Annotated in this window: 105 protein-coding genes, 4 tRNA genes and 5 pseudogenes; 84 read left to right on the top strand and 30 right to left on the bottom strand. The window is 47.0% G+C overall.

Features of this window, described 5'->3' with window-relative positions; translation table 11 throughout:
• Positions 1-45: 45 nt before the first annotated feature.
• Positions 46-561, bottom strand: a complete 516-nt coding sequence (infC, locus tag QMK20_RS08115; RefSeq protein ID WP_283655315.1) for a translation initiation factor IF-3 — start codon at positions 559-561, stop codon at positions 46-48.
• A gap of 227 nt (positions 562-788) precedes the next feature.
• On the opposite strand from infC, the pseudogene QMK20_RS08120 reads away from it, so the two are divergent.
• The 5 genes and pseudogenes from QMK20_RS08120 (at position 789) to QMK20_RS08140 (ending at position 6463) form a co-directional block, all read left to right on the top strand.
• A pseudogene (locus QMK20_RS08120) lies at positions 789-1785 on the top strand (ABC transporter substrate-binding protein).
• The gene (locus QMK20_RS08125; RefSeq protein ID WP_283655316.1) at positions 1782-3830 is read left to right on the top strand and encodes an iron ABC transporter permease; all 2049 of its coding nucleotides are present in this window, start codon (positions 1782-1784) and stop codon (positions 3828-3830) included. The pseudogene QMK20_RS08120 and the gene QMK20_RS08125 overlap by 4 nt, the downstream one beginning before the upstream one ends.
• 155 nt (positions 3831-3985) lie before the next feature.
• A complete protein-coding gene (locus QMK20_RS08130) occupies positions 3986-4297 on the top strand; it encodes an ArsR/SmtB family transcription factor (protein ID WP_283655317.1) in 312 nt (103 codons plus the stop codon).
• Positions 4298-4682: 385 nt separating this feature from the next.
• Positions 4683-5213 (top strand): NAD(P)H-dependent oxidoreductase, encoded by a 531-nt coding sequence (locus tag QMK20_RS08135; RefSeq protein WP_283655318.1) that lies wholly within the window; start codon positions 4683-4685, stop codon positions 5211-5213.
• 268 nt (positions 5214-5481) lie between these two features.
• A pseudogene (locus QMK20_RS08140) lies at positions 5482-6463 on the top strand (MFS transporter).
• A 275-nt stretch (positions 6464-6738) separates the two neighbouring features.
• Here QMK20_RS08140 and QMK20_RS08145 read toward each other — a convergent pair.
• Entirely contained in the window at positions 6739-6972 is a 234-nt protein-coding gene (locus tag QMK20_RS08145) for a helix-turn-helix domain-containing protein (RefSeq protein WP_283655319.1), read from the bottom strand.
• Positions 6973-7163: 191 nt separating this feature from the next.
• Here QMK20_RS08145 and QMK20_RS08150 point away from each other — a divergent pair, with 191 nt between their 5' ends.
• From QMK20_RS08150 to QMK20_RS08175, 6 genes are all read left to right on the top strand, one after another.
• Complete coding sequence (locus QMK20_RS08150; RefSeq protein WP_283655320.1) at positions 7164-7643, top strand: hypothetical protein; 480 nt, start codon at positions 7164-7166, stop codon at positions 7641-7643.
• A 258-nt stretch (positions 7644-7901) separates the two neighbouring features.
• Positions 7902-8015 carry a putative holin-like toxin gene (locus QMK20_RS08155; RefSeq protein WP_235332350.1) on the top strand — a complete coding sequence of 38 codons (114 nt, stop codon included), beginning with the start codon at positions 7902-7904 and terminating at the stop codon, positions 8013-8015.
• A gap of 61 nt (positions 8016-8076) precedes the next feature.
• On the top strand, positions 8077-8601 hold the full coding sequence (locus tag QMK20_RS08160; protein ID WP_283655321.1) for a hypothetical protein: 525 nt from the start codon (positions 8077-8079) through the stop codon (positions 8599-8601).
• 24 nt (positions 8602-8625) lie between these two features.
• Complete coding sequence (locus QMK20_RS08165; RefSeq protein WP_283655322.1) at positions 8626-10092, top strand: sensor histidine kinase; 1467 nt, start codon at positions 8626-8628, stop codon at positions 10090-10092.
• A 199-nt stretch (positions 10093-10291) separates the two neighbouring features.
• On the top strand, positions 10292-11398 hold the full coding sequence (locus QMK20_RS08170; RefSeq protein WP_283655323.1) for a TolB family protein: 1107 nt from the start codon (positions 10292-10294) through the stop codon (positions 11396-11398).
• Positions 11399-11435: 37 nt separating this feature from the next.
• Positions 11436-12110 carry a VOC family protein gene (locus tag QMK20_RS08175; protein WP_283655324.1) on the top strand — a complete coding sequence of 225 codons (675 nt, stop codon included), beginning with the start codon at positions 11436-11438 and terminating at the stop codon, positions 12108-12110.
• A gap of 81 nt (positions 12111-12191) precedes the next feature.
• On the opposite strand, the gene QMK20_RS08180 is transcribed toward QMK20_RS08175, so the two are convergent.
• Entirely contained in the window at positions 12192-12596 is a 405-nt protein-coding gene (locus QMK20_RS08180) for an Rrf2 family transcriptional regulator (protein ID WP_283655325.1), read from the bottom strand.
• 200 nt (positions 12597-12796) lie between these two features.
• Between QMK20_RS08180 and QMK20_RS08185 the strand changes: the two genes are divergently transcribed.
• On the top strand, positions 12797-13099 hold the full coding sequence (locus tag QMK20_RS08185; RefSeq protein WP_283656230.1) for a YunC family protein: 303 nt from the start codon (positions 12797-12799) through the stop codon (positions 13097-13099).
• 140 nt (positions 13100-13239) lie between these two features.
• Here QMK20_RS08185 and mtnA read toward each other — a convergent pair whose 3' ends face one another.
• Positions 13240-14349, bottom strand: coding sequence for an S-methyl-5-thioribose-1-phosphate isomerase (gene mtnA / locus QMK20_RS08190; protein ID WP_283655326.1), 1110 nt, complete (start codon positions 14347-14349; stop codon positions 13240-13242).
• Positions 14350-14354: 5 nt separating this feature from the next.
• Positions 14355-15578, bottom strand: coding sequence for an S-methyl-5-thioribose kinase (mtnK, locus tag QMK20_RS08195; protein ID WP_283655327.1), 1224 nt, complete (start codon positions 15576-15578; stop codon positions 14355-14357).
• A gap of 311 nt (positions 15579-15889) precedes the next feature.
• Here mtnK and QMK20_RS08200 point away from each other — a divergent pair, with 311 nt between their 5' ends.
• The 6 genes and pseudogenes from QMK20_RS08200 (at position 15890) to sufB (ending at position 22154) form a co-directional block, all read left to right on the top strand.
• Positions 15890-16360: a Dps family protein gene (locus tag QMK20_RS08200; protein ID WP_283655328.1), complete on the top strand. Its 471-nt coding sequence runs from the start codon at positions 15890-15892 to the stop codon at positions 16358-16360.
• A gap of 622 nt (positions 16361-16982) precedes the next feature.
• Positions 16983-17765 (top strand): Fe-S cluster assembly ATPase SufC, encoded by a 783-nt coding sequence (gene sufC / locus QMK20_RS08205; RefSeq protein WP_014280665.1) that lies wholly within the window; start codon positions 16983-16985, stop codon positions 17763-17765.
• Positions 17766-17788: 23 nt separating this feature from the next.
• A pseudogene (gene sufD, locus QMK20_RS08210) lies at positions 17789-19094 on the top strand (Fe-S cluster assembly protein SufD).
• Positions 19091-20314: a cysteine desulfurase gene (locus QMK20_RS08215; RefSeq protein ID WP_283655329.1), complete on the top strand. Its 1224-nt coding sequence runs from the start codon at positions 19091-19093 to the stop codon at positions 20312-20314. Before sufD ends, QMK20_RS08215 begins: the two are co-directional and overlap by 4 nt.
• Entirely contained in the window at positions 20304-20726 is a 423-nt protein-coding gene (gene sufU / locus QMK20_RS08220) for a Fe-S cluster assembly sulfur transfer protein SufU (RefSeq protein ID WP_283655330.1), read from the top strand. The genes QMK20_RS08215 and sufU overlap by 11 nt, the downstream gene beginning before the upstream one ends.
• 30 nt (positions 20727-20756) lie before the next feature.
• Positions 20757-22154 (top strand): Fe-S cluster assembly protein SufB, encoded by a 1398-nt coding sequence (sufB, locus tag QMK20_RS08225; RefSeq protein WP_283655331.1) that lies wholly within the window; start codon positions 20757-20759, stop codon positions 22152-22154.
• A gap of 169 nt (positions 22155-22323) precedes the next feature.
• Here sufB and QMK20_RS08230 read toward each other — a convergent pair whose 3' ends face one another.
• On the bottom strand, positions 22324-23388 hold the full coding sequence (locus QMK20_RS08230) for an HD-GYP domain-containing protein (protein ID WP_283655332.1): 1065 nt from the start codon (positions 23386-23388) through the stop codon (positions 22324-22326).
• A 317-nt stretch (positions 23389-23705) separates the two neighbouring features.
• On the opposite strand from QMK20_RS08230, the gene QMK20_RS08235 reads away from it, so the two are divergent.
• The 7 genes from QMK20_RS08235 to QMK20_RS08265 all read left to right on the top strand — a co-directional run bounded on the left by QMK20_RS08235 (position 23706) and on the right by QMK20_RS08265 (position 30409).
• Positions 23706-25160, top strand: a complete 1455-nt coding sequence (locus QMK20_RS08235; RefSeq protein WP_283655333.1) for a bifunctional metallophosphatase/5'-nucleotidase — start codon at positions 23706-23708, stop codon at positions 25158-25160.
• Positions 25114-26274: an HD-GYP domain-containing protein gene (locus tag QMK20_RS08240; RefSeq protein WP_283655334.1), complete on the top strand. Its 1161-nt coding sequence runs from the start codon at positions 25114-25116 to the stop codon at positions 26272-26274. The genes QMK20_RS08235 and QMK20_RS08240 overlap by 47 nt, the downstream gene beginning before the upstream one ends.
• 96 nt (positions 26275-26370) lie before the next feature.
• On the top strand, positions 26371-27501 hold the full coding sequence (gene yfkAB / locus QMK20_RS08245) for a radical SAM/CxCxxxxC motif protein YfkAB (RefSeq protein ID WP_283655335.1): 1131 nt from the start codon (positions 26371-26373) through the stop codon (positions 27499-27501).
• A gap of 98 nt (positions 27502-27599) precedes the next feature.
• Positions 27600-28955, top strand: a complete 1356-nt coding sequence (locus QMK20_RS08250) for a hemolysin family protein (protein WP_283656231.1) — start codon at positions 27600-27602, stop codon at positions 28953-28955.
• 190 nt (positions 28956-29145) lie between these two features.
• Positions 29146-29370 (top strand): spore coat associated protein CotJA, encoded by a 225-nt coding sequence (locus QMK20_RS08255; protein WP_283655336.1) that lies wholly within the window; start codon positions 29146-29148, stop codon positions 29368-29370.
• Position 29371: 1 nt separating this feature from the next.
• Positions 29372-29806 (top strand): spore coat protein CotJB, encoded by a 435-nt coding sequence (locus QMK20_RS08260; RefSeq protein WP_283655337.1) that lies wholly within the window; start codon positions 29372-29374, stop codon positions 29804-29806.
• 33 nt (positions 29807-29839) lie between these two features.
• On the top strand, positions 29840-30409 hold the full coding sequence (locus QMK20_RS08265; RefSeq protein WP_283655338.1) for a manganese catalase family protein: 570 nt from the start codon (positions 29840-29842) through the stop codon (positions 30407-30409).
• Positions 30410-30632: 223 nt separating this feature from the next.
• On the opposite strand, the gene QMK20_RS08270 is transcribed toward QMK20_RS08265, so the two are convergent.
• The 4 genes and pseudogenes from QMK20_RS08270 to QMK20_RS08280 form a co-directional block, all read right to left on the bottom strand.
• Positions 30633-31709 (bottom strand): BclA C-terminal domain-containing protein, encoded by a 1077-nt coding sequence (locus tag QMK20_RS08270; protein WP_283655339.1) that lies wholly within the window; start codon positions 31707-31709, stop codon positions 30633-30635.
• 47 nt (positions 31710-31756) lie between these two features.
• Positions 31757-32734, bottom strand: a complete 978-nt coding sequence (locus QMK20_RS08275; protein WP_283655340.1) for a hypothetical protein — start codon at positions 32732-32734, stop codon at positions 31757-31759.
• Between the two features lie 16 nt (positions 32735-32750).
• Positions 32751-33002, bottom strand: a pseudogene (locus QMK20_RS27610) (alpha-helical endospore appendage domain-containing protein); the annotation flags it as partial.
• Between the two features lie 88 nt (positions 33003-33090).
• Positions 33091-34164, bottom strand: coding sequence for a glycosyltransferase family 2 protein (locus tag QMK20_RS08280; RefSeq protein ID WP_283655341.1), 1074 nt, complete (start codon positions 34162-34164; stop codon positions 33091-33093).
• 168 nt (positions 34165-34332) lie between these two features.
• On the opposite strand from QMK20_RS08280, the gene QMK20_RS08285 reads away from it, so the two are divergent.
• Positions 34333-35409: a glycosyltransferase family 2 protein gene (locus QMK20_RS08285; protein ID WP_283655342.1), complete on the top strand. Its 1077-nt coding sequence runs from the start codon at positions 34333-34335 to the stop codon at positions 35407-35409.
• A 9-nt stretch (positions 35410-35418) separates the two neighbouring features.
• Here the strand turns inward: QMK20_RS08285 and QMK20_RS08290 are convergent, their stop codons facing one another.
• Positions 35419-36996, bottom strand: a complete 1578-nt coding sequence (locus QMK20_RS08290; RefSeq protein ID WP_283655343.1) for a collagen-like triple helix repeat-containing protein — start codon at positions 36994-36996, stop codon at positions 35419-35421.
• 101 nt (positions 36997-37097) lie between these two features.
• Here QMK20_RS08290 and QMK20_RS08295 point away from each other — a divergent pair, with 101 nt between their 5' ends.
• From QMK20_RS08295 to QMK20_RS08305, 3 genes are all read left to right on the top strand, one after another.
• Positions 37098-40070: a methyltransferase domain-containing protein gene (locus QMK20_RS08295; RefSeq protein ID WP_283655344.1), complete on the top strand. Its 2973-nt coding sequence runs from the start codon at positions 37098-37100 to the stop codon at positions 40068-40070.
• 69 nt (positions 40071-40139) lie between these two features.
• Positions 40140-40802 carry a class I SAM-dependent methyltransferase gene (locus QMK20_RS08300; protein ID WP_283655345.1) on the top strand — a complete coding sequence of 221 codons (663 nt, stop codon included), beginning with the start codon at positions 40140-40142 and terminating at the stop codon, positions 40800-40802.
• A gap of 84 nt (positions 40803-40886) precedes the next feature.
• Complete coding sequence (locus tag QMK20_RS08305; protein ID WP_283655346.1) at positions 40887-41588, top strand: HAD family hydrolase; 702 nt, start codon at positions 40887-40889, stop codon at positions 41586-41588.
• A 49-nt stretch (positions 41589-41637) separates the two neighbouring features.
• On the opposite strand, the gene QMK20_RS08310 is transcribed toward QMK20_RS08305, so the two are convergent.
• From QMK20_RS08310 to QMK20_RS08335, 6 genes are read right to left on the bottom strand one after another with little or no spacing between them, the layout of a single operon-like run.
• Entirely contained in the window at positions 41638-42804 is a 1167-nt protein-coding gene (locus QMK20_RS08310) for a YheC/YheD family endospore coat-associated protein (RefSeq protein WP_283655347.1), read from the bottom strand.
• Positions 42786-43301, bottom strand: coding sequence for a GNAT family N-acetyltransferase (locus tag QMK20_RS08315; protein WP_283655348.1), 516 nt, complete (start codon positions 43299-43301; stop codon positions 42786-42788). The genes QMK20_RS08310 and QMK20_RS08315 overlap by 19 nt, the downstream gene beginning before the upstream one ends.
• A 17-nt stretch (positions 43302-43318) precedes the next feature.
• Entirely contained in the window at positions 43319-44428 is a 1110-nt protein-coding gene (locus tag QMK20_RS08320) for a YheC/YheD family endospore coat-associated protein (RefSeq protein WP_283655349.1), read from the bottom strand.
• On the bottom strand, positions 44425-45795 hold the full coding sequence (locus tag QMK20_RS08325) for a YheC/YheD family endospore coat-associated protein (protein ID WP_283655350.1): 1371 nt from the start codon (positions 45793-45795) through the stop codon (positions 44425-44427). The genes QMK20_RS08320 and QMK20_RS08325 overlap by 4 nt, the downstream gene beginning before the upstream one ends.
• Before the next feature lie 12 nt (positions 45796-45807).
• A complete protein-coding gene (locus QMK20_RS08330; RefSeq protein WP_283655351.1) occupies positions 45808-46962 on the bottom strand; it encodes a YheC/YheD family endospore coat-associated protein in 1155 nt (384 codons plus the stop codon).
• A 44-nt stretch (positions 46963-47006) separates the two neighbouring features.
• A complete protein-coding gene (locus QMK20_RS08335; protein ID WP_283655352.1) occupies positions 47007-48377 on the bottom strand; it encodes a YheC/YheD family endospore coat-associated protein in 1371 nt (456 codons plus the stop codon).
• Between the two features lie 163 nt (positions 48378-48540).
• Between QMK20_RS08335 and QMK20_RS08340 the strand changes: the two genes are divergently transcribed.
• From QMK20_RS08340 to QMK20_RS08350, 3 genes are all read left to right on the top strand, one after another.
• Entirely contained in the window at positions 48541-48885 is a 345-nt protein-coding gene (locus QMK20_RS08340; RefSeq protein WP_025685398.1) for a YlbF/YmcA family competence regulator, read from the top strand.
• Positions 48886-48956: 71 nt separating this feature from the next.
• On the top strand, positions 48957-49241 hold the full coding sequence (locus tag QMK20_RS08345; RefSeq protein WP_014280689.1) for a hypothetical protein: 285 nt from the start codon (positions 48957-48959) through the stop codon (positions 49239-49241).
• A 202-nt stretch (positions 49242-49443) separates the two neighbouring features.
• Positions 49444-50778, top strand: coding sequence for a DRTGG domain-containing protein (locus QMK20_RS08350; protein WP_283656232.1), 1335 nt, complete (start codon positions 49444-49446; stop codon positions 50776-50778).
• A 41-nt stretch (positions 50779-50819) separates the two neighbouring features.
• Here QMK20_RS08350 and QMK20_RS08355 read toward each other — a convergent pair whose 3' ends face one another.
• Positions 50820-51317, bottom strand: a complete 498-nt coding sequence (locus QMK20_RS08355; protein WP_283655353.1) for a sporulation membrane protein YtrI — start codon at positions 51315-51317, stop codon at positions 50820-50822.
• 12 nt (positions 51318-51329) lie between these two features.
• A complete protein-coding gene (locus QMK20_RS08360) occupies positions 51330-51659 on the bottom strand; it encodes a YtrH family sporulation protein (RefSeq protein ID WP_013309582.1) in 330 nt (109 codons plus the stop codon).
• 139 nt (positions 51660-51798) lie between these two features.
• Here QMK20_RS08360 and QMK20_RS08365 point away from each other — a divergent pair, with 139 nt between their 5' ends.
• From QMK20_RS08365 to pyk, 6 genes are all read left to right on the top strand, one after another.
• Positions 51799-55497, top strand: a complete 3699-nt coding sequence (locus tag QMK20_RS08365; RefSeq protein WP_283655354.1) for a DNA polymerase III subunit alpha — start codon at positions 51799-51801, stop codon at positions 55495-55497.
• A 128-nt stretch (positions 55498-55625) separates the two neighbouring features.
• Positions 55626-56123: a phosphatidylglycerophosphatase A family protein gene (locus QMK20_RS08370; RefSeq protein ID WP_044648782.1), complete on the top strand. Its 498-nt coding sequence runs from the start codon at positions 55626-55628 to the stop codon at positions 56121-56123.
• A 153-nt stretch (positions 56124-56276) separates the two neighbouring features.
• Positions 56277-56465 (top strand): hypothetical protein, encoded by a 189-nt coding sequence (locus tag QMK20_RS08375; RefSeq protein WP_013309585.1) that lies wholly within the window; start codon positions 56277-56279, stop codon positions 56463-56465.
• A 181-nt stretch (positions 56466-56646) separates the two neighbouring features.
• Entirely contained in the window at positions 56647-57540 is an 894-nt protein-coding gene (gene accD / locus QMK20_RS08380) for an acetyl-CoA carboxylase, carboxyltransferase subunit beta (RefSeq protein ID WP_044648781.1), read from the top strand.
• The gene (locus tag QMK20_RS08385) at positions 57541-58524 is read left to right on the top strand and encodes an acetyl-CoA carboxylase carboxyltransferase subunit alpha (RefSeq protein WP_283655355.1); all 984 of its coding nucleotides are present in this window, start codon (positions 57541-57543) and stop codon (positions 58522-58524) included. It begins immediately after the preceding gene.
• Positions 58525-58647: 123 nt separating this feature from the next.
• Positions 58648-60078 carry a pyruvate kinase gene (gene pyk / locus QMK20_RS08390; protein WP_044648779.1) on the top strand — a complete coding sequence of 477 codons (1431 nt, stop codon included), beginning with the start codon at positions 58648-58650 and terminating at the stop codon, positions 60076-60078.
• Between the two features lie 111 nt (positions 60079-60189).
• On the opposite strand, the gene QMK20_RS08395 is transcribed toward pyk, so the two are convergent.
• Positions 60190-61080 (bottom strand): LysR family transcriptional regulator, encoded by an 891-nt coding sequence (locus tag QMK20_RS08395; RefSeq protein WP_283655356.1) that lies wholly within the window; start codon positions 61078-61080, stop codon positions 60190-60192.
• A 207-nt stretch (positions 61081-61287) separates the two neighbouring features.
• Between QMK20_RS08395 and QMK20_RS08400 the strand changes: the two genes are divergently transcribed.
• The 7 genes from QMK20_RS08400 (at position 61288) to QMK20_RS08430 (ending at position 67463) form a co-directional block, all read left to right on the top strand.
• The gene (locus QMK20_RS08400; RefSeq protein ID WP_137062438.1) at positions 61288-62211 is read left to right on the top strand and encodes a phosphate ABC transporter substrate-binding protein; all 924 of its coding nucleotides are present in this window, start codon (positions 61288-61290) and stop codon (positions 62209-62211) included.
• Between the two features lie 107 nt (positions 62212-62318).
• Positions 62319-63251, top strand: a complete 933-nt coding sequence (pstC, locus tag QMK20_RS08405; RefSeq protein WP_044648776.1) for a phosphate ABC transporter permease subunit PstC — start codon at positions 62319-62321, stop codon at positions 63249-63251.
• Positions 63251-64147 carry a phosphate ABC transporter permease PstA gene (gene pstA, locus QMK20_RS08410; RefSeq protein WP_283656233.1) on the top strand — a complete coding sequence of 299 codons (897 nt, stop codon included), beginning with the start codon at positions 63251-63253 and terminating at the stop codon, positions 64145-64147. The genes pstC and pstA overlap by 1 nt, the downstream gene beginning before the upstream one ends.
• A 16-nt stretch (positions 64148-64163) precedes the next feature.
• Positions 64164-64997 carry a phosphate ABC transporter ATP-binding protein PstB gene (gene pstB / locus QMK20_RS08415; protein WP_283655357.1) on the top strand — a complete coding sequence of 278 codons (834 nt, stop codon included), beginning with the start codon at positions 64164-64166 and terminating at the stop codon, positions 64995-64997.
• Positions 64998-65202: 205 nt separating this feature from the next.
• Positions 65203-66411 carry a pectate lyase gene (gene pelA / locus QMK20_RS08420; RefSeq protein ID WP_283655358.1) on the top strand — a complete coding sequence of 403 codons (1209 nt, stop codon included), beginning with the start codon at positions 65203-65205 and terminating at the stop codon, positions 66409-66411.
• A gap of 138 nt (positions 66412-66549) precedes the next feature.
• Entirely contained in the window at positions 66550-67068 is a 519-nt protein-coding gene (locus tag QMK20_RS08425) for an acyl-CoA thioesterase (protein ID WP_283655359.1), read from the top strand.
• Complete coding sequence (locus tag QMK20_RS08430) at positions 67065-67463, top strand: FxsA family protein (RefSeq protein ID WP_013309596.1); 399 nt, start codon at positions 67065-67067, stop codon at positions 67461-67463. Before QMK20_RS08425 ends, QMK20_RS08430 begins: the two co-directional genes overlap by 4 nt.
• Before the next feature lie 32 nt (positions 67464-67495).
• Here QMK20_RS08430 and ytvI read toward each other — a convergent pair whose 3' ends face one another.
• Positions 67496-68614: a sporulation integral membrane protein YtvI gene (gene ytvI / locus QMK20_RS08435; protein ID WP_283655360.1), complete on the bottom strand. Its 1119-nt coding sequence runs from the start codon at positions 68612-68614 to the stop codon at positions 67496-67498.
• 345 nt (positions 68615-68959) lie between these two features.
• Between ytvI and citZ the strand changes: the two genes are divergently transcribed.
• The 15 genes from citZ (at position 68960) to QMK20_RS08510 (ending at position 85818) form a co-directional block, all read left to right on the top strand.
• The gene (citZ, locus tag QMK20_RS08440) at positions 68960-70072 is read left to right on the top strand and encodes a citrate synthase (protein WP_283655361.1); all 1113 of its coding nucleotides are present in this window, start codon (positions 68960-68962) and stop codon (positions 70070-70072) included.
• 151 nt (positions 70073-70223) lie between these two features.
• Positions 70224-71519 (top strand): NADP-dependent isocitrate dehydrogenase, encoded by a 1296-nt coding sequence (icd, locus tag QMK20_RS08445; protein WP_283655362.1) that lies wholly within the window; start codon positions 70224-70226, stop codon positions 71517-71519.
• A gap of 15 nt (positions 71520-71534) precedes the next feature.
• A complete protein-coding gene (gene mdh, locus QMK20_RS08450) occupies positions 71535-72476 on the top strand; it encodes a malate dehydrogenase (RefSeq protein WP_044648769.1) in 942 nt (313 codons plus the stop codon).
• A 457-nt stretch (positions 72477-72933) separates the two neighbouring features.
• Positions 72934-73350 carry a hypothetical protein gene (locus tag QMK20_RS08455; protein ID WP_283655363.1) on the top strand — a complete coding sequence of 139 codons (417 nt, stop codon included), beginning with the start codon at positions 72934-72936 and terminating at the stop codon, positions 73348-73350.
• Positions 73351-73565: 215 nt separating this feature from the next.
• Positions 73566-74435 (top strand): SDR family oxidoreductase, encoded by an 870-nt coding sequence (locus QMK20_RS08460; RefSeq protein WP_283655364.1) that lies wholly within the window; start codon positions 73566-73568, stop codon positions 74433-74435.
• Between the two features lie 144 nt (positions 74436-74579).
• Positions 74580-76382 carry a two-component system histidine kinase PnpS gene (gene pnpS, locus QMK20_RS08465; protein WP_283655365.1) on the top strand — a complete coding sequence of 601 codons (1803 nt, stop codon included), beginning with the start codon at positions 74580-74582 and terminating at the stop codon, positions 76380-76382.
• A 128-nt stretch (positions 76383-76510) separates the two neighbouring features.
• The gene (locus QMK20_RS08470; RefSeq protein ID WP_010349065.1) at positions 76511-77242 is read left to right on the top strand and encodes a response regulator transcription factor; all 732 of its coding nucleotides are present in this window, start codon (positions 76511-76513) and stop codon (positions 77240-77242) included.
• 160 nt (positions 77243-77402) lie between these two features.
• Positions 77403-78527 carry a methyl-accepting chemotaxis protein gene (locus tag QMK20_RS08475; protein ID WP_283655366.1) on the top strand — a complete coding sequence of 375 codons (1125 nt, stop codon included), beginning with the start codon at positions 77403-77405 and terminating at the stop codon, positions 78525-78527.
• Between the two features lie 127 nt (positions 78528-78654).
• Positions 78655-79413, top strand: a complete 759-nt coding sequence (pstB, locus tag QMK20_RS08480) for a phosphate ABC transporter ATP-binding protein PstB (RefSeq protein ID WP_283655367.1) — start codon at positions 78655-78657, stop codon at positions 79411-79413.
• Between the two features lie 39 nt (positions 79414-79452).
• Positions 79453-80112 carry a phosphate signaling complex protein PhoU gene (gene phoU / locus QMK20_RS08485; protein ID WP_283655368.1) on the top strand — a complete coding sequence of 220 codons (660 nt, stop codon included), beginning with the start codon at positions 79453-79455 and terminating at the stop codon, positions 80110-80112.
• A 176-nt stretch (positions 80113-80288) separates the two neighbouring features.
• On the top strand, positions 80289-82943 hold the full coding sequence (gene polA / locus QMK20_RS08490; protein ID WP_283655369.1) for a DNA polymerase I: 2655 nt from the start codon (positions 80289-80291) through the stop codon (positions 82941-82943).
• Positions 82944-83014: 71 nt separating this feature from the next.
• Positions 83015-83845 carry a DNA-formamidopyrimidine glycosylase gene (mutM, locus tag QMK20_RS08495; RefSeq protein WP_283655370.1) on the top strand — a complete coding sequence of 277 codons (831 nt, stop codon included), beginning with the start codon at positions 83015-83017 and terminating at the stop codon, positions 83843-83845.
• Positions 83846-83957: 112 nt separating this feature from the next.
• Complete coding sequence (gene ytaF, locus QMK20_RS08500) at positions 83958-84650, top strand: sporulation membrane protein YtaF (RefSeq protein WP_283655371.1); 693 nt, start codon at positions 83958-83960, stop codon at positions 84648-84650.
• 11 nt (positions 84651-84661) lie between these two features.
• Positions 84662-85258, top strand: a complete 597-nt coding sequence (gene coaE, locus QMK20_RS08505) for a dephospho-CoA kinase (protein WP_283655372.1) — start codon at positions 84662-84664, stop codon at positions 85256-85258.
• Entirely contained in the window at positions 85255-85818 is a 564-nt protein-coding gene (locus QMK20_RS08510) for a lytic transglycosylase domain-containing protein (RefSeq protein ID WP_044647073.1), read from the top strand. The genes coaE and QMK20_RS08510 overlap by 4 nt, the downstream gene beginning before the upstream one ends.
• Positions 85819-85954: 136 nt before the next feature.
• Here the strand turns inward: QMK20_RS08510 and QMK20_RS08515 are convergent, their stop codons facing one another.
• Positions 85955-86179: an alpha/beta-type small acid-soluble spore protein gene (locus QMK20_RS08515; RefSeq protein ID WP_137062459.1), complete on the bottom strand. Its 225-nt coding sequence runs from the start codon at positions 86177-86179 to the stop codon at positions 85955-85957.
• 105 nt (positions 86180-86284) lie between these two features.
• Between QMK20_RS08515 and nrdR the strand changes: the two genes are divergently transcribed.
• The 12 genes from nrdR to QMK20_RS08575 all read left to right on the top strand — a co-directional run bounded on the left by nrdR (position 86285) and on the right by QMK20_RS08575 (position 95311).
• Positions 86285-86752, top strand: coding sequence for a transcriptional regulator NrdR (gene nrdR / locus QMK20_RS08520; protein ID WP_013309614.1), 468 nt, complete (start codon positions 86285-86287; stop codon positions 86750-86752).
• A gap of 328 nt (positions 86753-87080) precedes the next feature.
• Positions 87081-87260 carry a hypothetical protein gene (locus QMK20_RS08525; RefSeq protein ID WP_283655373.1) on the top strand — a complete coding sequence of 60 codons (180 nt, stop codon included), beginning with the start codon at positions 87081-87083 and terminating at the stop codon, positions 87258-87260.
• Positions 87261-87381: 121 nt separating this feature from the next.
• Entirely contained in the window at positions 87382-87735 is a 354-nt protein-coding gene (locus tag QMK20_RS08530; protein WP_283655374.1) for a hypothetical protein, read from the top strand.
• A gap of 489 nt (positions 87736-88224) precedes the next feature.
• Positions 88225-88695: a hypothetical protein gene (locus QMK20_RS08535; protein WP_283655375.1), complete on the top strand. Its 471-nt coding sequence runs from the start codon at positions 88225-88227 to the stop codon at positions 88693-88695.
• Between the two features lie 121 nt (positions 88696-88816).
• Positions 88817-89161 (top strand): hypothetical protein, encoded by a 345-nt coding sequence (locus tag QMK20_RS08540; RefSeq protein ID WP_283655376.1) that lies wholly within the window; start codon positions 88817-88819, stop codon positions 89159-89161.
• Between the two features lie 852 nt (positions 89162-90013).
• A complete protein-coding gene (locus QMK20_RS08545) occupies positions 90014-90580 on the top strand; it encodes a hypothetical protein (RefSeq protein ID WP_283655377.1) in 567 nt (188 codons plus the stop codon).
• Positions 90581-90603: 23 nt separating this feature from the next.
• Entirely contained in the window at positions 90604-90936 is a 333-nt protein-coding gene (locus tag QMK20_RS08550) for a hypothetical protein (protein ID WP_283655378.1), read from the top strand.
• A 116-nt stretch (positions 90937-91052) separates the two neighbouring features.
• The gene (locus QMK20_RS08555; protein ID WP_283655379.1) at positions 91053-91511 is read left to right on the top strand and encodes a helix-turn-helix domain-containing protein; all 459 of its coding nucleotides are present in this window, start codon (positions 91053-91055) and stop codon (positions 91509-91511) included.
• A gap of 14 nt (positions 91512-91525) precedes the next feature.
• On the top strand, positions 91526-92182 hold the full coding sequence (locus QMK20_RS08560) for an IS630 family transposase (RefSeq protein ID WP_283656234.1): 657 nt from the start codon (positions 91526-91528) through the stop codon (positions 92180-92182).
• 55 nt (positions 92183-92237) lie between these two features.
• Complete coding sequence (locus tag QMK20_RS08565; RefSeq protein WP_283655380.1) at positions 92238-92933, top strand: hypothetical protein; 696 nt, start codon at positions 92238-92240, stop codon at positions 92931-92933.
• Between the two features lie 1166 nt (positions 92934-94099).
• Positions 94100-94930, top strand: coding sequence for a hypothetical protein (locus tag QMK20_RS08570; RefSeq protein WP_283655381.1), 831 nt, complete (start codon positions 94100-94102; stop codon positions 94928-94930).
• A 165-nt stretch (positions 94931-95095) separates the two neighbouring features.
• Complete coding sequence (locus QMK20_RS08575) at positions 95096-95311, top strand: hypothetical protein (protein WP_283655382.1); 216 nt, start codon at positions 95096-95098, stop codon at positions 95309-95311.
• A gap of 22 nt (positions 95312-95333) precedes the next feature.
• On the opposite strand, the gene QMK20_RS08580 is transcribed toward QMK20_RS08575, so the two are convergent.
• Positions 95334-95406, bottom strand: a tRNA-Lys gene (locus QMK20_RS08580).
• Between the two features lie 14 nt (positions 95407-95420).
• Positions 95421-95496 (bottom strand) — tRNA-Ala (locus QMK20_RS08585).
• Positions 95497-95611: 115 nt separating this feature from the next.
• Between QMK20_RS08585 and QMK20_RS27615 the strand changes: the two are divergent.
• The 3 genes and pseudogenes from QMK20_RS27615 to QMK20_RS08595 all read left to right on the top strand — a co-directional run.
• Positions 95612-96760: pseudogene (locus QMK20_RS27615) on the top strand (recombinase family protein); the annotation flags it as partial.
• Positions 96761-97212: 452 nt separating this feature from the next.
• Positions 97213-97326: transfer RNA gene (locus QMK20_RS08590), tRNA-Ala, on the top strand.
• A gap of 12 nt (positions 97327-97338) precedes the next feature.
• Positions 97339-97411 (top strand) — tRNA-Lys (locus QMK20_RS08595).
• A gap of 200 nt (positions 97412-97611) precedes the next feature.
• Here the strand turns inward: QMK20_RS08595 and QMK20_RS08600 are convergent.
• Positions 97612-98073: a MarR family winged helix-turn-helix transcriptional regulator gene (locus QMK20_RS08600; RefSeq protein WP_283655383.1), complete on the bottom strand. Its 462-nt coding sequence runs from the start codon at positions 98071-98073 to the stop codon at positions 97612-97614.
• 203 nt (positions 98074-98276) lie between these two features.
• Between QMK20_RS08600 and QMK20_RS08605 the strand changes: the two genes are divergently transcribed.
• From QMK20_RS08605 to QMK20_RS08625, 5 genes are all read left to right on the top strand, one after another.
• On the top strand, positions 98277-99161 hold the full coding sequence (locus QMK20_RS08605) for an SDR family NAD(P)-dependent oxidoreductase (protein ID WP_283655384.1): 885 nt from the start codon (positions 98277-98279) through the stop codon (positions 99159-99161).
• A gap of 247 nt (positions 99162-99408) precedes the next feature.
• Positions 99409-101064 carry a helix-turn-helix domain-containing protein gene (locus tag QMK20_RS08610; RefSeq protein ID WP_283655385.1) on the top strand — a complete coding sequence of 552 codons (1656 nt, stop codon included), beginning with the start codon at positions 99409-99411 and terminating at the stop codon, positions 101062-101064.
• 181 nt (positions 101065-101245) lie between these two features.
• Positions 101246-102196, top strand: a complete 951-nt coding sequence (locus QMK20_RS08615) for an iron-hydroxamate ABC transporter substrate-binding protein (RefSeq protein ID WP_283655386.1) — start codon at positions 101246-101248, stop codon at positions 102194-102196.
• A 160-nt stretch (positions 102197-102356) separates the two neighbouring features.
• The gene (locus tag QMK20_RS08620; protein ID WP_283655387.1) at positions 102357-103364 is read left to right on the top strand and encodes a FecCD family ABC transporter permease; all 1008 of its coding nucleotides are present in this window, start codon (positions 102357-102359) and stop codon (positions 103362-103364) included.
• Positions 103361-104368: a FecCD family ABC transporter permease gene (locus QMK20_RS08625; protein ID WP_283655388.1), complete on the top strand. Its 1008-nt coding sequence runs from the start codon at positions 103361-103363 to the stop codon at positions 104366-104368. Before QMK20_RS08620 ends, QMK20_RS08625 begins: the two co-directional genes overlap by 4 nt.
• 261 nt (positions 104369-104629) lie before the next feature.
• Here the strand turns inward: QMK20_RS08625 and QMK20_RS08630 are convergent, their stop codons facing one another.
• The 3 genes from QMK20_RS08630 to QMK20_RS08640 are packed head-to-tail and all read right to left on the bottom strand — an operon-like array spanning position 104630 to position 107076.
• Complete coding sequence (locus QMK20_RS08630; RefSeq protein WP_283655389.1) at positions 104630-105634, bottom strand: alpha/beta hydrolase family protein; 1005 nt, start codon at positions 105632-105634, stop codon at positions 104630-104632.
• On the bottom strand, positions 105631-106284 hold the full coding sequence (locus tag QMK20_RS08635) for a GNAT family N-acetyltransferase (protein WP_283655390.1): 654 nt from the start codon (positions 106282-106284) through the stop codon (positions 105631-105633). The genes QMK20_RS08630 and QMK20_RS08635 overlap by 4 nt, the downstream gene beginning before the upstream one ends.
• A gap of 27 nt (positions 106285-106311) precedes the next feature.
• Positions 106312-107076, bottom strand: a complete 765-nt coding sequence (locus QMK20_RS08640) for a helix-turn-helix domain-containing protein (RefSeq protein ID WP_283655391.1) — start codon at positions 107074-107076, stop codon at positions 106312-106314.
• Between the two features lie 201 nt (positions 107077-107277).
• Here QMK20_RS08640 and QMK20_RS08645 point away from each other — a divergent pair, with 201 nt between their 5' ends.
• Positions 107278-108156, top strand: a complete 879-nt coding sequence (locus QMK20_RS08645) for a radical SAM/SPASM domain-containing protein (protein ID WP_283655392.1) — start codon at positions 107278-107280, stop codon at positions 108154-108156.
• 160 nt (positions 108157-108316) lie between these two features.
• On the opposite strand, the gene QMK20_RS08650 is transcribed toward QMK20_RS08645, so the two are convergent.
• Positions 108317-108883, bottom strand: a complete 567-nt coding sequence (locus QMK20_RS08650) for a TetR/AcrR family transcriptional regulator (RefSeq protein WP_283656235.1) — start codon at positions 108881-108883, stop codon at positions 108317-108319.
• A 196-nt stretch (positions 108884-109079) separates the two neighbouring features.
• Between QMK20_RS08650 and lpdA the strand changes: the two genes are divergently transcribed.
• From lpdA to QMK20_RS08665, 3 genes are all read left to right on the top strand, one after another.
• Complete coding sequence (gene lpdA, locus QMK20_RS08655; RefSeq protein WP_283655393.1) at positions 109080-110465, top strand: dihydrolipoyl dehydrogenase; 1386 nt, start codon at positions 109080-109082, stop codon at positions 110463-110465.
• Positions 110466-110585: 120 nt separating this feature from the next.
• Positions 110586-112568: an AraC family transcriptional regulator gene (locus QMK20_RS08660; protein ID WP_283655394.1), complete on the top strand. Its 1983-nt coding sequence runs from the start codon at positions 110586-110588 to the stop codon at positions 112566-112568.
• Positions 112569-113041: 473 nt separating this feature from the next.
• Positions 113042-114736: a methyl-accepting chemotaxis protein gene (locus QMK20_RS08665; RefSeq protein WP_283655395.1), complete on the top strand. Its 1695-nt coding sequence runs from the start codon at positions 113042-113044 to the stop codon at positions 114734-114736.
• A 113-nt stretch (positions 114737-114849) separates the two neighbouring features.
• On the opposite strand, the gene QMK20_RS08670 is transcribed toward QMK20_RS08665, so the two are convergent.
• Positions 114850-115260, bottom strand: a complete 411-nt coding sequence (locus QMK20_RS08670; RefSeq protein ID WP_283655396.1) for a DUF4183 domain-containing protein — start codon at positions 115258-115260, stop codon at positions 114850-114852.
• Positions 115261-115343 lie beyond the last annotated feature (83 nt).

Genomic DNA, 115343 nt, shown 5'->3' on the forward strand with positions numbered 1-115343 from the left:
GCTTTGAGATGGGGTTCGCCGAATAAAGAAACGATACTGATTTACTCAACGCGGATTTAATTTCACCTGTGAGCCCTTGCCGCCTGTCTGGATTCCGGTTTCCTTCATTCCGGCTTCTTTCAGATCGACCAATAGTCGCTCTAACACCGCTTTGGCGGCAGCCGCTTCCTTCGCGCCGGACGATTTCACGACCAACTGCACCGGCTTGCCGGAGCGCAGATGTTTGTCTGCTTGGCGCAGCTTTGTATCGTAATCATGTTCCTCGATATGAGCAGTGAAGCGAAGCTCCTTGACCTTTTCCTTACTGCTCTTTCCAGGCATGTTGCCACCGCTCACCTTGCGTGTTCCGGTTTCCTTCTGCGCGAGCGCTTTTCCCTTGCCCTTAGCTACTAGGCTACATGGCGGAGGACTGCTCATCAGTGATGTACAGACCAGATCCATTCCTTTGGATCGGGCCATAGCCAAGGCTTCCTCTCTCGAGACGATACCGATCTTCTCACCGTTGAGTCCAGTGAGCATGACCTCGGAAGCTTTTATTTGCTCGTTGATTAATACTGCCACGTAAATGAAGCCTCCCTTAAAAACAATGATAAAGCTATCATATACGGAACCCGTTTGCGATTCAATTTGGAATTCCGGGTAGCGGGCAGATGGAGCTTTCCAATGCGACATAGTACTTTTCTTTAGTACAATCTTTGTTGACAAAAACCATCAACCCCTATACTCTTTTACTGATAATGATTATCATTTTCTAATGAGACATATATATGCAGGGGTGAATGAGAGAAATGAAAAAGATGTTGAATGGCCTATTATTGTTTACGGTTTTTGCTATTGTATTGGCGGGTTGCGGATCAGTAGGAGATAGCTCGAAGCCAGGAGCCACTTCCGGGTCTGAGCAGACCAGCAAAGCGGCTGGGCCGGTTACGGTTAAAGACGATCACGGGGAAGTCAAGCTGGACAAGCCAGCGGAACGTGTCGTTGTCCTGGAATGGACGTTTACCGAAGATCTGATCGCGCTGGGTGTGCAGCCTGTTGGTAATGCGGACAACGAAGACTATAAGCTGTGGGTAACGCCGGAGGCGAAACTGGCTGATTCGGTCACTGATATCGGTACACGGGGCGAACCGAATTTGGAAGCGATCGCGGCGCTCAAGCCGGACCTTATTATCTCTAACGCAGACAATAATGCAGCGATTTACGCACAGCTTAAGGGGAATCGCACCAACGATAGAATATGATCCTTACAAAGGAAACGGTTATGATTACGACCGCATGGTCGAGATCTTTAAGCAGATCGCTATGGCTACTGGAAAAACGGAGCAGGCGGATAAAGTCCTAAGCGAACTTGACCAACATTATAATGAGGCAAAGTCTACATTGGAAAAAGCGGGAAAAGCGAATTTCCACTACGCGCTGACTCAGGCTTTCACAGCTCAAAATGCTGCCAGCCTACGGATGTTTAAGGATAACTCGCTTGTAGTTGGGACGCTTGCGAAACTCGGTATGGTAAACGACTGGAAGTCGGACAAAACCGAGAAATATGGATTCAGCACTGTTGGCATCGAAGCTCTTCCGGCGGTACAGGACAGCCATTTTATCTACATTACGCAGAAGACGGACGATGTATTTGGAGCCGCGATGAAGAACAATTCAGTCTGGAAAGAACTGGATTTTGTCAAAGAAAAACGGACCTATCCACTGGACGGAACAACGTGGACGTTCGGGGGCCCAATCTCATCCAAAGTGTTGGTTGATCAGGTGGTTGGAGTCCTGACGAAATGACCCGAGCAGACAGAACGAATTTGTCGAAGGCTTGGCGTGTAGGAAGCATTTTTGGGGGCGGCTTGGCCGTCCTTATTGCGCTTTTTTTTGTAAGCTTGTGCTACGGAGAGGCGCCGATTCCGCTGCATACGGTAATCGAGGCGTTGACCCAGCGTCAGAATACGCTTGAGCACAATATGGTTTGGGATCTGCGGATGCCACGTACGGTCATTGGAATCTTGGCTGGCGGTGCGCTTGCGATCGCCGGTGCATTGTTGCAGGCCATCACCAAAAATCCGTTGGCGGCTTCTGATACGCTCGGAATCAACGCGGGTGCCTATTTTGTGGTCGTGCTTGGCGCGGTGATGTTCCCCGGATTGCTGCATCAGGCTCCATTTCTGTTTGCCGCCATCGGCGGCCTGCTGGCGGCGGTGCTTGCTTACTTTATGGGCGGGGGACGAGTTGGAAGTCCGATCCGGCTGGCGCTTGCTGGCCTCATTGTGTCTATGGTGCTCGGTTCGTTTACCGGAGCATTACATATCTTTTACTCCTTCGAAACGCAGGGATTGTTTCTATGGGGTTCCGGTTCGCTTGTGCAAAACGATTGGAGTGGTACTACTTATGCTTGGCCCTGGGTTGTAGGGCTCTCGGTTATCGCGGTTTTGCTGTCGAGGCAATTCGATGTGCTGGATCTGGATGAGTCTACATCTACATCCCTCGGGCAAAAGGTGGGCTTGACCCGGGCGGTGGGTATTGTATTGGCGGTTATGCTGGCGACCATTACAGTGAGCGTCATTGGGCCCATCGGGTTTGTAGGTTTAGTGGCTCCGCATTTGGTGCGCTTAAGCGGCCTGAAAATGCACCGCTGGGTGCTGCCTGGTTCCTTCCTGTGGGGGGCGCTGCTGTTGACGGGCGCTGACGTGCTGGCGAAAATGGTCCACCAATCAAGCATGGATCTGCCGACCGGAGCGATGATGGCATTGATCGGGGCCCCATGGTTAATTTGGCTGATCCTGTGGAAGATGAAGCTGCCTTCCGGCATCGGCGGACAGTCCTCAATGAACATAGGTGTGCGCTCTCGGAAATTACCGTATGGCAGGCTGGTCACATTGTTCGCATGTGGGGCCGTGCTGTTGACCGTATTCAGCCTGATGTTTGGAGGAATGCGAATTCCGATGGACGATCTGCTGTCCGGCCTGTTCGGCGGGGAGAGCGCGAATTCAGCCTTGCTGCAGTTTAGAATTCCACGTACGCTGGTGGCGGCTGGGGCTGGTATTGCGCTTGCGGTCAGCGGTGTCTTGATCCAACTAGCCGTTCGCAATCCATTGGCGGATGCCTCGATCATCGGAGTTTCTTCTGGGGCGGGATTCGGCGCGCTTGCAGTAATCATCGTCTGGCCCGGACTGCCTGTTTATGTGCTGCCAGTTGCTGCGATCGCCGGAGCGGCAGTTTCGGCAGCGGTGATTTTCTTTCTATCCTGGAAAAAACATCTGAATCCGTCTGTTGTCATATTACTCGGCATCGCCATATCAGCGATCGGAGCAGCCGGCATTCAGGTACTGATTATCCAAGGTTCGTTATGGGGCAGCACGGGCTATATTTGGCTGACTGGTAGTACCTATGCTCGAAGCTGGGGGCAGGTGACGACGATTCTGGCCTTTCTGCTCGTGTTGTTGCCAGTAGCCTGGTGGCTAGCTCGCCGCTTCGACCTTTTGGTATTTGACGATAGCAGCGCCATGGGACTAGGGCTTCCGGTGCGTCGCACCCGGCTGCTGGCGATGGCAGTGGGTGTGCTACTGGCGGGAGGAGCAGTAGCCTGCGTCGGTACGATTGGCTTCATCGGGCTGATTGCTCCGCATATCGTGCGCACATTGATCGGGCACCATGTTCGCCGTTCGATTGTCTTGTCGAGCATCTTGGGAGCGGTGATGCTGGTGTTGGCAGATACGATTGGACGGACGATTCTTGCACCGACGGAAATTCCTTCCGGTCTGCTGATCGCCCTGATCGGCGCGCCATATTTCCTGTACTTGATGTATCGCTCCAATCGTAGTAAGTCAGTGTAGTTGAAGTGGTACGCAAAAAGGCTGTTTCCGAGCGGATTTTCCGTGGGGGAAACAGCCAATTTTTATATAAACAGTGGCTGTTTTAATTCATTTCTTCTGCAAAGCTATCTGGATTTTATATTTACAAATCTAATAAAGTAGATATAATGTACTGTATGGAACCGTCATTGATTTATAAAGCTTTGTCTAATGAGACACGCCGTCTAATTATGCTGTGGTTAAAAAATCCAGAGGAATTTTTTGATGAACAGGCTTATTTAAAGCAAGGGCTTAATCTTCGAATTGGTGTATGTGTGGGGGATATTCAGGCTAAAGCAGAACTTGCACAGTCTGTTATCTCAAGTTATTTATTAACGATGCAAAAAGCTGGTTTGTTAGAGTCTGAGCGAATTGGGAAGTGGACGTACTATCGTCGGAACGAAAAGACAATACAGGAATTTGCCGAGTACATTCAAAAGGAACTATAGACAGAAAGGAGGTTTTTTTTCGTAAAATATATCTATGAATCTGTATATATAAATATGATGGAGGCTTACTTTTAATTATGAAACAGGATAACTCTTTGCTTATTATTATTTTGGCTTTAGTGTTCAAAGTAAATTAAGTATTAGACTCGGAAAATAAAGATGTAGACTGAGAAAATAAAGTGTTAGACTGCCGGTACTGCGTTAAGCTAACGAGCAGGATAGCGTGGCGGAATCCTCTATGTTAATTCTCTGGTGATAAAAAGCGTGGAACCAGTAAAAAAACACTTACCTTTATGTAAGTATCTGTACTAAAAGTGCATACTTTCATATTTCTAGCGTTCATTTTATTATCAAGATATAAATAATACTTAAGGAGGACAAATCTTTGAAAACTCTTGTTATTGTAGCGCATCCCAGCATGGAAACATCCGTCATTAATAAGCGGTGGGTAGAAGAACTGAAAAAATATCCAGAAAAGTATACTGTTCACGAGTTGTCTAAAGTTTACCCTGATGGAAACATCGACGTGGAAAAGGAACAAAAATTGGTTGAATCTCATGGTAATCTTGTTTTGCAGTTCCCTATATATTGGTTTAATTGTCCGCCTCTCCTAAAAAAATGGTTTGACGATGTTTTAACTTATGGATGGGCTTTTGGTTCAAATGGAGGAGATAAATTCAAGAATCGTAAAGTTGCTTTAGGTGTATCTGCAGGAATCGAAAAGCTAGATTATCACGAAAACGGAAGATATCAATATACGCTTGAACAAATACTGGTTCCATTTAAAATGACATTCCTATATTGCGATGCAGATTATCGTTCGTTCTTTGCATTTTATGGTGAGGAATATGATCGATCTGAAGAAACTGTGGAAAAAAGCACTGAAAATTATTTGAATTTTGTTGACAACCTATAATATGCATCTATATTTCGTTTGCAAGTTACCCATCAAAAAAATTGATTCATTTGAAGAATTAGTTTGTGAACTCACCACGACTGATACCGATGTTAAGCTATCGGGGGACGTTAGTTGAATGACAACAGCGGCAGTCTAAGACTTTATTTATCAAGTCTTGGTCTGCCGCTGCTTCCTTTAATGGATCAGTCTAAAACTTATTTTTCATATACTGACGATTCTTCAAATCAAAAACCGCATTAAATCAATGGTCCCAGTCTAATACTATATTTTCACCGAACGTTTAGGCGTATTCGGCATTATTACAACGGAAATGGGGATTATAGGTTTTTTACCCCAGGTCACTCAAAATTTTAATATATCGACTTCACAGGCAGGCTGGCTTGTAAGTGTATTTTCTTTAGTCGTTGCCATTTCAGGTCCATTCCTGACCTTACTCGTTTCCGGTATAAATCGCAAAGTCATTCTCTTAACCGCTGTGCTCAGTTTTGTGATTTCAAATATGGTTTATGCTTTTACAACCGAATTCAATATGATGCTCATTTTCGGCATTCTCCCTGCTATTTTTCATCCTGTCTTTTTTTCGGTTGCCTTAGTGACCGCAGCCAAACTTGTCCCGCCGGAAAAAAGCAGTAAAGCAGTCACCAAGGTTTTCGCCGGAATAACGGTCGGATTTGCTTTTGGCGTGCCTTTAACTTCTTATCTCGCAGAGAAAATATCGTTAGAAGCCGCTTTCTTGTTTGGGGCTGTTGTAAGCATGATTGCCTTTGTGGGAATCCTCATTTGGCTTCCTTCTATGCCGGTAAAAGAGAAAATGCCTTATGGAAAAAAGCTCGGTATACTACGCAAACCTCAATTATGGTTCAATATCGTGACCGTTATTTTTATCTTTGCAGCTATGTTCTCTGTGTACAGCTACTTTGCCGAATATCTTGGTCAGGTCACCCATATGAATGGGTCATGGATTAGTATCATGTTAATGGTCTTTGGAATCATCATGATTTTTGGGGATTTTTTATTTGGGGGGCAGTGCATTCCGGAGGGCTTATTATTAGCCAAGCATGGCTAACGACAGAGACGAAAGAAGCTCCCGAATTTGGAAACAGCTTGTTTGTTTCATTTTCTAATCTTGGCATTACTGCGGGGGCTTCAATTGGCGGTTGGTTTATCTCACACTTGGGAATCGAATTATGCAAAATGCTGAAGTAAAAATGTTCAAATCGAATGCAGAGGAAGTAAACGTGAGTTAAAATATGGATAGACATTAGAAGAGTACCCTACATGATGACCATAAAATAATGCATGGAGTGATGTTGATTGCATTTCGTATGGAGTAATATTTTAATTACCCTCCTAATCGTTGGTGGCATTTTGGCGTTGTTCGTCTGGGGAGTAGTTTCCTTTGTAAAGCGTCTTCGGAGATCGGAATGAGCTTTTCAATGATAATTATTTACTGTTTACGTAAACGTGGGACCCGTAAAAATAACTCTTTTCAGAGTCTATATTTTACGGGTCCCCGTTTTATTTAGAGCTTACGAATTTCAAATAAATCATTAGGAGTGATATCGAAATAGACACACAATTTAGTGATTAAGGTAGCTGATATTTTCTTTTTTTCCATATTGCTATTGTGCACCAGCTCCATAATTGTAGTTCTGCGATGTCCAATTTCCTCGGATAATTTCAGAACAGACATGTTATCGTGCTGTTTTAAAATCTCATCCAACTTGCAATGTAAAATGTAACCTTGTTGATCCATAGGAGCCTCCAGATGACTTAGAATAAAATATTGCACTATGAAAGTGCATATGATATATTGTGTTTATGTAAAGTTGCACCGTGAAAGTGCAATTAGTTCGTAACATATTATCATTTTATCAAAGGGATGTACAACATACCCTTAGCTTTGCTATTGCCATTTTTCCAAAAATAGAATTGGGGGATGATACCATGATGCCAAATACTAAAGCCAACAAACAAGCCATCAAAACCATTGTTCGTATGGAACAGGTTTGGGAGCAAACAGAAGAAAACGAAGAAGCCGGGCTGCACTACTATCACATTACAGATGCCCTCAACCACCAATGGCAGACCATTGGGGTGAATGTTACTGATGCGATTCAAGTGTTTGAGCATGGGAACGATGGAGTGTGGACACGAATAATTCAACCAGTCCCATTTTACCCTGACCTGACTACGAACGATTTAATTCATATGCTCAATATTGGCCCAGAGGCTTGGCGTATACGCAACGCTATCCAAATCATATTGAATAACGTGGAAAGACGCAATGCATTTGTGAATCGCATCGTGAATGTGAATGACGAAGATGTATTGAATCTATTATACAATATGAGAAATGAATTTCTTAAGCGCGATCAGCTTTCAAACCAGAAGTTCATGGATTTATATGCTGTAAACCCTGTATAGGCGTTATCGGTCTACTTTCTGGAGTCTGTGGATGTTTATACATATTGGGAGTGGAGCGAGGCAGGGGATACATATAGCAAAGCCATTCAGTACAAACAAGTGAAACCTGAAATGACTTTAGCCGAAGCTATTGAAAAGGCAGAAGCTGAAGCCAGAGACTTGGTTTCAGGCTACTAATATCGTGTGCTATCATGTTTTTAACCATTCTATTGGCTTAGATGGGCGGTCGGTTCGTCTCCTGCAAAGGAGGTGACGCCTGTGGAGGTTAAAGAGGCGCTGACATTAATGATAATGTTTGGTACATTGCTGGTGACGCTGATCGGATTAGTCATCACAATTGTCGTTGCATTGAACCATAACCAAAAGAAGTAGATGAAAACGGATGGGGTATTGATTTATGTTGAGAATGAAATGATCTATTGGAGGTAAACCGATGAATATTCGGATGTATCATGACTTCGATTTGCAGTTGGAGGAGGCTATTTGGGAGCTTGGAGAGGAAGCCGCTGGTATACTCCCATTAGACAGCAAAATGGCTGAGGAAAAAGCACAAAAGGCTTGGGACCTGATACCTGAACCTAAGCATAAATGGGGAATTACAAGCTTAACCTTGCATCAATACGTTCAAATTCTCAATTATAACGGTCAAACTCAGCGTTCCGCAGAGCTTTTAAATGAAGAGATTGTTGATATGGAGATCACTGGATATCGCATTGTGGATGCCAACCCTTATATCCTGATGGCTGAAACGCTCCTTCTTCAAGGCAAAACGTTAGAGGCGCATGATTATCTCAAGAAGGCGTACTCTATTGGAAGTGCGAGAGCATTTCGAGACCAGCCCAAGCTCTATTTGAAAATAGCAAAAAGTAAGGCTTTGGATGAAAAGGAAGTACTATTTCAATTTTCAGGGTTTAATGTAAATTACAGGATTTTGAGTGAGATAAAAGGAGACAAATAAAGAAAAGATGAGCGGTGATTATCCATGAGAATTAGCATCAAGTTGAAATTCAGCTTGTTTCTGGCTGTACTGCTTATTCTTGCTCTAGGTGTGCTAAGCTATTTTGTTCTTCAAGGGGTGGAAAAGAACCAGCTGACTCAAACCGAGGTTTATCTGGCCCAGCACGTCAAAACGGTTAATCTGCGGGTGAAGCAGACTTATTATACAGGAACGCGGATGGAGCCGCAGATATTTATGAGGCAGCGGGGCCGGGGACTGGCTACGGAGCTGGCCGGATTTACCGGACTGGGAGTCACGCTTTATGATGCGCAGGGGCTCCAGGTAGGCACCTCTATTCAAGACCCTCCAGTGGTAGACCAGCAAAGTGAAGTGAATGCTGCCCTGGCCTATGCGTTGCACAATAAAATAGCATATGAGGTTGTGGGGGACACACTCCTGTATCTGGCGCCGCTCCAAGGGCCGGAGGAACAAATGGGGGTAGTTCAGTTGCAATATTCACTCAAAAGCTCGCAGAGTTTTCTGCGAACCCTCCAGAATTTGTTCCTGACTACAGGGATCGCGGTACTTTTACTAAGCTTCATCATCGGATATTTGTATTTTAACCGGGCAGCCGCAGCTATTGGACGGTTGAAAAAGGCGGCAGAGGATATCCGCCGCGCCGAATATATCCAGGCTCCTCCGGTTAGGCGAAAGGATGAGCTGGGCGAGTTGGCCGAGGGCATCTACTTTATGAGCAAGGAGATTGAGCAGAGTATTGCTGCCAAAGATGAAGAGCAACGGAAGCTGCAACTGGCTATCCACAAGCTCCAAGCGCTGGAGCAGCAGCAGAAGCAATATATCGGCAACATTAGCCATGAATTCAAGACACCGTTGACCTCCATTAAAGCTTACGTGGATCTGCTGAATATGTACGACGATGATCCCAAGCTGCTGTTGGAAGCCAAGGCCAGCATCGCCAAGGAAACTCAGCGGCTATATGAAATGGTGGAGAAGGTGCTACAGGTGTCGGCGCTGGAAAAATATGATTTTGAGTCACAGGCCGAGCTGTTGGAGGTTGCAGAGGGGCTGCGGGATGTTTGTGCACGTATGAGTGGCAAGGCAGAGCGCTTCGGAATCACTATTTCCTGCGATGCGGAGCCAGCCCACATCTGGATTGATAAAGAGAGCTTTATGCATATTTTTATTAATTTGCTGGATAATGCGATCAAATACAATGTTCCTCAAGGAACTATTCATGTTCACAGCGAGCTTAGGGACAACCGGGTAAGGATCACGATCCGTGATTCCGGCATAGGCATTCCTGAGGAAGCCAGAGAGAGGATTTTCGAGCCTTTCTACACGGTCAACCGCGATCGATCCAGGCAATCGGGCGGCACGGGACTGGGACTGTCACTGGTTCGCAATCTGGTTGAGAAGCAGAATGGAAGCATTACGCTACTGGAGACGGAAGGTGAAGGTTCGGTCTTCGAGCTGTCTTTTCCAGCCACTTAATAGGTCTGTACTCTGCATCAAAGCTACTCAAAAAGTTTACAACTTGGAAACAAGCAGCCGTGGTTTGGAAATACTCCTCCGGTATGCTTAGAGCAGGCTAAGGCTACACAGGACTCAAGATTAGGCTTCCACAGCGAGTTTTGTACGAATCGAATTCAATCATGTCCATGCTGTACAAATCTTTAGGGGGAATCATGCAATGAACGCAAATATCCACAGCAAGCTGGGCAAGACAGGACTCATACTGCTCGCCACGGCGACTCTTATGTCCCTGACCGCTTGTACTACGGGGAACACGGAGGCGCGGCAGGTTGTAGAGAAGTCCGGCAAAAAGATTACCGTGATGGATAACACCACTGAATCCGTATACACCAAGTTGAAGCTGGAGGGCATTGCTAAGATTGAGGGTGTTCGCGGGATGGATTGGGTGAGTGAAGGCACGCTTGCGGTTGATAAAGAGAACAGGAAGCTGCCCCCCGTGATGATTGAGGGAGAAAAACGTTATCCACATAACCTCTATCAATATGATCTTGCTTCCAGTGGGGAGACGCCGCTGCTGGAGGGGGAGAAAAGCTACGGATTTGCAAAGCTGTCCCCTGACAGGAAGCATATGCTTTATCAGCAATTGTATGAATCCACAGGAATAGGCTACATCATGAATCTTGAAACCGGCGTTTCCGTGAAGATGTACGATGCAGAGTTTATGGCCGGGGAAGGCGTATGGGAGGATACAGGTCACGTTATTTTTCCCAATATGGAAGGGGACATTATCAGGGCTGATGTGAATGGAAAGAGTGAAGTCGCGGTCAAGACTGGACAGAGAAGTGTTTCTAGCGTAGCTCCGTCGGGAAATACGATCTACTATGTCGCTATGGGGAAATGGATCGCCTATGATATCGAAACCAAGCAATCCGAAGTCCTGAAAAAAGACATCTGGGCGGTCCTTCCTTCCCCGGATGGCGGCACGCTGGCGGTTGTTAAACACACCAAACCCGGGGAAAACGCATTGGTTCTCTGCGATACCAAAGGGAAAGAGCTGTTCACATTGGCTACGGGTATGCAACTGTTCGGTACAAGCTGGTCGCCGGATGGCAGCAAGCTGGCCTATGCGGTTTCTGAGGATGGAGATAAATACCGTTTTTTCATTACAGAAGCAGAAACAGGGGAGCAAACTCCGGTCTTGGGCGATAATAGCATAAGTGACCAGCTACGCTGGAGCCCTTCCGGTAAAAAGCTGCTGATTCCAACAGGGGTCATGAAGGACACTGGATATCAATCTACGGCTTATGTAATCAAGTTATCTTGAGCAAAAATCATTTATTTTAAGGGGGATGACGAACGCGATGAAAATAACAGAAGTGCTCTTAAATACACACAGATTTGAAGCCATGAAAGCTTTTTACGGCTCTCTCTTGGGCCTGGAGGTTCTGGAGGAAACCGCTTCACGGTTATCATTTGGAGCTGGCGAATCGGTTCTTGCTCTTCAGGAAAATTCCCTCATGGAGAATGAGTTTTATCACGTTGCGTTTGCGATTCCAACCAATAAGTTCATAGAGGCAAAACAATGGGTAATCGACCGGGGCATCTCATTGATTTCAAGAACCAGAGAGGATGAGTTTCTTTTCGAAAGCTGGAATGCAACAGCACTTTACTTCTATGATCCTGATCATAACCTCATCGAGTTCATTGCTCACCATTCGCTCGACAACGCAGTAGATGAAGCTTTCGGGCCAAAGCATTTACTTCGTATAAGTGAGATTGGCCTTCCAGTCGATAATGTTCCGGAATGTTGCAAAACTATCACAGCAATGTTCCAAATTGATTCATGGGGTGAGGCCGGGAAGCAATTCACTCCTCTAGGGGACGCGGAAGGATTATTAATTGTAATAGACAAGCAGCGGCCTTGGTTCCCGGACGATAGGATGCCGTGTGGGTTCAACACCAAGATCGTGATTAAAGGTGCAGGTTCTGCCAGTCTTTCGCTTCAAAATGGCTTGTACGAATTGAGATCAACCTGATTAATTAGATAAAGGGGATTAGCAAAAAGGCATACTTTTTGAAACAAAAAAGAGTGGCCCTTATCTCAAAATAAATATGGCTCAGAGAACCATTTTTATTTCTTTGGCAAGTTCGGATAACTTTTGATTTCTAAGATGCTCATCCATTTTGGTCTCCGCTGAAACCATTACTTTTTGAATTAAGCATTCTGCTTCATGGTTCATACAACAGTCGAACAAAGAAGTTGCGCCTTCAATTGCATGAATAACATCCAGGAACGAAATATCCTCCCAGTTCCGCTTCAATCTATAACCGCCATTGGCACCCGAAGTAGATTCAATCATTCCCGCCTTGACCAGCTTGGTCAGTATTTTGGACAAGTAAGTAGGCGAAACCCCTTGTCGATCCGCCAACTGTTGTACACCAACAGGCTTATTATTAGGGGGTGATACTACCAGAAAAAGCATGGTGTGAAGGGCATAGTTCGTCGCTTTAGAATACTTCATGCTCGGTGATCACCTCAATTCAGGATTTAATCTATATATAATATCCTTTATGATGCGGCATCGTCAAATTTTGAATGCTCCGACAGGGTGCACAAAAATTAGCGCCCTAATATTCAATATGTATCCACGGGTGTCCACACTCACCCCCAAATACTGCATAAAATATCCCGGATGAACAAAGAGGAGGTGCAGTGAAAACAATGATACACATGGAACCCATACAAGTGGGTAAGCATACATTTATCGGAGTTGAGGTCAAACTGCCTAAAACAACGCTGTTGACTATCTCCAACTCCCATGGTTACATCATGTGCGGCGCACTGGATGTCGGATTGCTGAATGAACGGCTGGGAGATCGGAAAATTCTTGCCGCACGAGCTGTGGGTGTAAAAACGCTGCGCGAATTGTTGGAAGCGCCCATGGAGTCGGTGACGACGGAAGCGGAGCAGCTTGGAATTAAGCCGGGTATGCCGGGGTATGAGGCACTTTTGAAGCTGGTCTAAGTGGAGCTTTTGCTGCACAAAGGTAGAAAAACGCGAAAAAACCGGGGCTGCTTCGCTCCGGTTTTTTCAAATAGAAAAGTTACATTTTATCGAGTAAAACGATTTCGCTTTCATACGAGCTGCATGGCCTGGCAAACGAATTAATCCGCAAATAAAGCGGGCAGGCTGTCGCTAAAGGGAGCTTGGACGATCCCTTTTTCGGTAATGATGGCGGTAATGTATTCATGAGGCGTAATGTCGAAAGCCGGGTTATAGACCTTGATGCCCTGTGGGGCTGTCCTTTTGCCGAAGCTTTCGGTGACTTCCTCCGCAGGACGCTCCTCGATGGGAATGTCTGCGCCTGTAGCAGTATGCAAATCAATCGTAGATAGCGGTGAAGCTACATAAAAAGGGATGCCATGTGCCTTGGCCAGCACAGCTAAGCTGTAAGTGCCGATTTTGTTGGCGACATCGCCATTAGCCGCCACTCTGTCCGTGCCAACGATGACGGCCTGGACCCATCCTTTGGCCATGACCATACCTGCCATGTTGTCACACAGCAGGGTTACATCAATGCCAGCCTGCTGGAGCTCAAACGCGGTCAGACGCGCCCCTTGGAGCACGGGACGTGTTTCGTCGGCAAACACTTTCAGGTGTATGCCGTTTTCATGTGCAAGGTACATGGGCGCGAGTGCCGTCCCGTATTTCGCTGTCGCCAGTCCGCCTGCATTGCAGTGAGTGAGCACGCCCATACCGTCTTCGAATAGAGGTAAAGCATGGACGCCGATCAGGCGGCATACTTCCTCATCCTCTGCCTGAATGGATATAGCTTCACGCTCCAATCCGGCATTCCAATCCTCGACCCGTCCTTCGGTCGCTTCGGCGGTTAGTTCTTTGGCCCGCTTCTTCATGCGGTCCAGCGCCCAGAACAGGTTCACTGCGGTCGGTCGTGATGTAGCTAAATGCCCGCAAACGCTGTGTACATGCTCCAGCCATCCAGCAGCATCGGTTCCGCCGTAAGCGGAAGCACCCAGCACGACGCCGTAGGCCGCAGCCATTCCGATGGCTGGCGCACCGCGTACCTTCATGGCATGGATGCCGTCCCACACTTCCTCGGCTGTGAACAAATCCAGCATCACGATGGATTCGGGCAGCAGGCGCTGGTCCAGCATGGACAAGTGGTCACCTTTCCACACCAGCGACGAGAGAGCCTGACCAGGCGCGATTGCTTCATTGAAAGCTTTAGTCGTAGATTCTTTATTTTCACTCATATCCATTAAGCTCCTTTAGTTGGGGCAGCCGTTGCTGTCTGAATAATGTCTCCCAATTCACGGATCGAATGCACCTCGCGATTGCGGAGAACCAAGGCTTTTCCTATAGATAACGCCAGTCTTTCCGCTGCTTCCTTGATCGCAGGATCGGCAATCGTGTCTATATCGGCCACATGCGACAAGCTGATGATCCGGCGGATGACCTTGCAGCCTGCAAAGCCAATCGTATCTTGCAGCACTTTCTGGAGGTACAAGTCTTGATATCCCGGCGTGCGGGCCATGTGGTCAGTAACATGCTGGTCCCACAGTTTGCGGAACCCGCACTCAAACTGCTCCCATACCTGAATGGCAGTCTCTAAAAGCCAGTCACGGCGTTCCTGTACAGCTGTCTCGCCAGAAGTCCATCCAGGTTGTGCTGCATAGTTCAACAGCAGATTGGCAATCACCGCTCCGATATCAAAGCCCATCGGTCCGTAGTAGGCAAACTCGGGATCAATGACTTTAGTGGACTCCGCTGTTACAAAAATACTGCCTGTATGAAGATCGCCGTGCAGAAGCGCTTCTGTCCGTGTCAGAAACTTCTCTCGCAGCAAAGCTACTTCCAGATGAATGGCCTGATCTGTACGAAGCGCCTCTGCCTCGTCTTCGATATAGGAACCGTAGTTGTTATTGTCTGAAAACCGATAAGGCTCGTCCAAAATAAGATCCTCGGTGATTTTACAAAGATCCGGGTTGATAAAGCGCTTGACCAGCTCTTTTTTGTCCTGCTGATTCATGCCCAGATCCGAGGTAAAAAAGAGCGTACGCGCCAGAAACTCTCCAATATGGTCAGCAAAATGCGGATATGTGTTTCCTTCGATTAATCCTTTGCGCATGATTGTGTACGAGCTTAGATCCTCCATCACAGTCAAGGCGAGTTCATCGTCATAGCCGAGCACCGCAGGAACGAGCTCAGGGCAAATGTGGTGCTCCTTCTGAAGCGCCTCGCGTTCAATACGGGCACGATCCAGTGACAGCGGCCAGGATTCACCTACGATTTTCACATAGGGAAGCGCCTGTTTGGCAATGATACTCTTGTCAGATTCAGAATCCGTAATATGAAAAACCAGATTCAGGTTGCCATCACCGATTTCGCGGCATTCCAGACGAGCATCCTGACTAAAAAATCCGGGGATATTCTTCACAAATTCAATTGCTTCTTCTGTCGTAAAAGCATGATATTGGGACAACGAAGTCACCTCCATAAATTGTGCATACATCTATGATGAGAAATACTACAAGATTAAACCAACCATTTCGCTTGGATAGAGCCAAGTATAACGAAAATTGTTTGAGTTTTGTACATTTTTTTTGTGGGGAGGCGGAATAGGAGAAAGGAACGTAAGATTTTGTTTCGTCTTCATATGAGAAGGGTAAATAATAAACAGACGTCCGGCAGGCGAAATACCGTGCCCGCTGGCGTCTTCCCGTCAGAAGGACGGTGGATGAATACGTAAACGTTCCTGAATGATCAATTTGATGAAAAAGGAAGGGATTTATTATGGCTAAAACAACAAGCAACTCGAAAAATACGCAAACGAAATCGGTGGAAGAACTGTTAAACCGCCAGGTCGCTAACCTGAATGTACTATATGTGAAGATTCATAACTATCACTGGTATGTGAAAGGCTCCAACTTTTTCACACTCCATGTTAAATTTGAAGAACTATATAATGAAATTACGCTGAAAATGGACGAGATCGCCGAACGCCTGTTGGCGCTGAAAGGGTCTCCTTCCGCAACGTTAAAAGAATATCTGGAGCTGTCCTCCATTCATGAGGCAAGTGGCAATGAGGATGCGCCGAAAATGGTGCAAACGCTAATTGAGGACTTTGCCACTGTCTGCGAGGAATTTCAGGAAGGAATTGAGCTGGCTGAAAGCGCATCTGATCAGCCAACCGCAGATTTGCTGATTGGTTATAAAGCGGATCTGGAGAAACATATGTGGATGCTTCGCTCTTATCTGGGCTAATCGAAAAAATGATGCTGGAGGCTTAATTCTGGCAGTTGAATTCCATTTCATATAGATGGGTTTTTGTTCTGAAATAAGCGCTACATGTAAAAACGCTACTGACGTCATATTGTCGGTAGCGTTTTTATGGATGAAAAAGACAATTTACAGCATTTTAATGCTTTTTCATAGATCAGGATTTTGCATAATTCAATTCCAGTCGCTTTGCAAACTCCTCAGATGGGAAGCGATTATGATTGGATATGCGGTATGATGAAGAATTACGCTATAATAAAAATAGGAGGCAAACAATCACGGTAGAGTTTCACCTTTCCTCTTCGTTGTTCATCAGGATGGCTTTTGAACACACTTCATAATTTAGTGAGGTCCGTATGCTATTTTGCCATTTGTGAGCTGAGTTAGTATGAATATTTTATGAAGAAAGTCGCATAACGTGTGTCCGTTGGTTGCACCCTTAAAGATATTTATTATAAAATAACTTGAGAATCATTGAGAATCAGTTTAGAATGATTATAAATAAATTTTTAAATATTTTCGCTTGCTTGAAATCAGGGGGCTCCCCTGTTTAAATATACTTTCTGATTTCGACACCACACTACAAATTTTGGAGGGTATTCCGAATATGGCTACAAACTTTAAGATTGAAGGTCTCAAAGCGACCATTGAAGGCAAGGAAATTCTGAAAGGCATCAACCTCGAAATGAAGGGCGGAGAAATCCATGCCATCATGGGTCCTAACGGAACGGGTAAAAGTACATTGGCTTCTGCTTTGATGGGTCATCCCAAATATGAAGTCACAGATGGCCAAGTAACTTTGGACGGAGAAGACGTTCTGGACATGGAAGTGGATGAGCGCGCACGTGCGGGATTGTTCCTGGCTATGCAGTATCCGAGTGAAATTGCAGGGGTAACCAACTCCGACTTTTTGCGTAGTGCAATTAATGCACGCCGTGAGGAAGGCCAAGAAATTTCCTTGATTAAATTTATCCGCCAAATGGAAAGCAAAATGAAGGAACTCGAAATGAATCCTGAGTTTGCTCACCGTTATCTGAACGAAGGTTTCTCCGGTGGTGAGAAAAAACGGAATGAAATTTTGCAAATGATGATGATCGATCCGAAAATCGTCATTCTTGACGAAATCGACTCCGGTCTGGATATTGACGCTTTGAGAATCGTGGCTAGCGGTGTCAATGCTATGCGTTCCGAAGAGCGCGGTTTCCTCATCATTACTCACTACCAGCGTCTGTTGAATTACGTTAAGCCTGATTTCGTACATGTCATGATGCAAGGACGCATCGTTAAATCCGGTGGACCTGAGCTGGCTGAGCGTCTGGAAGCGGACGGTTACGACTGGATCAAGGAAGAACTGGGTATCGTTGATGAAACTGTAGGACAAGAGGCGTAAGCCGGAAGCGAGGAGGAAAACTAATGAGTACACAAACAATCCTTCCGGTAGATTCCGAGCAACTGCGTGTTCTGTCCGAACGTAACGGCGAGCCGTCATGGCTGACCGCAGACAGACAAAAAGCACTTGAGCTTGCAGGCAAACTGGAGCTTCCGGTATTTGAAAAAACTAAAATCGAACGTTGGAATCTCAACGATTACGGTCAACATAAAAACAGCGAGGCGATTGCATCGGTGGGGCAGGTTCCCGCAGCGATTGCCGATCTGGTAAAAGATCAGCAGGAGGGCGGTCTGATTATCCAGCGCAACTCCGGCGCGGTATATGTGAAGCTGAGCGAGGAATTGGCAGCGCAAGGCGTTATTTTCACGGATCTGCAAACGGCGGTTAAGGAGCATGGTGATTTAGTTAAAGCTCATCTGAATACGGTCATTAAGACGGATGAAAATTCATTGTCCGCGCTGCACGCAGCGATCTGGAACGGTGGAGTATTCGCTTATGTGCCGAAGAATGTGGAGTTAAGTGTTCCGCTTCAGGCTGTTTTCCTGACAGATGATGCGACGGCGACGTTTGCACCTCACGTACTGCTCATTGCTGAAAGCCATAGCTCCGTAACGTACGTAGACAACTATGTATCTGCGGATTTGGCAACACCTGTCATTCATAATGGCGCAGTAGAAGTGGTAGCGAATGCAGGAGCCAAGGTGCGCTATGCAACGGTGCATCAGCTTGGAGAGCAAGTAACGGATATTTCCATCCGCCGTGCTACGTTGGGTAATGACGCAGCTATCGAATGGATTGTCGGAGAAATGAACTATGGCAATACAGCGAGCAACACGATGTCCGTGCTGAAAGGCAACGGCTCCAACTCGGATGCCAAGATTATTGCTGTAGGCTCCGGCTCGCAAAAGCTGAACTATACGACACAAGCACAGCATTTTGGCAAAAGTTCAGCCAGCCAGATGATTACACGCGCAGTTATGCGTGAAAATGCATCTTCCATTATTAACGGTATTACGAAAATTGAAAAAGGTGCTACCAAAGCAGACGGGCCAGCAAACAGAACGTGTTCTCATGCTTAGCCCGAAAGCGCGTGGTGACGCTAACCCGATCCTTCTGATTGATGAGGATGATGTGACCGCAGGTCACGCAGCTTCGGTCGGTCAGGTGAATCGTGAACAAGTGTATTACTTGATGTCCCGCGGGATTAGCCGTGCAGAAGCTGAACGCTTGATTATTTATGGCTTCCTGGCACCTGTCGTTTCTGAAATTCCGCTCGAAGGACTTCAACAGCAGCTGCAAAGCCTTGTTGAAAGGAAGTTAGGCCAATGAATACTGCATTGATCCGTGAACAGTTCCCGATTTTACATCAGGAGATTAACGGTCATCCGCTGGTTTATTTGGATAATGCGGCCACTTCGCAAAAACCGCTGGCGGTCATTGAGGCGATCAAGCACTACTACGAATATGATAATTCGAACGTTCATCGTGGAGTGCATACCTTGGGCAGCCGTGCTACGGATGCTTATGAAGGTGCGCGGGAGAAGGTAGCCCGCTTTCTGAATGCAAAGCGCAGTCAGGAAATTATTTTCACAAGAGGAACGACAACGGCGCTGAATCTGGTTGCTTCTTCCTATGGCAGAGCCAACTGTCAGGAAGGTGATGAGATTGTCATCACACCGATGGAGCATCACAGCAATCTGATTCCGTGGCAACAGGTAGCCAAAGCCACAGGCGCAACTTTAAAATATATCCCGCTTCAAGAGGACGGTAGCGTTGATCTTGCTGACGTGGAGAATACCATCACTGAAAACACAAAAATTGTAGCCATTGCGCATGTCTCCAATGTGCTTGGCGTTGTGAACCCGGTCAAAGAGATTGCAGCTATTGCGCATCGCAAAGGCGCAGTCATCGTTGTAGACGGTGCACAAAGCACGCCACATATGAAAGTAGACGTGCAAGACATTGATGCTGACTTTTATGCTTTTTCTGGTCACAAAATGTGTGGTCCTACAGGGATCGGGGCACTGTACGGCAAGAAGGCGCTGCTGGAAAACATGGAGCCGATTGAGTTCGGCGGGGAAATGATCGACGATGTGGGATTGTATGAATCCACATGGAAGGAGCTGCCTTGGAAATTCGAAGGCGGAACCCCGATCATTGCCGGAGCTGTCGGCTTGGGAGCTGCCATTGATTTTCTGGAAAGCATCGGGCTGGACGCGATTGCACAGCATGAAAGCCGTCTGGCCAACTATGCTCTCAAACGTCTCCGTGAAGTGGATGGCTTGACGATTTACGGTCCTGCTGAACGTCATGTAGGACTCGTAACATTCAATCTGGATGATGTACATCCGCATGATGTAGCGACCGTGCTGGATAGTAAAGGGGTGGCTGTACGTGCAGGCCATCACTGTTGCCAGCCATTGATGCGCTGGTTGAAAGCCAGTGCAACGGCGCGAGCCAGCTTTTACCTCTATAACACGGAAGAGGAAGTCGACGTTTTGATCAGCGCCCTAATCCAAACGAAGGAGTATTTTGGCGATGCAACTTGATGACTTGTACCGACGTGTAATTATGGATCATTATAAAAATCCGCGGAATCGCGGACGTTTTGAGGATGACGTGGTCACGGTCGATTTGAACAATCCTACGTGTGGTGACCGGATTTCTCTTCAGCTCAAGACGAAGGACGGCGTTGTCGAGGATGCCCGTTTTACAGGAGAAGGCTGTTCAATCAGTATGTCCTCCGCTTCAATGATGACAGAGGCGGTTAAGGGAAAAACGATTGATCAGGCACTGGATATGGCGAATCGCTTCTCTTCTCTGATGAAGGGTGAAGCCGCCGAATTCGACGATTATGAAGAGCTGGAAGCTTTGTCAGGTGTCAATAAGTTCCCGGCCCGTATCAAATGTGCGACTTTGGCCTGGAATGCGCTGCGCAAAGGAATTGATGAAAAACAATAATTTAACTAGAATAGAGGAGGTTTGAGAAACATGGCCAAGAAAGCACCGGAAATGGAAGAGTATAAATATGGCTTTCGTGACGAGCACAAATCCATTTTCCAAACAGGTAAGGGTCTCACTCCGGAAATCGTAAAGGAAATCTCCAAAATTAAGGATGAGCCAGAATGGATGCTGGAATTCCGTCTGAAAGCACTGAAGCAGTTTGAAAAAATGCCTATGCCAAACTGGGGCGGAGATATGAATGATCTGGATTTCGACGATATCCAGTACTATGTAAGACCCTCCGAGAGGCAAGGAAAAACGTGGGAAGAAGTTCCTACGGAAATTAAGGAAACCTTTGATAAACTGGGGATTCCTGAGGCGGAGCAAAAGTTTCTGGCTGGTGTATCCGCACAGTATGAATCCGAGGTTGTTTACCATAGCATGCAAAAGGAACTCGAAGATCAGGGCGTTATTTTCATGGACACCGATACGGCGCTGCGTGAGCATCCTGAAATTCTGAAAGAGTATTTTGCGACAGTTGTACCTCCTGCGGACAACAAGTTTGCAGCACTGAACAGTGCGGTATGGTCAGGCGGAAGCTTTATCTATGTACCGAAGGGTGTAAAATGTGAAGTTCCATTGCAGGCTTACTTCCGTATTAACTCGGAAAACATGGGACAATTCGAGCGTACACTCATTATTGCCGACGAGGACAGCTTCGTTCATTATGTAGAAGGCTGTACGGCTCCGATTTACAGCACGAACTCGCTGCATAGCGCAGTGGTGGAAATCATTTGTAAGAAAAATGCACGCGTTCGTTACACAACGATCCAAAACTGGGCACCAAACATCTTTAACCTGGTGACCAAACGTGCGGTTGCAGAAGAAAATGCAACGATGGAATGGGTCGATGGTAACATCGGTTCCAAGCTGACGATGAAATACCCGGCGGTTGTACTGAAAGGCCGTGGAGCTAAAGGTATGGTTTTGTCCATTGCAGTTGCAGGCAAAGGCCAGCATCAGGATGCAGGGGCGAAAATGATCCACTTGGCACCAGATACGACATCGACGATTGTATCCAAGTCGATCAGTAAGCATGGCGGTAAAGTAACGTATCGCGGACTGGCTTCATTCGGTCGCCAGGCTCAAGGGGCAAAATCGAATATCAAGTGTGATACGTTGATTTTGGATAATCAGTCGACCTCGGATACGATTCCTTATAATGAAATCATGAACGACGACATTACGCTGGAGCACGAAGCAACGGTTTCCAAGGTATCGGAGGATCAGTTGTTCTATCTGATGAGCCGTGGTTTGACCGAAGCAGAGGCGACACAAATGATCGTTATGGGCTTTATCGAGCCGTTCACAAAAGAGCTGCCGATGGAATATGCGGTAGAGATGAACCGTTTGATCAAGTTCGAAATGGAAGGTTCCATAGGATAATTCTCGCTTTACGAGGGTTATGTTGGGGCTGAGCCATGATGCGATGATGTCTATCAGGCGTGTGTCCGTAACATAAAAAGAGACTGTCCTTCGTAGGGAAGAACCTGCGGATCAAGGACAGTCTCTTTTTATTCGCGTAGTCTGTGTATGAGCAGAACGAGTTCGCAGATCAGGATTCCAGATAAATTTCATCAATGGATACATGTCGCTCTCTGGACAAATCTATATACTCATTTTCATTAATTTTCACTAAAGGTCTGAAATAATCGGCAGGATTGTTCAAAATAATTGTTCCCGTCTGACCCGAAGTCAGAAGGACCTGCTTGTTAATAAAGTTCGGAAGCATATGCCGGATGAAGACTTGGGTGGCTTCCGGGTTCAGATGTCCGAAGCTCATGCTGTGCAGCTCGCGCAGTACGGTGAGCAGCTCCTGCTTCGTCTGGTACACACGGTTGGAGATCATAGCGCTATATACGTCTGCAATTGCCGTAATACTGGCGAAAGGATGAATATCCTTCTTGAACAGTCCGTTCGGGTATCCGCTTCCATCTTCTCTTTCGTGATGCTGCAGGGCGACGATTGCCGAAATCTCATCACTTGTTGAGTTGCGAATGATATCATAGCCGTAGAGGGAATGTTTTTTCATTTCCTTAAATTCTTCAGGCGTCAGCTTACCAGGTTTATTCAAAATCTCATCCGGTATCATGGACTTGCCTATATCGTGTAAATATCCGGCTTTACCAGCGGTATAGGCTTCTTCTTCTGTATATCCAAGCCATGTGGCAATGTAATATGACAGTACACCCACTTGGAGAGAATGATTGTACGTATAGTGATCTCCCCGTTCCATGAGCAGCAGCAGAGATACGACATCTTTTTGATGAGTCAGCTCTGAAACGAGGGGGCTGAGCAGCTCATCGACTCGAGATTCATCAAATTTGCCGGTTGAGGCAGCTTTGAGAAACATGCTTTCAAAGCCATGAATAGTCTGCTCCATGAGGGGAACGGCACGTTTAAGGGATTCGGGAGAAGCGGGAACATCGGGGGCAAAGTCAACCGGAATGCTCGCTGAACCGGCATCAATGTCGATATAATCGACACCATGCATGATGAGCTTGGAGATATCGTCGTGCTGAAGCTGGGTACCCCGAATCATGACGGGTACACCGTGTTCATTGTATGTATCGGATCTGAGAAGATCTCCTGGCTTGGCATCGGTAACGTGAACTCTCATGCGCTTAACCTCCTTATTGTCGTAAATTTGTCGAAAATACGAAGCAAACCTAATATATCAAGAATAATATGGGATGACAACGACTAATTCACTATTATTCCTAGCTGTAAAATAGGTCCCAGGAACCCGTCTCTTCTCAGAGGTAAACGAGGGCATTGTGACTTTGCTTCTCCCCGTGACTGTTTCTTGAGACAACACAGTAGCTAAATTGTCAGTTGTAGCGCCCCCACCGACATGTACCATAATGGGAAATAACATGGTATGCTTAAACATTAGAAGCAACAGAGTCGATATATAAACTATAGAGGAGGGCGGTTATGGAGATGACGACCCAGCAAACGTTAACCATTTTGCATACCAATGATATACATAGTCATTTTGGCAGTATGCCTTCGATAGCCGCGATGATTAATGAACGAAGAGCCGCATTAGGAGATGCGCTGCTTGTGCTGGATATGGGAGACCACATGGACCGGATGGCCCCCGAAACGGAAGGAACGCTGGGTGGGGCGAATGTGGATGTGATCAATTTGACGGGGTACGATGCGATTACGATTGGTAACAACGAGGGTCTGACTTTTACCCCGGATATTCTTGCACAGGCCTATGCGGGAATTCACTGCCCGGTTGTATGCGGCAACATTAGGGAGAGTGCCACAGGGATGAAGCCCTTGTGGATGACGGATTCACTCATTTTGGACAAGGTGGGGTTTAAGATAGGCTTGCTCGCAGTGACGGCTCCTTTCGGCGAGTTCTATCAATTGCTGGGATGGGATGCACTCGATCCGTTTGAGGTATTGGGCGAGCAAATTCCGTCCCTGAGAAAGCAGGTCGATGTTCTGGTTGTGATGTCGCATTTGGGTTTACCTTCGGATAAGAAACTGGCATCGCGGTTTTCGGAGATTGATGTGATTCTTGGAGGCCATACCCATCATGTGCTGGAGGAACCGCTGTGGATCGGGAGCACAGCTCTATGTGGGGCTGGCAAGTATGGAACGCTGCTGGGTGAAGTGGCACTAAGCCGCAACAGTAGTCATGAACCGTTTCGGGTTACGTCAGGCGGCGTAGCTCCTGTAGACCACACACTGCTGGACGAAAAGGTGGCATCTGCCATTGTACTGCATCGGAGACAGGCAGAGCGTGCCATGGAGAGTACAGTGGCGGTGACGGATCGGAAGCTGGAGATTGCATATGATCGGGAGTCTCCTTTCGGAAATTTGCTGGCACAATCGGTGTCACATTTTACGGGAACCGCTATTTCTCTTGTGAATGCGGGCCAACTGCTTGGCCCTTTACCTCAAGGTGATATCAGCAAAGGAATGCTGCATTCCTTATGCCCTTCGCCAATTAATGCCTGTGTCATGAAGCTGTGGGGAAGAGACATCCGGCTGGCGCTGGAGCAGTCCTTGCTACCGGAATTTGCGGACAAGAAAATAACGGGATTTGGCTTTAGAGGTAAAGTGCTTGGTACGATGTGTGTGGAAGGTCTGGAGATTCAATATGACACGACTCGCGCTCCTTATGATAAAGTGACGGATATACGTGTAGCGGGTCGTTCATTGGAAGAAGATGAGCAATATACGGTAGGCACGTTGGATATGTTCACTTTCAGAGCAGGTTATGAAGTGCTTGCGAACGGAACGGAACTCCGATTTATGCTTCCAGAATTTTTGCGGGATTTGATTGAAATGGAGTTGAAGCGTCCGGGCGCGATGGAAGAGTGTTTTGCAGCTAGGTGGCTTCAGGTATCACAACAATCGGGAGAGGATTAAGTTGCGACTGGTACCTGTTACATTATTAAGAGCCGGCATGAAGCTGGGCAAAAAAATATACAATGAAAATGGAATGGTGCTGCTCTCGGAGGGTGTTGAGCTTACTTCGCGATTGATTGAACGTCTAGGCCAAGTCGGAATTGGATATGTATACATTGAGGATGCGGTGACAGAAGATATCGTAATTCCCGAAATGATCCATGAACAGACGAGGAAGATGGCGCTACAGGAGATCAAGAAGCAGTTTCAGGGTCAGACATCCTACTCCGTAGATCATAAGCACCAATACTTTGGCAAGTCATTTTATAAGGTGATGGAGTCCATTCTGGACGATATCGGAGGCCGTCAGGATGCCGTCATTATGCTGATGGATATCGGGGCGGCAGATCAGGATCTGTATCATCATTCATTGAATGTATGTCTGTATTCACTTGTACTAGGAATATCCAACGGATACAATAACAACCAGCTCATGGAGCTGGGCATAGGTTCACTATTGCACGATATTGGTAAAATGAAAATTTCACCTCAAGTGCTCTATAAGCCGGGCAAATTGACGGACGAGGAATACGAGCACATGAAAACGCACACGGTGATCGGCTATAAGCTACTTAAAGACGAACCGGGAATTCCCCTGCTGTCGGCTCACTGTGCATTACAGCATCATGAACGTATCGACGGCAGCGGATATCCGAACGGCTGGAAGAAGGACCAAATCCACGAATACGCCAAATGGATCGGCCTGGCAGACTCATACGATGCGATGACAGCAAGTCGAATATACAAGCAGCCATTGTTGCCCTATGAAGCAATGGAGGTGCTGTATGCCGGTGCGGGCACGTTGTATGAGCAACGGATGCTGGAGGCATTCCGCGATTGTGTAGCTATATACCCGCTGGGGCTCTCCGTGATGCTCAATACGGGGGAAGAAGGGGTTGTGGTGCGCATACACTCCAAAATCCCACAAAGGCCCGTTATTCGCATTGTGAGGGATCGGGACGGACAGGAACTGAAAGCGCCTTACGACGTGGATCTGTCCGTATCTCTTTCGGTGATGATTACCAACACACTGGGTGCTACAGCTTCCCCTTTTGGAGCAATGCACGTGGATTAGCAAATGAAGTGGCAGAAAATATGCAGCTACTTTACACATCATGATATGATATTCATACGTCTTTTGAGGTTAATAACAGAAATAAGGTGAAAAATAATGACAGTTCTACAAAACAACACACTTTCACAAATATCACCAGCATATGATCCGTGGGACCCGATTGTCTCGCTGCGCACACATGGCCGTCATTTGCTGACAAGTGTGGAAATGACCGTGACGCATCTGTGCAATATGCGCTGTGAGCACTGCGCTGTGGGCGACATGCTTGTTATGAAGGAGGCTCCCTTCCTTCCGTTAGATCTGATGCTGAAACGACTGGATGAAGTCGAGCATCTGGAGACGATCAGTATGACAGGCGGAGAACCCGCTTTGCTCGATAAAACGGTGGACGAAGTGATCGTTCCGCTGCTGAAATATGCCAAAGAGCGTGGTATTCGCTCGCAAATCAACTCCAACCTGACATTGGATATTCGCAGATATGAGAAGATGCTCCCTTATCTGGATGTCATGCATATATCGTTTAATTATTTGAATGCCGACGATTTTTATGAAGTGGGTTTTGCAAATACCGGACGTCCGACTCCACGCGCGGGGGCTGTTCGTCTTTATGAGAAAATGGTGGAAAATGCCCGCAGGTTGAGCGAAATGGGTATGTTTATTTCTGCCGAATCCATGATTAATTACCGTACTCACACGAAGCTGGATGGTATTCATCAGTTGATTAATGAAATGGGCTGTCGACGGCATGAGGTTCATCCGATGTACGCATCGAATTTTGCCTCTACCTTGCCTGTCCTTTCTCTCGACGATATGCGCAACTCCATTCATAAGCTGCTGGATGTGCGCAATCAGGATATGTGGATGCTGTTTGGCACGCTGCCGTTCTTTGCCTGCTCAGACCGGGAAGAAGACCGCAAGCTGCTTCGCCGACTGCGTCAGGAACCGAATATTACGGTGCGTAATGATCCGGACGGAAGAAACCGCGTAAATGTGAATATGTTCACGGGCAGCGTATATGTGACGGATTTCGCAGACATTCCGGCTTTCGGAAATATTCAGGAGCGCGGTCTGGACGATATTTTCGGTGAATGGCTGAATGAGCATCCGTTGAATCAGACCGTGAACTGTCATTGTGATGCCGCTGCCTGTTGCGGACCGAATCTGCTCGTAGCGGATATGTATTACAAGGGAGTCGATTTTAAATCCAGAAAAGCATTACAACTATGAGCATTTTGCATAAATCCAATTAGCGACTTTCAATCATACCATGGAGCGTTGCAAGTCAAATGATGCAAAATGCTAACTATAGAAATGGGGAGTTCGTATTGGAAGGTCATACCGAGTTTCATTGGGGATTGCTAACGGTGAATCTTCTTTTGGTACTGCTGCTCGTCTTTCTGAACGGTGTATTTGTGGCGGCGGAATTTTCGCTGGTCAAAATGCGCCAATCCCGATTGACGCAGCTCCAAAGTGAGGGGCATCGCATGGCAGGCTATGCGCTAAAGGTGAACCAGAAGCTGGATGCTTACCTGTCCGCTACCCAATTAGGCATTACGCTGGCTTCATTGGGCTTGGGCTGGATTGGTGAACCAGCAATATCCGGCTACCTGATCGAGCCACTCATGCACAAACTCGGTGTAACTGACGGTACACTGATTACAACGGTATCCGTTGTCGTCGGATTTTGCGTGATTACCTTTTTGCATATTGTATTGGGTGAGTTGGCTCCAAAGTCTTTGGCGATCCAGAAAACCGAAGGTGTGGCATTGTTTTTATCCGCTCCTTTGCTCCTTTTTTACAAGATATTTCTGCCCGTCATCTGGGTGTTGAATGCCGCGGCGAATTTGTTATTACGGGCGTTCGGCATCCAGCCTGCGAGTGAAGCAGAAGCGGCGCATTCGGAGGAAGAGATCCGTATCTTGATGAATCAGAGTGCCAAAAGCGGTGTTATTGATAAGGACGAAATCAAGCTGATGGACAATATTTTTGATTTTTCCGATTTGCTGGCCCGTGAAATTATGCTTCCTCGTACGGATATGGACTGCTTGTATACGAATTTATCGTTTAAGGAAAATCTGAAAATCATCAGTGATACCAAGCATTCTCGCTACCCGGTAGCGGTTGAGGATAAGGACCAGATTATCGGCTTTGTTCATATTACCGATCTTCTATTGGCTGAGCAGGGCGAGCAATTGGATCTGGCCTCGGTAGTGCGTCCTATTTTGAATGTGCCAGAATCCATGGAAGTGAGTCACGTGCTGCGCCTTATGCAGAAAAAGCATTCTCAGATGACTCTCGTGGTCGATGAGTACGGCGGAACGGCCGGGCTGCTGACAGCGGAGGAAATATTGGAGGAAATTGTCGGGGATCTATACGATGAATTTGAGGATGAACGTCCGAGCGTGGAGATTAAGGATAATCTCATTTCGGTGGACGGCCGTATGCTCATTGAGGATGTCAATGATCTGACCGGGGTGAACATTGAAGACGACGAAGTGGATTCCATCGGGGGCTGGCTGTTTAAAGAACTGGAAGGCAGCCCAGTGAAGGGGAAAAAGATTGAGTTTTATAACCTGACCTTTGAGGTGGAGGAAGCGACAAGGCTTCGTATTATGAGAGTGAGGATTCACCGCAAGCTCGACCCTGTGATCGAAGATGAACTTTCCGCCGATGAGTCCTGATCCATAGATATGGTTAGGGTCGGTTCCGGTATGAAAGCTATTATAGAGTGTAAAAGCAAGAGCCTTTAGATCCACGTTATCGTGGTTTTGAAGGTTCTTTTTTTATCTGTAATTTTTTGTTCGAGACTTGGGCGATGCCGCATATGTTGAATAGTAAAGCAGATGGATCAATCAAAGGAGGTCCCGGCCCGTGAAATTTCCACAGCAAGGTGAGTTTGCCCCGTTTGTCGGTCCGTTCGATCCGTGCCCGCCCGTTTTATGCAAAACCTATGTGCTTCCACCGAACCTGTTTGTACAATTTCAGCCCCCAGGTCTGCCTCAATTCAGTCCGGAGGAGGCGCTGAGGAAGGGAACGCTATGGCCTTTGTTTTACAGCCCTTATGAGTCTTGTAGAAACCAGGGGGGAGGCGAGTAAAATGGATTATCCAAATCAGGGTCAGGCCCAAAACCAGCCTCAGAATCGAAATCAGGTTGAGAACCAACAGCAGAACCCGTATCAAAGCCCCTATGCAAACCCGTATCAACAGCAAGACCATACTGAGGGCTACAATCAGAACGACAGAAACCCATACCAAGGCTATGCGCCCCAGACCAAGCCGGGTGATGCACAGTTTTATGCGCTGCTGGAGAAGCTGCAGACGGTGGATTTTGTATTGGTGGAACTGAATTTGTATCTCAATACGCACCCGGATGATTTACAGGCTATCGAACAGTTCAATAAGCTGACACAGGAAAGGACCGGGATTGCCAATGAGTACCAGATCCTGTACGGACCTCTGCAAAATTTTGGCCGTGCCTATTCCAAGTACCCTTGGGAATGGAGCCAATCCCCTTGGCCGTGGCAGGTATAGGCAGGTACAACCTTTTATAAAGGAGGAACATAAATGTGGGTATATGAAAAAAAGCTGCAATATCCCGTACGTGTCAGCAAATGTGATCCTCACATGGCCAAGTTGCTCATGGAGCAGTATGGCGGAGCGGATGGCGAGCTGGCGGCGGCTTTGCGGTATCTGAATCAGCGGTATACGATTCCGGATAAGGTTATCGGCGTACTTAATGATATAGGTACGGAAGAATTTGCTCATCTCGAAATGATTGCGACTATGATTTACAAGCTGACCAAGGATGCGAGTGTAGAGCAAATGAAGGCAGCCGGGCTGGGGGAATATTATGCGGCGCATGATCATGCGCTGTATTACCAGAGCGCAGGCGGCGTTCCTTTTACAGCGACCTATTTTCAAGCCAAGGGTGATCCAATCGCGGATTTGTATGAGGATATTGCGGCAGAGGAAAAGGCGAGAGCTACATATCAGTGGCTGATTGATTTGACAGATGATGTGGATTTGCAGGATAGTCTGAAGTTTCTGCGTGAACGCGAAATAATCCACTCGCTCCGTTTCCACGAGTCTGTGGAAATTTTGAAGGGGGAACGAGACCGGAAGAAAATATTTTGAGGGAATGGGAAATGGATATCCTAAGTACATTTTCCGTTAGAACAGTTTCACGGCGTGTGTATCACTGTAATCCAATGTATGGAAGGGGATGAGGATAAGCTTATTGTAAAATGAAAGGCGCTCCAGTTAGAAGCGCCTTTCGCAGCGTCTATACAGATGAGCAAGCATGGTTATAGGTAACTCATTCGAGAGATGATGTACTGGCAGCAGATGATGGCGCATCTTAATTAAGTCGAATGATGGTCAATGATGCGCCTGTCGCACCGCCTCCGACCAATGTGGCAGCACCTACGGCCCCGAAAAATTGCACGCTGATGGTTGTTGCGGCTGCTACGTTCACGATAACAGTATTGTTATAAGAGGACAGCGAGATCACGGGAGACAGGACGGACCCTGGAGCCTGCACGCCGTTAATGAGCAAACGGCTGCTCAGAAGAAGACCAACTGTTGTGTTCAACTCATAAGCGATGTAGTAGGTTCCGGCGTTCGCCAGAGTCAATACATCATTAGTACCGTTGATGGTAACGCCTCCGCTCAGCGTCTGAGGCGGACCGGGGAAGGTCACGTTCGTTCCACCAAGCAATACGGTTATTAGGCCACCAGTTGTATTCGCCACAAAAGCATTCGTAGCGGTGATATTGATACCTGTGGCTCCGGTTACACCTGTGGCTCCAGCAACACCAGTAGCTCCCGTCACCCCTGTACCGGTGGCTCCCGTCACTCCTATAGATCCAGTGCCTCCGGCCGGTCCTACCGGTCCTACTGCCCCCGCCGCACCCGCAGGGCCTGTGGCCCCGACCAGACCTGTGGCTCCGGTGGCTCCGGCTAAGCCAGCAACTCCGGTAGCCCCTGTAGCTCCAACTGCTCCAACTGCACCCGCAGTTCCTGCAGCACCTGTAGCCCCAGTGGCACCTGCGGCTCCTGTCGCACCCGTCCCCCCTGTCGGGCCGACCGGACCGCCCGCAGGACCTGTCGGTCCAGTCGATCCTGTGGGACCGGCCAGTGTGGGGGCGGCCAGCACACTTTCAAGCTTTGCTTGCAGCAGCAGCTCTTTCTTCACGGTGGTGTCCAGCACGCTTTTGACACTTTGATCTACGGCAAGAACGTCAGCAATGGTAGCCGTTCCTCCCGTCAGCCCAGGTATCGTGCCGAGCACATATTGAATTTTTTCACCCTCGGCATTGATGATGTGACTAAGTCCCAATTCCTCAAAGGCAATGGATGATAGCAACAGGTTAATCGCGTCATCCCGTGTTAGGTTAATCGTGGGTGTTACATTGGGAATATTAGGGAAGGACATGTGAAACCTCCTTATGACATAAATCTGATGTGTTTCATACGTTGTGGCTATCGGAAATGTTTAGAATATGGAAGCAGGGGGGACAGCCATACTTTTCCGAAGGTAGGCTGTCTTTTTGGAGTGACAGGCTTTTGTTGCTGTACATAGGCGTCGAAGCCACCGGGATCGCCTGAATACATTTTGTAAACGGATTGCAATTGCTCGATTGCTTGGGGTAAATGATTCATTTGACCCGGTGGTAACGTGGAGGCCGCATGGCCTGAATCCCACTGGAACTTTAATAATTGCAGCCAGCCCAGACTGCTGGCTCTCCTTGCTTGTTGAACCTCCGAAGGAAACTGTGAGCTTTCCGAAGAAGGGGAGGAGTTGATCTGCTTTTTGAGCCAATGCATCAGGTGCTGCCCATGCTCCAAAAGGTGAAGGGAGCGTTCAATCTGATGGTACAGTCTCAGGGCCTCCTGATGTTCATCTTTGTACAGGCGGGTGGAAGGGTCGACGGACAGGAGAAATTGCAAGCGGATGATTTGTTCGAATAAGAGGGATGCAGCCGTCTCCAGGGCATCTATGGAAATAGAAATTTCAGACAGGACACTTCTGTATTCCCGCCGGAGTCGGATGTCATCATGCAAAGTGGATATAAGTGTGTTCCAATGATTTCCGACTTCCATTTGGATCAGGAGCGATATCTCCAATTGCTGGAGGGTAGAATGATTCAATTGCAGCCACAAGGGAGAGGAGATGTTTTCGTTTGTTTTGTCCGACAAAAAGGAGACCATTCGGCTTTGAGATTTGGCTAATGTGGCTAAACCTGTGTTGAGATGGGCTGCGGCTCGGAAAAGCTGGAGGACGTAAGGTTCATCTGGCGGATGGCTGCTAAACCCTTTATTCTTCATCGCATTCATCAGGGTCTCCGCAGCATTCCCAATCGTCTTTTTTGCGGCATGGATTGTGATCACCACCCTTTTTCGGGCAAGACCGACCGCTGTGATCAGGATCAGGGTAACAGTTAGACCTGCTTTCTCCATCGAGTAGTAATACGTCCTCCAGTTTGTGCTGGAGCAAAATCTGGTTATTCACCACCCCTCGCAATACTCGTTCTACACTTCGATTCAACTGCAGGATATCTTGCAGGCAAACGTCCTCGTCGTTTACGAACCGTTGTATTTTTTCACCTTCTGCATGAAGTATGCTGGACAGGCCCATTTCCTCCATAGCAATAGATGCGAGTATCATATGAATAACTTCTTTTCTCGTTAGAGAGATGAGGGGATTGATGTCGGGAATACCGGGCATAGACAAGTTCAATCTCTCCCTTCACTCCGAATTTGCATCATGGCTATGGTCAGCTGCATGGAATGCCATACCCGGTCCCGTCTCTTCCTCATCCCTGTTGTAGCTGTGAGAAATACTGTTCATTATATAAAACGCTGGGATGAGTAGGATGGTGCAGCTGGGACATACGGTGATGCAATTTTGCTTTATCAATGTCACCAATCCGGTCATAACACAGACATAATTGCAAGTGCGGAAGCCAGGTGTAATAGGACGAATTGGTTAAGGCCATCGCATCTTGTGGTGGTTCGATCAGTGTAGCCTGACGAAACCAGTAAATGGCTTGAGCATACTGTTCCGCTTCAATCAACATATTGCCAAAGGCACAGCAGAACTGGGCGCGTGGTATGTCGAGATTAAGCGTGCGAAGCAGAGCCATACGTTGCTCCTGTTTTTGACCTTGGCGGCCGTAACAATCCGCAAGCTTAAAGCAAGCAGCAATCCGGTCCTCCATCCATCCCTGATTCAGACTTAAATAGTGTTCGTACTGCTGTATGGCATCTACCGTTCGTCCGTTGTCATACAGTTCATTGCCAAAATAGTAGTGATCTCGTTCAGAAAATACGGTGCCCTGCTCCCGGTGCTTGAGGTATATGTGCAAATTTCGGTCAGTGTAAGCACGTGTTTTTTTATGGGTCACCGCCATATTGCTGTGAAAGGTGCTTCCTATCACATTCAGGAATTCGTGTACAAAACCGATCCATCTATAATTACGGTCCCGGCGGACAATTCGGTTTCTTTTGAGCTTATGCAGCGGCTGTCCCTGTTCATCCACGGATAGCACATAATCCATTGTAATGCTGTCATATGAAAGGGTGGCTTGCTTTTTCCAGTCGAGAAATGCGAGTCGGTCTTGCTCTTCCAGGATGTCGTCGGCGTCCAGCCAAAATTGATAGTCCTGTGTTGCCTGATCAAATGCATAGTTACGGGCTGCGGAAAAATCATCGCACCATTCAAAATCGTATATCCGGGCATTGAACGATGCGGCTACCTCTTGGGTGCGGTCGGTAGAGCCGGTATCGACGATAATGATTTCATCCACCAGATCATGGACTGATTTGAGGCAGGTGTGAAGTGCTTCTTCTTCATTTTTGACAATCATGCATAAGCTGACGGTTACCATGCTCTTTGTCCCTCCCAAAAAACTTGGTATAATCTCCATTTTATTAGGATGGCTTGCTCATTATGTGGGAATTTCGGTTGAACGAGTATGAGGGTATGCGTGATGATCATAAATTGAGCAGCGCTCTAATAGATTAGAAAATCAAAGTCTGATGCAAGGGGGGAAGGCATGAGCCGGCCGTTCATTTCACTGTGCATGATTGTCAAAAATGAGGCGGAACGGATGGAAGCTTGCTTGCAAAGTGCCAAGAATGTTGTGGATGAGATTATTGTAACGGATACGGGGTCCACGGATGGGACGATAGACATTTGTCGTTCCATGGGGTGTTCCGTTGATTCGTACGAATGGGATGACAGCTTTGCAAATGCACGCAATGCGGGAATAGCCCGCGCGACAGGAGAATGGATTTTATGGCTAGATGCGGATGAAGAACTGGATCACGATGAGAGTGGACAGTTGCATGAGTTTGTAAAGGCGATTCATGCAGATACTGCTGCTTTGAAGGTACTCAACGAAATGGATGGTTTTGTATACAGTTGTCCGCAAATTCGTTTGTTCCGAAATGACATCGGGTATCAGTTTGTGCGTGATATTCATGAAAGGCTGCAACCTCCGGCGGGAAAACAGGACACCCCAGAAGCTCCACTGCTGCCCGTGACGGTACACCATTATGGATATGCAGAGAAGGTCGTAGAGGTGAAGGAAAAGTCAAAGCGGAATATTCGGCTGCTGGAGCGGGAGAAGGCACAGGCTGAATATGACCCGTGGTGTGATTACCATTTGGCAAGTGAATATAGTCGTTTGCAGCAATGGGAGAGGGCTTTTGAACTGAATAATTTGGCGATTACCGGTTTTCTGGAACAGGGAAAGCTGCCACCAGCGCTTGTTTACAAGCTAAAATACGATACCTTAATTCGTCATGGCAGCCTGAAGGGGATATGGCCGGGAATTGACAAGGTACTGCAATTGTACCCGGATTATGTAGATTTGTATTTTTATAAAGCGTTGTATCTGTTGGATCAGGGGTTATTGCTGGAGGCTTATTATGAGTTCGAAAAATGTACTCGCATGGGTGATAATTCATGGAAATATGTGACTTTGCGAGGAGTCGGCAGCAGCTATGCATTGTACTACATGTCCATCTGTTTGGCAAAAATGGGGCGGCCTGTAGAAGCACAGGCCACCTTGGAGGCTGCGGGAATACGTCGTTCGTTATCGGATCAGGTGTTGACCACCCAGGCTTGAAAAAGAGAGCTAGGCGGAAATGTATTCGATGACGATCATTGAGCTGGTCCCTCCTGCCAGTGATAAGGTCAACCCGGATACGAGAAATTGTAAATTTCCGGGTACCGTCACCCGAAACAACAGAGATGCGGCGATTTCGCCACCTGCTAGAACCGCTGGGAAAGAGTAGCTTCCCGGGTTGGGAGTAGCTGTTCCGGTGAATGAGGGAGTGATGGTAGACAGCAGGGTCAGGGTCGCTGTGCTGAGCACCAGACTTACTTTGTAAAGACCTGCCTGGGTCAGGCCAAAAGTAGTGTTGTTGACGACGGTGATAAACGTTCCCGTAGAAGCACCCGCTGTAGCAAAGGTGATAGCGCCTCCCAGCAGGATGGTATTAGGTCCCGTATTGGTACGGCTTAGTGCGCTGGCTAAACCCCCAGAGGCCCCGGTGGGTCCAGTAGCGCCCGCGGTGCCCGTAGCTCCGGTGGGCCCGGTAGCGCCCGCGGCACCTGTGGCTCCGGTAGGCCCGGTAGCCCCTGCGGTACCCGTGTCTCCGGTGGGCCCGGTAGCCCCCGCGATGCCTGTAGCCCCGGTGGGCCCGGTAGCGCCCGCGGTGCCCGTAGCTCCGGTGGGCCCGGTAGCGCCCGCGGCACCTGTGGCTCCGGTAGGCCCGGTAGCCCCTACGGTACCCGTGTCTCCGGTGGGCCCGGTAGCCCCCGCGGTGCCCGTAGCTCCGGTGGGCCCGGTAGGTCCGGTAGCGCCCGCGATGCCAGTGGCCCCGGTGGGCCCGGTAGCCCCCGCGATGCCCGTAGCTCCGGTGGGCCCAGTAGCGCCCGCGATGCCAGTGGCCCCGGTAGGCCCGTTGGCCCCCGCGATGCCCGTAGCTCCGGTGGGCCCGGTAGCGCCCGCGGTGCCCGTAGCTCCGGTGGGCCCAGTAGCGCCCGCGGTACCCGTGGCTCCGGTAGGCCCGGTAGCCCCCGCGATGCCCGTGGCTCCGGTGGGCCCAGTAGCGCCCGCGGTACCTGTGGCTCCGGTAGGCCCTGTAGCGCCCGCGATGCCCGTGGCTCCGGTGGGCCCTGTAGCGCCCGCGGTGCCCGTAGCTCCGGTAGGTCCGGTAGCGCCCGCGGTGCCCGAGGCCCCGGTGGGCCCGTTGGCCCCCGTAGCGCCAGTCGCACCAATATCGCCCGTGTCCCCGGTAACTCCAGTAGGCCCGGTAGCGCCCGTAGTGCCCGTGGCGCCTGGGTCGCCTGTCGCTCCCGTGGCTCCGGTGTCACCCGTAGCTCCAGTAGCTCCAGTGCTTCCAAACGGAAAACAACAGGTTGCCCCGGTAATGCCTGACGGATTGAGCAGGCACTGGAGCTGAGCCAGAAGGGCAAGCTCGTTTAAAAACGTACAATTCAAAACCGATTGTACGCTGTTATTTACTTCCAGAAGCTCGGCAATGCTCCCTGCGGGTGGTGTAAGGCCGGGAAGGGTCCCGACGGCATATTGTATTTTCTCACCTTCAGCATTAATCAGGTGACTTAATGACAGCTCTTGAAAGGCGATGCAGGCAAGCAGTGCATTGATGTTGTTTTCATCGATATTTCCAGGTGTAAGTCCATTCATATCACGCTCACTCCCTTATCGCTTCATCGCAATTATCGTATGCGTCAGAGCAAGCAGGAGGAACGGTTATGAGGCTTCCGCCTGATGGGAGGCGTCGAATCATGCGTATATTAATCGGCAGCCCAGTGCATCAGAAGCCCGAAATATTAGCTTTATTTCTTCAAGCTTTGGAGCGGCTGGAAGCACCCGATGTGCTGCCGGATTATTTGTTCGTCGATGATAATGACAATCCGGCTTCAAGCCAATGGCTGGCCGATTTTGCGGACCGGCTCCCGGGGCGTGTTTTGCCCCCGCTGTCAGGCTTGCAGCAATATGAGAACCGAAGTGATGAGCATACCCATTATTGGCCGCCTTCCCTCGTTTGGAAAGTGGCCGGGTTCAAAAATCGTCTCATTGACTACGCGCTTCAGCATCATTATGACGCACTATTTTTGGTCGATTCAGACCTGATCCTCCATTCCCGCACCTTATGCAGACTGGTCGAGACGGAGAAGGATATCGTATCCGAGATTTTCTGGACACGCTGGCAGCCCGATGGGACGTTATTGCCTCAAGTGTGGGTCAGTGATGAATACAATCTGTTCCATCGTGAAGAAGGTGAAGTGCTATCGGCAGAAGAGCGGGCACATCGCGAGCTGCAATTTATACATCAGTTGCATGTTCCCGGTTTGTATGAGGTAGGCGGTCTGGGTGCTTGTACCTTAATCCGCAGAAGGGCACTGGAAGTCGGAATTCATTTTGGTAAAATCCCTAACGTTTCTTTTTGGGGAGAGGATCGACACTTTTGCATCCGGGCGGCGGCGTACGGGTTTCCGCTTTTTGTAGATACGCACTATCCTGCCATGCATTTGTACCGGGAAGCGGACCGCATCAAGGCAGAACAATTGCTACTGACCCTGAATAAAATTACGCAGGGCGCTGTTAATAGGGACGACCAAGAAGCTTCAAACACTTCCAAAACTTCAGATATTTCAGAAAATTATCCATCCAGCACTTCCTCTACGTCGCCTGAAATTACCATTCCACGGGATCTCCGCGAGTCTGCCGTCTTCGCAAAGCATGCTACGGATTCTTTTGTCGTGCCACCAGCTTTCTCTGGTCCACGACATAGTGAGCTTCATGCTCCGCCTGTCTCCAGGCCCAAACTGACGCTGAGCATGACGGTATGCAATGAGGCAGATCGCAAGCTCGCAGAAGTGCTCCGAAGTCATCGGGAATATATTGATGAAGCGGTCATTATTGATGATGGCAGCCGTGATGATAGTGGTGAATTGTGCCGAGACCTGCTAAAGGGGATTCCACTGCGTTTGATCCGTAATGAAAGGGCCTCCTTTACGAATGAAGTGGAGCTGCGGAAGCAGCAGTGGAGAGAGACGCTGGCATCTTCCCCGGAATGGATTTTAAACATGGATGCTGACGAAATGTTCGAATCCCGATTTGCCCAAGGTGTGCATGCTCTATTAGCTGGAACGAAAGCCGATACCATTTGTTTCAGGCTGTTTGATATGTGGTCTCCCACGCATTATCGCGATGATGATTACTGGCAGGCTCATCGTTACTACCGCCCATTTTTGACTCGATACCGGGATAGCTTCCCTTATAAATGGAAGGAGCAATATTTGCACTGCGGGAGATTTCCCGATAATGTGCTTGAGCTTCCGAGTGAGATTAGCGACTATCGTATCCAGCACTGGGGCTGGTACACACCAGCTATTCGCACCGCCAAATATGAGCGTTATCAACAGTTGGACCCGGATGCCCGTTATGGCTGGAAGGAGCAATATGAGTCCATATTTGATCCGACTCCCCGGCTCAGTCTCTGGATAGACCCAGACCGAGAGGGTGTAAAAAATCAACATGAGTCTGAATCTGAAGACACTAGCGGTATTAATTCCGATGTGAATACGGGCAAGAATATCCAAGATGTGATTGCCGAGGATACCTATCCTGCTAGAGCCGAGAATAGAATTGAAGCAATTCATACCGCTGAAGCTGTTCAAGTGGCGAACGGTGTCCATTTCGTTGAACCTGCTCCTGTTCATGAAGCGGCTAACCCTGCGAATCCTGTCAACAAGAATGCTGTCGCTAAGATTGCTGGTGTTCATGCTATTATTGGCTCCCATGCTCTTACCAAAGGCGAAATAGAGGACGCGCTTTATGGAAAAGGAGAGGGGGAAGCACAGGGCATGGCTTGCAAACTGTGCGGCTCGTCCAATACGGCGGTGTTCCATCGGTATGAACATTTTACATTGATAGGATGTGGTTCATGTGGGCTTATTTTCCGCAATGATATCGATCGGATACAGCCTGAGAATATGATCGCAGATATCTATAACGTCAAATGGGTCGCCATGCGCGATAGTGCAGCCGCCTCAACCTACGGGGATCATGCTCTTTTCGGACTCATGCTGCTGGATATGTTCAGTCCCGGTAAAGGAAAATTACTGGAAATTGGATCAGGTACCGGAGAATTTATTCATGCTGCACTTCAGAGTGGATGGAATGCTGTGGGCATTGAGCCTTCCATAGACTCGCGCGCATATGCCAAATACAAATATGACGTGGATCTGCTACCGGGCTACTGGAATGGCGATACAGAGACAGAAACAGAAGAAGCGGCGAATGAAGCGCCAGAAACAGAGGGAGATACTGCCTTATCACTGGATCATGAATATGAGGCCGTTGCATGCTGGCATGTGCTGGAGCATATTGCAGACCCGGTGGCATTTTTAACAGATTTACGCGAGCAGCTTCAACCGGATGGAACTTTATACATTACAGTACCCAACAAAAACTCGTTTACAAATGAGGCTTATGGTGTTCACTCGCCTTTATTTACCGAGGAAGATCATTTGTATCATTATTCAGAGCACACGCTGACACGTTTGCTGGCGGAGTCCGGTCTGCACCCGGTGGCCCTGTTCACCCGCCAGCTCCCTTCCGGTCTGGACGCCTTGATAGAGGCGCATCCTTTGTATGGCGAGCTTACTTTCACGGAGCGTATGGGGCTGTTGGCCAAACTTCAAGGCGAGAAACGTGGTCATGAGCTATGCTGCGTGGCAAGGGCGATCTGAGCTGGCTGGGGGAATATACGCTCTGAATCCATACCGTTTCACCTTTCATTCAAAAGGAGGCTATATCCCATGAATACCGCTGATCCGTACCTCTCCCGCTTTTTCGTACATTCCGATCCCAATACCTCCAGCCTGATCTACAGGCTGCCCCAAAGCTGGTGGAGCCGTCCCTATGAGTATGAGTGGTGTCTGCACTTTATGTCCGGGCAGGATACGGTGCTTGACGCGGCATGTGGTATCCCGCATCCGTTCAAGTTTGAGCTGGCCCGCCGCTGCGCTCAGGCCTATGCCTGTGATCTGGATATGAGGATCGTTTCCGTGGATGCCATATTGGCCGAGGTGCGCCGGGATATTGGAGAGGAGGCTGCCGAGCGTGTCCAGGAAATTTTACCGGTTCGTCTTCACTCCGCGCATGCTAATCTAACCGCCTTGCCTTATGAGACGGTCAGCTTTGACAAAATTGTATGTATATCAGTGCTGGAGCATCTAACCCCTGATGACTCGTTAGCTACCCTGCGTGAATTTCACCGGACTTTACGAGATGACGGAATGCTTCTGCTGACGTTTGATTACCCTACGGTTAATCTGTCTGCGATGGAGCAATGGATAGGTCAGGCGGGGTTTTCGTACTGGAGCGAGGTTGATCTTAACCTTCCGCCGGATGCCTTGCGCACAGATTTGTGGGGCGGTTTGCATTGTTTCAGGGCTGTTTTGAAAAAATACAAGAGCTAACGGTATGCGCAATGAGGTTTACACGGACCTCTCTTATTGCTTATCATGAGAGGGGTCGGAACTGTAAACCTACATAGGAAAGGAATGACTGACAACTACATGAACAATGCACCTGTGTTGAAGAAACCTGAGGCTATGGTATTTGATATGGATGGTACACTTTTTCAGACGGAGACGCTGCTGCTTCCTGCGTATCACAAGCTGTTTGACACGCTGCGCGCCGAAGGTCTTTTTGAAGGAGAGACGCCTCCAGAGGAGCTTATTTTGAATAGTTTGGGTATGCTGCTGGACGAAATCTGGAGAAGAGTGATGCCGGAAGCCAGCGAAGCGGCCCACAGAAGAGCGGACGAGCTGCTGCTCCAGTTGGAGCTGGAGGGATTGAAGAACGGAAGTCATGCCCTGTATCCGCATGTAAAAGAAACGCTCCAAACCCTCCATGAACAGGGTGTAAGATTGTTCGTAGCTAGTAATGGGCTGGAGGATTATGTGAAAGGGATAGCGGCTGCATATGAAATGGTCCCGATTTTTGAAGGACTGTTTAGCGCTGGTGAATACAGCACACTATCCAAAGTGAATTTGTTGGAGATTTTGTTGAGTAAGCACGGAATTTCCAACGTATGGATGGTAGGTGACCGATCTTCCGATGTGGAGGCAGGCAAAAAGAATGGACAAACGGTCATCGGCTGCGCCTATGCTGGATTTGGCGCAAACGACGAGTTGAAGGGTTCCGATGCGATTATTACGGACTTCACGCAGCTGCTCACATTGTATAAAAACGCAAAGTAACCATTAAGGTATATCAGACATATCACAAAACAAAGGAAGGCTGCCGCTTTTACGCGGAGCCTTCTTTTGTCTTATTCTCTGTTTTGCTCTCTGTGTTGTGATCCGTCAGAGGTTTTGGATTAATTTGTGTGTGATAGACCCATAAGGCATATTCCATGGGCTTGGCGATAGAGCGGCGGTAGGTTTCTTTTTCACCAATACGTGCAAATACCTCGCGTGCTGGCTTCGGATTGACCTCCAGTACGTAAATGTGACCGTCCTTGTTGATCGCCAAATCGAGCGCAAGCTCGCATAATGCCCCGTAGCTTTCCTCCAGATAAGCTGCGATATCCAGCCCGAGCTTTTCCCCTTGCTTGGTGATCTTCTCTCTCTGATCTTCATTACGAATCCATTGTGTCAGCAGTTGATTCATCGGTACTGCCTTGCCTCCGCCATGCAGGTTGGAAGTAACGCTGCGATGTGCCCCGATCCGTCCTGCACATCCAGTTAACTCCCATGTCCCCTGGCCATTTTTTTGCACCAGCATGCGATAATCATGAACCCTGCCATTCGGCAGTTGCACAGGAATACCTTCCTGAACAATGTAATTGTCCATGTTCCAACTGCTCAGACGCGGCTCCAGACGGTCCAGACGCACCCGCTGCTGAGGAATAATATGACGTTTGCGATTGCGGCCCTCGACCAGATACAGGCCCCCTTGCTTGTTAACAGGCTCAATGCGCAGAATTCCACGCCCCCCCGTACCGTTAATCGGCTTTAGGTAGACCAGTGAATTCTTTTTGAGCATCCGCTTTACACTATGAAATCCTACGAACGGCTCCGTATCGGGCAGATGCGGTCGAAAGGCGGCCCTTCTCGCAAGCTGCTGATGAATGGCCCATTTGTTACTCAGCGGTCGGTTTAAATATACGAGATCCGTATATTGCACCCGAAATTGCTTTAACTGCTGATACCGCTCACTGCGCTGTACCCGGCAACGGTCGAAAATCATATCCGGGAATTTCCGCCATTTCAGGGTCCATTTTCCGCTTTGTGGATCATAGATTTGGGCAAGAAGCAGCCTGCGATCCTTATGGACATCTGCAGGAGTGAATACATACATATCCAGTCCCAGTCTGTTCCCTTCTGCAATCATGCGCTCATATATGTCGCGCTCCTCCAATTGCTTCTTGTTGTTCAAATACAAGGTCATGATGCCTAGGACAGGTTTTGGCACAGCATTCCACCTTCCTCTGCCGTCTGCTCATCTTCGGATAACTCCCCGCGAAATATTAGCGTGGGCTTTCCGGTCGGTCCAGTCGTCATGTCATGCGCAACAAGTCCAGCGCGAAAGCAGGTTTTGAGACTGGCCATATTGTCGGCGGCCACGCTGCACGTCAGGCGGCGCAGCTGTTTGAGCTGGGCGGACAGCAGTCTAGCGCCCAGTCTGCGGCCCCGGTAAAGCGGACGAACGATCACGATGCACGCATCCTCACCGTAATTCAGAGCGAGGCAAAATCCCGCAATCCGCAGCCCTTGCTCCGTGCGCAGATAAGCGCACAGGAGGGAGGAGCCGGGTGATTTTAATTGCTCCGGCGTTAAAACGGCCAGCTGCCGCAAGGCATTGCGGGTAATGCGCATGCCACCCGAGCTACGGGCCAGAAATAGCAGCTGCCGTCGTCTCAGCAGCCAGCTCCGGGAAGGCAAATGTTGAACATCGCTAATTTGCGGCATGATTCCACTTCCTTGACTCATAATTTCATTCGTCCGGCCAAATAGGAGCTGTACTGGAATATGCGTCTCAGCGATTTTTGACGAATTTCTGGCTCGTCAAATTTCATCGGTTTGGAGTTGGCTTCAAAAAACCAGAGGATTCCGAACGTATCTACGCCCAAATCCATGGACATTTCGCCGTGGGAAAGACCGGAGCCTCGTTCAATTTGGCGTGCAATCTGTATGGCGGTACTTTTAATCTTGTTCAACATATCCTTACTGTTCTCAGGTCCAAACAGCGCAGATAGCAGTTTGAACGGGTCTTCCACACTTCCGCCGCGCGGAACATGCGTTGTAATGCTCCCCTTACCCGCCAGTCTGGCACCGACTCCCGTGGTGCTCCAAGAGCCGTGGGTGTTTTTTTGCACCAGGATACGCAGGTCGAAGGGCTTTTTCTGATAGGTTGCCAGCTCGATGCCCTGCTGAATGATATAAGGCGAAGCGCCAGCTTCCCGGCGAATACGCCCCCACAGTCGGGACAGCGATACAGATCGGTAGGTTACGCTTTTTTTGTCATGCTGAATCGTCAGCCTGTAAGCCATGAGATGGTCCGGTCGGTATTTGAGAATCATAATCCCTTTTCCGGCCTTGCCGTTCTCTGGCTTGAGATACAGGTATGGATACACTGACAGCATTTTGCCCAAGGAAGACAGGTTGCTTAAGCGTTTGGTCGCTGGTACGAACTGACGAGTGGATTCCGAAGCACGGAGCCATTTGAACAGCTCCCATTTGTTGAAAAAGCCCGGATTGTACAGTTCAATGCCAGAGGCATGAGAAATTTCATTCAGCTTTGTGCGAACAGAAGTTTTAAGCTCATAGTTGCGGTTCGGGATGCGATTATAAATGATTTGCGGTAGTGGAAAATTTTGTTCCTCCCACGTCTGTGAGGTTTTGTTGAAAATATAGCCCCTGACTGTCTCCGATGTCAGCTTCAGGTCCCTGACGGTAACAATGTACACCTGATAGCCCATCCGCGTCCCCATTTCAAGAATATCCCTGAAATTGCGCCGATTTCCCTTGAAAAATTGTTCTTCGTCGTGCACGGTCAATACGGCAACGACTGGTTTGTACTCCGCCCGGGTATTCATAGTTCCTCTTTTCTGCGGAATTTACTGAGGTAAAGACAGTGGTCCAAAATATGCTCCACGGATGCTTTACCCTCCGCACGCAACGATGGATGCTGAAAAATGGATCGCCCGGGCTTGGAATTGGCTTCGAACATCCATACCTTTTCCTGTTGGTCAATGCCCAGATCGAAGCCGATTTCACCCAGCAGATGCTGGTGATGGTACTCGATGGCTTCTGCGAGTGTAACCGCTACGTTCTTGGCACGCTGAAGCACCTCGCCCGCCCGGTCTCCGAATACCCGGTTCAGCGCCTGCTCGGGTGTCATGAGGGAGCCGCCGTTTTTAATATGGGTCGTGACACTGCCGCGTCCGGCTTTTTTGGCTCCAATTCCGACGACGACCCACTGGTTGTTGCCGTTCTTGTGCATATGAAATCGGAAATCAATCGGGCAATTGTCAATCTCAATTAGCTGGATACCCTGCTGAATGACGTAGCCCTTTAACGTCTGGCCCTGATTGGAGTGGAGCATACGTAGCATAGAGTTAAAAGAGTTGAAGCGCAGCAATACATTGCTGTTTTTCTTGCGGTACCTTACATAATAACCTTGCTTGGGAACATGGGAGAGACGGTAAATTCCTTTACCGAGACTACCTCCGCTTGGTTTGTAATAAGCAAATTGATGACGCTCCAGCATGCCTCGGATACGTTCAGAGCTGGGATTCATATACGATTCGGGGACATAGCGGTTAACCTCAGAATTATCTTCCAGCAGATGATAGATATCCGATTTGTTGAAGAAGCTCCAGTTGAAAAAGGGAATCCGTTTGCGGGAAAAGCGTTCGCGCAGCTGATTGATCGCCGGGGAAAAATCAGAGCGGCGGCTCGGCAGCCGATTGTAAATCACGTCCGGTAAAGGTACGATTTTGCGTGAAAATACCCCGCTTGATGACAGAAAATAGCCGTTAATCGTATCGTTTTGCCAGTTGATATCCCGAGGAGTGAAGGCAAAAATATAAGAATTCTTGCTGCCTTCCTTCAGCAGTTGCTTAATAAAGCCCGTGCGTGAGCCAAAAGGGCGGGTGGCAGAGGCGGTACCGTCAGACAGCACTCCAATTAACGGTCCGAGCTGTATATCTCCGTCCAGATTCCGCAAATAGATGGACCCGCTTTTAGGAACACGGATGGCATTACGCAAGCCTGAGGTCAGGTACAGATGGCGTCCCGCCTTCTGAATCGGTTTTATCGTGGTGGGAATCTGATCCTTACCGAGCCGCAGACGAATGGACTTGGTTCCGGATAATTTAAGGCTTTTCAACAAGGCAGTGGATATATACGCCACCTTGTCGGGCTGCTGTGAGAAATGCACATTGCAATGCGTTAAACTCATCTGTTTATCCTCCTATACCATATGTTCAAGGGAGGTGTCTGCGCCCTTTGACCCTGTCACTTTGGAATGGGTCATTAAATATCGAGCATATTCGAGTGGGCGGTTGACTGACCGGAAAGCGCACTTTGGCTGACGGGTCTGGAAAAAGGAGGCCCGACCCGGCCGGGAATTAACCTCCAATAGCCAGATGTTCCCACTCCGGTCAATACCATAATCAATCCCCAGCTCGCCAAGGCGGCCATATCGTTCCTCCAGCGCCCTGGTAATGGTCAGGGACAGCGCCATCATCTGCCAAATGATGAGACGCGTGCTGTCCGCGCCATATTGTTCACGAAGGTAAGGTTCTGCCGGATGGGCTGCGCCCCCTCCGTGCAGATTGGAAGTCAGGGTTCCTTTCCTGCCTTCTCTCACGGCAAAGCCCGTCAGACGCCAGCAGCCCTTTCCATCCTTTTGCATGAGCGCGCGGACATCAAAGGGATGACCGCTTTGGCTCGTTAATTTCAAATAAGGCTGCACGATATAGGAGCGTCTGCCTGCAATCCCGTTGACCCATGACAATCCGGCATCCAACTCGGAAAACAAGCGCCGGAACAGACGGTTTCGGGAGTCTCTGCCCTGCACGAGCAGTCCGGCGTCTCCATCCGATAGCCGGAGATACAGCGTGCCCTTGCCGTGCGTTCCGGCCTGGGGCTTCATAAATAGCGCCGAATGGCGGTGCAGCCATTCCACAAGCTGAGCCGTGTCCCGGTAAGGCGCTGTAGGCGGCACAAAGGGACGCACTTCATCTATCGTGTGCAGCGCACGGTACACTTGCCATTTGCCGGGCAAGTTACGCGACCAGTAGATGAGCTTGCGTGATCCCTGCTCTGCCATGTGCTGCAGCGCGTGCCCGGCGTTCCGGCTCCCGTGGGCATGGAAACAGCGGTTATACACAATATCCGGCAGGGGAAAGCGGCTGGATGTCCATACTCCGTCGCGATAGGCATAACCTCGTATGGAGTGATCTTCGGGCGAAATTCCTTCCGCGGTAAACGCCATTACGTTAAGGCCGGAGCGCCTGCCCAACAGACTTAGCCTGCGGCAAAACTCCGCTTCGGTAATCGGGGGAATCGCCGCCTGATTCCGGCTGACGAGCACACCCAGTGTGTCTGGTACGACAAGAGACACCGATAACAGCCTCCTTTGGCAGCCGAATTCCGTAAGAGACGGATTCATTTGAATCCGGCTGAAAAACAGCAATATTCAATCATTTTTTTCACGGACGGTCGAGTTTTCTGATCATTTAACGGCGTATTGTCATTTTTCGACGGCTTGGAGTTGACCTCCAGCAGCCAAATATGCCCCGTGCTGTCAATCGCCAGATCAATGCCAAATTCCGCAAAATGGGCAGGGATCGCTTTCTCAACTCCGTTTGCAATTTCGAGCGCGGCTGTCTTAAGATGGGTCTGGCCGTTCGACTTGGTTAAGGCAGGCAGCGTGGTTTTGGCCAAGGCCTCCTTGACTGTGCTCAGCGTGCCACCTCGCGCCAGATTGGACACAAAATGGCTGCCCCCGGCAATCCGGGCGACGATGGAGGTCACGGTCCATGCACCAGAGGCGTTTTTCTGCACAAGCGCACGAAAGTCAACCGGACGCTTGCCGTGATCAATCAGGGTAAGACCCTGCTGGAGCTGGAAGCGCGTCGTTTTCATTTTTCCTGCCATACCTTTGTACAGCTTCTCGATCGTGGCATACGTTTGCTTTCGTGGTGCGCCGGCGGTAGTGGACAGCACGGAAAAGGTGCCATCGGCTTGCTTCGTAATGCGCATAATACCTTTGCCCAGACTTCCTCGCACAGGCTTGAGAAAAACAGTGGGGTACTGGTTGCACATTTTTTTGAAGACCGCAAAGGTTTGCAGCAAATGGGACTCGGGTAAATACTTGCGCAGGGATGAATTGGATTTAAGCGCATCGAACACTTCATTTTTATCCAGAAACTTTTCATTGAAAATGGCCGTGCCGTACTGCGATTTTACTTCTTTCATAAAATGCTGTACGCTAGTTCTGTTCTCGAGTTTACGAGAGGTAAGCCGGTTATTGACGACATCCCCGGCGGGCATGACCGTCTTTTTCCAGCCTCCGTCATAGACCCATCCCTGAACGCGTCCGGGCTGACTTCCGATATGCTCCGGGGTGAAAAAATACACATATGCTCCTTGTCTGCGGCATTCCCCGATCAGTTCACGGCAGAACAGGGTGATCGACCCGAAAGGCTTGTCGGGCTGTTCGGGATAGTCCCGACTGACCAGCACGCTAATAAGTGGGCCCACTCGAAGTGTCCGGCGTCCTCGGCTGTAGGTTACTCGCAGCTCACAATTGGCATGAAGTCCCATTTTTCGGGCCAGCACGCTTCCCACACGTAGGCCGCTGTAACGGGGTACCGAAATGACGGTAACCTGCTGGCGGAACGAACCGAAGGCGAGCTGTACGGGGTGGCCTGCGGATATTTTCCATTTGCGAAGCAAGGACTCGCCGACCATGAGTACGTCATCCTGCAAGATGCCCGATCCGATGATTTGAATCCTTGTTTTTTTGATGGACATCGTGGATCTCCTTCCGGGCAGCAACTTGATGTCTTAAAAGTAACGGGAAACGTGAAGGGGCTGTAATAGCACTGATTCATCATATGAGGACATATATCCCTTGGTGATTGACGGACAATGTGAAATGTTTGCACGATTATTTGAATTGGAGGAAATAACGAATATGAATATCTATGACAAAGCCCATGATTTGGCAAAAGCGTTGAAGGAAAGCAAAGAGGTGGAGGAAATTACGTCAGCGATGAAGCTGATTGAAACCGACCCGGAAGCCAAGAAAATGCTCGACGATTTCCGTGAGCGCCAAATGGAAGTACAACAGCGGATGATGAGCGGTGATATGCCGGCACAGGAAGAGATGGAAAAAATGGAAAAGCTGTTCGAGGTGCTTAGCCTGAACCTGAATATCCGCCGTCTGTTCGATGCCGAACGCCGCCTGAGTGTGATCATTGAGGATGTCAACAAAATTATCGCAGACAGCCTTCAGCATTTGTACGGTTCGTCTCTGTAAGTTTGTCTCATATTCCTTCCTGCCCTCTCATAGACTAGATACATAGAGTCACAGGGAGAGGAAGGGATAACTTGGGTACTTTTAAAAAATGGAAACACGGCTTGTACACACTGATTGCGCTGGCTATGGTGCTTACCGCGCTGCCGCGCATCTCGCTTACGGGCGGATTGAACTGGGTCAACGGCTTCGGTATCGTATGGGTATTGTTTGCGTTGCTTGTCATCGGAGCGAATCTGCACTTTTTGCTTGGCGTGGATGAGGAAAAACGGAAAACGCTGGAGCGTGTGCGGCGGGCCAAAATGAAGCAGTGGCAGATGAAATGGGATAAAGAAGCTGATAAAGGCAGCACGCTATAAAAAGTTTCCTCCCGGCTTGTCATGAGCATGCTCTGATGCTGCCGATCCGTGATAGTTAAAAAAGCGGTCCCTGTAAAAAGGAGATCGCTTTTTGCTATTTCCGGCTCTGATATGTCGTGATTAACGAGGGTCTAAAAAGACGGGATTTTGTGCTATAATAGATACAGAATGATACAGATTGAACGTTGGGGGTGTAACAGAGTTGGACGGGCTAGATGAAGCAGTTACGAAGCATGAGCAGCTATTGCGTCATATCGAGCAGTTGAAAATAGGCTCCAAAATTTCTGTGCGCAGGTTAGCTAAAGAAATGAGCGTCAGCGAAGGAACGGCCTATCGGGCCGTGAAGGAAGCGGAGAACCTGGGAATTGTCATTACCAAGGAACGCATCGGGACGGTGCGGGTGGAAAAGCGCCCACGCGGGTTGTCCGAGCAACTGACCTTTGCCGATGTCGTGAATATCGTGGAGGGACATGTGCTGGGGGGAAGCGAGGGGTTGGAAAAGCCCTTGCACAAGTATGTCATTGGAGCGATGCGCGAAGAGGCTATGGCCCGATACATTGATGCAGGCAGCTTGCTGATCGTCGGTAACCGCGAGGATGCACATTCCCTTGCGCTAGAGCAGGGAGCAGGAGTACTGATTACAGGCGGCTTTGGTACGAGCCGGGAGGTTAAGCAACTGGCGGACCAGATCAGTTTGCCGATCATTTCTTCGCGTCACGATACCTTTACAGTGGCCTCTATGATTAATAGAGCGATTTTCGACCGCTTGATCAAAAAGAAGATTATGCTGATTGAAGACATCGCGGCAGGTAAACCGAAGACGCAGACCTTGAAAATCAACAGTACCCTTACCGAATTTGAAGAGCTTTCGGTGACGACTGGAAATCACCATTTTGCGGTGGTGGATGAATGGAACCGCCTGATCGGTATCGTCAGCCGCAAGGATGTGGAGGGACTGCAACCCGAGCATACGATGGACAAATGCCTGATCCGCAATCCGGTAACAGTGACCTACCAGACCTCGCTCGCTTCGGCTGCGCAGATGATGGCGTGGGAAGGTGTGGATTATTTACCGGTCGTGGACCGCAACCGCAAGCTGCTGGGGTCCGTCACACGGCGGGAGGTACTGGATGCCTTGCGCAACGCCCAAAAGCAGCCACAGCTTGGCGAGACGTTCGACCAGCTCATTTGGAACGGATTTGCAGAGGAGCGTGATGAGGACGGATTATTATTTTTTCGGGGCTTCGTTATTCCTCAGATGGCGACCAATCTGGGTACCATCTCGGAAGGCGTGCTGGTCAATGTGATGACACAAGCGGGCTACCGGGTTGCCAGAGATATGAGCGGGAAGGATTATGTGCTGGACAATTTAACGACCTATTTTATCAGACCCGTACAGATTGAGGATGCCATAGTTCTTCGTCCGTTGTTGCTGGAAACGAGCCGCCGCACCTGCAAGCTGGAAATTGCAATTTCACGGGAAAATCAATTGGTATGCAAAGCGGTGATGACGCTCCACTCCATTGAACACGGTTAGTGTCCATTCGTGTGTAGTAAGTGGAGTCGGAGTAGAGCAGTTCAATGGCTTTCCGGAAGTCTTTCTTTTGCCTCCAGCCAAATTTGCAGCACACCTTCCATTACAAGCATCGTTTTGACCTGGATCGTATACTCCTTGTCACGAACGGTGTATTTTTTTTGGTGAAGCAACATGCGTACCAGCTTGCTGTCGGAATCAATCTCGAACATGTCCCGGCCACGCAGTACCTCCAAATCCCGGCTGACGCGGCGAAGAAGCTCCTTTAGATTAATAGAGTCAATCTTTTCGGCAGAAGTTTCTTCAGCAATCAATTTGATTTCCTTGACAACAGTCTGACGCTTGCTGTATTTCCGCAGGGTTCTATTGTCCTCCTGCGCTTGCTGGAGCTGGAATTGGAGGTCTTGATTGTTCGTCCACAGCTCATTGAAGCTGGCGTGCCAGATGGCATTGTAGACTATTGCTCCGGTAATCATGCCCAGCACGAAGACGGAGGATAAATGCATAAACGGGCGCAGGCGCTCAAAGGGAGGCACTCTCATAGTCGTTTCACCTCACGGCCGTCCGTTGCCGCACACCCACTTGACCAGCTCTGCACCCATATGAGCGCCTAAAAAGGCGAAAATCAAATACAATATCTGCTTAATGGCAGGCGACAAATTACCATCCAGCATATTGCTCTCAATGACGCGGATCGGGTCCATTGTTCCCCCCACAGCAGCGGCAAGCGCCCATATTTTAATTCTTCCGGCAACCTCCAGCATCGTCTGGGTAGGCGGCTGAAGCGATACCACAGCTCCCATTCCTCCGAGCATGGCTCCCCCGAGCACGATGCCGAAGGCAATGAAGAAGTCGAGAATCGCTTTGGATATAAAAGTGCTCATGCTCTTTTCCTCCTATAAGGTATACGAATCAGGACCGCGCTTGTCCGCCCGGGTCTGTACTTTTATTGTATGGGCGCTACTAACGCGGATATGATAAAATAGTTTGAAGAAAAACAAGCGGTGAAAGGAAGAGAAGCGCATGAGTTCATTTGTGCATTTGCATGTTCACAGCGAGTACAGCCTGCTGGACGGCGCGGCTCGTACCGCGGAGTTGGTCAAACAGGCATCAGCTTACGGAATGAAGGCACTGGCCCTTACGGATCACGGGGTGATGTATGGTGCCATTCCTTTTTACAGAGCGTGTGTAGAGAACGGCATTAAGCCGATTATCGGGTGTGAGGCCTATATGACGGCTGGCTCGCGCAAGGAGCGTGGCAGCCGGAAGGATCAGCCCATATATCATTTAATTTTGCTCGCCAAAAATAAAACAGGCTATCAAAATCTGATGAAGCTGTGCTCTATCGGCCATTTGGAGGGCTTTCACTACAAGCCACGTATCGACATGGAAGCGCTGGCTGCCCACCATGAAGGCATCATATGCTTAAGCGCATGTTTGGGCGGTGAAGTGCCGCAGCATTTGCTGCATGGCCGGGAAGCCGAAGCACGACGGGCAGCGGAACGCTACCGCAACATTTTTGGCGATGATTTTTATCTGGAGCTTCAGGATCACGGTCTGTCAGAGCAAAAGCGCGTAAATCCTCTTCTGATCGCGTTGGCGAAGGAGCTGGATATTCCGCTGGTAGCTACGAATGACGTGCATTATCTGACCGAGCCGGATGCAGATGTACAAGACGTTCTGATCTGCATTGGAACAGGCAAGACGGTCGACGACGAGGAACGCTTGCGCATACCGACACGTCAGTTGTACCTGAAAAGCCAGGAGGACATGGCTCGCTTGTTCCCGCATGTGGCGGAAGCGATCGATAATACTGTACGTATTGCTGAAAAGTGTGAACTGGAGCTGGAATTTGGGCAATCTATTTTGCCAGAATATCGTCCGCTGCCGGAAGGCATGACTCCTTCGTCCTATCTGCGCAGTTTGTGTGTGCAAGGGCTGGAGCGTCGTTATGGGAGTGATCTGGCGTGGGAACAACCGGAGCAACGGGAAAGGCTGGAGCAGCGGCTCAGTTATGAGCTGAACACGATTGACAGCATGGGATTCAGCGATTATTTTCTGATCGTGTGGGATTTTATCGCTTTCGCTCATAAGCATAATATTGCTACCGGCCCTGGACGGGGTTCCTCGGCAGGCAGTCTGGTCGCTTATGTACTTCATATCACGAATGTGGATCCCATGAAATATAACCTGCTGTTTGAACGGTTTCTGAATCCTGAACGGATTAGCATGCCGGATATAGATATTGATTTCAGCGATGAACGACGGGATGAGGTTATCGACTATGTGGTGCAGAAGTACGGTAACGAGCATGTAGCGCAAATTATTACCTTCGGAACGCTGGCGGCAAGAGCCGCAGTGCGTGACGTTGGGCGTGCGTTGAATGTACCGTATGGCGAAGTGGACAAGGCGGCCAAGCTGATTCCGGCGCAGCTCGGGATTAATATCCGTCATGCGCTTGAGATCACCCCTGAGCTGAAGACACTGTATGAAACCAAGCCCAAGACGCGTGAGCTGCTGGATATGGCGATTAAAGTAGAGGGCATGCCACGTCATGCTTCGACCCATGCGGCGGGTGTCGTCATTTCGCGGACTCCGCTGACTGATGCAGTTCCGCTTCAAGAGGGGAGTGAAGGGGTTCCCCTGACGCAATACTCGATGGAAAATCTGGAGCGGATCGGTTTGCTGAAAATGGATTTTCTTGGGCTGCGCACCCTTTCTATTATTGAACGCTGCATGCGTTGGATTACCGAAGAACATGGAGAAACGCCTGATTTTAGCCGCATTCCTGACAATGACCCACATACCTATGACATGCTGGGTAAAGGCGACACAGGCGGTGTGTTCCAGCTGGAGTCGGCGGGGGTACGCCGGGTGCTCAAGGATCTAAAGCCAAGTGTGTTCGAGGATATTATTTCTGTATTGGCCTTGTATCGTCCGGGTCCAATGGGCTTCATTCCTAACTTTATTCAGGCCAAGCACGGGGAGATTGAGGTTCATTATCCGCATCCTGATCTGGAGCCAATCTTGAAGGATACGTACGGCATTATCGTGTATCAGGAACAAATCATGCAGATTGCTTCGCGCATGGCTGGCTTTTCCCTGGGAGAAGCCGATCTGTTGCGTCGCGCCGTATCCAAGAAAAAACGCGAAGTGCTGGACCTTGAGCGTGGCCATTTTGTGGAGGGCAGTGTCAAGCAGGGTTACACGGAAGAGGAAGCTGGAAGGGTCTACGATATGATTGTCCGTTTTGCGGACTATGGATTTCCGCGTGCACATGCGGCTGCCTATGGTGTGCTGGCGTTCCAGACGGCGTATCTTAAAGCCCATTATCCGGTGCAGTTTATGGCCTCTATGCTGACAGCGGTGATGGGTAGCCACCGGAAAGTGGCGGAATATGTCGTCGAATGCCGTCGTATGGATATGGCGGTTCTGCCACCCGATGTAAATGAAAGCGGGGTGCTGTTTACCCCGTTGCAGCAGGGGAATATCCGCTTTGGACTGGCCGCGATTAAAAATGTCGGCACGCAGGCGATGGAAAGTATTCTCGCCGTTCGCAAGGAGCGTCCTTTTGACAGCCTGCTCGATTTTTGTCGTCGCGTGGATTTGCGTGTGTGCAATAAGCGGGTGATTGAATCGCTCATCCAGGCAGGGGCGTTTGACTCGTTGCCAGGTCATCGTGCGCAGTTGATTGCCATGCTGGATGAAACGGTGGATGCGGCGGTCAAATGGCGCAAGGAACGTGACGATTTGCAAATAGATATGTTCGGTTTTGTGGAGATGCCCAATTGGGATATCGAATATCCCGATGTACCGAAATTCAGTGCGGGTCAGCAGCTAGAGCTGGAACGTGAGCTGTTGGGACTGTATCTGTCCGGGCATCCGCTGGATGATTTTGAGCCGTTGCTGGAAAGCAGCGATGCAGAGCGTCTGATGGAATTGGGCGATGTGGCGGATGAAGCGGTTGTCGTGACCGCAGGTATGGTTGTGTCGCTCAAGACGATTACGACCAAACAGGGGAAGGCAATGGCCTTTATTGAGCTGGAGGATCAGATTGAGCGCTGCGAGGTCGTGTTGTTTCCCGAAGTGTGGAAGCGAAGCCACCAGTGGATTGAAAAGGGAGCGCTGCTTGCGTTCCGTGCCAAAATGCAGCACCAGGATGAGCATTTCAAGCTCCTTGCGGACGAGGCCGTCCCGCTGGCGGAGGATTCACTGGCGCGGCTTCTCCAGCGCCGACGTGCTGGAGCGCGTTCGTCCGCCGCGGCCGGAAAGCCCACGTCAGCGGCTGGCTCTGCCGCTGGTGGCCCCGGTGGGGGAGCGCCACGCGTGCCGTCGAGGCCGTCGGCAGCCGAGTCGTCTGCGCAGACGACTACGGCGCCAGCGGTCCCGCCCGTTTCGGCGGCCCGCCCGGCCACAGACACTTCGCCGCACGTCACGGAAGCGGCTCCCGGCGAACAAGCCCCGGCTCCGCGTGGTTCGGAGCCGACAGCCCGTCAGCGGGTGTTTGTCAAAATCACCCGCCAGGCCGAGGAGGACGCCAGCTTGCTGGTCAGCCTCAAGGCGCTGCTACAGGAGCATCCCGGTGCGTTGCCTACCGTACTCTTTTATGAGAGCAGCCAGCGTTTGCTGGCGCTGAGTGATGCTTACAGCATCAAGCCATCGCCTCAGCTTTTCGACCGGATGGAGTCAATGCTGGGTGCGGGCACGGTGAAAGTTAAATAATGAACATTTTCCTCCCCTCCCGCATACACTTGGAACACTGGCGGAACAGGAACATCAGCACTTATCCAACATCATAAGGTTCCGCAAGCTGGAAGACAGAACTGTATGGTGGAGGCGGGAGGGAAATCATGTCCTATGAATACGCAGAAACCCTGTTAATTCGCAGAGGGATTAGTATCGAGTCCATAGCGGACATTGTTTTTCAGCTTCAGCTAAAATATTACCCTCATTTGACCATTGAAGAATGTGTGGACAGCGTAAAGGCAGTTTTGCAGAAGCGGGAAGTGCAGTATACGCTGTTCACGGGTATTGCGCTTGATGAGCTGGCCGAAAAAAAACTTCTTCCCCAGCCGCTGCAAGCCATTATGGAGGCAGATGAACCCCTGTACGGAGTGGACGAGACACTGGCCCTCGGGATTACGAGCGTGTATGGTATGATTGGCTTGACCAGTTTTGGTTATCTGGATAAAGAAAAGACGGGAATCATTGAACAGCTAAACCGTAAAGGCAGCGGTATTCATGTATTTCTGGACGATCTGGTCGCCGGACTGGCAGCTGCCGCTTCTTCGCGCATTGCTCATCGCAGCCCCCATGCCAAGCAATACCCCGTGTCATTGGACACTTGATTCACCTGCACGAACAGAGTCAATGATTTTCTGGGCCCTCTGACCGATCTTAACCGAGCAGGAGGGCTTTTGTTGCGGGAAAAAAGTAAGGTATGTTATCATGAGTCTATTATATGGGCTCAAAACTTGAGGCTTAGGGGGTAGAAACAAGGCATGTGGACGGTGATCTATATTGCACCGACGGCCAGACTGGCTGACATGATTAAGCTCAAACTGTCGGAAGAAGGTTTTATGGTGCAGGCCCGGGCCATCAGCGCATCCAAGCAGCAGTTTGAGATACTTGTGCCTTCGGGTGAAGTCGAAGAAATACAGGAAGTGCTTAATTCGATTTTGCGCCCTTGAGTCCGGAACGGCGGAAGTGATACAGCAGCATGAATGGAACAAAGGATGCACGATCGGCGGTAATGTTTCGCAAAACAGGCGTTGACGTGTGTATAAACATAATGCTAAGAGATGCCGCATAGACGGCAGAGGACCTTGTATCGGTTACGGCTGACAAATAAACGGCTGGAGAGGTGTAGTTGTGTTTAAAGATTTATTCCAAAAGAAGCGTAAATACGCGACCATCCCTTCGGAACGGGCGCTGAGCGGCGATCAAGCGGACATGCCGGATCGTCCCAAACGGGAAATCCCCGAAGGTCTTATGACCAAATGTGGCAAATGCGGAAGCATTCAATACAGTAAAGAGTTAGAAAAAAATCTGAAAGTGTGCCCGGTGTGCGGATACCATATGCGTCTTAATGCTATGGATCGTATTCGCATGGTGCTCGATGAAAATACATTTACAGAATATGATGCCGATATGATTTCGGTTGATCCGCTGGGTTTTCCAGGTTATGCAAGCAAGCTGGAACAGCAGACGCTGAAATCCGGTTTGCGAGAGGCTGTCATTACGGGCGATGGGCTCATTCATGGGCTTCCGGCTGTTGTTGCAGTGATGAGTTTTGACTTTTTCACTGGCAGCATGGGATCAGTCGTCGGGGAGAAAATTACCCGCGCCATTGAGCAGGCGATAGACAAGCGTCTTCCGCTTATTATTTTCTCCACATCTGGTGGGGCGCGTATGCAGGAAAGTATTTTGAGCCTGATGCAGATGGCCAAAACAAGTGCGGCTCTCGCTCGTATGGACGAGCAGGGATTGCTCTATATTTCCGTTATCACCGATCCGACTACAGGTGGAGTATCCGCCAGCTTTGCTACGCTTGGAGATATTAACATCGCGGAGCCGGGGGCAGTATTCGGTTTTGCCGGACGTATCGTGATCGAACAGACGATCAGACAGAAGCTACCGGACGATTTTCAAACCTCCGAATTTAATTTGCAGCACGGACAATTGGATATGGTTGTACATCGCAAGGAACTGCGCGATACACTTGGCCAACTGCTCGATTTGCACAGCGCGAAAGAGGTGGAATAGATGGCTGGCGAATTGCCTTATGAAAAGCCCCTGGTCGAGATGCGACAGAAGATCGAAGAACTCAAGCAATTCGGACAGGATAAGCAAATTGATTTTACCGATGAAATTAACCGTCTGGAGGAACGTTATCTCCAGATGGAGGAAGAAATATATACGAACATTACAGCACCGCAAAAAATGCACGTGGCTCGTCATCATCAGCGACCGACATCGCTTGATTTGATCGGGCAGGTGTTTACGGATTTCATTGAACTGCACGGCGACCGCCTGTATGGCGACGATCTGGCGGTCGTGGGTGGAATTGCCAAGCTGAATGGTATTCCGGTAACCGTTATTGGGCAGCAACGTGGCAAGGATACGAAGGATAACATTGCACGGTTTTTCGGGAGCGCGCACCCGGAGGGATTCCGTAAAGGCTTGCGTCTTATGCAGCAGGCTGACAAATTCAAACGCCCAATCATTACATTTATTGATACGAAGGGCGCTTATCCGGGTAATACAGCAGAGGAGAGAGGTCAATCGGAAGCGATTGCCCGCAATTTGCGGGAGATGGCAAAGCTTTCGGTGCCTGTTATTTGTGTGGTCATCGGCGAGGGTGGAAGCGGCGGCGCGCTTGCGTTTGCCGTCGGCAACCGTGTGCTGATGCTGGAGCATGCCATTTACTCGGCCATTTCTCCTAACGGAGCGGCCTCGATTCTGTGGAAGGATGCTTCCAAGGCGGATCAGGCTGCTGAGGCTATGAAGATTACGGCGAATGACCTCCTGCGCATGGAGGTCATCGAGGATATCGTGCCGGAGCCGAAGGGGGGCGCGCATCGTAACTATGAAGTAACCGCTGCCGCTATCAAGGAGTCGCTGGAACGCCATTTGGCCGACCTTTTGAATATGAACTGCGACGAATTGAGGGAAGATCGGTATCAAAAGTTCCGAAAAATAGGCCAATATACCTTTTTAAAAACTTCGGAACCAGGTTCTATGTTGTAATACGCTGGAAACGGGTAACAATAAATATGACGAACTTCCTATACAAATAGGAAAAAGTGTAGTAGATTTAATTGTTGGAAAAAGATATAAAGTAGCACCTTTGAAAACGGAGGAAAAACCCAAATGCGCAAAACTAAGATTGTATGTACCATCGGTCCTTCCAGTGAGTCATTGGAAAATGTGAAGAAACTGATTTTGGCTGGTATGAACGTAGCCCGCCTGAATTTCTCTCACGGTGATTTCGAGGAGCATGGCAACCGGATCAAAAATATCCGCCAAGCTTGTAAGGAGCTTAACAAAAACGTTGCTATTTTGCTCGATACGAAGGGGCCGGAAATCCGGACAGGAAAGCTCGAAGTTGAACCTATTGAGCTTGTTCAGGACGAGTATATTACGCTGACAACGGAAGAAATTCTCGGTACGAAAGATCGTATTTCCGTTACGTACCAGGATCTTCCCTCGGACGTGGAGCCCGGCTCCACCATTCTGATCGACGATGGTCTGATCGGACTCACCGTTATTGAAGTATCAGGCAGTGAAATCAAATGCCGCATTGTCAATGGCGGAACGATCAAGAGCAAGAAAGGCGTTAATGTTCCCGGCGTGAACATTTCCTTGCCAGGCATTACAGAAAAGGATGCTAACGACATCACTTTCGGTATTGAGCAGGACGTTGATTTCATCGCAGCTTCTTTTGTTCGTAAAGCGAGTGATGTACTGGAAATTCGTGAATTGCTGGCGAAGCATAATGCAAGTCACATTCAAATTATTTCCAAAATCGAAAATCAGCAAGGCGTCGACAATTTGGACGAAATTTTGGAAGCTTCGGATGGCCTGATGGTTGCCCGTGGTGACCTCGGTGTTGAAATTCCTGCTGAAGAAGTGCCATTGGCGCAAAAATTGATGATTACCAAGTGTAATGTAGCGGGTAAGCCTGTTATTACCGCAACACAAATGCTGGATTCCATGCAACGTAACCCGCGTCCGACTCGTGCGGAAGCGAGTGACGTAGCGAATGCCATTTTTGACGGAACAGATGCCATTATGCTGTCCGGCGAAACAGCTGCGGGTAAATATCCGGTAGAATCTGTATTGACGATGTCCCGTATTGCAGAGAAAGCAGAATCCGCTCTGAACTACCGTGATTTGTTCAAAAAACAAAGAACGGCTCAGGAAGTTAGTATTACGGAAGCGATCAGCCAATCCGTTTCTATTTCTGCGCTTGACCTGCATGCCAAAGCCATCCTGACGTCCACACAAAGCGGAACAACGGCGCGTATGATTTCCAAATATCGTCCACAAGCTCCAATTATTGCTGTGACAACGCAGGAAAGAACAGTTCGCCGCCTGGCTCTGATCTGGGGAGTACATGCGGTACAAGGCAAACCTGTCGTGGACACGACGGACAAACTGATCGAAAACGCACTGGAAGGCGGTCGCAAATCCGGTCTCGTTAAAGAGGGCGATTTGGTTGTTATTACCGCAGGTATACCGCTCGGTGCTTCTGGTTCTACGAACCTGATTAAAATTAGCTGTGTTCCTGCACAAGCGTAACTTTAACTTTAGCTTATGCGGAATAACAGACAGGCTGTATCTTTTAGGTATGGCAGGGAGAGCATTCAAGTCATTTATGACTTGGATGCTCTTTTTTATGCTCTCCAGTTTCTAGCCCTCCAAACCTTCTTTCCGTGTAAAATCCAGAAATGCCTGCTGGATCATGCTGAGATTAGTATCGCGTTGATACAGTATATTTATGTGATAACGCTCATTCTTCTCCTCGGCATCGGACCAAGGAAGCCACTCTACCAACGGAACGTCATTACCATCGTTGCGAAGAACACCACAGGCAGGGAAGAAGGCAAGTGCTTCCCCGACGCTTACCACTTGCTTTACCGCTTCCCATGAGTTCATTTCCAGATGGGGCTTGATCAGCGAGGAATACGGATCTACAACAGATGTCCCGCTATATCTTACCCATGTGTGCTTGTCCAGCATTTCAGTCCCCAAAATGTCCGTTGGCTTGGAAGAATGCTGCACAGACACAGACCTGATAACTCCAATCCGATCCGAAGCGACAGGCTCTACCACCGTAAGCTCGGGAGGATGTCCTCTGTCATCCAGAAAAGCAAAATCAATCTCTCCCTGTTTTAGCAGCTGTCTGATTTTATCCGGGGATTGAATGTCTAGCTGAATTTGGCATTCGGGATATTGTTGAGCAAATGTAGCAATCATAGAGGGGAGTACATACGTGCCCGAGATGGACTCGGCGCCGAGAAGTAATTGTCCCTGCGACTGCTCTGCCAGTTCATTCACTGTTTGTCTTGCTTCTTGCTCCAGAGCAACCATCTGCTTTGCGTAAGGCAGCAGTTTTTTGCCAGCTTCGGTCAGCATAATCCTTCCTTGTTGGGAGATGAACAGGGAGACTCCCAGTTCCTTTTCCAGACTTTTCATATGAAAGCTGACGGTAGGCTGTTTAATTTGCAATGCCTCGGCCACATCCGTCGCCTTGTGGAATTTGTCGATCATCATTAAAATACGCAATTTTAAAATATTCATGGACTTGAACAGCTCTCCTTACATGGCATTCATGTATAAAAAATAGACTATAGATTAATTATATACTGAAAAACATTTTATCTATCAATATTTTATATTTCTTTTACAAAACCAAGTCGTTCGTCTAACATTCCAAGCCTACAATGTAAAAGTGTTGATGGTCATAAATAAAAAACCGTCACTTAAATAAGGGGAGGACAATAAAAAATGTTGAAAAAATGGCCGTTCATTCTGATGACTCTTACCATGGTATTTGCACTTGCAGCTTGTGGATCAGCTAACAATGCTGCACCACAAGGAGACGCTGCTACAGGAACAGACAATAAAGCAGCTACTGAACTGACAGGTAACATTCTGGCTGTTGGCTCCACTGCACTTCAACCATTGGTAGAGCAAGCGGGACAAAAATTTATGGCTGTAGATAAATATAAAGGAATTGCGGTTCAAGTGCAGGGTGGCGGTAGCGGTACTGGCTTGACTCAAGTTTCCGGCGGACAAGCGGATATCGGTAACTCCGATGTGTTTGCAAAAGAAAAATTGGAGAGCGGCGCAGATGAACTGGTCGATCACCAAGTAGCTGTTGTAGCTATGTCAGCAGTAGCGAATCCTAAAGTAGGCGTAGCAGATTTGAAGAAAGATCAATTGGTACAAATTTTCACAGGTAAAATTACCAACTGGAAACAAGTTGGTGGCGCAGATCAAAAAATCGTTATCGTAAACCGTCCAAGCAGCTCCGGTACTCGTGCAACATTTGAAAAATACGCTTTGGGACAAAAAACGGAAGATCTGCCAGGCTCCATTCAGGAAGATTCCTCCGGTACTGTGAAAAAGCTGATTGCTGAAACACCGGGTGCTATTGGTTACCTAGCCCTGTCCTACATCGACAACACAGTAACAGCATTGAAATACGATGGTGTTGAAGCTAACGTGGAAAATGTAGAGCAAGGTAAATATCCGGTATGGGCTTACGAGCATATGTACACCAAAGGTGAGCCAAAAGAGCATGTAAAAGCATTCTTGGATTACATTCTGTCTGATGAAATCCAAAAATCCGATGTCGTAGACCTGGGATACATCCCGGTATCAGGCATGCAAGTTAAACGCGATGCTGACGGTAATATTACGAAATAAGGAGAGCTACACCTCCTGTTCGGGCAAACGCAGCTAACGCGAGTATATTCACGGAGAAGAGGCGGACTAGCGTCCAGCCTCTATTCTTCGGTTAAAGGAGTCACAGTATGGAACCAATTGAAGGGAAGGCATACATGGAACAGAATAAACGATCCCGAGGTATGAAAGAAAGGCATTACTGGGAAGAATGGACCGGCCGCATTTATACGTCGGTTTGTGTCGTTTTTTTGGTTGCAGTCATTGTCTCCATTGTATATTTTGTCGCCTCCAAAGGTGTAGCTACATTTGTGGTGAATGGAGTCAGTCTGCAAGAGTTTTTCTTCGGAACCAAATGGAGCCCGGATGGTGAGCCCAAGTCCTTCGGCGCACTTCCGTTTATTACAGGCTCTTTTGCTGTAACCGTTCTGGCGGCCTTGATCGCCAGCCCGCTCAGCTTGTGTGCTGCTTTATTTATGACCGAAATCGTACCGAAATCCGGTAAACGTATCCTTCAACCTGCGATTGAATTGTTATCTGGTATTCCGTCCGTAGTATACGGCTTTGTCGGCTTGACCGTAATTGTTCCGTTGCTGCGGGACGTGTTCGGGGGACAAGGCATCGGGATTCTCGCAGGCTGTCTCGTGTTGTCAGTGATGATTTTGCCGACGATTACGAGTATTATGGCGGATGCATTGTCATCCTTGCCAGGTGGCCTGCGCGAGTCCTCTTACGCCCTGGGCGCTACCCGCTGGCAGACAATTGCACGTGTTATTATTCCGACACTGCTGCCTGCTCTGTTAACAGGAATTATTCTTGGTATGGCTCGTGCCTTCGGGGAAGCGCTGGCTGTACAGATGGTTATCGGGAATGCTCCGCATATACCGCAATCCTTGCTGGAATCCGCTTCGACCTTGACCAGTGTTATTACACTTAGCATGGGCAATACAGCTATGGGCTCGGTTCATAACAATGCTCTCTGGAGCATGGCGCTTGTTCTCCTGCTCATGACATTCATCTTCGTGTTGCTGGTAAGGCTGCTTGAAAGGAGAAACCGGATTTGATGAAAGCTAAAACGACCGACAAAATCGCTACATTTGTAATCTGTTTCTTCGCATTGTTCATTGTCGCACTTCTGGTGGGACTGCTGGGATTCATTTTGGCACGCGGAGTCAGTCACATTTCCTTTGACTTTTTGACCAGTGCTCCTCAGACGTTACGCGCAGGTGGAGGCATCGGCCCGCAATTGTTCAACTCTGTATTTTTACTTATTTTAACCTTGATTATCACCATTCCGATTGGTTGGGGTGCGGGTATATACATGGCGCAATATGCGAAGCCGGGGAAAATTACGGACTTCATACGACTTGTCGTCGAAGTATTGTCTTCGTTTCCGTCCATCGTCATCGGTTTGTTCGGACTTTTACTTATCGTAAATACATTTAATTTTGGTTTTTCCCTGTTATCAGGAGCCCTGGCCTTGGCAGTATTCAACCTGCCGCTGATGGTTCGGACGACAGAACAGGCTTTCCGGGCTGTGCCCAAGGAGCAAAAGGAAGCCGGGCTTGCGCTCGGGTTGTCCAAGTGGAAAATCATTACCTCCATTTTGCTGCCAGCTGCGCTGCCAAGCTTGATTACGGGGACGATTTTGGCCGCAGGCCGCATTTTCGGGGAAGCAGCAGCGTTGCTGTTTACAGCCGGGATGAGTACGCCGCCGCTTGATTTCACTGATTGGAATCCATTGCATGCCAGATCGCCCATTAATCCGATGCGTCCTGCCGAGACACTGGCTGTGCATATCTGGAAGGTTAACAGTGAAGGCATCGCTCCTGATTCCAGGGATATTGCCGCAGGTGCTTCCGCGGTATTGGTGCTGCTCGTACTTGCCTTCAACCTGATCGCAAGATGGTTCGGAAGAGTCGTCTACCGCCGCCTGACAGCTGCCAAACGGATGGATTAGAAAGGGGATGGGAAACATGGAACAAGTCATTACGCGAACGGCAACACCTGCAACACCCATACAATCTACGCGCTCGGAACAACTTGCGGGGCAAGCTCCACAACCATTCAGTACCGAGGATTTAAGCATCTATTACGGCAGCTTTGAGGCTGTAAAAAAAGTAAATCTGGCCTTTCCCGAGCAGACAGTGACCGCCCTGATCGGGCCTTCCGGCTGTGGTAAATCGACCTTTTTGCGCTCCCTCAACCGGATGAATGACGAGATTGCGTCTTCTTCTACGACAGGGCACATCTGGATGGATGGGCAGGATTTGACCGCGCCGGGCACAGACGTGATCAAGCTGCGTCAGCAGATTGGAATGGTGTGGCAGCGGCCTAATCCGTTTTACAAATCCATTTACAATAACATCGCCTTCGGTCCCAAATACCGGGGTGTTCGTAAAAAGAAACAGCTTGATGAAATCGTCGAAAGCAGTCTGCGTAAAGCGGCGTTATGGGATGAGGTCAAGGACCGCCTTCATGATTCCGCCCTGGCATTGTCTGGTGGACAGCAGCAGCGTCTTTGTATTGCGCGTGCACTATCCGTTCAACCGAAAATTTTGTTGCTTGACGAGCCGGCTTCTGCGCTGGACCCTGTTTCTACAGGTAAGGTCGAAGAGCTGATTACCGAGTTGAAAAAAGATCTGCGAATCGTCATCGTAACGCACAATATGCAGCAGGCCGCACGGATTTCCGATTACACTGCTTATTTTTATATCGGGAGTCTGGTTGAACATGGCAAAACGAATGATATTTTCACTAATCCTGAAAATGAGCTGACCCAGGAGTACATTATGGGCCGGTTTGGGTAAGCGACGCTGTTTGTCGACTTACTATATATGAGATAGGATAAACCCTCTTACTAATCCAGTATTAGTAAGAGGGTTTTTTATTAGTTTAGTAAACTCTTTCATTTGTATATAATAAAATATATTGATTATTTGGGTATATTTTCATATAATACATGTGTTTAATAGTTTTGAGGTACCCATAATCATATTAAAGGAGAGGTTTGGAATGAGGTTTAATGTTAAAGATTCTGTCAAGTGGATCGCCCTTTCAGGAATGGCGATTACAGTAACAACTGGGCTTATTAACCCTTCGTGGGCGGCAGCGGAGCAGGATTCAGCTGATGCGGAGGTGAATGTTACCCAAGCAGTGTATGGTGATACGGCCATTTACAAAAATGCTGTTGTTCCATTGGCTAGCGTGAGTGCGGACAGTTTGCTGGATAAGTACCGTGATTTTAGTAAATTTTCTACTGGCGATGTATCTAAGGATACCAAACTGGCCTTGAATATCGTATCGTGGCAATTGCCGCATGGCGGATTCTTCAAAGCTATGGAAAAGAATTATAAATCCAAGTGGGACGGTAAAGCTGCACGCTCCACCTGGAAGAGCAAGGATGGCGTAGAGCTGGGAACATTTGATAATGAGGCTACGACAACTGAAATTCGCTTTTTGGCGGATGTATACAAAAAAACAAAAAATAAAGACATTAAGGACAGTGTACAAAAAGCAGTTGACTTCGTTCTAACCTCTCAATATTCCTCCGGTGGCTGGCCGCAAGTATACCCTAAACGTGGTAATTATTCTGATGCCGTAACTTACAACGATGATGCAATGGTTAGAGTTATGGTGTTGGCGGATGATATTGCGAACAAGAAGCAGCCGTTTGATAGCGATATTCTGGACAATACATATCGCTCCAGACTTCAGCAAGCGCTAAACAAAGGAATCCAGTACACAATTAAGTCTCAAATTGTAAATAATGGTACACCTACGATCTGGGGTGCACAGCATGATCCGGTTACTTATGCATCTGTTGAAGCCCGGGCATTTGAGCTTGCTTCCAAAACAACTACGGAATCGGTAGGCATCACGGCTTTCTTGATGTCCCAACCGCAAACGGCTGAGGTGAAAAAAGCTGCTCAGAGCGCCTTGAAATGGTTTGACACTAATCGGATCGACGGTATCAAATACAATCGTCAAGGTCCGGAGTTTTTCCAAAAGGACGCATCGAGCGTAATGTGGTATCGTTTCTACAATGTGGAAGACAATAAGTACTTCTTTTCAGACCGGGATGGCAAAAAGTATACTGACATCATGAAAATCAGTGAGGAGAGACGACTCGGTTATGCTTGGGCAGGAAGTCAAGCGAAAAGTCTGTTGAATGCGGCCTCGGAAAGCGGATATTACAAATTGTCCAAGCCGTTGCCAAAATGATAAAGCCATCATTATAAAATGCTTGGGAGGGCGGAACCATCACGGTTCGGCCCTCTTTTTGTTCCGGGGCGGTAAATATGGTTTAATGGAGAGAGGGCAAATATAGAGATAAAGATGCACACAGATAGGAGAGCTTGTATGACACAAGAGGAGAAACAAACGGAATTACACTGGTATGGAGCACCGCTGCGTGTCCGTTATCAGGAAAGCGACCAAATGGGGGTCGTATATCATGCCAATTATCTGAACTGGTTTGAGATCGGGCGTACGGAAATGATCCGGCAGGCAGGCTTTAACTATCGGAGCATGGAGGAACGAGGTGTTCTGTTGCCCGTTATCGAAATCAATGCGAAATATGTGAGTCCTGCCCGATATGATGATTTGATTACCATCTATACCGCGATCACGGACTTCTCCAGACTGCGTCTGAATTACACTTATGAGGTCCGGCGTGTAACGGCTGAGGACCATAAAAGCCAGATTGGAAAGGTATGGACACAGGCAGACCCACTGCCTGGAGAGCTGCTCGTAACCGGGGTGACACGCCACGTATGGGTGAGTACCGAATGGAAGCCCGTCCGGCTGGATCAGGTGCTACCTGATCTGTACACCGCGCTACGGTCTGCTATGACAGGCGGGGAGGGAGAGAAAGCATGATGATGCGCAAACGTCTGTGGCTGTTGTTGCTGCTTATTCCTCTGGCAGAGCTGTACGGGTTTATATGGGTAAGTCACTGGATTGGAGCGGGTAAAACCATTCTGCTTATCATTCTGACGACCCTGATTGGAGCCGCTATGATGCAATTTGAAGGCCGCAAGGTCATTGCCGATGCGAAAAATGAAATGAATCGGGGACAAATGCCCGGCCGCAAAATGCTGGATGGATTATGTGTCTTTTTCGGCGGGAGCTTGCTGCTTATCCCTGGATTTTTAACGGATATTATCGGTTTTACGCTGGTTTTTCCTTTGACCCGTGCGTTGTACCGACGCTTTTTATTGAAATGGCTCGAGAAAAAAATGAAAAATGGCAGCATTACGTTTCGGCGGTTTTGACGTAAGCTGCCGTTTTTCCTACTCACATGATCTCAACGGACTCTTCCGGCAAGAATATAGTTGCGCAAGTCCTGAATGACATTGGCGCGATTGAGCGCGTCCACTACAATGAGGGACACAGGTCCGATAATCAGTCCCAACACACCAAACAGCTTGAGCCCGATGAACATCCCAATGAGGGTGGGAAGCGGGTTCAGACCCACGCTGCTGGCCAGCACCTTAGGTTCTACAATTTGCCGTCCAACCAACAGGATGATATAGAGGATCGACAATCCTACCCCTAATGCCAAATTACCCGACATATATGCATATAAAATCCACGGAATCATCACAATGCCAACCCCTAAATAAGGAAGCAAATCAACCAGCCCGATCATCAAACCGATGGTGAAGGCGGATTCTACACGCAAAATGAACAGTCCAATAATGACGGTCACCGCGGTAATGGAGATTATAATAAACTGTGCGCGCAAATAACCAAACAACGCCTTGCGCAGATCGTGCCATATCCCCGACATAGGCTTGCGAATCGTATCAGGAACCGTATTCGAGAGCATTTGGCTATGTTGGTCCCAGTCCTTACTGATAAAAAATGCCGCTAATACAATAACCATCAGCACCGCGCCCATGTTAGGCAGAGAGGTCAGCAAATTCAGAATACCATTAAAAAATTGGGCAACCAGTGTGGTGACAGCCGAGCTGACCGTCTGGGTCGTTTTATCAATATTGCTGTTAATTGTATGGTAGTAATCGGGGTTATTGCGGATAAATTGGTTAATTTCATTAATTACATTTTGGATCAGATCGCTCTGAGTCCAGTCGATAAACAGGCTTTTAAAATGTTCAATATGTCCGTCAAAGGTCATGGTGAGCCTGATGATCTCTCGAACCATCCGCGTTATGGCCGCAGAGAGTACAACGGCGATTCCGCCTAAATATACAAATAACGAGACCGTGACAGCCATCCAACGTGGCAAGCGGGCCTGGTTGCGCAGAAAGTGAACGAGCGGATTCATGGCATAGGCTACAAGCCAGGCGAACAGAAAGGGATAGACGAGAGGGAACAGCACGTATATGCCCAGGAATAGAGCTATAATTACGACTACAACCCACAGAGCGCGAAATATGCGATTCAGGATCAACCGGCTCAAGCTCTCACGGCTCCTTTCTTTTACAGTTGTATTCCATGAAATAAGTGCTTTACTATACATATGCGAGAAGGAGGTGAGACAAGACCTGTGTAAAAAAGTGCAAATGAATTAAAAAAATATGTAAGGGGTTTCAAAAATTTCTTTATAGAACCGATAAAACATTTGAATGTGTCGGAATAGCCCTGAATGTTCACATAAACGACAAAATCCAGTATAGTGAAAGAAGGTTTAAATATTGACATATGGCGTTAACATTACTTATTTATTTAAAAGGCAAAACTTACTTTTGAAAATGTTTACATTGCAAGTCCGTTCACAATGTTTTTACAAAGGAGAGATGTAACGATGACAGCGACTAAAGGTCTGGAAGGGATCGTAGCGACCACTTCCTCCATAAGCTCTATCGTAGAAGGCGTTCTCACGTACCGGGGTTATAACATTGATGATTTGGCTGTTAACGCCGCTTTTGAAGAGGTAGCTTATTTGTTGTGGTTCGGAAAATTGCCTGATCAAGCCCAATTGCAGGAGCTTCGCGACCAACTAAGCGAATATGCTGCCATTCCGGATGAAATTATTACTCAATTAAAGCTGTACCCGAAAGATTTGAGCACGATGGCTGCCCTGAGATCAGCCGTATCGTCTCTTGCCTTGTATGACCCACAGGCGGATGATATGTCGAGAGAGGCCAATGTGATCAAAACCGTCAAGCTTCAGGCGCAATTGCCCACAATTGTGGCGGCCATAGCGCGTGTGCGCGAAGGGCTGGAGCCGATTGCGCCCAAGAAAGGTGTTTCTATCGCCGAAAACTTTCTGTATCAGCTTACTGGCAAAGACCCGGAAGAGACGGCTATCAAAGCGTTCAATCAGGCTCTTGTGCTGCATGCCGATCACGAATTGAATGCATCGACCTTTGCTGCACGCGTGACGGTAGCAACACTATCCGATATTTATTCCGGCATTACGTCGGCAATCGGAGCTTTGAAGGGACCACTGCATGGCGGAGCCAACGAAGCTGTTGCCAAAACCCTGGAGGAAATCGGCGGTTTGGATCAGGTGGATTTGTATATTCAGACCAAACTGGATAACCGCGAAAAAATTATGGGCTTTGGACATCGTGTCTATAAAAACGGTGATCCGCGTGCCAAGCATTTGCACAAAATGTCCCGCGAACTGGGCGAAATGAACGGCGATACGACGTTGTTTGATATTTCGGTTCGAATCGAGGAAATTGTGACAGGACAAAAGGGCTTGAAGCCGAATGTTGATTTTTACTCTGCCTCTGTTTATACCCAACTGGGTATCAAAAGAGACCTGTTCACACCGATCTTTGCCGTGAGTCGTGTATCCGGGTGGACTGCGCACATTTTGGAGCAGTACGAAAATAATCGTCTGATCCGTCCGCGCGCTGAATACACAGGTCCGATTGACCAAAAGTATGTGTCTCCGGAATTACGCTAATCACTTGTTGTACGAATATTGAGGCTGTATACCCTGAATTAAAAAAATAAGGTACAATAGAAGGGACGGCGAGAGATGCGTGTTTTTGTCTATGATGAAGATCACGTCTTTCGTCCCGTACCCATTCATATCTGAGGAGGAAAAGGAACTTATGGCGAAATTTGAAAAGTTTGAGCTCCCAACTGAAGGCGAAAAAATTACGATTGATAACGGTCAACTACAGGTTCCGAATCATCCGGTTATTCCGTTTATCGAAGGCGACGGCACAGGCCGCGACATCTGGAAAGCATCCAAGCGCGTACTGGACGCAGCTGTAGATAAAGCATATAACGGTTCCAAAAAGATTGCCTGGTATGAAGTATTCGCTGGTGAGAAAGCTTTCAATACATACGGCGAGTGGTTGCCTAACGATACTTTGGAAGCCATCCGTGAGTATATTGTAGCCATCAAAGGGCCGCTTACGACACCGATTGGCGGCGGCATTCGCTCTTTGAACGTGGCATTGCGTCAAGAGCTGGATCTGTACGTATGTCTGCGTCCTGTTCGTTACTTTAACGGTGTTCCGTCTCCGGTGAAGCGTCCTGAATTGGTAGACATGGTTATTTTCCGTGAGAATACCGAGGATATTTATGCTGGTATTGAGTATGCCGAAGGCTCCGAGGACGTGAAAAAGGTCATTCAGTTCCTCCAACAAGAGCTGGGTGTGAACAAAATTCGTTTCCCAGAAACGTCAGGTATCGGGATCAAGCCGGTTTCCTCCGATGGTTCAAAACGTCTGGTACGTGCAGCCATTCAGTATGCTGTTGACCACGGACGCAAGAGCGTAACGCTCGTACACAAAGGCAACATTATGAAATTTACCGAAGGTGCCTTCAAAAACTGGGGTTATGAAGTGGCTGAGGAAGAATTTGCAGATAAAGTATTCACTTGGGCTCAATATGATGCTATCAAGGAAAAAGATGGTGAAGATGCGGCAAATGTAGCTCAAAAAGCAGCTGAAGATGCAGGAAAAATTATCATCAAGGATGCGATCGCTGACATTGCACTGCAACAAGTGCTGACTCGTCCTTCCGAATTTGATGTTATTGCTACACTGAACCTGAACGGAGACTATCTGTCCGATGCGCTGGCTGCTCAAGTCGGTGGAATTGGTATCGCACCAGGTGCGAACATTAACTATGTAACTGGGCATGCTATCTTTGAAGCTACACACGGCACAGCGCCAAAATATGCTGATAAAGATGTCGTAAACCCCGGTTCCGTTATTTTGTCCGGCGTGATGCTGCTTGAGCATTTGGGCTGGCACGAAGCGGCAAACCTGATTTACAAAGGACTGGAAACGTCCATTAATAAGAAAATCGTAACTTATGACTTTGCCCGTCTGATGGAAGGCGCTACACAAGTGAAATGCTCCGAGTTCGCAGATACCATTATTAGTAACCTGTAGAGAGGGGAATGCCACGTGACCATTCAACGCAAAAAAATATCCATTGTTGGCGCCGGTTTTACCGGTGCCACTACCGCATTGCTGCTGGCCCAAAAAGAGCTGGGTGATATCGTTCTGATCGATATTCCGCAACTTGAGAATCCGACCAAAGGCAAAGCGCTTGATATTTTAGAGGCCAGTCCGGTCCAGGGATTTGACAGCCAGGTCACAGGCACTTCCAATTATGAGGATGCAGCCAACTCGGATATCGTCATTATTACAGCGGGGATTGCGCGCAAACCAGGCATGAGCCGTGACGATTTGGTAAATACGAACGCAGGGATTGTAAAATCCGTATGTGAAAACGTGAAGAAGTATGCGCCAGATTCTATCGTCATTATTCTGAGTAATCCGGTCGATGCCATGACCTATACCGCATACCAGACGCTTGGTTTCCCGAAAAATCGGGTCATCGGCCAATCTGGTGTGCTGGATACAGCTCGGTATTGTACCTTTATTGCACAGGAACTGAACGTATCCGTCGAAGACGTGCGTGGCTTCGTATTGGGTGGTCACGGTGATGATATGGTGCCGCTGGTACGCTATTCCAGCGTTGGTGGTATCCCTATCGAAACCCTGATTTCGAAGGAACGTATCGAAGCGATCGTACAGCGGACGCGTGTCGGTGGCGGGGAGATAGTTAACCTGCTGGGCAACGGTAGCGCATACTATGCCCCGGCAGCCTCGCTTACGCAGATGACAGAAGCGATTGTAAAAGACAAAAAACGTATTATCCCGGTCATTGCCTATCTGGAGGGAGAGTACGGCTATCAGGACTTGTTCCTCGGCGTACCGACACTTCTTGGTGGTAATGGTATCGAAAAGGTGTTCGAGCTGGAATTGACCGACGAGGAAAAAGTAGCGCTTGATCAATCCGCCGAATCGGTTCGTAATGTAATTAAAATAGTGACCGTATAGGTTCGATTTTCTACTAAAACGGTATACTTTTATTTGAAGAGGTGTCCCAAAGCCATAGTCATGGCCGACGGACACCTCTTTAAATAGAATATAAGTAATCTATTTGTTTTCTTCCTTTTCCTTTAAAGTTGAAAATTTCAGCTTGGATTTGCTGGCACTGGCGGAGCGGACGGAACGATTGCGGACAAGCGTAAGCGCTCGCCTTTGTCTCCGGATTTATACCATATCAAATATATTCAATAAAATCCGGAGACAACAGCGATGGTAGCAACGTTCCGTTCGCGGAGCCTCTCCAGCACCCACTCAAGCTGAAACTTTTCTCACCGTCCTCCTTTGCTTTGTCCTACTTCCCCGGTATAATAGGTTTCGTATGCGTTGATAGTGTACATAGAAAAGCATGTCCCAAAACACTGAAATGATGACAGTCAGGTAAACAAAGAAATGGAGGTTGTAAACTATGTTTTTTATTCACATGATCGGATCGCTGGCGCTGGGTTTTTATATATTGCTCCCCTTTGTAGTTGGCAAAATCGACAAGCTTGCCCCCGCCGTGCAGGAAGGGACGATATCGGCTGTTCAGCTATTGAACCGTTTGTCTCAATTTGCAATGATCATTTTGCTCGTTAGCGGCATCTATATGATTTTTGCTTGGGGTCCATATTCCGTGGCATGGATCGTCGTCGTTTTGCTGCTGTTTCTGGGTATCTCCGGCATCGCAGGTGCTATGGGCAAGCCGTTACGTTTATCGCTGGAAGCGATTCGTAACCAACAGCCCATTACGCAATACGCTGGAAAAATGCGCATGTTCAGTACATTGCTTGCGGTATTTCTGATTCTCATCACGTTTTTAATGGTATACAGCCATATTATTTAATTAAGTATTTTGCGAGTGGCTGTAATCGAATGATGTCAAATGCTAAATTGAAAAAAGCGGTTTGTGCTGAATAAGCACAAGCCGTTTTTTTGTGCGTCCAACGAACTTCATCCTCCTTTTTCGTTTAACGTACAAGCTCGTGTGGTAAATCAGGAGTAGAGTGGATACAAATGTTGCATCCTATAAGATATCTAATCTTGAAAGGAGAATGCACGATGGCCAAAAGCAATCAGACCCAACAAACCTTGCCCCCGCAGCACCAAGAACAGCAACCGGGGATCGAGTCCAAAATGTCGCCTGCACCTCAGTTTGAGAAGTCAACCTATAAGGCGGCTGGCAAGCTAACAGGCAAAGTCGCACTCATTAGCGGTGGAGATAGTGGAATTGGACGCGCTGTAGCTGTTACGTACGCCAAGGAAGGTGCTGACGTAGCTATCGTCTATCTGAACGAGCATAAGGATGCAGAAGAGACGAAGCGTCAGGTAGAGCAGGAGGACCGCAAATGCGTGCTGATCCCCGGCGATATCGGAGATGACCAATTTGCCAAAAAAGCGGTTCAGCAGACGGTTAACGAGCTGGGCAAGCTGGACATTGTCGTGAACAATGCCGCAGAGCAGCATCCACAGCAAAAGCTGGAAGATATCACGAAAGAGCAGCTGGAGCGTACATTCCGCACGAACATTTTCGGCATGTTCTTCCTGACGCAAGCGGCATTGCCGCATTTGAAGAAAGGCAGCGCAATTGTTAACACCACGTCGATTACGGCCTATGCCGGGAACAAGACACTCATTGATTATTCATCCACCAAAGGGGCGATTACTTCATTCACCCGTTCTCTTTCGCTCAATTTGGTCGATCAAGGCATTCGGGTAAACGCTGTCGCGCCGGGGCCGGTCTGGACACCGCTAATCCCTTCGACCTTTGATGCCAAGACCGTCAGTGAGTTCGGAGGCGCGCAGCCGATGAAGCGTCCCGGTCAGCCGGAGGAATTGGCACCAGCCTATGTGTACCTTGCCTCGGATGATTCATCTTATGTCAGCGGACAGGTCATCCATATCAACGGCGGCGAAGTCGTCAACGGATAAGAGAGAGGTTGGGGCAATGAGTGCCCTGACCTTTTTTCCTTTTTAACAGTGGAACAAAAAGCAGGTAGCCTGTAGAATGGGACTTAACTTACAAAGCTGTTATGATCATAAAAATTTCTACTCAACTAAAGGATGGGCATATTTATGAAGTCGTTTCGTTTCAGGCTTACCTTGATTATGCTGATTCTGATCGGCGTATCTGTCCTGGCTGCCGGAATCACCATGGGACAAATTTTTAAAAACTCGAACATGAAGGTGCTTGAGGAAAATATGGGGCGTGAGATCGACCTGCTTCGGGCTACATTTCCTTTTGTCAATGCAGATGCTCTTTCCAGTACCGATTACGTCTCCTACTATTCGGAAAAGGCAAAGGAAATTGCACGTCTGACGGACTCACGGGTGACCTTCATTCGCAAGGATGGAACGGTGGTTGGTGATTCACTAAGTGATCCGCGCAAGATGGAGAACCATGCATCACGTGAAGAAATCCAAGAAGCCGCGTCGGAAGGAATCGGACGAACGATACGCTACAGTGAAACTTTGCAGCGAAATATGCTGTACGTGGCAGAGCCTGTCGTATCCGACAAGGGGTTCGACGGATATATCCGTTTGTCCATGAATCTGAAAGCAGTAGAGGAAGGTGTGCAGCGCGGCTGGACGGCAATTGGCATTGGTCTGGTCTTGTTGTTCCTTGCCGCTGGATTGGTCAGTTACCGTATCGCGCGTGGCCTAACCTCGCCTATTGAGCATATTACAGGCGTAGCCAATCGTATTTCCGGGCTGGATTATGACGCAAGAGTTGGCATACAGCGCCGGGATGAGGTAGGGCAGTTGGGGGAAGCCATTAACCGTATGGCGGACAGCCTGCAAAACCAAATGAAGACGATACGTGATAATGAGGATTTGCTTCAGAGCGTCATGAGCAATATGACCGGAGGGATTCTCATGATTGATGCCGGGGAGCGGATTGCGCTTGTGAACCGTGAGTCTGAGCGGATGCTCGGTGTCACTAGCAAACGGGTGACGGACAAGCCGTATCATGAGCTGAAAAAGCACTACGAGCTGACGAAGCTGATTGAGGGTAGTATACAAAGCCGCGAAAGACTGCACGGTGAGGTTCATCTGTATAATCCCGAGGAACGGCTGATTTTGCTCGATGGTGTACCGATGTATGAGGATGAAGGCAGATATCGCGGCATGCTGTTCCTTTTGCAGGATATTACAGCTATTCGGCGGCTGGAAAATATGCGGAGTGAATTTGTGGCGAATGTTTCCCATGAGCTAAAAACGCCGATTGCCGCAGTCAAGGGCTTTGCTGAAACGTTGCTCGGCGGCGGAGTTAAGGATGAGGAAACATCCCGTTCCTTTTTGCAAATTATTTATGATGAAAGCGAACGGCTAAATCGGCTGATCGGCGACATTCTGGAGCTGTCCAAAATTGAATCCAAGCGTTCTCCGCTGGATTGCTCTCCGGTTCATGTATCCTCGTTTATAGAATCATTGCTGGAAAAATTGAATAATGTAGCTGCGAAAAAAAGAATTACACTGCATATGGACGTCCCGGATGAACTGTTTATGGAGGCGGATGAAGATAAGCTCCAGCAGATTTTTGTAAACCTTCTGTCTAATGGCATTAACTACACACTCGACGGTGGCAAGGTGAAAATCAAGGTTGTAACTGTACAGCGGGAGAATGATACGGAGAAGGTCGTATTTACGGTTAGCGATACGGGCATCGGGATTCCAAAGAAGGACCTGCCGCGCATCTTTGAGCGCTTTTACCGGGTAGACAAAGGTCGTTCGCGCAACTCGGGTGGAACAGGCCTGGGATTGTCCATCGTCAAGCATTTGGTGGACCTGCATCATGGGGTGCTTTCCGTAGAAAGTGAGCTTGGTTTGGGCACCACATTTACAATCGAATTGCCGTTGTTGCAACAGGAAGAATGAACTAGATCGGTTTTTACATTCTGTTAACAATGCCGTGATAAAATATACGGGTGTCGCATGAGTATGGAAAAGATTTTGGAATTTTGACCAATGCGCCTTTAAAAGGTAAACAGGAGATGAATTTATTTATGGGACAACGCTTGCTGGTTATTGAGGATGAACCAACGCTTGCCAGATTGCTATCCTACAATTTGATACAAGAGGGTTTTGAAGTAGATACGGAGGATCACGGCAGTGCAGGGTTTGAAAAAGCCTCCAGAGAGTCCTACGATTTGATCCTACTGGATTTGATGCTGCCCGGTATGAACGGACTGGATATTTTGAGCAGACTACGCCATCAGGGACTGACAACACCCATCATTATTTTAACGGCCAAAAACGGCGAAGCCGAGGTTGTCCAAGGATTGAAATCAGGAGCAGATGATTATATTACGAAGCCTTTCGGTGTTTCCGAGCTGCTGGCCCGCGTAACGGCGGTACTGCGTCGTACTTCCGGGGGGGATGAAGGCGTGCTGTCCGATCAGAAAGACGGCTCCAAAATTCAATTAGGCGAGCTGGAGATTTATCCTGAAAAATATGAAGTGATTCTCGGAGGACAATCCATCAGCTTAAGGCCCAAGGAATTTGAGGTGCTCCTCTACTTGTCCCGTAAGCCGGGCGTGGTATTGACTCGCGACGATCTGATGAACGCGGTTTGGGGCTTCGACTACATTGGCGGTCAACGGACGGTGGATGTGCATGTTAGCTCATTGCGCAAGAAGCTGGAGCTGGATCCCGATTCGGTTCATATTGATTCGATTCGCGGAGTCGGATACAAACTGGTTGTTAATAAAAAAAGAAGCGCTTCTCATTTGCTATAAATGAGGAGCGTTTTTCTTTATGTTCGATTTTGTATGCGACGATTTTTGTGTCCATTTCGTGATTTACATTTCGTTAACATAAACAAACGTTACAATCAACAAATGACCGATATGATGTTCCCGTCACTTCAAGTAGTCAAAAAAAGGGGACTTCAGAACGATGATAACGGAACCAAAGACCCAGCCGAGTTCCACTGCCGTGATTGAACGTGAATCTAACAAGCCAATTACTACCTACGTGCCTTGCCGGGAGGTTCCGATCATTGGTACGGATATGTCTTGTAAAGAGCTATTAGCACTTATGAAAACGCAGGAAGACATTCCTTGCGTCATTGTCATTGATAAAAATGGCCTTCCGTTGGGCATTATTATGAGAGATGCGTATAACCGCCATTTTACGGGCAGGTTTGCTGCGGCTCTGTTTTATGACAAGCCTGCGGCCATATTTGCCGACCCCGATACATTAATTGTGGATCTGGAAAGCCTGGCATCGGACATTGTAGAGCAGGCGATGCTGCGCGAAGATCAACGATTTTACGATTGCCTGCTGATTAAGGAAGGTACGCGGTTGCTTGGCGTACTGACCATTCGTGATATTTTGTCCGTCGTTCAGCGAATGCAGAGAGAGGCGGACGAGCATCGGGGTAACGTGGTTCGGCATAGCTATGATGGTGTCCATCGGATTCAGACAACTGTGCTGGATGCCGCTAAAGAGGCTGGTGACAGTGTGCGTCTAACTCGTTCGATGAGTGAATTATCCCGCCGTGGCAAAATGGAACTGGAAGATGTTCTGCTCTCCTATCGGGCAGTCACAGAGCAAATGAAGCGTCAGCATGAGCAGATTACAGCGCTAACTCAATTGCTGAATGACATTGCAGGCATGGCTTCCTCCATCCGCGGACTCGCGGATCAAAGTGGACTGCTGGCGATCAACGCATCGATAGAAGCAGCACATGCTGGAGAACATGGGCGTGGCTTCCAGATCGTATCTCAGGAGGTGCGGAATATGTCACTCCAAACGAAAGCCTTTTCCGCACAGATTACAAGCTTGCTTACGGATATTGAACAAATGCTGCGTGATACTGCCGATCTGACGGATACGAGCATGCAGCAGATTAATACCGGCTCACGGTATATATCCGCTGGAACCCAAACGTTTACCCAACTGTTGCAGGCCGTTGCTGAAATTGAGACCAAAAACAACGATGTGTCTCGTTCCGCAGAGGAAGCGGCTTTGAATGCAGCCGGGATTGCACAGGAGCTGGAGCTTATGCTGAATCCCTGATCATTTTACATACCGTTAACAAATACACCACACTGAATTTACACACAGCTTATATAATCTTCATATTGTGCAAATCAGGTGCAATGCTTGAGGACCATAACTGCAACACGAAGGAGATCATAAATCAATGAATGATTCCGTTATTCGGATTGATAAGCTGAACTTATATTATGAGAATTTTCACGCGCTGAAACATATAAACCTGGATATTCCTGAAAAAACGGTAACAGCCTTCATCGGACCGTCCGGCTGCGGTAAATCTACTTTGCTGCGTACGCTGAATCGGATGAATGATATGATACCGGGAACGCGTATTGAAGGTACGGTGAGTATCGCAGGTCAGGATATATATGGCGATACGATGGAAGTAGAAGCTCTGCGCAAGCAGGTGGGGATGGTTTTTCAACAGCCTAATCCGTTTCCTAAATCTATTTATGATAACGTGGCATACGGTCCGCGTCTGCATGGAATCCGGCAAAAGGACAAGCTGGACGAACTTGTTGAGCAAAGCTTGCGGCAGGCGGCACTCTGGGAAGAGGTTAAGGACTTTCTCAAGCGTTCAGCCCTGAGCTTGTCCGGCGGACAGCAGCAGCGGCTGTGTATTGCTAGGGCGCTTGCTGTGCAGCCAGATATTTTGCTTATGGATGAGGCAACGTCAGCGCTGGACCCGATCTCCACGATGAAGATTGAAGAACTGGTTCAAGAACTGCGTGACAGATATACGATCGTCATGGTGACGCATAACATGCATCAGGCGGCTCGTGTGTCCGGCCGTACTGCGTTTTTCTTGAACGGTGTCGTGGTAGAGGCGGCGGATACAGAGACGATGTTTTCTACGCCGCAGGATTCCCGTACGGAAGATTATATTTCCGGCCGATTCGGCTAAAGCCAACCAGATAGTAATGCCAGGAGGGGTGACTTCGAAATGATACGCAGAAAAGGTTTTGATGAAGGATTAGATGAGCTGAGAGCCGTACTGCGCGAAATGGGTGCACATGTATCGAAGGCACTCGATCAGGCCATTGAATGTTTGCAGACCAAAAATACAGAATTGGCCCAGCAGGTGGTCAAAAATGATGCATCTCTCAATGCACTGGAAGAGAACATTCTCGATATGGGCTCGAAGCTCATTATTACCCAGCAGCCGGTAGCCAAGGATTTACGCCGGATCATTGTTGCTTTTAAAATTTCCAGTGATCTGGAAAGGATGGGGGATTTGGCACTCGATATTGCCAAGGTCACGCTGCGTCTGGAAGGGCAGCAGGTCATCAAGCCGCTGGTGGATATTCCGCAGATGGCTGCGATCGTCAAAGAAATGATTGACGACGCAATTACATCCTATCTGGATGAAAATACAGATTTGGCTTATAAAATGGCCAAAGAGGATGATCGTGTAGATTCCATGTATAGCCATATGATCAGCAATCTGTATGTGTTTATGGTAGAAAAGCCTGAGGAAGCTCCACAAGGCATGCTGCAACTGCTCGTCGGACGATATATTGAACGGATTGGTGACCATGCGACGAATATCGGTGAAAGCACTGTATATCTCGTGACAGGGGAGCGACCAGATTTGAACCAGTAGGGCTTTTTAGGTATATAGCGGTTGTTTCTGACCCAGACTTGTCTTTGTGCAAAAGGCGAATCTGGCTAGGAAGCAGCCGTTTTTTTCTGAAAAAGGAGCCTTTATGTTAAGATAGGAAAAGGAATGCGTAAAGCGAAAGAACCTTTCGATGCATTGATGAACTTGCGAGGTGCTAAATGGATAAACTCATGCTTATAGATGGCAACAGTATCATTTACCGGGCGTTTTTCGCTATGCCTCCGTTAACAAATTCGAGCGGACAGCAGACGAACGCGGTGTACGGATTTACAACGATGTTGCTGCGGCTTTTGGAGGAGCACAAGCCGACACATATACTGGTTGCCTTTGATGCCGGAAAAATAACGTTCCGCCATAAAGGATACGAGGATTACAAGGGTGGACGCGAGAAAACGCCGCCTGAGCTGTCCCAACAATTCCCGCTGCTGAAAGAGCTGTTGACTGCCTTCGGCATTGCCCAGTTTGAGCTGGATGGCTATGAGGCGGACGATATCATTGGAACCCTGTCTAAAACCGCGGACGAAGCTGGTTTTAACGTGCTGGTGGTTACCGGAGATAAGGATATGCTTCAGTTGGCTTCGGACAACGTCACTGTCGGCTTAACCCGCAAAGGGGTTACCGAGGTGGAGACGTACGGACCTGAGCAGATTCAGGAGCGTTATGGCTTGAAGCCGTTGCAAATCATCGATCTCAAAGGTCTGATGGGCGATACGTCGGACAACATTCCCGGGATTCCGGGTGTGGGGGAAAAGACAGCGCTCAAGCTGCTGCATCAGTATGGATCGGTCGAAGAGGTGCTGGCACATACGGATGAGCTGAAAGGAAAAATGAAAGAGCGCGTCGAAACGCATGCAAATGATGCACGGATGAGCAAGGATTTGGCGACCATCTATCGGGATGTAACGCTGGACAAGCAGCTGGAAGATGTTGTATTCGACGGGCTGCAAGCAGAAACGGCGGGACCTGCTCTGGCGAAGCTGGAGTTCAAGTCCTTGCTGGAGCGGTTATCCTTTTCGGGCGAGGTTGGCAGTGCAGGAATGGGCGTAGAGGAAGCCTCTGCTGACGTGACCGTACTGGACGAACAGCGGATTAGCGAGCTGGTAAATGTACTGGATACTGTGGATCTGCTGCATGTGGAGACCCATGGCGATAATCCGCATCATGCTGAAATTGTGGGGCTGGTATTTGGCGTAGCGGGACGACAGTTTTTTATGACCTTGGATGTACTGCAAACTGATGCAGCCAAGCCTGTCCGCGAATGGCTCGCCGATGCTGGGTGCAAAAAACGGGGGTATGATCTGCACCGTACAGATTTAGCTCTGCATTGGCACGGGATCGAATTTGCCGGGGCAGAGTTCGATGTGCAGTTGGTCGGATATTTGCTGGACCCAACGGATGCGAACCAGTCACTAAGCGGATTGGCAGCCAAATATGGCTTGTCTTCGATTCGTCCGGACGATGAAGTATTCGGCAAAGGCGCTAAATATAAAGTGCCTGATGTGGATGTGCTGTCCGATCATGTGGCGCGCAAGGCGGCGGTGATTGAAGCGCTGGTGCCTGTACAGCAGGCCGAGCTGGAAAAAACGGAAATGCACAAGCTCTTCCATGAGCTGGAGATGCCGTTGTCCCGCATTTTGGCGGATATGGAGAAGCAGGGCATTTTGGTGAATGTGGAAGAACTGCGCGCTTTGGGTAAAGAATTTGAAGCCCAGATTGAAACGCTGGTACGCGAGATTTACAGCATTGCCGGTGTGGAGTTCAATCTGAATTCGCCCAAGCAGCTAGGTGAAATTTTGTTCGATAAGCTGGGCCTTCCTGTTATTAAAAAGACGAAAACCGGGTATTCCACCGATGCCGAGGTACTGGAAAAGCTCGCCCCATATCATGATATTGTGCAAAACATTTTGCAGTACCGTACCATTGCGAAACTCCAATCCACGTATGTGGAAGGATTACTTAAGGAAATTTCGGATAAAACGGGCAAGCTGCATACGTATTTCCGGCAGACGGTTGCAGCAACCGGACGATTGAGCAGTCAATTCCCGAATTTGCAAAATATCCCTATTCGTCTGGAAGAGGGACGTAAAATCCGTAAGGTATTTGTGCCGTCCGAGCCGGGTTGGTCTATTCTCGCAGCGGACTATTCACAGATCGAGCTAAGGGTGCTGGCTGACATTTCGGATGATGAGCGATTGAAAGAAGCCTTTGTCCACGACATGGATATCCATACAAAGACGGCGTCTGATGTGTTCGGCATCCCTGCGGAAGACGTAGATTCTAACATGCGGCGTTCTGCCAAGGCGGTTAACTTCGGGATTGTCTACGGGATCAGTGATTACGGTTTGTCGCAAAACCTGAATATTACACGCAAGGAAGCGGCTCGCTTTATTGACCAATATTTTGACGTGTTCCAGGGCGTTCGTCGTTACATGGATGATATTGTGAAGGATGCAAAGCGGGACGGATACGTAAAAACGCTGCTGGAACGCAGACGTTATTTGCCGGAGATTAACGCCAGCAACTTCAACCTGCGCTCATTCGCGGAGCGTACCGCCATGAACACGCCGATCCAGGGTACCGCAGCCGATATTATCAAGCTGGCGATGGTACAGGTGGACGCGGCTCTTCGCGACCGTAATCTTCGCAGCCGTATGCTGCTTCAAGTACATGATGAGCTTGTTTTCGAAGTTCCGCCGGAGGAATTGGAAACGATGAAAGAGCTTGTCCCGGCTACGATGGAAGCGGCGCTGAAGCTGTCTGTACCGCTCAAAGCGGAAGTTAGCTATGGAAGTAATTGGTACGAAGCGAAATAAGTTATTTCAACGAGTAGATAGTCCCAATTTAACGCTGCTTCCGTTATAATATAGGGTGAGGTGAAGACATCATGCCGGAATTACCGGAAGTAGAAACGATTAAACGAACGTTAAACGAGCTTATCGTCGATAAACATATAGATCATGTGACCGTGAATCTGCCGCGCATTATTCAGCGACCTGATGATATACACGCTTTTGCTATGGAATTGGCTGATCATCGCATTACAGGAGTGGAGAGACGCGGGAAGTTTTTGCGGATTCTGCTGGACGGGCTGGTGCTCGTTTCCCATCTCAGAATGGAAGGACGGTATGGCCTCTATTCGCAAAATGATCCTGTGGAAAAGCATACTCACGTTATCTTTCATTTTACGGATGGTACGGAATTACGTTATCAGGATGTTCGCCAATTCGGCACGATGCATTTATTTGCGGAAGGACAGGATTTGCTGGAAAAGCCGCTGAACAAGCTCGGTTTGGAGCCGATGGACGAGTCCTTTACACCGGAGGCACTTCGTGCCGCTGTGGGGACCCGTTCGACTTCGATCAAGGCTGCGCTGTTAAACCAGTCATATGTCGTGGGCATCGGGAATATTTATGTGGATGAATCATTGTTTAAGGCGGGGATACATCCGGCACAGCCAGCCAAAAGCTTGGATGGCAACCAATTTCGTGTGCTGCATGAAGCTATTATCTCCACATTGAGCGCGTCGATTTTGGTCGGAGGCTCGTCCATCAAATCATTCGTCAACGGACAAGGCCAATCGGGCGACTTCCAGCATCAATTGCAAATCTATGGACGTAGCGTTAAGCCTTGTGTTAACTGTGGTACATTGATCGAAAAATCCGTCGTAGCCGGACGTGGTACCCATCATTGCCCGGTTTGCCAACCTCTTCGTTAAACAGGTACAGTCACCCAAAGCCCATTCCTCTCATATATTGATTCCAAGTACCAATACTGCGAAGGGTTCTGGCTGCTGTAGGGCCCTTCCTTCGCAATGGGAGGGAATTGGAGTGGCTAATCATTGGGGAGCCCTGCTGCTGCTGGCATTTGCGCTAAGTCTTGACAGTTTCGGAGTCGGTGTTACATATGGGCTACGCAAAATGAAAATTCCACTGCTGTCCATTGTCATCATTTCAGTATGCTCAGGTTTGGTCATTGGCATATCCATGCAGCTAGGCGCATTATTGTCCCAGGTTCTGTCTCCTGTATATACGACGGTTTTTGGCGCTGTTATTCTGATTGGGATTGGCTGCCACTCTTTGTATCAGTCCCTGCATCGCAAGGAAGATCTGATTGATGATCCTGATCCTGTGAGCAGAAATGTTCTGGAGGGTGAGAAATCTTTAGAAGTACAAGAGGAACGGACCTTATTTTCTTTGGAATTCCGCAAATGGGGTCTCGTTATTCGGATTCTCCGAAGTCCGTCTGCTGCAGATATGGACCGTTCAGGCAGTATATCCGCTACGGAGGCGATTTGGTTAGGTATCGCCTTATCGGTAGATGCGTTCGGTGCAGGATTGGGAGCAGCTATGCTGGGCTTCCAGCCACTCGCTACCGCGCTGGCTATTGCATTATTCAGCGGGACATTTTTGATTGCAGGTATGAAAGCAGGTTTCTGTCTGTCGGCATTCCGATTTATGAAGGCGCTGGGTGTGTTACCGGCATTATTATTGATTATGATGGGCATATTGAAGCTGTTATGAGGTGAAAGAGCATGAATATCGGATTAACCGGAGGTATTGCTACCGGTAAAAGCACCGTGTCGGCTCTATTGGTCGTCAAGGGTGCGTTGCTGATCGACGCAGATGCTATTGCCCGGGAAGTGATGCTTCCGGGGCACCCGGTGCTGACGGCGGTCATACAGCATTTTGGACAAGCTGTGATGAACAGTGATGGGACTCTGCACCGCAAAAAGCTGAGCGAGATTGTATTTGGAGACCCTGTCCAGAGGCAGGCGCTTAACGATATTACACATCCTGCGATTCGTGAGGAAATGCGTATGCGTATGGAATCTTACGAGCAGGAACATCCGAACAAGCTTGTTTTAGCGGATATCCCGTTACTGTATGAGTCCGGGCTGGAGAGCTTGTACGATGAAATTATGGTGGTATACGTACCACGCGATGTGCAGCTCCGGCGTTTGATGCTCAGAGATGGATTGACCGAGGAACAAGCCGGACTTCGGTTATCCGCGCAAATGGATATTGAACAAAAAAGAAGCCTGGCCGATATCGTCATCGATAATAGTGGAACACAGGCTGAAACAAAACAGCAAATTGATCAATTCTGGCAGCGAAAGGGACTGGCATGAATATTTTGCGCAAAAAAAGAGTCCTGCTGACTTTGTTTGTTGGGTTTGTCTTGATTCTGTTTTTTAATTCAAACTGGATGTCGTGGTTCTATCCGATTCAATATAAGGATGAGATCCGGCAATACTCGCAGACGTATGAAGTGGACCCGTTTTTGGTGGCGTCCATTATCCGTGTTGAGACGAACTTTAAGACCAGCAAGCAGTCACACAAGGGTGCACTGGGACTCATGCAGATCATGCCCGATACGGCGAATTGGATTATGGACAGCGCTCAGATCCAAAAGGTTCCGCTGGATAGCGTCAAGCACGAGCCGGGCACCAACATTGAGCTGGGAACCTGGTATGTGCATAACCTGTCGGTGAAATTTAAGGATAATCCGGTAGCTATCGTTGCGGCTTACAACGCAGGCCCCGGTAAAGTGCAGGAGTGGCTGGATAAGGGGGTATGGGATGGGAAAGAACAATCCATCAAGCAAATCCCTTTTGGCGAGACACGACATTATGTACAGCGGGTTATTTACTACTACAGGCAATACACAAAAATTTATAATCAGTTTTAACGGATGACGAGGCTGCGTGTAAATATGTCATGACAGAATGAGCCTGGTGGCATTAAAATGAAAAAAGCGCAGGACAGGCTGTTTTTAGCAGCCCGTCCATACACTTTTTCTTGTTTCTTCTGCGTTATTACCGCGATTATTGGTATTGACCTGCCAATTGTTGTTCGGCGATCGTTACGAGGCGTTTTGTGATGTAGCCCCCGATCGAACCGTTCTCATAGGAAGTCATGTTACCTTGGTATCCATCTTGAGGAATGCTGATACCCAGCTCTTGAGCGATTTCATATTTCATTTGCTCCAGAGCGCCGGAGGCTTTGCTGACTACCAGGTTGTTGGAGTTGCCATTGTTTCCTTGTGCCATTGTTGTTCACCTCCTCGCGACGTGGTAAACATATTATGAACCGTTTTGACAAAATTATTACGAAAAAGTATAGGGAATTTATTGGAAAAAGGAAGTGGTGAATTTATGAAATGTCCTTACTGTGCCTACAATGGAACAAAGGTGCTGGACTCTCGGCCTGCGAATGACAACAAGTCCATCCGCCGCCGCCGCGAATGCGAGCAATGTGCCAGGCGTTTTACCACCTTTGAAATGGTGGAGGAGACTCCACTGATGGTCATTAAAAAGGATGGCAGCCGTGAAGAATTCAGCCGTGATAAAATGCTGCGCGGTCTCATTCGGGCCTGCGAGAAGCGTCCTGTATCTGTCGAGCAACTGGATATGATCGTATCCCAGGTGGAAAACGCTATCCGCAACACAGCCGCTACTGAGGTGGACAGCCAGCAGATCGGCGAACTGGTCATGGAACAGCTCTATCCTGTTGATGAGGTTGCCTACGTGCGCTTTGCGTCCGTATATCGGCAGTTCAAAGATATCAACATGTTTATGAAGGAACTGAAAACACTTTTATCCAAAGATACAGCCAGCGACTAGATCGCTGACTGTATCTTGGTTGATGGTGGAAGGGTAATTATAATTTTTTTATTAAAGTATTGACACAGGGATGAAAATTTTATATGATATAGGAGTCGCTTGAAACATTTTTAATTACATATAATGGGGCCTTAGCTCAGCTGGGAGTCCACGTACTACAGTTATACTACCATCAAAATTCGTAACTAAGCGTTATAAACAACATTATTAATAATGAATATTAAAGCACCTTCAGGAGTGAATAACTTGAAGGTGCTTTTTGGGTATTTGAAATAAATTCCAGCTATATGCTAAAATAGGTTTACACTATTAAAGGAGAACGATAATTATGGGTAAACTTGAGGACATGGGTAAAAAGGGCATTTATTATACATTGGTTATATTGGCAATTGTTTTAGTTGTAAAACATCCCGTAGAAAGTACAAATTTTTTCATTGATGGAATGTATAATTCGATTAGATGGATACATACTCAAGGAATGGATTTTTATAATTTTATAACAAAGTAAAATCATCAAGTCACTGTCACATTTTACAATTGATTAGTCCTTACCTCTATCTATCATCTTCACAATATAAAACACCAATTTCACCATCCAGTTGCCCCCATATTGACGGTGACTGGATTTTTTGTATCCAAATGTCCCAACGTCTAAACGTTTATTACCTGTCGTGTTCTCAATATGGACTTTTTTTGTCCAAATTGGATTGTGCCTTGATATTGACGAGTGGGAAGCGGAGTATCGTCTTATTGCAGAAAACAGCGAACGCAGAGGAGAATCAGAAACCGATCCTGTTAAAAAAGGTCGTCAAGCTGCTTTTTTGAAGGAATATTGGGGAGTAAGAGACGGAAGTGCAGGAAAGAGAAGTTTAGATGGACAAAATGTCCATCTAAAAGATGTGGCAGAAACTATTGGGGAAAATGAAATCAACATTGGACAAAATTTTGCCCGAAGTAATGATGTTGTTTTCCAAAGAAAATAAAGTAATAGACTGAAAAATAAAGTGTTAGACTCGGGAAATAAAGTTGTAGACTGAGAAAATAAAATATTAGACTGGCGGCGCTTCATTAAGCTAACGGGCAGGTTAGTTGAAAATCAATCACGCTGAACCAAACCACAATTAGCGGCAGGTTTTTTGAAGAAAAGCTCGCAGGAGCCTGTATTTACAGCGACAACATCCAGAATTAGGCTGGATGTATTCCTTTCCGAAATTAGGAATGAAATTTTGGAGATCAAGTATTTTTAATGAAAAAGATACATTAGAAGATTGGTTCAAGGAAATGCCTCCTGAAAACCAAGAGGAGAAATTGCGTTTTCAGTTTTTTGAGACGGTGAGCATCTCTTCTTAATTGTTTCTTTGACACATTCGTAAAATTGATTAATTGTAAGGGCGTGGGCAACCACGTCTTTTTTGTTTTCTATTTATAGTATAATAAATGTTATAAGATAGACTAAAGGAGCAGCATTATATATGAACCTAAATCAGCATCACACAATGACCTACACTATGAACAGCGGCATCAAAGGAACAGTCAATCTATCCAATAAGCAAATACAGGACTGGATAGAGTCATATCGTGTAGGCAGTAAGTATGTGACGACAGTAGGCAAGGAACACTTTGGATTGAATCCTGAGCTTGTAGCAGATTTTAAGGTACATAATGAATACTCTGAGCAGAGGGAACATGTAGCAGCAATACAACCTACAGCAGCAAGTAAGGCCAGTGTGCAGTTAGCAGACGCATACAGTCAGCATAAGACACTGATTCAGGTAGAGTGTAAATGTGAAGCTTCGTACATAGAGGAATCAGCATACAAGCGTAGTAAGTGGGGCTGCAAGGAATGTGGTGAAATTGTGTTCTTGGATAGCAAGAAGGGTACGGTTGATACTGTGGAAGGGAAAGCTTGGTATATGACCAATAGGTATTTCGTTGAGAGGTGATGAGGCTTGTTTCATTTTGGATGCTATCGTGAATCTTAATTTTAGAAAATAGACTGCATCGAGAACATGCGTAAAAGGGGATTTGGGTGGTATAATATTCCTACTATAAATAGAGGTGATAATGATGAACAAAGCAACAATGTCCAGTTTAATCGACATGATCACAGATATGGAACAGAAGCAGAAAAAAGTTGAAGATGCTTTAGAAATAACATGGAATGTATACGAATCATACATTTCAGAAATTGAAGCTATTATTTTAGATTCTGTAGGTATGCCAAGGGACAATACAGTTGAAATGTGCAAACTTCACGGTGATCTAGAGGGATTTGGACATGAAGATACTTTCTGTAGAGACATAGCAGGTAATTGGTTCTTTGATTACAGTGAAGGCGATATTACTAAAGACCAGTTGATCAATAACGTTATAAACTGGAAAGAGATCTACAATAGTTATTCTAAGTAGATAAAGTAGTATTATGACATTCTAGACTTGTCCAACGGATGAGTCTTTTTTATATACAGAACCAACTTGATAGAGTGAAAAAACATGAAAATATGTCTTCCACTCCGCTCCTTCCCTTAGTCCTACGATTCGATTGAGCTACGATACAAAATGCAGATAAATAAAGGAAAATTCAATTTTGTATTTCATACAATTAAATTTATAAAAACTTAAATATCCCTTGATCCATCAAGCTTTTTTGAACATTCTTCTCCGATATTCACGATACGCATTATGATGTTGATCAAATTTACCAAAAGTCCTTATTCTATCTATGTTTTAGCTGTTTTTTCGATACGGCACGATACAAACTTTATTTGATACTAATTTCGGTTCGATCACGGCAAAAAGCCATATGAAATAAGTGTTTTATGAATATAAGATCAATTTTTACGATTGAGCTTCGATACGGGGTGTCGATACGAGTTGTCCTCTACAGTGTCTCCAAAGTTGGCGATACTCTCATATGGTTGACACAGCGCCAACCTCCTATCCTCATTACTGATAACATCAAAATATTACTTTAAAACTATGATTACAAATGTATTGAAAAAAGAGTTGATCAATTTGACTTTTGTAGTATTCATACATATAATTTGAATATATTGGTTAGGAAATTTTATCTAATAATATGAAATCAAAACCATATTTAATTAAAAAGAGAGATTTTAGTTACATATAATTAATTAAAACCCATTTTTACCCTACATCTTATATTCATATGCTTGAAATCTTCGTTAGTTACTTTTTTTGTCTGTCAACAACTAGCACAAAAAAAGTTTCTATAAATAATACTATTGGAGGTATTTATTAATGAAAAGACAAATTGCTACTCTTTTAATGTCAACTTCTTTGGTGTTATCTTTAGCTTCCGTAGCCTCTGCTGACAGTCCCTCGATTGACAACACATCCTCTGCTGCTTCATCTGAAGTACAAGTTATTAACTTAGGCACAACAGGCAACGATGCTTATTTACCATCCATACCACAAACAATTACAGATAATTCTAATTCTGTAATTACACCAATGGACACAAATGGACAAAATATCAGTTATAGTTTCAAAAAGCTAAGTGATCAAATATTCTCTTCAAGTCCTTTGCCAGTTCATAGATATGGAAACATATCCCTTACGGTTGTACAGGACTCAGGAATTAGTAGCATACCAGCTGAAGTTAATTACCAATTCCTAACGAAAGACTATAAGAAAAAGTCGTCAGTAATTAAGGTCTATGGAAATGTTAATGGTAAAACTATAACGTTTTCTGATGTTCCTCAAGGTACAGCAAGCAATCCAGTGTATTTGCTAATTGGCAATCACACCGGAACAGATGGAGATGGATATCAAATTAAAATTTCTGGAAATGGTTATACAAATTAATTTAATGGAGGGTGAGGAAAGAAGTGAAGGCTAAATTAAAATTTTTGGGGTTGGCTGCCCTTACTGTTACGTTTGCTGTAGTTATTAGTAATAATGTTTTTGCTAGTGATGATACTTCTGAAGAAATGAAGGGCGTTACAAAAGCAATAGTCCCTGATAGTGTATTAGAAGGACTTAATCATCCTGATAAAATCTATACTAAAGATGGATTATTTATAAAAAAACCGCAATCTCTCCATGATGAAGATAAATTCAATCAAGATGAAGTAGTCTACGACGTTTCAAAGGCTACTGATGAAACTAAAGCAATCATTCAATATGACGCTACTTACATCAAGGAAGAAGACAGTAAATAGATTTGTGTACTAAAGGATTTAAAAGTTAAATTGTATAATTGGAATATCTAGTACCTTGACCAATTCTGATTTAATTTTTAAACTCTCCCTATAAGAAAAAATTGGGAGGGGATCACATGAACAAAAAATACGAGATTCAACTTCAAGCAGAGGAACGCAAATGGATTGAACAACTCCTTCACAGCGATTCCACATCTAAAGGCATTCGAAATCGTTGTCTCGTACTTCTTTTGGCAGACGAAAGCCAGGGAGAGATTCCCACTCACGCAGAAATCGCGAGGCGTGCAGGAGTCAGCCAAGTCACGGTACACAACACGGTCAGGGATTACTGCACTCGTGGGATTCAAGAGACGCTGCGTTACCGAGAGCGTGCCGAGCCTGCACGGCCTTCTCAAGTGACTGGTGAGGTCGAGGCGCGCATTGTCGCTCTGGCTTGCTCCGAGCCTCCGCAAGGCTATGCCCGCTGGACCGTACGTCTGTTGACGCGCCGGGTAATGGAATTGAATATTTTAGAGTCGGTAGGACGAGAGACGATTCGAACAACTTTAAAAAAACAAGGCTTAAGCCTCACCTGAAAAAACAGTGGTGCATTCCCACTAAATCCAGCAGCGAATTTGTGGCTCGTATGGAGAATATTCTGGAAACGTATGCCCTGCCATACGACCCGGAAATTCCGTTGATTTGTATGGATGAGCAGCCCGTGCAGTTGCTGGATCATTCGCGGCCTCCACAACAGATGAAGCCTGGACAAGTTCAGAAAGAAGATTATGAATATATCCGTAAAGGAAGCTGCAGCCTGTTTATGTTCACGGAGCCGCTTGCTGGTTGGCGTCACGTGCAGGCTTCGGAAAGACGCACGAAATCTGACTGGGCCCTGCAGATTCAGGAGCTGCTAGAAGTTCATTATCCAGAGGCGAAAAAAATTCGACTGGTCATGGACAACTTGAATACGCATACGATTTCGTCCTTGTATGAAACCTTTGAGCCTGAGCGCGCTTTGGCTTTAGCGAAACGCTTGGAAATTCATTACACGCCTAAACATGGTAGTTGGCTGAACATCGCTGAGATTGAACTCAGTGCACTGACGATTCAGTGCCTGAACCGTCGAATCGCCTCCATTCACGAATTGCAAGGCGAGGTATCGGCTTGGGAACGAGAACGCAATCAAACGAAGAAATCGGTTGAATGGCAGTTTACTACCGAGCAGGCTAGAGGTAAATTAAAACATCTCTATCCTCAAATTTGATTTGGTCAAGGTACTAGACAATGGCATCAATCTAAAGGATAAACTAATCAAGTATGTGATTGTCGATATTATGGATATAGACGTTCTGATTCAGTGCTTAGGTAGGAAGAGGATCATCGACAAATCAGATAAAGTCACTGTAATCATCAAAAATATCTCGAATAAGATGTTGAACAAACTGATCAGAGACTGTGACAAACAGATCGAACCTGCTTTATACCTACAAGAACATGGAACATCAAACTATGTGGAGAAGTATAGGAAACAGCCTAATCGAATTGTATATGATCGTCCAGTAAATAATGAAGTTGGATATGATAAAGCTATCAATGATTTGATGTTCTTCAAAGAGATATATGACAAGCAGTTTTTTGAACAAGTAGTCAGTGAAGAAAATGGATATATGAATTACATAAAAACGAAGCTCCAACAAGATACATATACAATATTGGATGATACATATGAAAAGGCTGATATTACAGATTACCTAGATACAATTGTAGGTAAACGTTTATACAAGGAAGAACAAGCGGAGTTAATTAAAAAAGTTGATTTACATGATGGAAGAAGAAGACAACAGAAAGATGTTGAACAGTTAAATATTTATTTTCAGAAGAACAGTTTACCATATAATATCAATAATGATTCTAAAACGAACAAGGACAGAAGAAGACGATTAGACAACGGTGATGTTAACCCAAACTATAACAAAAGGTACTGGATATTGGCTAAACATATGGTTTTTGACTAATAAAACCGTTGTTTATATAGCTTTTGTGCGTCCAGAGCATGGATATCATCAAATCAAAAGATCAAAATTAGCCGCATAGAGTGAATTGCCGTAGGCAAGAGGGAAACGGCGGCAGGTCGATGAAACGTCTACGAAGCGTAGCGAAGTGTTTTATCGAGTTGGTGGTAGAGTTTCCCTTTCTTTAGGAGCAAACAGCAAGTTCAAAAGAAGCGTCTCAAAAAATTGCAAGCAATTATTCCGTTCCGTCATCCAGTCACAAGTGACTGTCTGTAATTTGGATTCTTGAACTTGATCAGATACTAATCTATCCAATCTCCCTATATATAATATATAGAAAAATGGGGAGATTGATAAAAAACTCAATGTTTATCTATGTTTTTTGCACATTTATTTTTATGAGTTATAGTCAAAAACATACCATATTCGGCTATTTTTCAATCAAACTTTTGATTACAATGGGGAGATTGCCGAGATGTAAAAATTGGTTTAATTTTCTGAGTCGTTTGATTTGGATAAGGTTCACAGTGTATGAGTTGAACAACATAGCGTATGCTGTGGGGTAAATGTTTGAACACGACCCGATAAGGGGAGTTTTCAAATCGTTACCTGTTGCATAAGTAGCAAAAAGATTGGAAGCTATATTTTGATTCCTGTGTTTTGTTGTACATGAATTATGGGAATCAGGGTGTCAGATTAGTTGGCAGATGGGATAACAGAATAAGATGTATTTGGTCAAAATGAATTAATTTTTGACTTGTCTTTAGTACATCCTTTTTTCTGAACAATCAATTATGAAATTAAGATGTTTCTTCATAGACAAGGTATTTGTAAGGGGAAGGACAATAACTGTTATTCATAGATAAATTTATAGGGATTAGAGCGTTAAAATTAATTTGGGGATGCATCTTTACGTTTTCCATATAGCAGCATAGACTTACCATAGAGGCGGTTTGTAGATTAGATGTAATGAAGTAGCCGACTTATTTCTATAATGAGGTGTAATCATGGACGGTAAAAAATTTGTTCTTATGCTTTTACTTTTTTGCTTGTTGGGTATTATAGGGCTAATGTCTTTAATCTACGGATTCATCTGGCTAGTATTCAATGGATAGCTTATAAAATCAACATTTTACTTGCAAGAACATAAAACATTGGAGGTAGATAATTTGAGCGAACCAAAACAAAATAAAGGTAGAGGCAGACCAAGAATTCTGAGCGAAAAAGAATTTGAACGGTGGCACAACTCATATGATGAGGATATCCAAATAATAGATTATAAAAAGCGCGGAATTAAGTATAGTTTGATTGCACAAGAACGTAGCCTAATCAGCGAGGAGGAGGAATGTGCTTATTTTTTACTCTATGGATCGGTTAATTCAAGAATCAATAACACAAAACATGGTGACGAGTATTATCGAAGCATACCCTGCGAATGGGCTAATCCTGAGGAGACAGTAGAACAGATTATCAAGTGCAAACCTGAAATGTGGTTAGAATGGAAGCCGCTTACATCAATATACTTAGAAAAGAGAAAGCCCAGAGGATTACGCCCAAGTATAGATAGAACTAATGAAAAAGAGGGCTACTCTTTTTCTAACATAGCAGCGATGAGCCAACATAACAATACCAAGCGCGCGACAGCTCAACCTCAATTTTTAATAAAAATGTACGACCCTAGAAATCCTGAAAGCTCAAGAACGTTCAGGAAATACGATACTAAGCGGGAAGCTCTAGAGGCTATTGGCCTGTCTCAAACAGAATCAGATAGTGGGAAGTATTATGAAGCAGATGGTTGTGTATACCTCTTGCAATCATCTGCCCTCACGCATGGAGAAAAGGAATTGATTCAGAAAGAAGAAGACGACAAAGAGAAGACATATAGAGGATCAATTTTAATAGCAATAATAGAACTTGGTGATGGACGTACCGCAACAATAAATAAAGAATTCACATATACTCAGTCAGCGGTAATATTCAAGGAACCACCAGCAGAGTGAACATACATAGAAGTTGATTCAGACGAACGTGAAGGCTGTTTTAAGGAATATTAGAGTGAAGGTAGAGGAAATATAAGTAGCAAGTTAGAAAGGCTTAGAATTGGAATTATAGATTTTCAGCAGGTAGACAAACAAGGAAACTAAAACGGAGGCACATATACATACATGGAAGAAGTTGAAACAAACGGTGTTACATATAAAATAACGAGTAGAGGTTTAGATGGAAGAATAAACGGACTAAAGAGGTTTAATAAGAAAACAAAAATGTGGGTGAATTTATCATTTTCTAATGATGTAAATATTGATGAGATAGATAAAGTTAGTGCAAACTTGTTGAGCAATCAAAAAAATTATTTATTCAAACAAAAAAGACCCAATTAAGGGTCTTCTTTTATAATCTGTATGGACTCTCAGGGACTCGAACCCTGGACCAATTGATTAAGAGTCAACTGCTCTACCAACTGAGCTAAGAGTCCATATTAAGAAATTCTGGTGGAGCGTAGGGGGGGTCGAACCCCTGACCTCTTCGCTGCCAGCGAAGCGTTCTCCCACTGAACTAACGCCCCAATCACAAGAAGTAATATATCACAGATCGAAAACGGAAGTCAAGCTAATTTACATAATTAAGTTAATGATTTATAATTAATGGTAGCATAATAAGATGATGTGGAGGTTCAATTTATGGCAGATAAGAAAAGAGTGGCAACCTTATATCGCGTTTCCACAAAAGGACAAATGGATGGGAATGATATCCCATTGCAACAAAGAGCTTGCAGGGGCATGATAGACGGTCGAGAAGACTGGGTACTGGTTAAGGAGTATACAGAAAAAGGTGTTTCTGGATTCAAGGTTTCAGCAGCAAATAGAGATATTATCCAGCAAGCAAAAGATGATGCTGAGAACGGCGTTTTCGATGTTTTGCTTGTATTTATGTTTGACCGACTAGGCAGAAAAGATGATGAAACTCCGTTTGTTCTTGAGTGGTTCGTAAAGCAAGGTGTTGAAATGTGGTCTGTTATTGAAGGACAGCAAAAAATTGAACAGCATGGCGACAGATTAATGAACTATCTAAGGTTTTGGCAATCAAGTGGGGAAAGCAGAAAAACATCTGATCGAGTAAATGAAAAGCATATCCAGATGGCTCAAGATGGGATTTATAGAGGTGGTACACCGCCTTTTGGATACAAGCTAGTAAAATCCGGGGTGAAAAACAAAAAAGGCAAAGAACTAATGAAAATGATTATAGATGAAGATAAAAAACAGATTGTTGTAGAAATATTTTATCTTGTCAAAGAGGAAGGATATGGGAGCAATAGAATAGCTAAACTATTAAATGAGAGAGGTATAACAACTTCGACTGGTTCTAAATGGAATACTGGATCAATTAACTTTATTTTAAGGAACCCTGTTTACAAAGGATATCCTACATACGGAAAGAGAAAGTCGAAAGAGGGAGTGTTTATCACAAAAAGCAAAGAAGATTGGGTGTCGCCAGAAAAACAAGTTGAAGAACTGGTCATTATTAATGAAGAATATTTTGATTCAGTGCAAGTTATCCGAACAACTCGATCACCTGAAAATGTTAAAAATGAAGATTATATTCGGATGAATACAACGAAAAGTCCTCTCTTGTTTGTTGGAATAATTAAGTGTGGGCATTGCGGTTCCCCGTTGACTACAACTTATTGTCAAAAGACATATAAAGTGGCAGATGGAACGGTTAAGAAATGGAAAAAGGCTAAGTACAGATGCAGTGGCAAGGCTCTTGCAAAAGTAGAATGTAGTGGGCAAACACTTTATTCAAACGATAAAATCGAGGATACTGTTTTAGATGAGGTTAGAATATATCTGGATTACATGAAGAAACTTAATTATGAAGACTTTGCAAAAGATTATAATCAAGAACAATATGAAAACATTAAAAAAGTAATCGATAAGAAAAATAAAGAATTGGAAAACGAATACAAAGAGCTAGATACACTAAAAAAAGAAATACCAAAGAGTATACTTGGCAGGAGCGCTTTTAAGCCTGAACTGTTAAGCGAGCTTACACAATCAAAAGAGGAAAATATTGATACACTTAATGAGGAATTAGGTATATTGCATAACGACTTAAAAGTGAAGAAAATAGAAATTGATTCTCTTAAAGAGTTTGCGTCAAGTATAAGTATTTGGGATGAAAAATTTTACGAAGCTAATCATGACAAAAAGAAGGTTATGCTTAGAAACATTATTGATTATATAGAGGTCTTTCGAGACAGCGTAGATATTAAGTTTAAATTGGACGTAGCTCAGTTTCTATCTGATTGTGGTAATGGTAGTGTTTTTGAACTACGTGGGAGAGCACATCGCTGGCAGCGATGAGGTCAGGGGTTCGATCCCCCTAGACTCCACCAATTTTATATTATGGACTCTTAGCTCAGTTGGTAGAGCAGTTGACTCTTAATCAATTGGTCCAGGGTTCGAGTCCCTGAGAGTCCATCCTTTAGAAAAACGGCAGTAATGCCGTTTTTTTGTTTTGAATTTAGCTTTGTTTTCCTTCGTGGTCACACGTTTGGTCACAGAAGGCCCTACTTTCTTGATGAACAATAAACGCCATGTTCTCTTTAATGAGGACACGACGTTTATTTTAGTTTTACTCCATGCTTTTAAGAAAGGCAGTCATTCAACCTATGAACTTGTTACTTGTGATCAAATCCGTTAAAGTCCCTGAGCATTCCGATAAAATTTTCAAGTTGTTCATCGTCCCATCTTGAAATGTGTTCGTAAAATACAAATTCTTTCTCTTTTAGAGCATCAATCGTCTTTTGTTGTCCAAGCTCAGTGAGGGATAGAAGTATTCCTCGACGATCATCAGGGGAGGCTTCCCTTTTCACATAACCCAAAAGCTCAAGTTGTTTGACGAGACGGCTAACCGAACTGCGATCCATAGCTGTTGATTCCGCCAGCATAGTGGCGCTTGTTGGGCCGTACGAGTAAAGCCAACGGATAATATGGAAACCCGCAGGTTGTATTGAAGGATCGAAACGTGCTGCAGTTTTGACATTTAGCGCATGTGAGGCGCTTATGAGGGCATTGATTTGCTCGCCGAGCCCCAGTTCCAATTGGCCTCTCGGCGTATTTTTGTGTCGATCATTATTCATCCTATTTCACCTAACCTTAATTGATAAAGTAAATCATTCAAGTTAATTAATTGACATATATCAATCAAAATAATATAGTTGATTTATATCAAGTATATGGCTGCGTCAGCTGTATGTCAAAACTTGAGACGGGTCTAACGGAGTAAAGCAATGAACGGCCCAATTACATTGACAATGACTATTCAGCACAAAGGAGAATTACCATGATGGCTAATCCGATTGTTGTAATAACTGGCGGAACGAGTGGTCTGGGGCAACTCGTTGCGATTGAATTGGCTAAACGTGGTACTCATCTTGTCATGACAGCCAGGAGCAAGGATCGCGCTGAAGCTACTAAAAAAATTATAAAAGATATGATACCCTCAACAAAAGTAGACTTTTTTTTCGGGGACCTATCCTTAATGAAAGATGTCAGACGTATGGGGAACGAGATTTCAACTGCATACCCCAAAATAGATGTGCTTTTGAATAATGCAGGACTGCATGCATTCGAACAAAGGGTAACCTCCGAGGGATTTGCAGAAATGATAGCTGTGAACTATTTAGCACCGTGGTTATTGACGCACGCCTTACAGTATTCCTTGAAAAATGCAGGAAGCGCCAGAATTGTAAATGTTGCCTCTGAGGCTTCACGCAATCATGGTGAGCTTAAGCTCCCTGAGGATTTGACCAATATAGCTCCTTTTACTCCCAGAGGCTCGTCTGCAATATATGGGAAAACCAAGCTGTATAACATTATGTTTACTGGTGAACTGGCACGTCAATGGACTGGAACGGGGATCAGTGTTAATGCTCTGAATCCAGGGTTTAATGTTACAGGTCTTGGACGTGAGCTATGGTTTGCATCAATGCTTGAGCGTTTTTTGAATTTTTTTCATATTGGTGATCCACGCAGAGGAGCTGATATTATGACTCGTTTAATTGTGGATCCGCAGTACCAGGCAGTTACAGGAGGGTATTTTAATGTAGGAACCGGACATTCAATTGTACCTGTAGACCCCAGTGGAGATATTGCTATGCAAAATAAACTGTGGAATTGTACGAAAGAATTACTACAACAAAGAGGGCTTCTTAACAATATGACCTGATTTTATGGATTACCGCGGTAAACTGAGGACTGTTTTGTAAAAATCTAAGGTGGGGTTCACGTCAATTGAATCCGTAAAACTAACTAACGAGGGGCCTGAAAATTAGGAGAATAGCCGTATCATGGAAAAGGTTTGATCATTTATAGTATAGATATCGTTTTTATGCTATATAATTGGACTTTTTTGCTTAATACGATGCAGAGGACTGAAAAACGTTCCTCAATATTTTGTAATGGAGGCTTTGCTTGTGGATAACGTTGTCTCGGAATGGGCAGAGTCCCATTTTCCTTTATATACTGCTGACAGTATCCATTCGCTGTACAGCACCTCGAATTTTCCGATGTATAAGATTCATGAGAGTGTAACCGTGCTGATTGCGATTGCCAGCGGCAAAGGCATTCTCAGGATTAATGATCAAATGTACGAACTCATGGAAGGGAGTGTCATCCTTCTCCCAGCCCATAGCCATGCCGCTTTAATTACGAATCTCCAGCAACCACTTCATGCTTATAAGCTTTTAATCCGTACGCGAGAGCAGGCAAATTCTCTGCCCACAGGTGTAATGATGCGGAAAAGCGAGGTGGCCTCCAATGCCAATATTCAGTTTTTCCCTTACGAACCTGCGATTGTGGCCCATGTGGAGGATCTGTATATTCATCGTTTACCTGCTAGTGAAGCCCGTCATGTGCAAAATCAAATTATCTTTCACCAAATCATTCTTCAACTGTTGAAACAGCAGGAGGCCAAGTATGCTGCCAGTGAGCAGCCGTCGATGGAACACAGCATTACTTATTTGGAAAATCACTATAGCGAGAAAATAATGCGTGAGCAGTTGGCCGCGATTGCAGGCGTAAGCCGATCACATTATTCTATCCAGTTTAAGCAGCTTACCGGTTTTTCCCCGAACGAATACTTGTCGCGGCTGCGCGTTCACCGAGCCAAAGAACTGTTAATTAGCGGATCAGGCACGCTCCGGGAAATTGCAATGAAGGTAGGTTACAAGGATGAATTTTATCTAAGCCGTCGTTTTAAGCAGCATACAGGAGCATCACCTTCAAGCTACAACCGCGGATCATCCCAGCGTGTGGCTGTATTGCTCATACCTTACGCCAGCCATCTGTTGCTGCTTGGGTTGGAACCTGCTGTCACCATTTCGGAAAGCAGCGAATATGTGAAGACGAATGGTCTGGAGCCGCCGCAAACGATGAAGTTTATAAGCACGAACTGCTCTGCTGAACAGGTGAACTCGGTATTGCTCGATACCAACATTGAGTTGATCATTGCAGCCAAACAGCATTTGCACCAATATGGGCTGAATCCTGAGCATTTGCGAGTTGTAGCGCCTATCGTGGAAATTTCATGGATGGAAATGGGATGGAAAGAGCATCTGCGTCGTATCGCACATGCTGTTCAGAGGAGCGATCGGGCAGAGCAGTGGTTGGCTGCTTTTGAAAAGGAAGAACAGGCAGCCCGTTCACTGGTACAGCAATGCGCAGTCGCTCATGAAATTATAACGATTCTGGTGATTAAGCCGGATAAGCTGCTCGTTTACGGAGCGAGAAATGTCGGATATATTATCTATCAATCGCTTGGACTGCGGCCTCCTGAATTGATTGGGCAGGAGATGAAGAAGCGTGGGGACCAATTTCATTCTATTCCCATTGAGATATCCGAACTCGCAGCTTATGCCGGGTCGCAATTATTGGTTGCTATGTTTCCGGATGAGAAGGGCTCCACCGCACATAGTGAAATGATATTCAAGTCCTCCTATTGGAACAGCCTTCCCGCTGTACAGCGGAATAATGTACATCTGCTTGACCTGGATGAATGGTTGCCCTACAATCCGGTTTCTATTCGTTTGCAGCTTCAACGCGCGGTAGCTTTATTTACAAGTAACCAATAGTCCAAGTCATTTTCCAAACAAAAAGGCATGGCTCGGCGCATAGCGGTTCCATATAATTAGTTCATACAAATGAGAATGAATTTCATAATCAATGAAAGGGGTACTAAGTTTAAGATTAGCATCTCATGCACGATATGAAGACTCATTGAACATAGCGTTTTGAAAGGGAGAGAGTTATTTTATGAAAAAGCTTTTTATTCCGCTGGTACTTTTACTTGTGGTTGTATTGAGTGCTTGTGGCGGAAATCAAGCGAACCATGCCGAGAATGGTAAAAGTTCGTCCTCTGAGGCTACTTCGGACTCGAAATCGAAATCTACCACATTCGTCTATCAATCCGAGAATGGACCCGTGGAGGTTCCGACCCATCCGCAACGCGTCGTTGTGCTTACCAGGTTCTTGACGGGTAACGTGATGGCGCTCGGTGTGCCTCTGGTCGGCGTGGACGAAATGTCCAAGACCAACCCGAATTTTGAAGAGAAGCTGAAAGGCGCAGAGGCGGTTACGGACGAAAGTCTGGAGAAGATCATCGAGTTGAATCCGGATCTTATTATCGGGCTTTCAGATATTAAGAACGTCGATAAATTTAAGCAAATCGCTCCTACTGTCACTTATACATATGGCAAGGTGGATTTCTTAACCCAGCAACGTGAAATCGGAAAATTGTTGAATAAAGAAAAAGAAGCACAAGCCTGGATCGATGATTTTACAGTCCGTGCCCAAAAAGCCGGAAAAGAAATCAAGGCGAAGATCGGTGCCAACGCGACGGTTTCGGTCATCGAGACATTCAATAAGCAGCTCTATGTCTATGGCGATAACTTTGGCCGTGGAACAGAAATTCTCTATCAGGAGTTCGGACTCACCATGCCGAAGAAAGTCAAGGAGGCGACCCAGAAAGAAGGTTATTTTGCCTTATCGTCTGAGGTTATGAAAGATTACTTGGGTGACTATGTCATTTTCAGTAAAAACGCGGATGAGGACAATTCGTTCCAGAATACCGAAACGTACAAGAATATTCCCGCGGTCAAGAATCAACATGTCTTCGAGGCTAACGCGAAGGCGTTCTACTTTAACGATCCACTGAGCATGGAATACCAATTGAAATTTTTCATTCAGCATTTTCTCGACCAGTAAACGTTGATCCCTATTTCGGGAATGCATCGCTTAGGGGCGTCTACGATTCAAAGCATGGCAACGATTTGTCTTTCGTTGTGAATCATTTTTATTCGATGCGAAGGAACTGGTTATTTAACAGTTTCTTCGCATATTTCATTAAAGAAGAGATGAGAGTCCGATGAAGATTAAACAACATGCCTTTCCTTTTGCGTATAAGCTCTTTGGCAGCGTGCTGGCGCTCATTTTTTGTTTCATCATTTCAATGATATTCGGTGCAGCGGAAACGACGCTCCACGACCTGTGGCTTGCTCTCACCTCGGGTACCAAGGAAGACAAGTTTCTCATCCTGCGTGAGATTCGGCTACCCCGCGAGCTGGCGGCTATGCTGGTCGGCGCCGCTTTTGCCGTGTCCGGTGCTATTATGCAGGGAGTTACCCGCAATCCGCTGGCCGATCCGGGCTTGCTGGGCCTGACTTCCGGCGCCAACATGGCGCTCGCGTTGGCTTTCGTATTCATACCGGGCATAAACTACTTCGGCATCATGGTGGCCTGCTTTCTCGGGGCCGCTCTGGGAGCAGTTTTGGTCATCGTCCTTAGCTCAATGCGCCGAGGCAACCTGTCCCCGATCCGAGTCGTGCTGGCGGGAGCGGCTGTATCCGCGTTTCTGTATGCCATCTCTGATGGCGTCAGCATCGCATTTAAGATTTCAAAGGATGTATCCATGTGGACCGCCGGGGGTCTGATCGGAACAACGTGGGGACAAATACAGGCCATTGCGCCAGTCATCCTTCTCGGCATTATGGTAGCTTTGATGCTTTCCAACCAACTGAGTATTCTCAGCCTGAGTGACGAAGTGGCGGCAGGATTGGGCCAAAATCTGGTATGGATCAAATCCATCCTGTTTGTCCTTGTCATTGTGATTACGGGCGCATCGGTTGCGCTTGTCGGAAACATGGCATTCGTGGGTCTAATGATTCCTCATATCGTCCGCAAGATGGTTGGCACCGATTATCGGTATATCCTGCCTTTCTCGACTTTTGTAGGAGCTACGTTCATGCTGCTCGCAGATACGCTGGGCCGCACGATTAATGCACCTTACGAGACGCCAGTGGCAGCCATCGTGGCGATGCTAGGCTTGCCCTTCTTTCTGCTCGTTGTGCGTAGAGGAGGTAAAGCTTTCTTATGATTCTGTCCGCTCTTGTTCGAAAACAACGCCTGATCCTGCTCGTCAGTTTAGGGCTAATTGTTCTAACCGCTATAGCCAGCATGGCCTGGGGATACTCGTCTTTGTCGTTTGACAGGCTGATCCCTGTTTTGTTCGGCCAAGGCACCTTCAAAGAAGAGTTTGTTCTGTTTTCCGTCCGACTGCCACGGATTTTTATTACATTGCTATCGGGCATGGCGCTTGCGTTGTCAGGCTCCATTCTGCAAAGTATCACCCGCAACGACTTGGCCGACCCAGGCATCATCGGCATTAATTCTGGCGCGGGCGTAGCCATTGCGTGCTTCTTTCTGTACTTCCCGATCGATGTCGGATCGTTCATTTATGTTTTGCCACTTGTCGCTTTTATTGGCGCATTGGTAACAGCAGCTTTGATCTATGTTTTCTCGTATAGCCGAACGAGCGGACTTGATCCCATCCGGCTTGTACTGGTGGGGGTTGGTTTCTCCCTTGCGCTGTCGGGGATCATGATTGTAATCATCTCCTCGGCTGAACGATCGAAGGTCGATTTTATCGCGAAATGGATTGCGGGCAATATATGGGGCACGGACTGGCCGTTCATTTGGGCACTGCTTCCTTGGCTGATCCTGCTTATACCGTTTACCTTGTACAAGTCTCAGCGGCTCAATCTTCTTGCTTTGAGCGAACCATCGGCGATTGGCGTCGGTCTGAAGCTTGAACGAGAACGCCTCGTTCTTATTCTGACGGCGGTCGCCGCGGCTGCATCTGCGGTATCTGTCACGGGCGGTATCGCGTTTATTGGGTTGATGGCCCCGCACATGGCCAAGGCACTGGTCGGGCCACGCAATCAGTTGTTCATTCCCGTCGCTGTTCTGCTTGGCGGCTGGCTGCTGTTAACCGCGGACACGATCGGTCGCAATCTCACAGATCCCGACGGTATTCCCGCAGGCATCATGGTGTCGTTAATCGGTGTGCCTTATTTTGCTTATTTACTGCTCAGGAAGTAGCTCCGACGCGTAGTCGGGTAGGTTAATTCAGGTAGTCCAGAGTTAGAGAGCTAGAGTCCCGCATTATCAATCCTTAAAAAACGGCAGAGATGTCGTTTTTTATTAGTTTATAAGTTCTGATTTCGAAGTACTACCATGACTGCGATTTCCAAGATAGGATACGTTGTATCTATGAGGAGATTGATTGCAGTATTTTGTATTCAGTAAATTAAATAGCCCGAATGGTTACTGCCAGCATTACAGCGAGGTACTAAAATACTTTTAACGCTGGCTGACATAATCGGCGAGGATTTTCAAGTACTCATCATTCACCAATTTTCTGGGGGCAAATACGGCTGTTAAAAAAGTTAGAGATTTTGAATGTGCGACTTTTTCATTCATCATGGAATGGTCGGCTTCAGGTAGATGGATGACGGACAGCAGCTCTGAAGGCACCTTCTGTCGATATACTCGTTCAGTATCTTTTACATCAACGTTAATATCTTTTCCAGCCAGAACCAAGAGTACAGGAGAATTAAAGTAGCCTAATTCTTCGGTGGAATCAGACCGGAAATTTTTGCCTATAAAGCTCCATCTTTCTTTGGAAATCAAATTGTCTGGGTTGGCTATTTTCAGGTATTCTTCATAAGAAGCTTGTTTTTTTAGTAATTGCAAAATCTGTTGATTGTAGTCCAATCTCTTTGTAATTTTTTGCGGAGTAGCCCCTTCCTGTTCCATCTCTTTTCTGGTGTTAAATTGCCCTTGTGTAATCCAGTTCACGGCCGGCGATACAAGGATGCTGAAAGCAATATTGTGCTCCTTTTTAACGATCTTAGGAATGACCCATCCTGCTTGACTGGCTCCCCATAGGCCGATTTTCTGCTTATCGATCATCGGTAAGGTACTCGCCCAGTCTATTGCATATCGGATCTCCTGTGCCCGGTCCTCCATGCTTTGATCCAGCCAATTTCCAGGAGCGCCATTAATACCGGGCTTATTTAAGGATAAGGAGGCGTAACCCTTGGAAGCGAACCTTTCCCACAGTGGTTTGTATCCATCATCATATGTGTCATTGATAGGACCATCCCCATGGACAAAAACAACCAGTCCAACCTTTCCCGAGTAGTCCTTAGGCAAAGCTAATGTACCCGTTAATACCCCTTTAGGAGTCGTAATTTGTATTTTTTCTTCCGTCATCTTGTAGGAATCTTGATATAGAATAATCAATATTAAGGCAACAGCTAGACCTGACGCAATACCAAGGATAAGCTTGGATGTTCTTTTCAAAGGTGTTCTCTCCTCGAATGCAGTTTAGTTTCTTTCCAAGTCATCAGATGCCATACAGGCTCCTTGAACCAAAAATGTCGCAATCCATTGCATTTGGATTGTTCTACTTCAAACGCTAGTTTCTGATACAAACGGATGGCCCCCTGGTTCTTATGCTCTACATGAAGCGTCAACACATGAAAACCGGATTCAACCGTAAATTGCTGTGCGAAAGCTAGAAAACGTCGTCCTATTCCCTGATTACGATGACTTGAGCGAATCGCCAAATGATCAATATAGCACTCATCTGAGGCAGGCTTATATTCCAGCGCATGCATACCTGTCAAAAATTTAAATACATTGAAGCAGCCAAACTGTTTTATGAGCGGAGCCCAAGAAATGGGTTTTGTTTTAGGGAGCGAAGAGGAAGGTGCTTTCCATTTGAGGGAGAGAACACCGACAACTTCTTGGTTCTCTTTAACTACAAATTGCTTCATAGTTGAAGAATTAGGGTCTTGAACCCAGACCTTCATGAGTAGCTGCTGTATATCCTGATCTTCCAGTGTAACAAGAGCTTGAAATTTAGTTTTAAATGATTCCACTAAGAGCTTACATACAGCTTCATAATCTTGCTTTTGATAAGCAACAATGTCAATTGATTCTGGACTCATGTAACTGCCTCCCGCACTCTAAGAAGTTTATTTTACTTTTACTTGAATCTCATATTGCAGCTTGTTGTTGTCGAACATGGATAGGTAGGATTTTTCTACTAAAATAATCTTGCTTTGGCACTTATATTGGTGCTGAGTGACATAGCGCTCTAATTGTTGGATTTCATACTCAATCTCGTCGTCTTCAGTGACGGAAAAATGCTTATAAAGATAGCTGCCTTCTTCCAGAATATAGTCAGCTGTATCTGTCATATCTGTCGTTTCATAACATAGCTTCACTTGTCCAGAGTCAGATAGATAATGCAGATCATTTTCAAATAACTGAGGTGGAGCGGGTCGTTGTTCGAATAAATCCCTGGCAGTGAGCTCTTGATCTCTCTCAAATGCAAACCACAGCTTTAAATGTCGGGGACCTAGCAGCCTAATCTGATACTCATTGTCCTGATGAGTGAGGTTATGATGTTCTTTTAGCACTTTGTGAATAAACTGTTCGAGCAACTTCAAATTAGCTATTTCATCCTGTACCCTCTGCAGCGAATCCTCTAAAAGCTGGTTGTAATCATCGGTAGCGTAGGAAGTCATGCATTTTTCAATCTGACCCACAGAGACATTTAATTTACGTAGCAATAAAATATGGGAAAGCTGATAAATTTCATGAAGCCCGTACATTCGATATTGATTTTTTTCTGTGTATGACGGATACAGGATCCCCTTTTCTTCAAAATATCGCAGTTGATGTACAGATACATTCATAAGCTGTGAAAGCTGGCTGATCGTAATGTGTTCTTTCAATGACAAGACTCCTTATGGTGTAGTTGAATAACTTCACTATAAACCTTAGGTCAGACCTAAGGTCAATAGCAAATTGAGGACAGCAAAGGAAGAGCAAATGAACGAACATAAATGATTTACCTGTCAGTGATAACCCGTTATAATCATAAGATTAGTGAGCATAAACAAGATGCTTAGGATGAAGGTTAGAATGGGGAAATCATGGTGAAGACTTTCAAAAAGGTATATATTGAAATTACAAGTATCTGTAATCTCGCTTGCAGCTTTTGCCCTCAGACGCAGCGTGTTAAAAAATTTATTGATCCGGAAATTTTTCGCGACGTTCTTGACCAGGTCAAGCCGCATACGGATTTCATTTATTTGCATGTAAAAGGAGAGCCGTTGCTCCATCCGAAGATTGATCTTTTGCTGGAGAGCGCTCATGAAAAAGGATTGAAAGTGAATATTACCACCAACGGCACTTTGCTGCCCAAAACCGGACATAAGCTGTTGGGTCAACCCGCGCTACGGCAGATGAATTTTTCGCTTCACAGCTTTGACGGGCATGAAGGCTCGGTAGATCGGGAAGGGTATTTGGGCAATATTTTTACGTTTGTAAGGGAAGCTGTGAAGCATAATGTCATTATCTCGTTCCGTCTCTGGAACCTGACTCAAGATAATTTGACTAATGTGCAGCGTCAGCGCAACCGTGAGACACTTGAGCGACTGGAGCAGGAGTTTGGGCTGGACTACCGGATTGAGGAAAAGGTTATACCTGGGAGTGGGATTAAAATTGCCCCCAACGTTTATTTGAATCAGGATCACGAATTTGAATGGCCTAGCCTGAGTGCCCCGGAGGATGATGGCAAAGGCTTTTGCCATGCGCTTCGCAGCCAGGCGGCGGTATTGGTGGACGGAACAGTTGTCCCTTGCTGTCTGGATGGGGAAGGCGTTATTAATTTAGGTAACGTGCATGAGCAATCTTTTTCCGACATTGTTGAAGGGGAGCGTGCAAATCGCTTGTACTTCGGGTTCTCCAAGAGAGAAGCGGTGGAAGAGCTGTGCCGCAAATGCGGGTACCGTAAACGATTTGGAACATAATAGACATTTGGCGAGTGCAGATTTCGAATCTCTGACAAATCGCTATCCCCGTTTTGAGCTTGGCCCATAGGAAAAGCCTCTAAATACCAAGGATTGATTGGTGTTTAGCGGCTTTTTTTGCGCACGTAAAACATGCTCAATTCATAAAAAAGGCATTTGTTCAGGCATTAACCAGTGCTTTGGCGTGCTGTTTGCCTGCCGAGAGAAGGCTGTCGCTCAGTTCAGGATCATTAACTGAACGTGCAAGCACAAGAGAACCGACCATGCTGCTGAACAACGCGCTACCTTTGGACAGATCCATTCCTGCCAAACGGGAGATAAACGTAATCATTCGTGTCAGCTCCTGCGTGAATATCTGCCGGATTTCTTCGGAAGAACGGGCTATGTCTACGGAAAGAGCAGGAATAATACAGCCCATTTCTGTTTGATCACGGTGATGGATGCTTAAATAGTAGTCGATGATAACATTAATTTTGGGATCTTGCTCTTCTTGGTCAACAGCCTTCTGAAGAAGTGCGAGGGTATCACTGACAGCATAGCGACAGGCTTCGGCGACTAGCTCTTCTTTGTTGTCAAAGTGTGAATAGAACCCGCCGTGAGTTAATCCGGCCCCTTTCATAATAAAGGGCACACTTACATCGTGGATACCGTTGGCGCGAAAAGCCTGGGCAGCACTTTCAACGATCTTACTCCGCACTTTCATCTTATGGCCTTTTGGATAAGGCATTGTAATCACTCCAAGGCTTCATAATGCTAACTTCAAAATATTATAATCATCATAATTAAACGTGTCAATTGTTCTTCTTGCAACGACTACCTCAGCATGGCTGATCACGACTATTGACGTATACAAAATATGATGACTATAATATATTATAATCATCATATTTAAATCAGGCAATTTTAAAGGGAGGCATCAGGTTATGAGCAAGCTTGAATCTGTAGATACCCTGGTCATTGGATCAGGTCCGGGAGGCTATGTGGCGGCAGAGCGTTCTTCTCAGCTTGGAATGAAGACAGCGATTGTCGAACGCAGTCAGCTAGGTGGAGTCTGCACGCATGTAGGCTGCATTCCATCCAAAGCTTTGATTGCCGAAGCACATCGCTATGAGGTACTCAGGCAGTTAAATCAGGCCGATACAGCAGCGTCATTCGTGAATGCTCAGGCCTTAAAGCAGGCGGTTGTAAATAAGCAGGCAGGCGGAGTCGGCTATTTAATGAAAACGGCAGGTGTGAGTATTCTGGAAGGGGAGGCAAGCTTGGTTGACGAGCATACAGCCATCATCAAGCAAAATGGAGCGGAACAAACGATATCCTTTAAGCATGCCATATTGGCAACCGGTTCCCGCCCAATCGAGCTGAAAGCATTTCCGTTCGGCGGACGTATTTTGTCCTCTACAGAGGCGCTTTCGCTTCCAGAGGCTCCGACCAGTCTGGTCGTGATAGGCGGTGGATATATTGGCGTCGAGCTTGGACAGATGTATGCCAAATTTGGAACAAAGGTAACGATTCTGGAGGGAGGAGAACGGATATTGCCGGGGTTTGAGGCGGATCTTGTGGCCCCTGTTGTCAAGCAGTTGAAAACAGATGGTGTAAACATCGTAACTAGGGCGACAGCCGAAAACGTCGTGCAGAATGCGGATACCATTACGCTGCATTATTCAAAAGATCAGGAGCAGCATCATGTTACCGCAGAGTTTGTATTAGTTACTGTAGGCAGAAAACCCAATACAGATGGCAGGTTAGGACTGGAGCACATTGGCTTGCCAGTGACGAGCAGGGGGCTGATCGAGACAGACGAGCAGTGTAGAACAGCTATTCCGCATATTTTTGCCATTGGAGATATTACGGAGGGTCCAGCGCTTGCCCATAAAGCTTCCTATGAAGCGAAGATTGCGGCAGAAGCGATAGCAGGTCAAGCTGCCAAAGTGGATTATAAAGCCATACCGCTGGTTGTCTTTTCTGAACCGGAGTTGGCTAGTGTTGGCCTAAGTGAAACAGAAGCCAAGGAAAAAGCCTTACCGATTATCATTGGCAGAGCTTCTTTTTCGATTAACGGCAGAGCATTGGCACTAAGGGCAGCAGAGGGGTATATCAAAATCGTAGCAAAGCAGGACTCGGGAATCCTACTGGGGGCGCAAATTGTGGGTGTCGAAGCGTCAACACTCATTTCGGAGCTTGCTCTAGCCATCGAAATGGGCGCAACCGTAGAAGACTTGGCTCTAACCATTCATCCCCATCCCACACTGGGAGAAGTAATTATGGAGGCTGCGGAGAACGCGGTCAGAAAAATGGATAGTACAAAGTAAAGGCTCCGTAAGAATCACTTCATTGCCTGTGAGAATGATTATCAACTATAATGGGTTATAGTTTGAATCTGAATGCGATCAGGTACGTGGATGGTTTGGATCGGGGGCTGGACAAAAGCAATGCAATTAAATGATCACATCTTGCTCTGGAATCATGTTTTTATACAAGTGATGGATGTTCGTCATAAGAAAATGGGTAAAGGGGAGGAGTTGCGAACCTATAGACTTCCGGCCAGTGCGTTCTTGTATACTCTGCGCGGAAGTGCGCGAGTGCGGCTGGACGACAGCATTCATAGGGTGGGGCGTTTCCATGTGCTGCATGGGGGAAAAGGGATGTGCCTAAGTATCATTACGGAAGATGTGCTTGAATATTACATCATTCTGTACAAGGCAACGTTGGCCCTGCCCGGTCGCAAGGAGATTGCACAATTGTTGGAAAAGGAGAATCCTTTTCAGAATCAGTATGCTTTCGCACCTCATTATCCGCTGCCTTTGTATGATAAAGTGAAGCTGTTGGAGCAAGAATGGCGCGAGGCTTCCGAACTTGGTAAACTGCATGTCAAAGCTTTATTTCATCAATTTGTATATGAGCTGTTGCAGCAGTTGTATCGACAAGGCATTGAACCCCTTAAGCCCGACCTGGTAGCGCAGGCTGTAGCTTATATTCGTGAGCATTCTAGCCGATCTTTGACACTTGAGTCCATTGCAGAGGAACTGGAGTGCAGCGCTGGGCATCTATCGAGGCTGTTCAAGAATAAAATGCACACCAGTCCGATTCATTACTTGGGTCAGGTACGGACAGATCGAGCAGTTCAGCTTTTAATGCAGACGGATGCCACTTTACAGGAAATTGCGGAGAGTGTGGGGTATTCGGATGCTCATTCATTAAGCCGCAGCTTCAAGAAATATAAGGGATTATCTCCCGTACGATTCAAAAAAGAGCGGCAGCATCATTTCGGGAAGCAAGATCAGGATATGCACCAAACGATGCTAAAATATGCCCTTCAGCAGACACCTTTCACACGTTATACTGATATTGATTATCAATATCGGTATAACGCGGAGGGAGATTTATTTATGCACGGAAGAGTCAAAATAACGGCTATGATGATTATGCTGTGTTTATCATTGATGCTGGGAGCTTGTTCCGCTCCTACAAATACAAATGGAAGCTCGCAAATAGAGGCTAATCCTACAACGACATCATCCAATGAGGATGGACAAGCAACGGTACAAGCAAAAACAAGAATAGTATCGACACTAAAAGGGGATGTAGAAGTACCTGCAAACCCGAAACGAGTTGCATCTGATCAGTATATGGGTCATCTTTTGAAACTGGGGATTATTCCGATAGGAGTCAGAAGCTTTATGCTGAATGAGGCTTGGATTGATAAATCGGGATATCCAAAAGAGAAGTTGGCCGGAATTAAGGATCTTGGCGAATTCCCTATGAATTTGGAGAAGCTGACGGTTCTGCAACCGGATTTAATTATAGGTTCGATAGAAAAAAATATCGACAGCTACCAAAAGGTTGGAACAACCGTGTTCCTGCCATATTGGGAGGGCGAATCTACAGCGGGGCCGCTGGATAAATTCCGCAGAATCAGTGAAATCTTTGGCAAGCAGAAAGAAGCGGAGCAGTGGATCACTGAATATGAGAAGAAAGTCGCAGAGGCCAGAAAGAAAATTGACGGTATCGTTAAAGATGGTGAGACGGTTTCCATCGTGCAAGTCGCGAATAAATCAGTATATGTTTTAGCGGCGAAAGGCGGCAACTACGGAAGTCCAACCATTTATCAGATGCTAAAGCTGCCACCTACGAAGAAAGCTTTAAACATGAAAGAAGGATTCGAAAGTATTTCGCTTGAGGTTTTGCCTGAGTATACAGGGGATCATATCTTTGTATATGGTTCTGAAGATGAAGGGGCCAGTCAAGTTCTAAATAGTGAGCTGTGGAAAGGCCTTCCGGCTGTAAAAAAAGGACAGGTTTATATGTATGGCTCATTCAGCGAAAAGGGCGATGAGTTTGTCATGGAAGATCCTTATTCGCTGGAGCTTCAACTCGACACTATCGTGAATATCCTATTAGCCCACAAAAAATAAAGTTTTATATAACTTTAAAAAATCGTCCCTTGGCCTGATTCGTGCAGAACGTGTAACATACATTTCCGATAAATCATTTGGTTCATAGAGAAATAAACCGCTAAATATGAGGGGAAACCCTGTGCTTGGCGGTTTTTTTATGGTTATTTTATGATAAGTCAGCTCAGTCGCATATAGTAGTTGTCACTATAACGTTGTTGACAGCGGTTGAGGAGGCGCTAGAGTTGAATTTGATCACCTCAATGACTACCGTTGTGCCGACAATCAAGCTAGTATTTATGATTCACCACAATTCAATGCTTTTGGGATTGTTGTATGGATGAAGCAATAAAAAACAGTGAGTTTCCTCACATAAAACGACATATTCCGACACCGGAATGCCATATTCTAGCAAGTGTTGATAGGCTATAATCGTAGCAGTGACAACAGATTGTCACTAAAATTTATTAGAGTCAGGATCGGTGGTTCAAATAATGAAGCTGGCAACAAAATTAACTTGGATGATGCTCGTCATGTTTTTTCTCGTAGGATCCTCCATTGGATACTTCGGATATCGTACCGCTTACCATCAAGTGGATGAAGCTGCAGGGATCGAGCTGGTGGGCTGCGCCAATATTACGACTGGCCTTATAGATCCTAAGGATATATCAGCTCTGGTCAGTGGAGATAATAGCAAACTTGCTGCCGTTGAAGACCGGATAGGCTGGATCGTGGCACATAAGCCTATTTTTAAAGAGGCTTTCATTCTCTCTCTGGATGGAAAAATTCTCGCCGCCGATGCCAACTTCAAGCAAAGAGGCTATCAAGCTGGCGATTCCTTCTACTTCACGGACGAAGACAAGGAAATGATAACTACTATGAAGCATTCCGCATACTCCAAGGTTTATACATATGAAGGAACCTCGCTCAAAACCGGATATGGACCCATTTATCAGGACCATGATCCCACCAAGCCCATTGTTGCACTGATGGCTATCAATTTTGACGGCTCATTAATTCAGGAACGGATGTTGGATATTATTGTTCAGCCCTTCATTATTGGCGGCTCCATCTTCATCGTGGCTATCCTTGTCGCTTACCTGTTGATTCGCCGTATGGTAAGTCCGCTTACCAAGCTGTCAACCTCTGTGAACACTATTACAAAGGGCGACCTTACCCATGAACCGCTTCTCTTCAAAAGCAAGGATGAAATCGGGAATCTGGCCCGCGACTTCAACGATATGACAATGAACCTGCGCAACCTGATTACTCAGGTCAATGACACCTCCATGCTGGTCGCTTCTTCCTCCCAGGAGCTGTCTGCCAGCGCCCAGGCAACGAACCGTGCCGGAGAGCACGGTGTGAATGTTACGATTGAGCTGGCCGATGGGGCGCATACCCAACTGCAAAACCTGGAAGGAAGCTATAAAGCCGTTCAGGATATGTCACGCTTCATCAGCGATATTGCCGGCAATGCGGTCATCGCGATGAACAAAGCCGCCGATAATGTTCAGAAAGCGCGTCTTGGCCGGGAATCGATGCATTCCACCACCTCCCAAATGGGAGTTGTGAGCGAAAGCATCGGCGATCTCTCAAGCATTATTGATACGCTTAGCAGTCATTCCAAGGAGATTGAGAACATCGTCGGCACCATCGCCAGTATCGCCGAGGAGACCAACTTGCTGTCGCTGAATGCGGCGATAGAAGCTGCGCGCGCCGGAGAAGATGGTCGGGGTTTTGCCGTTGTCGCTGGCGCCGTCCGCAAGCTGGCCGAACGTTCGGCCATATCCGCCAGACAAATCAGCGAGCTGGTCAGTCTGATTATCCCCCAAATCCACAAGGCGGGAGAAACTATGAAGCGTTCCACGGACGAAATGCTGCAGGGCAAGGAGCTGATCATATCGGCCGGACGCTCCTTCTCTGAGATCGAAGTCTCCGTATCCGATATGTCTGCCCAAAGCGAGCAAATATCAGCCACAGTCCGGGAGCTGGTGCTGATCTGCGAAGGGCTCGTTGAAGCCATTCAGAATATCGTTACGGTCTCTAATCATACAGCTGAAGGGGCGGAGTCCCTGTCCGCCTCTTCGGAGCAACAGCTTGCCGCCATGCAAGAAGTGGAATCCTCCGCAGCGCTCCTCTCCTCACTGGCCGAGAAGCTGCAGGTTTTGGTGGAGAACTTCAAGATTTAGGTTTCGTGCAGAACGTGTATACATTTCCGATAAATTATTTGGTTCATAGAGAAATAAACCGCTAAATACGAGGGGAAACCCTGTGTTTGGCGGTTTTTTTATGATGAGTCAGCTCAGTCACTTATGATAGTCGTCACTGTGACGTTGTTGACAGAGGTTGAGGAGGCGCTAGTGTTGAAATTGATCACCTTAATGACTACCGTTACGCCAACAATCAAGCCTGTATTTATGATTAGATTAGCAGTGGAAAGCGTTGTTAACCCGCCTCGCTGCAACGTCCCATTTATAAATACATTATAGTATCCGCTACTGGTGGGAACGATAAGTCCGTTTGCCGCGACTGAAGTACCACTATCATTTGTAAAACTTTGTGCCGGTATGGTGGTCACTCCTCCTAAAATGTTTCCAAGCACCACAGTAGCTGTGTAACGATTGACGATTGGAGTGATATTAATATTCGTTGTGACAGCTATGCTTCCAGAAACGATGCTGTCTGCTTTCAGATAGATTCGGATAATAGACATAGAATTTCTCCATTCCTAATATTCCAGATATATCTCATAGTTTATGTGTATCATCTGGATATGGATTGGATGGGGAAGAGTCT

Source organism: Paenibacillus sp. RC334, assembly GCF_030034735.1.
GTDB lineage: Bacteria > Bacillota > Bacilli > Paenibacillales > Paenibacillaceae > Paenibacillus > Paenibacillus terrae_A.

Excerpts from the sequence above, each read along its gene's own strand:
- QMK20_RS08125 (WP_283655316.1), top strand. The coding sequence starts at position 1,782 with ATGACCCGAGCAGACAGAACGAATTTGTCGAAGGCTTGGCGTGTAGGA.
- QMK20_RS08130 (WP_283655317.1), top strand. The coding sequence starts at position 3,986 with ATGGAACCGTCATTGATTTATAAAGCTTTGTCTAATGAGACACGCCGT.
- QMK20_RS08145 (WP_283655319.1), bottom strand. The coding sequence starts at position 6,972 with ATGGATCAACAAGGTTACATTTTACATTGCAAGTTGGATGAGATTTTA.
- QMK20_RS08150 (WP_283655320.1), top strand. The coding sequence starts at position 7,164 with ATGATGCCAAATACTAAAGCCAACAAACAAGCCATCAAAACCATTGTT.
- QMK20_RS08160 (WP_283655321.1), top strand. The coding sequence starts at position 8,077 with ATGAATATTCGGATGTATCATGACTTCGATTTGCAGTTGGAGGAGGCT.
- QMK20_RS08165 (WP_283655322.1), top strand. The coding sequence starts at position 8,626 with ATGAGAATTAGCATCAAGTTGAAATTCAGCTTGTTTCTGGCTGTACTG.
- QMK20_RS08170 (WP_283655323.1), top strand. The coding sequence starts at position 10,292 with ATGAACGCAAATATCCACAGCAAGCTGGGCAAGACAGGACTCATACTG.
- QMK20_RS08175 (WP_283655324.1), top strand. The coding sequence starts at position 11,436 with ATGAAAATAACAGAAGTGCTCTTAAATACACACAGATTTGAAGCCATG.
- QMK20_RS08180 (WP_283655325.1), bottom strand. The coding sequence starts at position 12,596 with ATGAAGTATTCTAAAGCGACGAACTATGCCCTTCACACCATGCTTTTT.
- QMK20_RS08185 (WP_283656230.1), top strand. The coding sequence starts at position 12,797 with ATGATACACATGGAACCCATACAAGTGGGTAAGCATACATTTATCGGA.
- mtnA (WP_283655326.1), bottom strand. The coding sequence starts at position 14,349 with ATGAGTGAAAATAAAGAATCTACGACTAAAGCTTTCAATGAAGCAATC.
- QMK20_RS08200 (WP_283655328.1), top strand. The coding sequence starts at position 15,890 with ATGGCTAAAACAACAAGCAACTCGAAAAATACGCAAACGAAATCGGTG.
- sufC (WP_014280665.1), top strand. The coding sequence starts at position 16,983 with ATGGCTACAAACTTTAAGATTGAAGGTCTCAAAGCGACCATTGAAGGC.
- QMK20_RS08215 (WP_283655329.1), top strand. The coding sequence starts at position 19,091 with ATGAATACTGCATTGATCCGTGAACAGTTCCCGATTTTACATCAGGAG.
- sufU (WP_283655330.1), top strand. The coding sequence starts at position 20,304 with ATGCAACTTGATGACTTGTACCGACGTGTAATTATGGATCATTATAAA.
- sufB (WP_283655331.1), top strand. The coding sequence starts at position 20,757 with ATGGCCAAGAAAGCACCGGAAATGGAAGAGTATAAATATGGCTTTCGT.
- QMK20_RS08230 (WP_283655332.1), bottom strand. The coding sequence starts at position 23,388 with ATGAGAGTTCACGTTACCGATGCCAAGCCAGGAGATCTTCTCAGATCC.
- QMK20_RS08235 (WP_283655333.1), top strand. The coding sequence starts at position 23,706 with ATGGAGATGACGACCCAGCAAACGTTAACCATTTTGCATACCAATGAT.
- yfkAB (WP_283655335.1), top strand. The coding sequence starts at position 26,371 with ATGACAGTTCTACAAAACAACACACTTTCACAAATATCACCAGCATAT.
- QMK20_RS08260 (WP_283655337.1), top strand. The coding sequence starts at position 29,372 with ATGGATTATCCAAATCAGGGTCAGGCCCAAAACCAGCCTCAGAATCGA.
- QMK20_RS08265 (WP_283655338.1), top strand. The coding sequence starts at position 29,840 with ATGTGGGTATATGAAAAAAAGCTGCAATATCCCGTACGTGTCAGCAAA.
- QMK20_RS08270 (WP_283655339.1), bottom strand. The coding sequence starts at position 31,709 with ATGTCCTTCCCTAATATTCCCAATGTAACACCCACGATTAACCTAACA.
- QMK20_RS08275 (WP_283655340.1), bottom strand. The coding sequence starts at position 32,734 with ATGGAGAAAGCAGGTCTAACTGTTACCCTGATCCTGATCACAGCGGTC.
- QMK20_RS08280 (WP_283655341.1), bottom strand. The coding sequence starts at position 34,164 with ATGGTAACCGTCAGCTTATGCATGATTGTCAAAAATGAAGAAGAAGCA.
- QMK20_RS08285 (WP_283655342.1), top strand. The coding sequence starts at position 34,333 with ATGAGCCGGCCGTTCATTTCACTGTGCATGATTGTCAAAAATGAGGCG.
- QMK20_RS08290 (WP_283655343.1), bottom strand. The coding sequence starts at position 36,996 with ATGAATGGACTTACACCTGGAAATATCGATGAAAACAACATCAATGCA.
- QMK20_RS08295 (WP_283655344.1), top strand. The coding sequence starts at position 37,098 with ATGCGTATATTAATCGGCAGCCCAGTGCATCAGAAGCCCGAAATATTA.
- QMK20_RS08300 (WP_283655345.1), top strand. The coding sequence starts at position 40,140 with ATGAATACCGCTGATCCGTACCTCTCCCGCTTTTTCGTACATTCCGAT.
- QMK20_RS08305 (WP_283655346.1), top strand. The coding sequence starts at position 40,887 with ATGACTGACAACTACATGAACAATGCACCTGTGTTGAAGAAACCTGAG.
- QMK20_RS08315 (WP_283655348.1), bottom strand. The coding sequence starts at position 43,301 with ATGCCGCAAATTAGCGATGTTCAACATTTGCCTTCCCGGAGCTGGCTG.
- QMK20_RS08320 (WP_283655349.1), bottom strand. The coding sequence starts at position 44,428 with ATGAATACCCGGGCGGAGTACAAACCAGTCGTTGCCGTATTGACCGTG.
- QMK20_RS08325 (WP_283655350.1), bottom strand. The coding sequence starts at position 45,795 with ATGAGTTTAACGCATTGCAATGTGCATTTCTCACAGCAGCCCGACAAG.
- QMK20_RS08335 (WP_283655352.1), bottom strand. The coding sequence starts at position 48,377 with ATGTCCATCAAAAAAACAAGGATTCAAATCATCGGATCGGGCATCTTG.
- QMK20_RS08340 (WP_025685398.1), top strand. The coding sequence starts at position 48,541 with ATGAATATCTATGACAAAGCCCATGATTTGGCAAAAGCGTTGAAGGAA.
- QMK20_RS08355 (WP_283655353.1), bottom strand. The coding sequence starts at position 51,317 with ATGAGAGTGCCTCCCTTTGAGCGCCTGCGCCCGTTTATGCATTTATCC.
- QMK20_RS08360 (WP_013309582.1), bottom strand. The coding sequence starts at position 51,659 with ATGAGCACTTTTATATCCAAAGCGATTCTCGACTTCTTCATTGCCTTC.
- QMK20_RS08365 (WP_283655354.1), top strand. The coding sequence starts at position 51,799 with ATGAGTTCATTTGTGCATTTGCATGTTCACAGCGAGTACAGCCTGCTG.
- QMK20_RS08370 (WP_044648782.1), top strand. The coding sequence starts at position 55,626 with ATGTCCTATGAATACGCAGAAACCCTGTTAATTCGCAGAGGGATTAGT.
- QMK20_RS08375 (WP_013309585.1), top strand. The coding sequence starts at position 56,277 with ATGTGGACGGTGATCTATATTGCACCGACGGCCAGACTGGCTGACATG.
- QMK20_RS08385 (WP_283655355.1), top strand. The coding sequence starts at position 57,541 with ATGGCTGGCGAATTGCCTTATGAAAAGCCCCTGGTCGAGATGCGACAG.
- pyk (WP_044648779.1), top strand. The coding sequence starts at position 58,648 with ATGCGCAAAACTAAGATTGTATGTACCATCGGTCCTTCCAGTGAGTCA.
- QMK20_RS08395 (WP_283655356.1), bottom strand. The coding sequence starts at position 61,080 with ATGAATATTTTAAAATTGCGTATTTTAATGATGATCGACAAATTCCAC.
- QMK20_RS08400 (WP_137062438.1), top strand. The coding sequence starts at position 61,288 with ATGTTGAAAAAATGGCCGTTCATTCTGATGACTCTTACCATGGTATTT.
- pstC (WP_044648776.1), top strand. The coding sequence starts at position 62,319 with ATGGAACCAATTGAAGGGAAGGCATACATGGAACAGAATAAACGATCC.
- pstA (WP_283656233.1), top strand. The coding sequence starts at position 63,251 with ATGAAAGCTAAAACGACCGACAAAATCGCTACATTTGTAATCTGTTTC.
- pstB (WP_283655357.1), top strand. The coding sequence starts at position 64,164 with ATGGAACAAGTCATTACGCGAACGGCAACACCTGCAACACCCATACAA.
- pelA (WP_283655358.1), top strand. The coding sequence starts at position 65,203 with ATGAGGTTTAATGTTAAAGATTCTGTCAAGTGGATCGCCCTTTCAGGA.
- QMK20_RS08425 (WP_283655359.1), top strand. The coding sequence starts at position 66,550 with ATGACACAAGAGGAGAAACAAACGGAATTACACTGGTATGGAGCACCG.
- QMK20_RS08430 (WP_013309596.1), top strand. The coding sequence starts at position 67,065 with ATGATGATGCGCAAACGTCTGTGGCTGTTGTTGCTGCTTATTCCTCTG.
- citZ (WP_283655361.1), top strand. The coding sequence starts at position 68,960 with ATGACAGCGACTAAAGGTCTGGAAGGGATCGTAGCGACCACTTCCTCC.
- icd (WP_283655362.1), top strand. The coding sequence starts at position 70,224 with ATGGCGAAATTTGAAAAGTTTGAGCTCCCAACTGAAGGCGAAAAAATT.
- QMK20_RS08455 (WP_283655363.1), top strand. The coding sequence starts at position 72,934 with ATGTTTTTTATTCACATGATCGGATCGCTGGCGCTGGGTTTTTATATA.
- QMK20_RS08460 (WP_283655364.1), top strand. The coding sequence starts at position 73,566 with ATGGCCAAAAGCAATCAGACCCAACAAACCTTGCCCCCGCAGCACCAA.
- pnpS (WP_283655365.1), top strand. The coding sequence starts at position 74,580 with ATGAAGTCGTTTCGTTTCAGGCTTACCTTGATTATGCTGATTCTGATC.
- QMK20_RS08470 (WP_010349065.1), top strand. The coding sequence starts at position 76,511 with ATGGGACAACGCTTGCTGGTTATTGAGGATGAACCAACGCTTGCCAGA.
- QMK20_RS08475 (WP_283655366.1), top strand. The coding sequence starts at position 77,403 with ATGATAACGGAACCAAAGACCCAGCCGAGTTCCACTGCCGTGATTGAA.
- pstB (WP_283655367.1), top strand. The coding sequence starts at position 78,655 with ATGAATGATTCCGTTATTCGGATTGATAAGCTGAACTTATATTATGAG.
- phoU (WP_283655368.1), top strand. The coding sequence starts at position 79,453 with ATGATACGCAGAAAAGGTTTTGATGAAGGATTAGATGAGCTGAGAGCC.
- polA (WP_283655369.1), top strand. The coding sequence starts at position 80,289 with ATGGATAAACTCATGCTTATAGATGGCAACAGTATCATTTACCGGGCG.
- mutM (WP_283655370.1), top strand. The coding sequence starts at position 83,015 with ATGCCGGAATTACCGGAAGTAGAAACGATTAAACGAACGTTAAACGAG.
- coaE (WP_283655372.1), top strand. The coding sequence starts at position 84,662 with ATGAATATCGGATTAACCGGAGGTATTGCTACCGGTAAAAGCACCGTG.
- QMK20_RS08510 (WP_044647073.1), top strand. The coding sequence starts at position 85,255 with ATGAATATTTTGCGCAAAAAAAGAGTCCTGCTGACTTTGTTTGTTGGG.
- QMK20_RS08515 (WP_137062459.1), bottom strand. The coding sequence starts at position 86,179 with ATGGCACAAGGAAACAATGGCAACTCCAACAACCTGGTAGTCAGCAAA.
- nrdR (WP_013309614.1), top strand. The coding sequence starts at position 86,285 with ATGAAATGTCCTTACTGTGCCTACAATGGAACAAAGGTGCTGGACTCT.
- QMK20_RS08525 (WP_283655373.1), top strand. The coding sequence starts at position 87,081 with ATGGGTAAACTTGAGGACATGGGTAAAAAGGGCATTTATTATACATTG.
- QMK20_RS08535 (WP_283655375.1), top strand. The coding sequence starts at position 88,225 with ATGAACCTAAATCAGCATCACACAATGACCTACACTATGAACAGCGGC.
- QMK20_RS08540 (WP_283655376.1), top strand. The coding sequence starts at position 88,817 with ATGATGAACAAAGCAACAATGTCCAGTTTAATCGACATGATCACAGAT.
- QMK20_RS08545 (WP_283655377.1), top strand. The coding sequence starts at position 90,014 with ATGAAAAGACAAATTGCTACTCTTTTAATGTCAACTTCTTTGGTGTTA.
- QMK20_RS08555 (WP_283655379.1), top strand. The coding sequence starts at position 91,053 with ATGAACAAAAAATACGAGATTCAACTTCAAGCAGAGGAACGCAAATGG.
- QMK20_RS08575 (WP_283655382.1), top strand. The coding sequence starts at position 95,096 with ATGGAAGAAGTTGAAACAAACGGTGTTACATATAAAATAACGAGTAGA.
- QMK20_RS08600 (WP_283655383.1), bottom strand. The coding sequence starts at position 98,073 with ATGAATAATGATCGACACAAAAATACGCCGAGAGGCCAATTGGAACTG.
- QMK20_RS08605 (WP_283655384.1), top strand. The coding sequence starts at position 98,277 with ATGATGGCTAATCCGATTGTTGTAATAACTGGCGGAACGAGTGGTCTG.
- QMK20_RS08615 (WP_283655386.1), top strand. The coding sequence starts at position 101,246 with ATGAAAAAGCTTTTTATTCCGCTGGTACTTTTACTTGTGGTTGTATTG.
- QMK20_RS08620 (WP_283655387.1), top strand. The coding sequence starts at position 102,357 with ATGAAGATTAAACAACATGCCTTTCCTTTTGCGTATAAGCTCTTTGGC.
- QMK20_RS08625 (WP_283655388.1), top strand. The coding sequence starts at position 103,361 with ATGATTCTGTCCGCTCTTGTTCGAAAACAACGCCTGATCCTGCTCGTC.
- QMK20_RS08635 (WP_283655390.1), bottom strand. The coding sequence starts at position 106,284 with ATGAGTCCAGAATCAATTGACATTGTTGCTTATCAAAAGCAAGATTAT.
- QMK20_RS08645 (WP_283655392.1), top strand. The coding sequence starts at position 107,278 with ATGGTGAAGACTTTCAAAAAGGTATATATTGAAATTACAAGTATCTGT.
- QMK20_RS08650 (WP_283656235.1), bottom strand. The coding sequence starts at position 108,883 with ATGCCTTATCCAAAAGGCCATAAGATGAAAGTGCGGAGTAAGATCGTT.
- lpdA (WP_283655393.1), top strand. The coding sequence starts at position 109,080 with ATGAGCAAGCTTGAATCTGTAGATACCCTGGTCATTGGATCAGGTCCG.
- QMK20_RS08660 (WP_283655394.1), top strand. The coding sequence starts at position 110,586 with ATGCAATTAAATGATCACATCTTGCTCTGGAATCATGTTTTTATACAA.
- QMK20_RS08665 (WP_283655395.1), top strand. The coding sequence starts at position 113,042 with ATGAAGCTGGCAACAAAATTAACTTGGATGATGCTCGTCATGTTTTTT.
- QMK20_RS08670 (WP_283655396.1), bottom strand. The coding sequence starts at position 115,260 with ATGTCTATTATCCGAATCTATCTGAAAGCAGACAGCATCGTTTCTGGA.